This is a genomic window from Candidatus Zymogenaceae bacterium, assembly GCA_016931225.1.
In the GTDB taxonomy this organism is placed as follows: domain Bacteria; phylum Desulfobacterota; class Zymogenia; order Zymogenales; family Zymogenaceae; genus JAFGFE01.
The window spans coordinates 1-114,227 of record JAFGFE010000006.1 but is presented as its reverse complement, the minus strand read 5'-3'; the positions used below and the strand labels follow the sequence as shown (position 1 = coordinate 114,227).

Genomic DNA, 114,227 nt, shown 5'->3' with positions numbered 1-114,227 from the left:
TACCGCCTATCAGATAGCGGGGCCTGTCGAAAAGGAAGCCTATCAAAAACAGATGAAATTCCCACTTCGCAACGTACCCTTCATCTCGATCGAAGGTGGCGTAGTTGTCGCGGAAGATACCCGCATAGATGGGAAGGAACTGAAACCACAATCTGATTTTACGTTTTCTCATGCTTCGCCGCCTTGTTAGAAAACCATTCCTTTATATCTCTCCACCACCAAGAGATTTCGAGACACCACCAACGAATTTCGAACGGGATTGTATCCGTAAGAAAATGCTCTATTGCACCATAAGCAATACAGATCGATAGGACAATCACAAGAAGAGGAAATACTGTAAAAAGAATGAGGATATCAAGCAAGGTACGAAGAACAGGGCCGATGAATATGTTGAATATTAGAATCATTTTTTTCCTTTAACATCGTAATCATGGTGGGCCCACCAGGATTTGAACCCGGATAAAACCGGTTATGAGCCGGCCGCTTTGCCGTTAAGCTATGGGCCCGTGGACGGTTATTCCTTTCTCTGCTCGTCGTACACCCTCAGTCCTTCTTCCAGCAGGGCCTCGACGACCTCCGAGAACGACCACTTGGTTTTCTGGGAGATCGCGCCGATCCTGTCCTTGATTTCCCGGTTGACCTTCACCTGGCCGAGTGGGGTGATTTCCACCGTTTCCGGCTCTTCAAAGAGCCTCTTGATTCCGTGTTTTTCCATGGGATTTCTCCTTTTTGTTTCTGTGTTTCTTTTAAAGGTTCTATTTCTCAGACGTTCGGAGACATCAGCCTCCGGAGCCGCCCGCTCGCATCCGTGACATTCTTCCGGGTGCATCCGACTGTAATTGATACATCCCTGTCTGGTCATGCTTGTCTTGAATTTTTCGCAGTACACGTCAAGATTTTCTGCGCAGTATTCATCAATGTTCATAACCACCCCGCCGGATCCACCGGTTCGCCGTTGATCCGGACTTCATAATGCAAATGCGGGCCGGTGACGGTGCCCGTTGTGCCGATATCGCCTATCCAGTCGCCCCGCTTCACCACATCCCCCACCCGGACCGTGATCTCGGAAAGGTGGGCGTATCTCGTAACGAGGTGGGGGGAGTGTTCGATATCCACGGTTCGCCCGTACCCCCATTTCCACCCCGTGAACGTCACCGTCCCCCCGCCTGTGGCGCATACCGGGGCGCCATACGGGGCGCCGATATCAATCCCGTTGTGGTGTTTCCATGTGTGCCACACGGGATGATCTCGGTAGCCGAAGGGAGAGGTTATCCCCCCTTCGCACGGCCAGCCCATGGGGATGTTCGCCAAGTCATCCCGCTTGAGCATCTTCTGGGCCCCGTCGACGGCCCGGGACGCCCGATACATCAGCCGGGTGGCATCCAGGACGTCGGTCGGATCCCCACCGAAACAGAGGGCGGGGAGTAAAAGGATTATGATGATTGCTTTTCGCATTCCATTATCGCCCGTCCGATGATTTCAACTATTTTCATGTTTTAATTCCCGTCACAAAGGAGTGTAAAACTTGAAAAACCAAAAAAGCCATAGGAACCATCTTTTGTTAAATCTTTCTATGCCAAACAGGTAAAACTCTTTTGGATTCATATCAAAACCAAGAAACGAAAGATGGAAATTCCTATGCCACACCGAACCAGCGTACTCCCGCCATATGAACAACCAAAAAAAGACAAAAGATCCATATGAGAGTTTAAGGTTGATCTTTCTCATCAATCACTCCCCGTCACACTCAGGATGAGGACCACCACCAGGCATATAATGATTATCTTGAGGAGGGTGGCCGTCATGATTTGATTTTCAGTTCCCTCATAAGGTCTTTCACCATCCTGTGGTACTGCTCATATGGATCCTCGTGGATGCAGGTATGGCAATCCACGAAACCGCATATGAAGCACTTGAAACAGGGCTTTATCCGACGTCTGTAAAGGACCCGGAGCCGCCACCGGATCCGCGCACTGCGTGACATTTTTGCCTCTACCGTTGCCATACTTCTTCCTTTCTCTTTTTCCGTATTTCTCTCCGAAGATCACGCAGCTCCCACTTTATTTCCGGTGGGGGGGTGCCCTCCAGGGCGATCTTGATCAGGCGTTCGGCCTCGTCGTATTTTCCACAGTTCATCGCCATGGATGCGGCGCTCCGGTAGAGAACGGACCGGGTCGGCTCCATGTTATGATGATCTTTGACAAGATCGGCCGCCCGGGTTTCCCAGGGAAGGGCTTCCGCATATAATATTTTTGATTTTTCAACATCCCCCAATCCCTTCGCTATGTATGCCCTCCAGGCAATGCTCATCGCCGTTTCGTGGAAAAAGTTGAGGCTTGGAATTACTGCCTGATCTTCCTGGTTCATTGCTCATCCTCCACCTCCTCTATTTCCCCGTCCATGCCCTGTATCTGGGCTTCCAGGTCCTCAACATACTCCACCAGTTTTTCCAGCCTGTCGTTCATCACTTCCGCCTGGGCCTGGAGGATGGCGTTTTCCGCCTCCACTTCGCATGTGTGGGCAATGATACTATCGGTCCTGGTGAGTGCCAGATTATTGAGGCCCGGGCGGCCGTAGATCAGGGACAGGAAGATCACAAGGAACGTGATCCACATGCCGACGATGCGCGGCGTGAGGCGGTGGAAGGCGAAAACCTGGTTGTAATTCATCTGTGTGATCATCTCCCGGAGCTCGTTGTTCTGCTTTTCCGCACTCTCACAGGCGGTGCACCAGTCGTAACAGGCGCCGGCGGCCCGGCCCAGGACCTTCACGACGGCGGACCTGATCTCGTTGTCGGACGTGCCATACTTGATGCACCGATACAGGGTTGACCTGCTGATGCTTTTCCCGGCGGGCAGGTTGTCGTTTACCCTGTCCAACAGGATATCCATTGTGTCGTCCGATATGCTCAATGTCTCCATGATTCACCTTCGTAAAGCTTGGGACAATATATGTGTGAAGCCGCATAAGTGTAAGTAAATACTCACCTTTCGACTGTCCCAGGTGTGGGACGGTGTTTTTCGTTTCTCAGTCTTTCACTTTCTTTAATTACTTTTATTACAAGTTCCGCAGCATGTTTATTGCAAAGATCAATTTCGGGATCTATCAAATCTGTTAATCTGTTTACAGTAATAGAAATGCCAACTGACACCTTGAGATCATAACGATTACCGATTTTATAATTTGTCAAAGACCACTTGGCTTTATTGGGAAGGGGATCAACTGTGTAATCAATTTCCTTCCCGCACATATCGCAAAATCGTTTTTTCATCGAATCGCCTCCTCAATCCTCATTAACAATTCATCCATATCCGCCTCCATCTCCGCGATCTCCAGGCGGAGTTCGTCGACACCATCGAACAGGGTCTTGTCCTTGCAGATACGGTGATTCGCACAGAACAGGAGGGACAGGACGGCAATAAGTGCGAAGAGGGCATATTTACAGATGGGATCGCTCATGATTCATTTCCTATGTCCAAAGGAGCAAAAATCCGTTGATCTTTTTTCTATTGTTTTTGGATAAATACGACACTCCCCTATTTCCCTGTCCACATCTATGGCGTGCCACCAAAGACAGAGGCCACAAGGGGTGATCGTTTTTTGCGTTATATTTTTGAGATCATCCTCAATTGCAGTAGCCACCGGACAAAAAATTCTTCTTATTTTTTCCCTAATCGTCGTCATTGTTTGCCTCCTCTATCCATTCACCGCCGATGACAGTGTAGTTATAACCACGTTCTTTTTTTGATGTTTGCACTATTGCCGATTTATGTATTTTCCCTCCGAAAGTTGCATCGCCATGATTTTCAAGAATGCGCTCAAAAAGAACTTGCAATTCATCATGTTCGAGCCATTCCCCGCCCAAGACATAATATGCCGTATTCCACTTTTCAGTCGCATGTTTTTCTACGTCAAGTTTTGGGATTTCGACCTCCTCCGTTTCATAACCCTCCCATATGACTTCGTTCTCATATGTGACTGTCAGCTTATAAAATAGTCTTAATTTCACCCCTCACACCCCTTATCCGCGCTGGGTTTAATCGTCGTCATCGGTTACCTCCTCGAAAACAACCCGCACCCTTTCTCCGCAAACATCACATTTTGACCGGATTGCGTTGTGTCTTATAAAAGTACGAAATGATGTCCATTTCTGCCCGCAGGTTGGACAATTCCAGCAAATTTCATTCGCGTTGTATATCGGCTCCCCTTCCGGGACCGGTCCCTCCCACTCTCCGATTACTTCTTTCATCGCTCACACCTCCAAATTCTCTTTTAACACCGGCGATACCATCAGCACCACCACCGGCTCTTTTTTAAGTCTCTCCCGGGAATAGATGTCGATCAATTCATCTATAAAGTCAAACGTGGGGATCCCATAGCGGGCGTTCGCAAAACGGCCCCAGGCATCCAACTCCCGACAATCCATGACGCACCTACCGTATACATGGACCTCCAGACGGTCCTTCCCGCACATCAACATGACGTGTTCCCCGGGCTGGATATTCCGGAACATCGGGATCGCCATGCGGACTTCCGCGTTCTTCCGGCGGCTCTTGATGAGATCGAACCACCGTCTCTTGATGGTGATGTGTCTCATTCGTTTAAAAAGAAAAGATTATAGAAAACATCTTATAAAACGACCAGTAGCCAACAACCACAAGGGGCACAACGATAGCCCCGACTCCGCAAACCACTGCCCATTCTCTAAATGATTTTCTAAAATTTTCTTTAGATTGCAGAACATCTTTAAATTCCACTGTAATTTCCATAACGGTCCAAAGACAGAAAAAGGAAAGATACAAAAAACCGATTATTTTAAGCAAAAACATCACCTCTCCCTTTCCTTGATGTACCGATACAGGCCGTTGAGAAAGAGGAAATCCCAGTTAAAACCGGCCATGCCCTCGAAGTGGGACAGGCGAAACAACCAGCCCTCAAAAGAGCCGTCGTAGTTCGAGTAGCGAAAGAGATAAACGCCCCACATTTTTCTCCCATAGATGCAGAAACCACCGATATCAAAATCCATCACAATCTCCTTCCTCCCAGGTAATGAGTTTTTCACCCCTGCATATTACCGAAGATTCGTTTTTGAATACCTTGTCTATGACGTCGGTATCCTTCGAGAATAGATCGCACAAAACCCTGTGAGAGAGGAGAAGAGAGGGGAGGGCGGCAACGCCGCTCTGATGGAATTTGTTGAATGTAAAGATGGCGATATCAGTGACGAGAAGAACCTGCTCTATGATATGAGTTCCCGGGATTCGTGGAATAACATTTGACATCACGACCTCCTTTCCGGCCATTCTCGGATCAACTCATGGTATGGGGCGATACTATCCTTTGTGAATATGGAAATATCTCGCCATCGACACGCCCGGACCGCCGCCTCTATCCACCCCGGATCGGGGCGGTGCTGTTTTGCTTTCGGGCCGGTCATAGCGCCCATGATGAGCCAGTCGAATTTTGGGGTGTAGTCCCAATACCAGTCATAATCAAGGATCGGTTCCCAGGAGAGAAAAAACACGTTATAGGTCGCGGTTCTCGTGAGCGCCCCATAGTGATTACGAACGTACCCGGTCCAGTCATCCCCACTCGTTACCGTGGCCCCCAGCCAGCAGTTCGGGGGAAAGTCAAACTCGGCGTATCTGGCTGGGTTTTTAGTGAGGAAAATGAATGTGTGGCGGGAAGCTCCCCCGTTATGCCGCTTCTCGTTGAGCTTGCACACATCGATGACATCCTGAATCCATTTCGCGGGCACCCATTCACCGAACAGATCCCCCATTGACGATACGAATATTCGGGAGGGCTTTTTGACTTGAAGCGGTTCGTACAGCCTGTCCCGGCGAAATGTCGGCCTGAACGGATCGTCGGCCGGATACCCGCACCGCCCACGGAGACGGGTTTCGGCAAAACGACGGGCGTAGCAGTACGAACAGCCGTGGAAACAGCCGGTGACGGGATTCCAGGTAAATCCCTTCGTGCCGTCGGGGTTTTGGCACCATTCAATTTTCGTTCGGTTCATCTATTACCCCCGGAATTGTCGTGAGCGGTTTCAGATTCGGGTTCTCAAAACGACTGCGAATCATCCCTGAGTGATCAGAATAAATTGAATGATCACGGTGCCAGAACAATTCGTCAGGGGAAGATTTGCTTCCCTTTACAGCCCCCATGCACTTACCAACGATCCAGCCGACAATGAGACCAGTGATCAGTCCCATCAAAAATTCAAACATGAGTAGTTCCATGATTTTATCCTATGTTTCAGGCGGAGGCATGGGACACGGATTTGAACCGCGACCTCCCGATCCCGATGTAAGAGATCGGGCGTGCTGCCAGTTACACCACCCCATGTAATCCTCCCCCCAAACTTTATCCCTCGTCAAACAGCGTGCCGTCCTCCTGATCCTGCGGCGCTGACGTGGTGTCGACGACATCTCCCTGCGGGATTTCCCCCTGCGGAACACCCCCGGATACGATCACCCCGTCCTCGAATACGATGCCGACCTCCCCGGTTTCGTCCACCTTTTCCACCCATACCTGGTGACCGTGTTTCGTTGCCAGATCAAGAACCGCTTCCAGACTTTTGGAATCCAGAAACGACCCGTCGCGGATGATGACGATGGGAAGCGTCGAGTGAATCGCTATCGCTATGGCAGTCGATACGAGGATCTGTTCGGCGTCGGAGAGCCGGGAGAGAAGAATCCCGTTGTAGGTTACCTGTTCACCCTCGAGGGAAAGGCCGTCGATGGGGAGCTGCAATGACGACACCTTCTCTTTCAGGGCGTGGTCGATCTCGTCGATCTTCCGCGTGAGCTCATCGGCGTTTCGTTTCGCCTCGTTCAGCTCGGTTTCCGTCCGGTTCCATGTTTTGGCATTCTGGACCGCCGCGTTGATAACGGAGATCTGGGAAAGTTTTTCCTCCTCGGCCTGGATAACCACATATTCAACCCTGGCCGGGATTTCTGATTCAAGATTGTCTTTTTCGGTTTTCAGCTTTGCAGCCTCGGCCTCCAGGACGGCGATCTGTCGCTCGATCGTCTCGATCCTCGCCTTGCGGGCCTCAATCTCCTTTCTTCCGTTTTCAAATGCCCGTTGCTGTTCTTTCAGGCCGTTCACCTTCGCCGCCTGTGCCGCGGCGTCGATCTCTTCATCCGGGACGTCCCCCTGGGACCGGGTAAGCGTGCTCAGGACGTTTTCGAGACGCTTCGCCTCCCGATTGGCCTCGGTGCGATTGTCGTATACTTCCTTGCGCGCGGCCTTCCACTTTTCCAGGGAGACGCCGGCCAGCGTCAGCATGGTCTTGTATTGTTCTTCCTGGTCCATGCGGATGAACTTGGTCGGGTCGAATGAGATCTTTTTGAAGATTTCATTGAGAAACGTCTGGGGGCTGGATAAACTCGCTCCCTTCCTGCTGACCTTCAAGCGGTCGCCCTTTTCGGTCCACACCCTCGTGACGATATAGTCGCCCATGTCCACCCGGACCTCGGCCCGGGTTTCTCCATGCCTGATGATGTCCTCGTACTTTTTCCCGGTGAGGGCGGCCTCGAGGGCATCCAGCGCGGCGCTCTTTCCGGCGCCGTTTTCCCCGGTGAGGATCACCGCGTTTCCGTCCGGCCTGATGTGCACGACGCGGATGTTCTTGATGTTTTCCACGTACAGTCCGACTATCCAGAGTTTTTCTTCTTCCAATTTATTCCTCCCGTTTTTTGAGGGTATTGTAGATTTTGTCTACCAGGTTCTTTATTTCAGTCATGTTCCTCTTGTACGTCTTGAGGAGTTTTCCCTGAAAGTAAATGTGAAAAAGGGCGTAGAAAAGAACCAGAACGACATAGTTGAGTACCAACCATTGTAAATAAAACATTTATACCTCCTGTGCGGCACGCTTAATAGATTCTCCCCGAGGCTCAGTAAGCCACGGGGGGAAGCTACTGCTAATGTGGCCGCCATCTATACTTTCGAGAGTCCCTCATCGCCCTGTCAAAAGCCCCTTTTACTCTATCAATTTCCTGACAATCCTTTTCGAGATATCCATGTTCAACAAGGGAGTTGATAACGCTTTCGTATACGTCATTTGTTCTTTCAATGTGGGTTGCAAGTATTTTTGCGTATTCTGCCGCCACGGAGTGGTATTTCTGATTCAACGCCCACTTCAACGCCCGTTTTGTTTCTTCGTCCATGATTCCTTCTTCCAGGCTCCTTGGGGAAAGCTACTTGGCCGATATGACGGAGTTCAGAAGCTCGATGAGAAGTTCGGCGTCATCCATTTCGATCTCCGGCGCCATTATCATCCAGGATTCCTCTCTTCCCTCTTTGAGCAGTTCCATAAGATTGTCCCTCAAATCTCCCAGCCTCTCTTTTCTGGATCTTCCCACGGTGGGTTCTTGCATTTTTCTCTCCTTTTATTGGCTCCTCATAAGGCCCCGGCCACCACGCCGGGATACAAAGGGTGTTTCGTGTTATCTTCCCAAAGACCGACAGCCGACTATCTGACCATCAGAATTCCGAACAACACCCGCAGGAACAAGGAGGTCTTTTCGTTCCGGATACGCAGACTTTATCATCTGAGATACAATGTAATACGTTCCGGGAGAAAACTCCGGGAGACCAGAAACTTCTCCAAACTCGTTGATCGTGCATGGAATACCATCAATATCTCCCGCTGGATTCGAAAATACTTCCAATCTTGCCGCTCCTGCCGAGGCAAATTGACGAAGTTCCAGGCCGTCAGCATCGACGATGTGGATAGGGTGGGGTGTGAGGTTTATAATTTGTTCCCCCCGACTGTCCTTCATGCAGTGGGGGCATTGGATGTAATTCCCACCCTTCCGAGAACTATAGTAGTTAAACCCCCTCCCCTCCATCTTATAAGGATTTGTCTCGTCGTCTGGATGTATAAATTTCTCACCACAATGTTTGCAGGTAATCATTTCCATTTCTTCCTCCTTAATATTTACTTCCTTAAATGACACCAGGTCCGCCCTCCGTGAAGGGCGGGGGCTGGGGTCACTTCTCCTTTCTGATATTGAACCTTTCCATGTGCATCCGATCCTCCTCGTTCAGCGCCACGCCCCGTTTCATCTTCCAGGCCAGGCGCCACAGGGCCAGGTCGATTCCACGGATGAAGAAGAAGCCTGACTCAATGTACTCATCGGTCTTGACGCAGTAGGTGTTCTCCATCCGCTCGATGATCTCATCGGGGGACAGATTGGAAGGAAGAGAATATGATATCATGGATGGCTATACCTCTTACGTCAATATGGATACTGAACCCATTATGATACGCCTTCGTGCGTTTCGATCGTTATCTCTCCCAGGCGCTCATCAATGGCTGTTTTGATCATGGTGATAACTCGCTGGCGCTCGGCGATCAGGTCAAGTGCTTCGCATAGATTGACTGTTTTCTCCCTGCTTTTCATACTTTCTTTATAGCTGATAAAACCAAAATCTCTGACACATTCAAGCAGGTAGATTTCGTCCGGACCGAGAACGACATCATCATTCCGGGCTTCAACAGTCCTCCCGACCGAAAAACGAATGTGGCCATGTTTTGGTCCATAGCCGTAGTCACAGTCACATCGCTGGTCTCCAAAGCTGCTATAATTTTTGACGCCAAGATATCCCTGGAGAAAGGCACCTTGAGGATCCTGCTGTATGCAGGAGATAGCATCCTCGATCACCCCGTTTCTCTTCTCGGAATTGGGAATGCCTTCAACGAAAAGATTTCGCATCGCCTTTGCTATTCTTATTACATTGATTCTCGCTGCCATGAACTCCTCCTAAAACGGAATATCGTCATCATCCGGCGGTCCGGACGACTGCGGCGGTGTGTTGTACTGATCGTTGTACCCGCCTTCGGTTGTGGCCGGGCGGGGCGGGCGGTTTTGACTTTCTCCGCTGCCGCCGAGCATGACCATTTCCCGGGCGATGATCTCCGTGGTGTACCGCTTGTTGCCGTCCCGGTCGTCCCAGGAGCGGGTCTGGATGCGGCCCTCGATATAGACCTGCTTCCCCTTGGAGAGATATTCTCCGCAGATTTCGCCCAGCTTGGCCCAAGCGACGATACGGTGCCATTCCGTGCGCTCCTGTTTTTCGCCGGTGTTTCTGTCCGTCCACTTCTCGTTTGTGGCGATGTTGAACGTGGTGACGGCGGTGCCCTGGGCCGTATAACGCACCTCGGGGTCGGCTCCCAGGTTTCCCACCAGGATGGCCTTGTTTACTCCGCTCACGTCAGCACCTCCACGTCTGCGGTGAGGATCATATCCCCGGTGATGAGGATGGAATTGCCGGATCCGATCTTGTCATTCAGGGTATCCAGAGACGCCCGGATACGGGCCTCGTCCTCGTCGTTCATGAGGATGCCCATCTGCCGGTAGGTCTCCACGATCTCATCGGCCATGACGTCCCGCTTTTCGGGAGTTTCAATCGCCCCGGATACGGGGGACATCGGGTTACTGGATAATCGGTTCATTGCTTTCCTCCTTTTCCGTTTCGGTGTATGCCTTCAAAAGCGCCGGCAGAACGGTATCCTGGATGGCGATCAGCGAAGCCATATTCATCACGATGTCCTTTGCGCCGGGGATGTTGAGCGTTTTCGTCATTACAAGCAGTGTGGATGCGAACAACGCCATTCCTCCTTCCTTGTTCCGGGCCTCGTTGAACACCTGGGCGAGACCCTGGGAGAGACGATCCCTACTGCCGTGAAGAAGGGCGAAACCGGTGTCGCTGTCCTTCGGGTAGTACGCCAGAACGGCGTGCCCGTTGGTTTTATCCACCATGTCTCGGATTGCGGCGATCATGCCGCTAATGGTTTCCGGCGTTTCGTCGAAATGCTTGTTGATGACCTTCATAACCCTTTTCTTGTTCTTCTCTACTGTTTTTTCATCCATGGTCGTCCTCCTTTGTAAAGATATTTTTTATCTTGTTTTGTTCGTGCGTCTTTATTACAACCTCTTTGGAACTCAGTTTTTTCATCAATTCCAATGGCGACTTTTCATCATAATAGTATAGTAAAACAAGGAGACAAATGTCGTGAAGTTTGCGCTTGGTCTCCGGGTGTTCCACCAATTTCCGTATGATTCCATAGAATATGCCGAAATATTTTTCAGTGCTGAATGCCGCAGCCAATAGAGCACTTATGCTTTCAGCATCACCCTGTGTTGCGATCAACCCATCATTGCTATTGTTTGGAAAATATGAGCCGAACATGATACCGCCTTGATCTTCCACCAGGTAAGCAACGGCAACAAGCAGGGATTCGATGTTTTCGGGTGTGGGATCATAGCCCCCCCGGATACGGTCGACGATTTCCCGGTTTACCGGTTTTTCGTTTTCCTTTTCCATGAGATCACCTCACATGTGGAGATAGAATAACATCCCAGGTATAGATCACCGGGGGCGATTGGTTCCCGGATACGGGATCGAACCGGTCGCTTTCGTAGATGATATTCAGCATGTTGGTGCGCTTGTTGATGAACGCGCCGGTGCATTCCGCGTCCGGGGGGAGTTTTTTCGTCCGCATCAAATAGGTTTCCCCCGCGTTCAGATAGCGGTAGTAATCGGCGATCCGGATGGCGACGCACGCCTGGCGGGGGGTGTGGTGGGGTTGGTTAGTCATTGATCTCGAGTATCCTTTTGATTTCGGGTATCGTGGATTCACAAACCGTGGTTAGCCTGCAATGATATGAGTCGAACACATCCTCAATTTTTGGAATCGGTTCTCCCTCGGGTATTTCCGGGAATGATTCATGCTCAAATACAACCCTGAATAGCTCCGCCACGTCGTCGTACCACGCAAAGCGGACCTGGGGCAATCGCATTTCCGGTTCGATGCTCCCGACCGTGTGCACCAGGGTCGTTTCATTCCACACTGCAAAGCGGAACACGTGTGGAGAAAAAGAAACGATTACCGCGTGTCGCAGGGTTTTCAGTTCATCTCGTTTCAGAATGTTCATCATAATCTCCTTACGAGCAGCTGCATTTACCCATTCACCGCCTCCATCTGCCGCCAGGCGTCGCCTTCGGACGCACGGGCGTATTTCGCGGTGGTCTCCACCGACCGGTGCCGCATGAGATACTGCACGGTGTTGATAGGCACACCCCGATCCACCAGGCGCTTCGCAAAGAACCGGCGCAGGGAGTGGGGGGATATGTGATACTGGTTTCGGTTCTCGTCGTCATACACCACCCGCTGGACCCCGGCCCGGACCGCCGCGTGGTGGATGCCGTACCACGCCGTGCTGTACGTGAAGCGGAACAGGCGATCGCCCGGCTCCATGTGCCGGAGACGGCGCCGGAGCCATTCGACGTGCTGCGCGTTGAGGAGGGGAAGGTGGATCCGATTTCCACCTTTCCCCTCCACCAACAGGGCGGGGCGCAGCTTCCCGTTTTCCACCCGGTCGAGCAGCACATCCTCCCGGCGCGTGCCCAGGGCCTCGGATATCCGGAGGCCCGTGTGTTCCAGGTGAAAGAGAAGGGCGGCGATTCGAGGTCCGGCGGCGGCCCGGATACGGGCCACCTCCGCCTCGGTGGGGGGCAGGTATTCCCGTTCGGGAACCTTCGGTGTTCCAATCTCCGCTGTGGGGTCGTTCGGGATGGCGCCCCGTTCGTGCAGCCAGCGGTAAAAGTTTTTCACCGCGATCGTGTTGACCTTCCGCCACTTTCCCGTTCCCCCGATGGAGGACAGAAAGTCCTCGATCTGGGCGGTGGTGCGGCCGGTGACGGGACCCCAGGTGTTTTTATGCTCCTGGAGCCGCATCAGGATTTTGCCGTAGAGCCGCCACGTGCCGGGGCGCTTGCCCTGGTTTTTGAGGTGCGTGATAAATGCGGGGATCGGATTTTTCATGGGTTATTCCTCCTCGAAACTCCTGATTTGCACGGGGTCCAGATGGGGGTTGGAACATACACCCTCAGATTGTTCTATAACCGGCCGCCCCTTTTGTTCCGCCTCCATCTCATCGATGAGATGATTCAGGTGGAAGCGGGCCTTTTTCAGGTCCTCCAGGCCGTTCTTGTGGAGATACCGGGTGACGTACATGACGATCCGCCCCTCCCGGTATCCCATGTTTTGCGACGCGATGAAATCGATCGGCTCAATGCCGCCCTTCGTGTACCAGGAATCGTCGGTCTCTTTCGGGATGCTGCGGAACGTGGCCATCACGCGGCCTCCTCGAAAAACTCAACCGGCTTGTTGTGTTCGTCCATGACCAGGAAAAACCCGTCAGGGCACAGCTCGTCGAGCATGTTCCGGGCCATGAGTCCGGCCTGGGAGGGACTGGAAAAAAGATCGTCCTCAACCAGAATCGGCGCCATGCAATGCCGATTCACCTTCTTCATCAGAATGATCGTGTACTTCTTCCGTTTCATTTTCACCTCCATGAAATGCTTGAAAATTTTTTTCATCCATACCCCTCCTATTCATACAACACGCCAGCCGGTCGATACGAGCCTGGAGCCGTTCCAGGCTTATTTCACCCCGTGCATACCGCCAGTACTGCCGGCGCATTTTCGTTACATATTTATTCATACAAATATCCTAATAATATGTACGTAAACAGAGCACACGTCAACATGTATATGGAGAAAATTAAAATACCACTACATAGTATCGTATCACGTATCTCGTAAAATCCGCCATGTCACCCATAGAAAAATTTAACGACATCATATACTATTTACAAAACGATTGTCAATTAAATATTGCATACTTAACATGCTTTTATATAATAGTATCATATAATTCATATATAACTTTACTTAACATGGTATAATTATCATATGGCAATTTGCTGGTTTCTTCATCGTTTTTTTTACGCGCCCCTTCCAAAACCTTGGAAAAATACAGAGGCCCCGGATACGGGGGCCCGGACGCAAAGGGGGAACACGCCCGGACCCCCAGGGGGATAAATCAATGTAACCCCAGTTCTTCTTTGCGCGATTTCTGGCGTTCGATTTCCTTTTTAAAAACCCTGTACTGGATTTCGGAAAAAATGGCGGCAACAGCTTGTTCAACAGACGCAGACGTGTCATGTAGGATTGATTGATACAACACAACCAAATCATCAATCCATGATTTCTCGAATACCGGATCGTTGTTGATTTCATCGAGGTTTACGTGATCGCCGTCGGCCACGCCTTTGACGATGCGGGACGCACAAATCGCAACATGATAGGAGCGTGCGTCTGCAAGGTGTTTCTCGCACGATTCAAAACGATCGACGTTTTCCCATGCCCCTTTCCAGTCCCGCAGGGCATCGCCGGAAGGACGGGGGGAGGAATAGCGGGATATGAGATCGGTTAATTCCCTCATATACAATTTAAAATTTTTGTTTTGCGTGTTCAGAAGAAACTCATCCTGCCTTTTTTTCTCTCTCCCCGCCACCTCTATTTTGATTTTATCGTGGGCCTCTCTCTCCAATTGGATGTTGGGTAAGCATTGCAGCGTGTAACGCCTCACCTCTTCTTCCGTCGCATCGACCGGGACCGGCACGTTTAGACTGTCACACGCCGTGATTATGATCCCGACAAATTTCCCCGGCTGGTCCCCAGTTATTTCTTTGTGCCACGCACATGTGCAGTCTACGGGGGCGGCAAAAACATCCTTGACAAACTGGTCTGCAAAAATCTGCGCCCAGTCGCCGTCGCCTTTTTCCGCCTCCTTTTTCCACGCTTCCACTGTTTCATTCACGATACGATCAAAGTCTTGAAAATCCATTGTATGCTATCCCTCCTTGTAGTCCGTGATACCGCCGGATACCACGTAGCGCACGGCATCCGGCGGGGCCACGGCCCCGTCATTCGATCTCGGTGTATTTCACCACATACCATACCTTGCCCTCGTGGCCGCAGTCACGGCAGACATAGGCGTCATACCCTCTGTCAGCGAAATCAACCGTATCATGCACAGTGGTGTTCTGAGAGTTACAATTTTTGCAGGAAATCTTGACTTTATCCGTTCTTTCATCAGTCTCCGTTGTACTCTGGTTTTTGAGCGCGGAAATCAGCTCGTCAATCTGTGCCTCCGGCAAAGAGATAGAGCACCGGGCCACACCCCTGGTGTTCGTTGGCGAAAAGATAATCTCATCACCCAGACGATACACAGTAATGCCGACGCAGTGACCGTATCCGTTCCGGCCCAAATACCCGAAACGTGTTTTTTCTCAAAACCTGATATTGCCCATATCATCCTCCATTATTTCGGTTCGTAGTTATCGCAGTACCAGAAAAGGCGCTGAACCTGCCACTCACGTTCGCGTTTTTCTTTTTCTCTTAAAACCGCAGAGTCGTATGTGTGTGATTTTGCGCCGCTTATTGCATCGTAGCTAACGTGGGAAAAATAGTGAGCAGATCGAACCGTATCACGTTCTTCCGTTATGCAGCCGACAAAATAAACGGCCTTCCCGGCGTTATATATCAGCGATAAAAACGGCAGAGAGCTGTCCTTGATAAGATCATCGAGCGATTCGCCTACCGCTTCGACCGTTGCATGTGTAACCGTTCCGTTCCTCACGGACTCGAGAAGCCTTCGGGGGCGGTCGTCGTCTGGTCGGCATTCCTCGTAAACAGGGAGTGTCCGTTCCGCAAAATCTGCGGCTATGATCGGCACTACCTCGGGGTGATTGCAGACGTGCAGGGCGTACAGGGTGTAGAACCACCCCTTGAGCTTGAGTATTTTTCGCAGACGAATGTCTCTGCGCTTCGCAAAACACAGACGCCACAAGAGATCGTGGTGACAGCCAGCCTCCCGGTGTTTGCATAAATCTTGATACCTGACAGTTAGCATTTTTCCCTCCTAAATTTCAGAATCTTGATGGTCCCGGATACGGGCCTTTACCACTGGCCGTGATAGAACCAGCCGTTTTCGCCTTCCTCCAGGACATCCACGTTGATGTTTTCTGCGCCGCCCGCCAGCTCCTTGATTTTCTTTTCGGCCAGCTTGCCTGCTCGCGTTGATCCTTCGCCTCCACCTCCACGCCCCCGGCGCAGATGAACACCTCGAATCTGAATTTTGCCATGTCTACCCCCCTTAAAAGCATTGCAGGTTTTCGTAGTTTTCCTTTTCCGATTCAATGATACGGAATCGACCGGCGATGTTCTCCAGGGCGACGCGCAGCACCGTATTGAGTTTCGTATCACCGACGCCGCCGGATCGACACAGGCGCTCCATTTCCTTTTTGACTTCGGCAGTGAAGTCATACTCCATTTCGGAAACGCCCTGTAAAAGAAATTGAATATGATCCATGTCTACCCCCTTTATGATCGGTTAAAACAAATCATTCTGTTTTTCAAACAACGGCAAATCGCCCACGTCTCCCCCGTCCGGGGACGGGCGGGACGTCCGCCGCTTTTTGTCCTCAATGGCCACCCGGTCCCGGTATCGATCAAACGCATAGTCATATTCCACCGGCGTGTCATCCCCGGATACGGGAAACAGGCCCCGCTCCCCGGAGATCACCTTGCGGCAGTAATCGCACATATTCCGGTGATTCTTCGGCCGGGCCTTGACCGGGGGGAGGGGGACGCCGCACGCAGCGCACCGGTTGGAGCGTGTGGGCGTGGCGTCCTGGGCCTCTAACCTATATTGTGTCATGTTTTCAGTTTTTTCCGCCATGATGACCGCCTTTTTTGGGGAAATTACAAGGTCCCGGATACGGGGGGGTATTCCCACCGCATCCCAGGGAATCCCACCGATTCCCAGGTATTCCCGGATTACGCCACAGCCGCCCGCATCCGAACACGTCCCCGGACGTGCGTGGTCAACTCCGGATCGGTAAACCACTTCTCCCAGCGGGCCAGCTCCGCTTTCAGCCCGTCCACCAGTTTCAGGATGCCGCCGGGATCCCGCACGTCCACCCCCAGCTTTCGGGCGGTGTCCGGGCGTTTCGCGGCGGATCGCACCGCCGTGATCTTGTCGTTTATCTCCGCCCTGATACGGCGGACCTCCCGGCCCATGTGCTCCGCGTCCACCAGGGCGGCGTCGTCGAACCCGAAAAGATTATCCTGCACCGGCGCCCGGTCCACAATCCGCAGCGCCTCGATGAACGCGCGGATTTCCTCCGGTTTTGACCGGGGATTATCCAGGGCGAATTTCACGCCGGCCACCTGGTACGTATCATCACCAGGCGCCCCGTCCGCGATCGCGTGCGCCTGGTCCGGCGTGATCCGCTTTGCCCTGAAATGGGAATAGGTGTTGTCGGTACTGGACTTTCCGATAGTATAGCCTTTTGACTTAATGCCCCGGTGACTTACGGTCTCATCCGAATATGACTTATCCATCCTGAAAAATTCTGCGTGATCGTACACGGTGCCCTTGTTGTCCTTGATATTTGTTTCCGCCGCGATGCGCCGGGCGTCGGATACGGTGTATCCCTCGATCTCCCGGATAAGGTGAGACGCCATAACGTCCACCCCCAGGGCGCGGGCATAGGCCAGGCGGTGGTGACCGTTCGCCACGAAAAGCCGCCCGGTCCGGTCCTCATAGACCAGGATCACCCCGGCGGCCCACACGTCCCACACGCCGGACAAGGGGCGCTGCACGCCGTCGGCGTCCACATCCAGCTTGAATTGGAATTTCTCCGGGATCGCCTCGATCTCCGATACCGGGACCTGGTACACGCGATCGTCTATCACGCGATGGACCTGATCGGCGGCCCAGGTGCCGCACGTGTCGCATACGCCGGCGGCGTCTATCTTTTTTCCGCATATGTCACACTGATACGTCATGTTTCCTCCCGGTTTTTGGGAAATTCTGTCGCCCCGGATACGGGAATTTTTGGGAAAATTTGCCGTCCCGGATACGGCCCGAATACGGGGAAATCTTGCAGAAATTCAGAGGCCCCGGATACGGGGGGAATATGGCCCCCGGCCCCAGGTCCCCCCGGATCATCCCCCCGGCGCCCAGCTCCCCGGCGCCCCCGGTCCCCGGTGTTTTTGGGGGACGGGGGGGCGACGTCCGACACCGTGCCGGCGCCGCTCCCCCTGGGGGATATTTCACGGTGCGGGCGGGGAGTGATCCCCGCCCCGGCGATTATCATTTCTCCGGGAGTGATACGCCGATTATCTCCCCCCGGTCATCCTGGGAAAACATCAGGTATTGCGTGGCGTTTCCGTTCCCGGCGCCGCCCAGGGCGCCGTCAATTATATGCTCTGCGTGTAATGCGGCCTGGTACACGTTTTCAAACGTCCGCCGCTCGGATCGCACAATATCGCATGATCTCCCGCGCATTGAACGCCTAAACCACACAATGATGATCTCCATGTTTCCCCCTATAAAGATGATTGTGCCGCCGCTTTTTCGGCTCATTCTCCCTTTAATGCGACGACGTGAGCCCGGCCCGGTGATCCGGGCCACAAGGGATACTTACGTGCTGAATTGATCAATCATGCGCCGTATCGGGACCAGGATATTTTTATGATAATATTCGCCGTTCATGGTCCGGCCTACTATTGAATCGCCGAAAATAGTTAAAACATAATGACCCCAATTTTGATTTCTCTTTACGTCCGCATCCAGGCGATGCGGGACCTTGTGCTTTTTCATAAATTCCTTGATCCGTTTCATGTTTTCCCTGGTCATGGTGAAAGTGTATTTACTTCTCAAAAAATCCATATCTCCCCCTTGTATTGTGTGTGAATCTTCCAGGGGACGCCGTACCATGCGCCCCCTGGGGGACCCGCACGCCCCCCCCCGGTTGAAATTACAAAAATTCTTTTATCTTTTCTTCCACGTATCCGGCGCTATACCGGCCATTGTTGTTAAGGTGCCGCTGCCAGGCCCCGACAGACGGCGCCCAGCGCCAGCCGCTCCGCTTTAATATCGCCCTGATCTCCGGTGTCGGTTTATCGTCGAAAAAGAATTGAATCCGGTTCATGTCGGCGTTTTCTACTATGCGATATCCGGCGCCCTCGATATCCGGCGCCGCTGCGGTCCGGTTTTCCAGCTCCTCGATCCGCTCCCTGATCCGGCGGATATTCGCGCCGTTGTTTGTGAGCTCATAACCGGGAAACGGTCGGTTAATGAATCCCCGCGCCAGGCTTTCTCTGGTTCGCTCCAGGTCCGCCATATCAACGCCCAGGGCGTCCGCGATCGCGCGCCATGCGTCCGTATTGTCCGCCGCCGGCGATCCCGCTTTTTTCCAGGCCGCGTTGACCTGTTTCATGAAACGCTGCTTTTCCTCCAGGGCGTCCAACTGGTCCCGGAGTTTTTCCACCGCGTCCGGATCATCGGAGCTGATCCCGCCCAGGCCCACCGCGTCCGCCTTGCGCCGGTAATGGTCCGCTTTTTCTTTTGCGTCTATCGCTTTTCTTGTCAAATTGTCCATGCGCTCCAGGTCCCGCCGGTGCCGTTTTTCGGAATGGTGACCGATTAAAATAGGTTGACCAGGCGGGATAAACCGGGCGATATCGTCCGTTCGTTTCCAGTAGTTTTCCTTTTCCTGGTCCGCTTTGTCCGCCCGGTCAAGGTATCGCTCCCGCCGGGCGTCCTGTTTTTCCTCGTACCAATTACCCATAAAACCCCCTTGTATTGTGGTGTATGAATCTCCCAGGACCGGCCCCGGTCCGGTCGATCCTGGGGGCGCCATACACGCCCCCCCGGTGATCACTTCTGATAGACGTTCACGCCGATCATCACGCCGTCACGGCCTGGGACCTTTTCGTTGCCCTCCGTTGTGGCAATGATCTGAGTTTTCCCGGACCGGGACGGCCCGTAGTTTTTCGACAAGTCAATGGTGATCGTCAAGGTGTTTCCATCGGTTTTCATGTCGACGTTTTTCATGTCTCCCCCTTTATTTGGTGTTTAGAGTTTTCGCATATTCAAGAGCACGCCGGGCGGTGAATTCATCCGGTATGCGTTCCCATATTGAAAAGGGCGGTTCATCGGGAAGCGGATCACGTAATGACGCCCTTTTGGGAAAAGACGGATCAACGGCAATTACCGCTTGCCAAAATGTGGTGTGACCATCACCGCCGATAATGATGCCGCTGACGTCATCCCATGTCGCCTCATCCGGATTTTTAAAAAAGGAATCAAGCCGCCCTTTAATGTCGTCTCCAATAGGGCCAAACATATTGCAACACCCGGCATATTTTTTATTATTGGTTTTTTTCATATCTCCCCCTTGTGTGAATCCCGCGAAAAACTCCCCAGGTCCGGGAGCGTTTCGCGGGCGCCACACCGGGCGCCCCTGGGGATCATGTCCCCGTCCAATATTCCCGTTCCGCCAGGATCACCGCCCGCCAGTCAATCCGGGCGAAAAATTCGGCGCTGATCATCTGTGTGAGTAATTCCAAGTTTTCGTATAGCTCCAGGCCGTCCCGGCATTGCTCCATCAGGCCGATGATCCATTTAATGATGTTCTTTGTTTCCTTGTTTAGCTTTTCCCGTTTCTTTTTTCCCATGACTACACCCCCGCCGTGATGATGGTGCCGGTTTCATGACAAAGCTGATCAACGCCCATGCGGGCCGTCGTGCGCGCAATGAGCGCGTCGATCTCCGCCCTCATGGATTCGATCCGGGAGCGGATCATCCCCGGCGTCATGGTCTCTTTTCTGTTTCTCATGGTATGGTATCCCCCTTATTGTGTGTGGTGAACGATTCCCCCAGGACACGCCCGCCGGTGCATCCTGGGGGGACCGCTCCCCCCTGGTGGAATTTACGCCGCCGCCCGGATCGTCTCGATCTCCGCTATTACGTCATTGACCAGGCCGGCGACAATCACAACGGTCATCAAGAGCGTTGCGCGTTCACTGAAAAACCATTCCCGCTCCAGCGTCCCGGCGTAATAGTCTTTGACCGCCAGGATCAGGACCGCCGCGAAAATTCGCGCAGCCGTCATAAATTCCCGTGTTTCTTGTCGTGTCATCACATCCCCCCGTTTACAGTGTTGACGCTGTGATCTCTTCCACATCAACCCGCGTCAATCCCAAGCTTTTGTTTTTTGCATCACACGTTTCTTGTGCCGTTTTCCAGGTTTTACCCCAGTACCAGGGTGACGCCCCGACACCTTGACCCACGAGCGGGCGGTGTCCTTTTTCACCCTCGAAAAGAATGGACGGAACAAAACCGTTGTCATCCCGTTGATGCTCAAAAACTCGATAACAAAAACGCCCCATCTTATCCCCCTTTTGTGTGTGAGTAAGTCCCGGCGGAATCGTCCTGGTAGATGATCCCGCCGGGGATCACTCCCCGGTTTTTTTAATTGTCCATCCCCAACGGCGGGCCGCCCCATTCGGCGCCTACCTCGGTAATCTCCCCAGATGGGCGCTCCGCCAGCAGCTCACAGAATTGGTCCGGCGTTGCAATTTCGAGAACCCCGGCCCAATAGGCCGCCGCGATCCGCGCGTCTCTTTTTTCCGCGTCTGTTCCCCTGCTCAATTCCTCAATAATTTTTTCTCTGTCAATCATTTCATCCCCCGTTTTTGTTTTGTATGAATCCCCCAGGGCCGACCGTCTCCGGTCGATCCTGGGGGCGCCACACGGCGCCCGGTGTTTTATGCGACGTCGAGAATGTCAAAATCAGTTTCCGCATCTCCGGCGATCTCCATGATCATTTTCACGAGCGCCGCATTGTCGACACGGTAACGCCTGATCGCTCCCCGCCGCGTGATCTCTACCAGGTAACTCATTACATCCCCCTTTGTGTTATGTGTTCTATGTCTTACTACGTGTACATTATAGCACAAAAAAAGAGTTGTAAAATACACTAATAATTACAACATGTTAGGCGTAGTATAAGGTGTTTTATGTGTACATTGTAATCATCCATTATGTTAATAATATCAATATGTTATAAAGCACGATGCGACAAATGGTCATGCTGTATATTCTGTCAAGAAAAAAATGAAAAAAAAGATTAAAATTAGATTAAAATTAGATTAAAAAATCATAGTGTGCAAAATACACCTTGACATATTATGTGTACTATTTTAAAAATGAATTATGGATTAAGGGAGATAAAAAAGAATGGTAAAAGGCAACACTGAAAAAGAACAATTAACAGATACAATCACGGTTCGATTTACACGGGAAGAAAAAGCCCGTATTTCAGAAATGGCCGACAACACGTATCGGGATAATTCAAAAGTTATTCGCATGATGGTACATGATTATCTGTCCCGCCTGGATCGAGGAGAAGTAGAGTTCAGATAGATTGACCGGGGACCGGGGAGACAATGACCGGGCGTGTTGTTGTTTCCAAAAGATTGGAAAACGTAAACGGGATGGTACACAATGAAAACAGAAAACATAAAAAAGGAAAAACCGTATTATTGCCCTGGTAATCATCACGCCGCTTATCATCGCGTGTATCATCGGTATTATCACGCGGGCGAAAAACACGGAAACAGCGCCCTTGTCTGATGCGGACGTTTCCCGGATCATCACCGCAGCTTTTAACGTGATCGAGTATTATGATCATCACGACATTGAAAAATCAGATAATGAAATGATCCAGGACGTGCAATTACATTTACACGCCGCCGGTTATGATTACTCAAAAGATCAAATTAGATCAGTTATTACAAGCATGGTGAATATGTTTTATTGACCGCGCGGATCGTACGCCGGGGGAGCTGAAAACCACCAGGGGCGAAACACCGCCCAGGGCCGGCGCGTCACGCCCCAGGGGGAGCGGGAGACAAAACACCGGGAGCGGGAAAAAAGAGAAACGCCGGGACCAGGGGAGCGAAACGGCCAGGAGGGAGAGAATAAAAAAACGTCCGGGGATATTCCAAAAGACTGGAAACGGCGATAAATGAAAAAAAGTGTTAGCTTGCCCTGTACGGTTAAAAAGAAAACACCATCAACCTGGATATCCTCATGTCCCGCCCTGGATGTATTCGCCCAGGGAGAGACGGAAGAAAAAGCAAAAGAGAATCTACAAGAGACAATCGCGTTGTTTTTTGTTTCGTGTCATGAGCGGGGAACATTACCGGACGTGCTCCGGGAGTGCGGGATTGATCCCCAGGTAGAGAATGTATACATGGAGTGGGGAGAGTGAATCACGGGCGCGGGATCATGCACCGGGAAAAAGACACCAGGCCAAAAAAATGGAAACGCCCCCAGGAGAAAAACAAAACACCGGGGAGAGCGCATCCCTGGAAACACTACACCACCAATGATTTACTTAACTAATATATGATTAGCTAATATCATATTAGTTAGGGAAATTGAGAAATTGACAAATGTGTCAACAATTCAAAATATGCCTGAACGCTCAAGCATAAAACTGCATTTTAAAGATTTAATAAAAATCTTAAAAGGTAACTATATGATGTCTTTTTCTGCTAATAGTAGTAGTAAAAAAGGACAACATTACACGGGCGCGGGATCATTCCAAAAGATTGGAAACTGAGAGAGAGAGAACAGAACACGCCCCCAGGGGGAGCGATAAACCGGGAGAGAGAGACACGCCGCGATCATTCCAGGAAAACGGAAACGGGGAGAAACGATAAACCGGGGAGTTGCACCAGGGGGAGAGATTGACCAGGGGCGGACGATACACGAAACGCACCAGGGCGAGGGAAGACACGGGACCGGGGAAGAGTGAACACGCCCAGAGGGAGAGACACACAAGGGGACAGGGAGAGAGTGAACCAGGAGAGAGAGAACACCGGGAAGAAAAAAAAGATATTCCAAAAGTTTGGAAACAACGGCGGATATATCCCAGGGCATGATATAATCAGAACATAAGACACGCCACACAAAACACCAGGACGTCACCAGCAGAAAAACACCAGGGGGACGCGATCACCACGGCCCAGGTAATCCGGGACCGGGGGAGCTGGTACAATGACCAGGGGACATAAAAGCAATTATTATAAATGATATCATTAAATGAAAACCACACAGACACGCAAAGCACACAACAACATCATCCCGCGCGCGGGGATACGAAAAGATACCATATGGTAGGATGTTACAAAATTGTAACATTTTGTTTCTTGGGCAACGGCTCAGGGCATCACGAGTTTTGCCCTCATGGCACGCCGATCCGGAGATTAAAAACAAAGTGTGGTTTGTTTCTATGATTTCAGATAGATATCACATTAATAGTAATCATTATCATCGAATCGATCGGGTGATTTAGCCAGGAAAACGGCTTAACCCCCAGGGCCTTACCGACCCCTTATCTCACATGGGACAATTTTTTCAAATCACGCTGCAAGTATGTAAAAAGACGCATGGGTGTATGAAATTTTTTCAAAAATTTGAGAAAACATGAAAGGAGGGGATATAAAATGATTGATATGGACGCAAAAAAATGGGAAAAAAACCAAAAGAATCTTCCACTTTCATCATTCAATTGGGCCTATGTGACGATCGAAGAGAAGGTGGCAATGTTTGCTGGTCCGGTTTTTATTAAATGGAAAGACATGGATATTTTTGAAATCACAGACGGTATGGGTGACAAATTTGAATTTGATCGAAGAATTATAGATGGTCTTTATTTTGAGGTATAATGACGAAATACGAATCAAAGGCTATTGACCATGCCCCGAATCAAAACACTGAAAGATAAGCACGGCAACACCGTTTATGAGGTTGATTACCGTGTGATGGTAGATGGCGTGAGCATGGGGTCGAAGAAGAGATTGCATGGTGTAACGATCCATGAGGCACGACATTTCATGAACACGAGGGTGAATGAGATCTATGCGGGGAAGTATGTTAAGAAAAAGAAGAAGTACAGAATATCAAAGTTGATTCATGAGTATTTGAATTACTCGAAAGAGAATAAAGCCCAAAACACCTACAAGCAGGACGATCTTGTACTCAACCGTTTTCTTGAGTATGTCGGTGATTTAGACATGGAAAATCTGAGCGGTTTTATGCTCGAAAAATATAAACATGAGCGTTTGAAAAAAAACAAAAAGAGTTCGGCAAATATTGATATCATAAAAATCAAGGCTTTTACGTCCTGGTGTGAGAAGGTCGGGTATATTGAGACAAATCCATTTAAGCACGTTCGTTATTTCAAGGAGGATCGGCCTCCGGTACGAGTTCTTTCAGCCGGAGAAAAAGTAATGCTGCTTGAAAATGCCAATCCCAGGACACGTCTGTTTATCGAGTTGGCATTGAACACGGGTATGAGGCACGGTGAGATATTGAATCTGAGGTGGGACGATATAGATTTCAAGAACGGCTCTTTATTTGTACGCACGAGCAAAACCGGTGATTCTCGTACTATCCCTATAAACAGTCATCTGCTTCAAGTTTTATTAGAAGCCGAGAAAGATCAGAAATGTGACTGGATAATATCGCACAATGGGAATAAGATGGCAACAATGAAAAAGGGTTTCGCCGCGACTGTTCATCGTGCCGGGATTCCTTATGCCAGGGTACATGATCTCAGGCATACTTTTATAACCGACATGCAGCAAGCAAAAGTAGATATACGGACTATAATGGAATTCTCCGGTCATAAAACCTTTGAAATGTTCAAGAGATATTCCCACCCTCAGCCGGATCATATGAAAGAGGCGATAGAGAGTTTGGTAGATACCAGAGATCAAAAAAATTTTGGAAGAATTTTGGAAACATTGAGAATTGACAAAAAGGTGGGAGAAGATAAATAGCCGATATTATTGCATATTGCTATAAATTTCATTGTGGGGAGAACATTAGTCAAATAAAAGGATATCGACGCATTACGTTCTTTAAAAGAACGCTTTTTTACATCAATCGGGTCCGAATGACGCATCGGCGATTTCGATGAGTGACAAATCTTCGGTCTTTATGGCCCGGGCGATGGCGTCCGCCTGTGGGAGTATGTTGTTGATGAAGTAGGTGGCCGAGGCGATTTTCCCTGCGTAGAACGCGGCATCGGGCGTATCGTTGAGAAACCGCGCCCAGTTGACCCAGTCGTCCGGCGTAACATTCTTTTCACGGGAGAGGGAATCGAGCCTTTCCTGTGCGATAGCAGCCTGCCAGACCAGCATCCAGGCGGATATGATTGTCGCCGTCATGCTCAAAAAGGGCGACGCGTTGCTGATCGGTACCAGGAATTTTCCCTCCTTGCTGCACCGGGCGAAGAACTCTGCCATCTCCTCAAGGGTATTCACCGCCGACTGTGCCTCTTTGATGAGAGGTGTCACACCATTTGTCGATTCCTTATCGGTGTTCAGGGTCTTTCGCATGTGCTCCATGAGACCAGCGAAGTGCGCCCCCTGTTTCTGGCCCAATTTTCTTCCCACAAGATCCAACGCCTGGATGCCGTTCGTTCCCTCGAAGATCGCCGCAATCTTCACGTCACGCAGGATCTGCTCCACCGGGTATTCTTTGATGTAGCCGTATCCACCGTGCACCATGATGGCCTGGTCCGCCACCGAGAAACCGATGTCCGATCCATACGACTTGACGATGGGTGTGAGCAGTTCAAAAAGGCCGTGCCATTTTTCCTGCTCGTCAATATCCCGTGTTGTTTTGACTTTGTCCTCACACCAGGCGGCAAAATAGATCATCGCCCTGAGTGCCTCGGTATGGGACTTCATCCAGAGAAGCATCCTGCGGACGTCCGGGTGGTTGATGATCGGCACCCGGGGCGCCTCGGGATTCCTGAAGTTGGCAAGGTCCGTGCCCTGGATACGTTCCCGGGAGTACTTGAGGGCGAGCATGTACGATCGCGATGCGGCCGAAAGACCCTTGAGGCCGACGCCGATCCTGGCCTCGTTCATCAGGACGAACATGTTCCTCATACCCCGGTTTTCCTCTCCCAGAAGCTCTGCGTAACAGGCGCCGTTGTCGCCGAAGTTCATCAGGCACGTCGCCGAGCCCTTAAATCCCATCTTCTTCTCAATGCCTCCGATGGTATAATCGTTTCGGCGTCCCAGTGTGCCGTCGTTGTTGACCAGGTACTTGGGAACCAGGAACAGGGAGACGCCGCGGGTTCCCGCTGGGGCCCCCTCGATACGGGCCAGCACCATGTGGACGATGTTCTCGGTGAGGTCTTGATCGCCGCCGGTGATGAATATCTTGGTGCCGGTGATGGTGTATGGGCCGTCAGATTCTTTTTTGGCGGTGGTGGTCAGCGCCCCAACGTCCGACCCGGCCCCAGGCTCGGTCAGCACCATGGTGCCGCCCCAGGCGCCGGCGAACATCTTCTCCATGTACACGCGCTTCTGCTGCTCGGTGCCGAATTCCTGAATCAGGTGTGCCGCTCCCTCGGCAAGACCGGGATAGGCGCATAACGCCGCGTTACAGTTCAAAAATTCCCGGGATGCGACTTCCAGAAGATACGGCAGGCCCTGCCCCCCAACAGAGGGTTCACGGCTCATCGAAATCCAACCGCCCTCGCGATATCGCTCGTATGCGGGGTGAAACGACTTCGGTACCAGGACATCACCGTCCTCGAGGCGGCACCCCTCATCCTCCCCGTCCTTGATAGTCGGCTCAATCACCTCAACGGCGTATCGCTCCGCCTCCTTCAAGACCATGTCGAATATTTCTCTGGTATGCTCCTCAAAGGGTTCGGTTCCGCACAGTTCGTCCAGCCCCAACTGTTCATACAGCACGAACTGCTGGTCCCGAGGGTCTACTAGATAGTTCTTCATACCTTTCTCCTTTCGGCAATGGACATATGACTCATGGTTCGCTCAGAACGACATCCAAAAAAATCGTCAGTACGGGCTACTTAAAGAAGAATTGATAATCCTGATAACACCGTCCGTTGGTGTGCATTATGCATGTGGTCACCTTCGGCTCAACGGTGTATTTGATTCCCAATCCTTCGAACCATCCCTCGATTCGCTGAAAGATGCCGCATTTGTATTGATCGATGACACCGATATTCTTGATGCCCTGATAGGCAAAGCACCTGTTCTGTTTCCATTCACCGTGGAGCCGATTATGCTCCGGAAAAGAGTACTCCAGTTCCATGAACTCCCCCAGAATCGTCTCGAAGGCTCGGGGAAAAAAGTCGGCAAACTCTTCGAAGGTTTCGATGGATGACACACCATATAATTTTTTCAACCGTTTTATCTCGATGACCGACATCGATCTGACCGCCTGCCGGTTGATCTTGTTCGTGGTCTCGATGCCGATTTCATTCATCGAGTGGAAGAACCACATGGCGTCATGGGTCATCCAGTTTTTGATGATGAGTTCCTTTACGGCGGATGTTTCGGGACGATTCATGTCTCACTCCTATGTATGCTCTTACTTTTTTATGCGATCGATGACTTTGATTTCCAGGACGATTCTCCCCCATCCGCCGCACTTGACGCCCACATCAAGGCAGCCGAGACGATTGAAGCGGATGTCATTGGGATCGACGCCGGCATAGATCAGTTCATTTACGGTAAAGATCAACGGCGACATGGCATTGAGGGCGTGGACGCAAATGCGCTTCGGACTGAGTTTTGTCAGGAGGTTTCCCACCCCGTCGAAATAGAACGTCTCGCCGACCCTGTGGCGGCTGTTGCAGCCGTGGGAGTCGACAACCGTGCAGGTGATGGTTTTGTTCATAAGATCGGGCGCCTTCACCATCACGTCGGTGTTTCGAGGAAGATCTTTAAACATCTTCATCTGCTCGTCGGTGTAGCCCAGATGTTCCTGGAGCATGTCCCACATTTCTGCTGTGATTTTCATTCGATTTCTCCCTTCTCATGGGTTACGTATCATATGTATGTAAGGCGACTTTTCCGTCTCCGACCGGATACGGTCACGACGGAAAAGCCCGTTCGTTGTTGTGAAGAAGTTCCATAAATCCCTCCAGCCTGATGCCGGTTTGTTCGGGCGCATATTTCCTGGGATCACCGATGTCGACATCCAGCATGAGGAAGGGACGTCCTTGATCGACCACGGCGTCCCTGATGATGCCGTATGCACCGCTGGAGTGGCGACATCCCGGAGTGGCGAACAATACGGCCCCGTCGATGGAAAAATCTTCGAAGAGGCCCGAAAGCCCCGAGAGCCTGTGTTCCGTCGGCCCCTGGAAGGGATCCTGGAGGCATTTCAGCGCCAGGGATTCAAACGGATTCCTCTCGTCCAGTTCGTCCCAGAAGACGTTCAGGGTTTCAAAATGAACGACGGCGGTTTCATATCGGGCGAAGGTATCGAAGATATTCGTCTGATAGGTGGGAACCCAGGCGAACCAATAGAGCCTTCTACTTTCCGGTCGAAGCGTTCCTGATTCGATCCGCTCCCCAAGCGCATCGGCGAAGGCTTCGTGAATGGTTTTTTGGGTCTTCGTTCCGGCAAACATCCGGGAAAATATTGAATATTGCATCAACTGAATGCCGCCCCAGGGGGCGGGACGGTGTTTCAGGCACTCCAGCATCCTCAGATGCGCCGTTCGAGCCTGATTTGATATACGAAGCGCCTCCCTGAGCCTGTCGATATCAAAGGCCTGTCCCGAAACCACGGAGATCTTTTCCGCAGCCTCCCTGAGCTGGGTCGCCACATACCGAATCGATTCGACGGACATATCCTGGGGGATGGATACCAGGTAGGGCTCCGCATTCATAGATCTGCTCAGGACCTCGTTGACTTTCCACTTGCCGTTACAGAATGACGACGTGGTCAGAAACAGTTTGGATTCCGGGTAGAGGCTCATATCATGGGCGCCCATGCTCGCCCGATGAAATGAGCAGATGTCTGTATCGTATCCCAGGTCGTCGGCACGCACCAGCAGGGGCTCGGCAAGCTCCGTTGATGCGAGCATGGAAGCGGCCAGCTCGAAATCAAAATGGGCGACATCAAAGGCGGCCAGGATTTCCATCGGAAATGTGTAATAAGTGGTGAATACTGTCGGCATATCCTTCTCGAAGGCTCGAAGCATCGTCTCCGCCCACTGGGAAAACCAAAAGAATCGGGGACTCCACCGTTTTTCCAGCGCCGCACGAGACCGTTTTTTCATCTCGGAAAGCATGGTTTTAAGCATAGCGGTGCACCTTTCGATTCTCTATTGTCTCAAGGAACGCCTCGATACGGGTTTTGACCTGTCCAAGAGCATTCCATTCACCGTCGTGCCGAAGCAAAAGAACCGGCACATCCCGTCCCTTGAGGCTGCCGATGGTAGAGGGTGCGTCGTAGAGAAAATGGTCGCAATGCATGACACTGCTGTAGATCACGCCGTCGGCCCGTGCTTCTTCGGCCAGGGATGCGATGTCGACTATCCGCTGGTCCAAAAGCCCCCCCATGCGGGGACAGGGAGAACGGGTGAGGTATCGCCGGGCGAGGGCGGTATAGGGGGAATCGGTGTCGGTTGAGACGGGAAGATCGAAGCAACGCTCGCCGAAACAATGATCCAGAGACACCACGACGGCGCCGGAATTTTCAATAATTCGGACAAGATCCGGTGTGGTCAGGATGTTTCCATAAATCATGATCCGAGAAGCCGGCCGGGAGGCCATCGACCGTTTTCGCCCGCTGATGTGTGCAAGGAAACGATGCAGTGAGGGGAGGAAGTCGTCGATGTCCGATGTGATCGCCTCCTTTGAAAACTGGAAAACCTCGGAGCCCGAGACGATGGGAGTCGCCGTTCTGAGCTGCATGAAAAGCTCCTGCATGTCGAGGCGGACGCTGTTGTGCCTGCCGATCGACCGCCACAGGGCGTCGTCGTCCGCCGGTCTCCCCTGAAAAGTCGATGCCAGTTTATCGGCGAATTGGCGGAGTCGCACTGCAAACAGATCGACGGATTCGGGATCCGTCTTGTGCGGCACATCCAGAAAAAGGAGGGGCAGGTCCGGACGATAGACACGGATGACGTCGGCCAGGCGTCGCATCCCGTCGCAGGAGTTGGTCAGGATTACTCCAACCGGCATGTCTGCGATATCGGACATGACGGCGGCGCAGAGCTTTCTCACGTAAGGACAGAGGAGAGAATGGATATACTGATCGGCGTTTTGCGGCTCGCCTTCGGGCAAAAGCCAGACCGGAGTGAGACCGCAGGCGGTCACGATTTCAACGGGAACGTATGAACACGCATACAGAACGTTTTTCATATATCCTCCGATGACTGTATGTGGAATATAATCTGTATGATTCGCCGTGTTTGAGAAGCGATACCGATACATGCCGAAGAGAAATTCTCGGTCTAACGATGATACGCATACAGAACATACAGCGTGCAGTATAAAAAATTGACAGGGTGACGATTTATTTAAATAGATGATACAGTATATACTATGCTGAACATTGTTCACTATACACAACACATGATTATATGTCAAGAAAATATTTCACTCGGCCGCCTGAAAAGTGAACGCATTACCGCTTGTGTGTTTTCGAGGATGAAATGTTTTGACATTTACCTGATAATGGTGTAGAGGTAATCATGGTCGGGATATTCCGGTGTATGTCGGGAATATCCCGTGTATTTTATGACGTGGGGATCATGAGACCGATACAATGAACCTCTCCATCTTCATTGCTCTCTTCATTACCGTGACGCTCTGGGCGTCGGCGTTCGTCGGCATCAAGGCGGCGCTGGTTGACTATTCCCCGGTGCACCTGGCGGTGTTTCGCTATCTGGTTGCCTCGATCGTTCTCGTGCCGGTGGCCGTGTTTCGGAAGATCCGGATACCCACCCTCTCCGAGTTACCCCGCTTTCTGCTCATCGGCGTTTCGGGCATTAGTATATATAATATCTTGCTCAACATCGGCGAGAAAACAACCACCGCGGCGTCTGCGTGCTTCATCATCAACACCGCCGTCGTGATTACCGCGGTCATATCGGTGCTGTTTCTCAAAGAAAAGGTGCGCGGTGTGGGATGGCTGGGGATGCTGGTAAGCCTTGCGGGAGTGGGGGTTATCGCCTTCGGAGAGGGCGAGGGGGGGGTAAGCGCCGATGTGGGGAGCCTCTTTGTCTTTATCGCGGCGATTTGCACGAGCATCTACTTCGTGGTTCAAAAACCGCTGCTGGTGACGTACTCGAGCCTCGAGGTCGTGACGTACGCCATCTGGTTCGGCACACTTTTTATGCTCCCCGGACTGATCGGCATCGGGGAGGAAGTGGCGGGGGCGTCGCTGTTTTCTACCCTGGCCGTCGTCTATCTGGGTGTGTTCCCGGCGGTGGTGGCGTACGTGGCGTGGTCGTTCGTGCTCTCCCGGATGCCTGCGTCCCGGGCGGCGACGTTCCTCTACGTCGTGCCGGTGTTGAGCATAGTGCTCGGATTCCTGGTGATCCATGAAATGCCCACCGTCGTCTCCCTCGTCGGGGGAGGCGTCGTCCTGTTCGGCGTGTTTGTGGTGAATCGATTCGGGTAGGGCGGGGAGTGGCGTTGTCTCCCGTATTCAGTCACACAGAACGAAAGCGGGGAGTATCGGCGTTGGTGCGGGATGAACGGTGAATACGTCCTTGCTTTCGGGATCGATTGAGGCGCGCTCGGTGCGATTGACCCTGTGGAGTTGATCGGAATCCGGTGATTGTCGCCGGCGTGTCAGATCGTGATTTCGTTTCTCTTCAGATAGTCATCGATCTCGATGATCTTCCCTGTGGCCGCAGATTCCTCGGCCGCGGCCCCCACGACGATGGACCAGAAACCCTCAAGGGCGGTGGGGGTGTTTGTGGTCTTCCCCTCGATGTTGTCGATGAAATAGACATGTTCGTAATAAGTGGCGCCGTTATGGCCCCCCTCCTCGATGTAGCCGGGATAGAGGGGAGTGGTGATCCGGGATGGCTTCAGCTCGCCCCGAAGTATCTCCAGGTACGTCTTGGGACGCTCCGCCGGGATGAAGGTATCGTGTTCAAAGGCCTTGAGGCGTCCCTCGTCTCCGCAGATGACGATCTCTTCGTAGAACATCGGGGAGAACATACACAGGTTGAAGCTCGCCCGAACATTATTCTCATACACCACCGTCACCAGGGCGTTGTCGATGATGTCCGATCGTTGGGTTCCGCGGGTGAAGTCGATAAAATTGACCGCTTGAGAGCCGGTGGCGAAGACACTCTTCGGCTTCGACTGGGCGAAGAGGTTGAGCAGATCGAAGTAATGGCAACATTTTTCAACCAGGGTGCCGCCGGAGTATCGTGAAAACTTGTTCCATTGGTCGACCTTGTCGAGAAACGGGACCCGGTGCTCCATGATGGTTATCATCTTGATATCTCCCACGGCCTTTCTCTCTAAAGCCTCGTGGATGGACTCCACGTATATCGCCTTGTAGCGATACTGCAGGCCGAGCTGGAAGACCGCCGGATGGTTTTGCGCTATGTTCAGTATTTCGTGGGCGTCTCGGACGGTCGTCGCCATCGGTTTTTCCAGAAGGATGTGCTTTCCCGATTTCGCCGCAACCCGAACGATGTCGATATGGCTGTAATTCGGGGTGCAGATGATCAATCCATCGACATCGGGATCGTTACAGGCCGCCTCAAGGGAGTCATACACCACAAGCTCTTTACCGGGACAGAGGGCGCCGAAGGCCAGCTTCGTCTTTTCGATGCTCAGGGGACTCGTGTCGTACACGCCGTGGACGGTGCCCCGTCCCTCGAAGATGGTCATGCGCAGGTGCTCCTGACCCATGATGCCGCAGCCGATGATATTGAACGAATAGGTCGGTTCATCCAGGGCGAAGAGATACTTGTCTTCGGGGGGTACATAATCGAACAACGGATTGCGTGCCCAGAAATTGCTCTTAAACTCCTTGCCTCGTTTTGTCATTGCATCGCTCCACGAGAGGATTGTGAAAATGTCATGTACCGTGCATCAAATTGTATCATCAAAAGAAAGGGTGTGACAAGACAATTATTTCGATAACGATTAAATTCGGACGACATACGCCGGCTTCCGGAGCGATCGACACCCGGTTGCGGAAAAACGACACAGTGCGTACACGGGATAAGGTAGAGACCCGAGCGGACATCCGTAATCACGTGGTGCGGAGAATCCCTGATCCATCAGGGATGTATGGATATGGCGCCTCCCTGTGTCGATGGAGATTTTTGGAAATCAAAATGTGAATATGCTCTCAGGTCGTGGAGCAGGTGACCGGGACGGGTAGCGCAAGCCTCTCTTTTCAAAAAAACGTTATTTTTTTATGGTCAGCGACTGTATCAGGTAGGGGAACGTCGAATGGATTTCATATTTACCCGCGGGCAGGAGGGCCGCCAGGCGGGCAAGTTCCGCACGGCTGTACGGAGCGATGGGGGAATCGGGATTCGCCCTTCGTCCGTGAACCGGAGAGAACAGCGCCGTCCGACGCAAATCGCCGATAAAGAGGATCCCGCCGGGATTGAGTGAGCCGATCAGGTTTTCCATGATTTTTGTCGGTTCCTCCCAGTGATGCAGTGAATAGACCGAACAGATGAAGTCGAAGGGACCGAGATAGGTGATGACCTCGGAATCGGCGGCGTCACAGATGAGATACTCGATTCGTTTTGAAAGGCCTGTCTCCTCGATCATGTGTATCGCCCGCTCGGCCATGTTCTTTGAGATGTCGATGGCGGTAATCCGGGCGTCCGGGAATCTTTTTGCGAAGAGACGAGTGAAAAGCCCGGTCCCGGCCCCCACTTCAAGGCACGTCCCCTGTGGGTTGAGGGAGGTGATTCGCCTCAGGAAGGGGGCGTACATGATCCGGGAGATACCGCGATGGCGCATATCATACGTGTGGGCCTGATCCGGGATGGACATCGTGACATGTTCCGCACTGTGTGTGTACTTCATTGTGATACGTCCCTCGCGACCACCGGCCCGCCTTTTGGCGGGCCGGATTGTAAGGGGTGGTTATTTATCATCGTCGGTGGGAGGAGTTTTCTCCTCATACTGCTTCATGTATTCATCGAATGCGGTTTTGCCCACATCCTTCCAGAATTTTTTGTAATACCACCAGCGATGAGAACGCCTGTCCATATGGCCCCAAATATCGCCGCCGTTGACGTCCGGGTCGTGGGGACGGGGCGGTATGGGAGGCCACGGGGACCGGTGTTTTGATTTGGGGTGGAATCCAGGCAGGATCCCGCCGAAGAGGATCCGAGCCAGGATCACCAGACCGAAGGCCTGCCAGTAGCCGATGGCGGCTATGCCGAAAAGTTCCGGCAGCAGCCAATTCCACAACCACATGACCACCAGGCCGAACAACAGCGCAAATCCGACGACCGCCAGCATGCCGAAAAAGACATGGGCGCCTTTGTGTGCGATTCGGCAGCGCTTCGAGCGGGAAGGTTTTGGTGATGTGTCAGTATGTGATGTCATTTTTTATTCCTTTCTCTCTGGTGTCGGTGAAAGATCGCTGAGCGCCTCTCTGATTTTAACGATGCCCCGGGATTTTCGCGCCAAGAGCGTGCCGATCGGAATGTCCCACTCCTCAGACAGCTCCTGGAAGCTTTTACCGATGAATTCCGTTTCGATGATCACCGCCTGTTGATCCTCGCTGAGATCGTCAATGGCCTCAGTGATACGGCGTCTGATCTCGGAGCGATGAGTTTCGTCGTAGGCGTTATATCGATTGTCCGCCAGTATGTCTTCCAGCGCCGGGGCTCGATCATCAGTGTTGTTCCCATGCAGGGATACCGTTGGTTTTCTGGCGCGCAGGGCATCGATCACCCTGTTTCTGACGGCTCGATACACATATGCCGAGATGTTCTCTATCGCCTCCAGTTCATCGGAACGGCTGAAGATACCGAGCATCACGTCCTGGACGATGTCCTCGCTGTCCCGGTCCGCATCTTCACCAAACAGCCGCCTGACGTATCCAACAAGGCGGTTTTTTTCTGTTTCAAAGAACCCGGCGATATTCATGTTTTGTGTATCGGTACTCATGTTTCTTAAGACGACAGTGTTGTCCGTTTATTGCAATCATAGAAGAAATGTCTTTCGGGTGCAATATGGAATGATGTTTCGCAGTTTATATCGTCCGGATGCCCGATTGACGAAGTATATTGGCGGTCGGGGCATGGAGATATACAGATACGTTCATGATAATTCTTGACCGTTCGGGACCTGTGTCGTATAGTATATCAACATACACATATTTTTTAATGGATTTATTTTGGAGTTTTGTATGCCATTGAGAAGAATAAAAGGCCTCACCATAATGGCCTGTCTCGTATTTGTCCTCTCCGGGTGTAGCGTCCTCGGCACAAACTTCCTCGTCTACACTCAGGATGTGCCGCAACTGGCGAACTATAGATTGCTCGAAGATGGAGACTATTTTCTGGCTGTGGCGGTTTCCGGAGGGGGGAGCCGATCGGCGGTGTGGAGCGCTGCGGTGTTTCGCGAGTTGTTCGAGCAGGTCAAGCTGCCGGACGGCCGGAGCATACTCGATGAGATCGACTACATATCGTGCGTGTCCGGAGGTAGCGTCTCGTCGGCGTATTACTGTCTCAACAAGCCTGATGTGGATACCACGCACGAGGAGGAGTACAAACTTTTTTTCGAACAATACCTGAAGGATATGCGAAGCAACATCGAGGCGGCGGTCTTTTATCGCCCCCCCAACTGGTACCGCGTCTTCCTGGAGCCGGAGGAAAAGGCGTATTTTCTCAAGTGGCATTTTGAGAAGAAATTCTACGGGACCGCAACCTTCGACGATCTCTACAAACGACAGGTCCAAGGTCTGTGTCCCACGCTCATTATCAACACCACCCATATGGACAGCGGTGCGAAGTTTCTCTTCAGCACCATTCCGCCGAAAGAGTTCGAAATGACGCAAGAGGATCAGGAAGAACTCTTTGGACATTTTTTGGAATCCGGAATCCTGAGCAGCAATATCCTCTTCGAAGAGGGCATACTGAACACAATGTTTTGCAGGGATATCGGGGTGAATATCGGAGAGATCGAGGTGTCCAGGGCGGTCGTGGCGTCCTCGGCCGTCCCGCTCGTGTTCGGACCGCTCCTCATCGAGGATAAGACCCGGTCGACTCCCGAGGAACCCGTGTACGTGCACCTCAACGACGGCGGCATCGGCGATACCCTGGGACTCGAGTCGATCATGCAGCTTGCCATGAAACGATTCTGCCAGAAGGACTGTCCCTACAAAAAGGGGATGGTCATTATCATCGACGCCAATCAGCGCATCGATCCGACTGATACGGAGGAGGTCATTCGAGCCTTCGGTCTGGAGGGGATGGTCGAGCGAACCAGGGTGGTGTATGCGTATCGGGGCAAGACACTGGCGTATTACGCCATCATGTTCATCCAGAGCAATCCCCGGTTCAACGATATCTCCTTTGTCTATATTTCCCCCTACCTGGTTGAAGATCCGGAGCTCATCGAGCGTGTCGATGAGAGCCCCTACCCGAAAAGCTTCATGCCGCCGGAGCTGGGGGACATCGTTAATAACTTCAAGGCCACGCCCACCCGTTTCAAGATCGATCCCGCACTGGCCGACAGCATCGAATTTGCCGCAGAGATAGTGGTGGGAGGGGTCAGATCGATGATACTCGACAACTACCTTGAGGGATGCGGGATAAGTAATGACACACCCTGAAGCCGTTGTGCCGAAGGATTCGTGTACACCCTGCACACGCTCTCATATATGAGCGTCGTCGACCTATCGGAATGATGCGCCCGTTCTTGTGGTGTGTCCCAACGGCGTATCACCATCATGCTCTCTGATACAGTGCGTGTTGATTTTGTCTTGTCTGTTACCGTTCTCCGCCGAACACTCATGCTCTTATCCGCGACGGATGTTGGTGGTGCCCGGCGGCCCGAGGTGTCCGAGGGCCCGACGGATCTCATGTAGTGCGAAGTGACTATGGCTTGAGTACTATAAAAAGGAGATGTCGTATGCTGTCACAGATACCGATTGATTTAGGCAAGGTAAAAAAGGAGAATATCGACAGGGAAATTCTGCGCGCGGCATTGATCGCAGAGCTTGACGCCATCAATCTCTACGAGGAGATGGCGTCCCTGGCGACGGATAAACACATCAAGGAGATTTTGCTGGACGTCGCCAGGGAGGAAAAGACCCACGTCGGAGAGTTCCAGGCCCTGCTGCTCCGGTTCGATACGGAACAGGAGGAGGAGCTGGCCGCGGGACGGGAGGAAGTCGAGGAACTGATCGGCTCATAGCGTCAATATATATTTTGTCAAGGAGCGATATAATGAGTCTGGGAGAAAAAATCCAGGAAGCGGATTGGAAAAAGGAGAAGCACGTCCCGGTCATTGAGTGCCCCGATGCCGTTGAGAAAGATACATGGACGAAGGTCACCATCGGCCTGGGAAAGGCCGTGGATCATCCGAACACCACGGAGCACCATATCCGATGGGTCGCGGCGTTTTTCTGTCCCGACGGTGACAAGTTCACCTACGAGATCGGCCGGTTCGAATTCAACGCCCACGGCGAATCCACCGAGGGGCCGAATACCGGACCGGTCCATACCCATCACGAGGTGACCTTTTCATTCAAGGCCGCAAAGCCGGGGAGCATTATCGCCCTGGCCCTGTGTAATATACACGGCCTGTGGGAGTCCGAAAAGCGAATCGAGCTGAAATAGCGGGTTCGACGGATAGAAGCGTCAACATGACGGGATATCTCCAAAAGGAAGATATCCCGTTTTTCATGAGCGATAGGGAGGGCCCGACGCGATATGTTATGAGAAACAGTTATCTCACGTTTCGAAGCAGCATATCCGGAACCCTCTCGGTCTTCCGCGGTTTTCCTCCCTTGAATATCCGCGGGAAGTCTGGTATTATCGTGCCGATATTCGGTGGATTCAAAAACGGAAACAATACGTGGAATATAAAAAGGTCACCTGGGAGGGGTATGAGGATTGTTACCGGTGCGTCGTCGGTGACGCCGAGCTGATCATTACGACCGGCTTCGGGCCGCGAATCCTATCGCTTTCGACCAAAGGAACAGAAAACATCCTGTTTGTCGATACGGGAAAAACCCTGGGCCGCGGAGATTGGCGACTTTACGGCGGACATCGGCTCTGGATCGCCCCAGAGACGGAAACCACCTACGCTCCGGATAATGACGGGTGTCTCGTTGAAACGGGAGACGACTTCCTGTCGGTCTTGTCCCGGGATGAGTGTACGGGCATCAAGAAGACGATAACAATCGTCGATGAGAACGGTCTCATCCGCGTCGACCACACGATCACAAATGAAGGAGACACCCTGATACCCGGCGCCGTATGGGCGCTGACGTGCGTGAACAACGTCGGCACGGCCTTCTTCCCGTGGGGAACGGGAGGATCATGGGATCTGAAGAAGGTCGTGTATTGGCACCGATGGATGGATCACGCATCGGAAATCAACGACACACAATTTACGCCGACCGACGACCTCTTTCTCGTAACGCCCGCCGGCCGGGAGGGAAAGGTCGGTTCCGCCTGCCGGGAGGGTTTTATCGGGGTGAGTGCCCGTGACTTCACCTTTGTCAAGACCTTTGAGCGTATGCCCGTCGATTCCTACCCGGACGATAACTGCGCCGCCGAATGCTACACCGGGCCTTATTTCACCGAGCTGGAAACACTGAGTCCGCTGGTGACGTTCTCTCCCGGCGAGCCGCTGACTCATTCCGAACACTGGCTTGTCGCACCGCACTGCGTCGATCCCGCCGACGGCGCCGAAGTGAGGGAGTTCATTGCGCGTCTGAGGGGCTGATGCGGCCGAAAGCATGTCAAGATCGGACAATGAAGACAATATGTAATGAGATAGTATATTTAAATATTATGTGAAACGTTTTGCAGAGGTGGCAGTATGAAACTGATTACATGGTTTTTTCGCATTGTGGCCGCACTATTTCTCTTTCCCGTACTGTTGATCTCATGTCTCCTCATATACTGGAATGTGCGCACGCCGCCGTCGTTTGAGACCGATGCGATATTGAACGTGGAGACCTGGTCGGTGACGCCCAATTTGGATGATGTGAGAACCCAGCATAACTCCAACACGGACCTGATTTTTTTCGACGGGTATTTCTATCTCATTCACGCCCAGACGAAATGGCACCTGGAGGATGTCAATGGGGCGCTTCTTGTGAAGCGATCCCGAGACGCCCGGGAGTGGGAGGAGGTCGCCCGCATTACCGTTCCCGAAACGGACGTTCGGGATCCGAAATTCGCCGTCATCAACGGCAGGCTCTTTCTCTACTTTCTTCCGAACGAATACTTTGACCCCATGCCGCAAACCACCTACTGGACGGTCAGCGATGACGGGATTACCTGGGAGACTCCCCGGGAGATGGATACCATGACGGTCATCTATCGGTATAATGACGGTACCGAGCGATACGTCACCGGGGGAGGGTGGAACATGTGGCGTCCGAAGACGATGGACGGGGAGACCTGGTATGTCGTCGCCAGCGGGAAAAAACCGGTCATAGGGCCCCAGATGGAAGTGACGGGACTCATCGAGGGTGACTCCGTCAAGGAGGAGGGGATGATGCCGCTGTCGGTACTCTTCTCATCCACCGACGGCATTCATTGGGAGGAGGTGTCGGAGGTGTACTCGGTGTTCGAATCCTTTGAGGCGACGCTCGAGTTCCTGCCGGACGAAACCGCGGTCTCCACCCTGAGGATCAGCAGCATGGGTACCGCCGGTTACGCATTCGGAAATCCCACCTCCTCTACCCTCATCGCCACCGCCCTGCCGCCCTATGAGGAATGGTCGTACGCCCCGAGTTTCATCACCCGGCTCGACGGCGCCACGCTCTTTACCGTCGGCGACCGCATGTTCGCGGCCGGAAGAAATCATCTGGGACCCCGGTTCGATATGGGAAACCATATGGCGACGAAACGTACGGCGCTCTTCGAGGTCAAAGAGGATCGGCTGGTGCACCTGTTTGACCTCCCCAGCAACGGCGACACCGCCTATACCGGCGTGGTCATACGGGGAGACGACATATTCATCAGCTACTACACCTGTCCCGTCGACAAGGATTATCCCTGGGTCGTCGGGGTTTGTTTTTTGCCCAAGACCGAGGTGCGCATGGCGCGTATCAGCGCATCGGGACTGGTGACGTATGCGGACCGGATCGCCGCAGGGAATCGGTGATACGCGGCGGTTGGTCCGAGACATATTCATTCAGGCACGAAAAGCAAGGGATTCTCTCATGACAACAAAAAGTACGATGGGCGTTTTGATTCGCATTGTTCTCTCGCTGGTGATCGGCCTTCTGGTCGTCTATCCGTTGTTCCTGTACGGAAGATATTTCTTGATCCATTGACCGGGCCGATCTTTTGGACGAAAGGAGTCGAATCATGGCGTTTTACGATACAAAACTATGGAGCGTTGTAACCTGGATATTCTGGCTGGCGGTGCTCGGTGCGGCGGGATTGTTTTACTGGCTCATCTTCACCACGCTGTTGTAGAAACATCACACACACAGGGTACGGACATGTGTCACCGCAAAGCAATATGCGGGTGTATATTCAGATTAGTTTCCATGTCTCAAGGAGCATGCCGTTATGTCCCAGGGGAAATCAGCCGGGAGGGATACGATCGAGATAGATCTCCCGCCGGTCGGGGTGAAGTTTCTGTGTGACTCCGCTTCAGGGTATGAAGACATCACCCGGTTTAAAGGCATTTCATACTGCCAGGCGGTGTTCGGCGCCACCTTCGGGATGGAACTCTTGGTCGTCCCGGAATCGATACAGGTCTGTCAGTGGGTGCCCATCGTCATGGGGTTCAAGGAGGCCGAAAACGAGTTTGAGCGGTCCATCACCGGTCACCTGCCGTTCCCGACTGAGGGGATTTATATAGCGCCGCTGTTTCTGTTCAGGAAAGATGTCACCCCCGATGTGGTGCTGATTCGCACCGATCCCGATAGTTATCGGGTGATCATCGATTTTCTGGGCTGGGACGGTTTCATCGAACTTGATGGGAAGGGGCTGGATATGACCGGCCTTGCGACGTTTCAGAAGAGTCCCCCCTCCGGATTTTCGAAATGGGCCGTGAAGAACATCAACAGAATACTGGATGTTCTCAATCGATTCAGCCTGTGGCAGATAATCACGACCACTCTCTTTAGGAGCACCTTCATCACCAGGATTTTCGACAGGTTCATTACCAGGTACATGGCCAACATGTCCATGTGTCGAAACAGCACCGTCATCCCCTTTCAGACACACAGGGCGAACATCAGCTATTTTTGTACCGGCGGCGTGGCATGGGGCAAAAACAACCCGCGTCACATGACCTCGGGATTCCCGTACGATACGTTTCTCCGTCTGGATGAAATCCTCGATTACCCGGGAAAGGGGGAGAATGACCCCCGCCTCGATCGACTGGAGAAGAAAAAGAGTCTGCTCCTGGAACGGGCGAAACGGACGCCGGGCTGCACCTTCGGATAGAATACGAGAGGCGATCGAGGTATCATGTTTCTTCACACCGTGATCGTGGGGGAGGAGAGCCCCTTCAGGAAATTGCTGCTCTTTATTTTCGCACGCTTCATCGAGGTGCCGCTTCTCAAGATCTGCTACCGGTTTCTCCGGGGGGATTTGAAGCACATCGGTGATAAATCCCTGTTTCGAAAGCTCGCGAAATTTTTCCTTGCCCGTCCCTTTGGCTACCTGGGTGATACCGGAAAGCCGGTGCCCTATGCAGAGGTGCTGGAATATATCGACACCCTGGACGGCCCCATCGCCGTCGGCCCGTGCCGCTGTCGCATCGGTCATAGGGCCTGTGACCATCCTATTGAGACGGACATCGTTATGCGGACAGGCTACGACGCATGGACCAGGGCGTTTCCGAAGGAATACCGCACCATTACAAAACAAGAGGCAAAGGACATCGTCACTCGCTGTCATGAATTACGGATGATGCACATGGTCTTCATCCACTGTCCGGTGAATCTGTACAACGAATATGTCATTTGCAACTGCTGCACCTGCGGGTGCGTCCCGTATATCATCAACAGGGAGCTGGGGCAGCTCAACTATCCCCTCATCGATGGTTTTTTTCTCGCGATGACCGATCGAGCCCGATGCACAGGGTGCGGTGAGTGCATCGCCGTGTGCCCCTTCGACGCCAGGATCATTGAAGACAAAAAAAGCAGAACGGCGCATAACTGCTACGGGTGCGGCCTGTGCGTCTCGGTGTGTCCCGAGTCGGCCGTCACCATGAAACAGATCGCGGAGTTGCCCCATCGTGATACGGAAGGGCATGGGCCGCAAGGGGTTCATCCAAGACTCTACCGTCAGCATCCCCCCATCACCGAGGATCGGTAACCCACAGCATATCGACTGACAAAATACGGGGGTGTGAACCTCCATGCTTCACAGATGTAATTAATTTCACACCCACTTTCGCTTATCGTCTTCCCAAACCGACCGCAGTGTAGTATAATATCCTATTTCACTTCCACCGGCTGGAACAAAAGATACATGAAAATACTGCCTCTTCCCGAGATACATATCGGTACGGAATCTCTGGATATGCTCATACCCTCACTTAAGGGAATGTCCGCTGAAAAGGTGCTGGTGGTCACCGACCCGGGCATCGTGGATGCGGGCATCTACGGCCAGGTCAGGGAAATCCTCGATGCGGCCGATCGGCGCATTGTCCTCTTTGACCGGGTGGAGCCGGATCCGAGTATCGATGTTGTGGAAGAGGTGGTGGCGCTTGCCCGGTCGGAGAGGGTGGATGCGGTGATCGCCCTGGGCGGCGGCAGTTCGATTGATGCGGCGAAGGTATCCGCCGCGCTGGTCGAAAACGACGGATCGGTGCGTGACTACATCGGCATCGAACTCTTGAAGAAGCCGAGCCTCCCGACGATCGTCCTCCCCACCACCGCCGGCACCGGTAGCGAGGTGACCCCGGTGGCCGTCCTCACCGACGAAGAGGCGCGGATGAAAAAGGGGGTCGCCTCCCGGATGCTCATCCCCCGCGTTGCACTGTTGAATCCGGAATTTACCGTCAAGATGCCGCCGTCGGTGACCGCGTATACCGGCATGGACGCCATGATCCACGCCCTTGAGGCCTTCACCTCGGTGAACGCCACCGATTTCTCAGACGCCGTCGCCCTCCGTGCGGTGCGGCTGATATCGAAACATCTGAGAGATGCCTTCGCGGACGGATAGAACCGAGAAGCGAGGGAGGCCGTGATGCTGGGAAGTCTGCTGGCGGGCATCGCCTTCGGGAACGCCGGAGTGACGGCGGTGCACGCCTTTGCATATCCGCTGGGGGGGATTTTTCACATTCCCCACGGTCTCGCCAACAGCGTCATGCTTCCGGTAATCATGAAATATAATATGGCGGGAAGTGAGAAGAAGTATATCGAGCTGGCCCGGGCCATGAACAATGAATATATAGACGACATCGGTCCTGAGACGGCCGTGACGTGTATCAACGCCCTTTCGGACGATCTTGACATTCCCAGGAATCTCAAGGCCCTTGATATCCCCGAATCCGCCATCGAGGAGATGGCGAACGGCGCCATACAGGTAACACGGCTTCTGTCCAACAATCCGCGAAAGATCGATCTGGACGACGCGAGGACCATCTATACCGACGCCTACCACCGGTAGGCAAACATTTCTCTCAGGAGTTGAATGTCATGTTGGAATTAACAGTAAGCGATTGGAAGGAGCACTACGAGAAGAGGCGGACGACGCCCCGGGAGGCGGTCGGGGTTGTAAAATCGGGAGATCGGGTGGTGACCGGCCATGCCTGTGGGGAGCCGCGGCTGTTCATCGATGCCCTGATTGATCGAGCGGACGAGCTTCGGGACGTAGAGATCGTCCACGTGTTCACCGTAGGGGAGGCCCGCTACTGCCTGCCGGAATACAAAGATTCGTTTCGATTCAACGGCATGTTCGCCAACACCGCCACCAGAAAGGCAGTGTGGGAGGGAACGGCGGATTATACCCCCTGCTATTTTCATCAGGTTCCCCGGCTCTTTCAGGACGGGGCGCTGCCCGTGAATGTGGCGATGATCGTGGTTTCTCCACCGGATAATGATGGTTTCGTGAGTCTGGGTATCAGCGTTGACTACGCCATCCAGGCCGTCCGAGCCGCGGAAATTACCATAGCAGAGGTCAATCCGAATATGCCCCGAACCGGTCCCTGCTCACGAATCCCGGTGACCGATATCGATTACTTCGTAGAGAGCGAACTTCCGCTCTACACCATCACCCCACCGGGCATCAACGAGGTGGCGGAGAAAACCGGAAGACACGTTGCGGAACTCATCCGGGATGGGGACTGCCTGCAGTTGGGCGTCGGGGCGATACCGGAAGCGGTCCTCGAATTCCTGGGAGGAAAGAGGGATCTGGGAATCCACACGGAGATGATATCCGACGGCGTGATGACCCTGGCGGAGAAGGGGGTGATCACGGGGGCCAGGAAGACGCTTCATCCGGGAAAGATTGTCCTCACATTCGTCATGGGAACCGAGAGGCTCTACCGATGGCTCGATGACAATCCGATGATCGACGCCCATCCGGTGGACTACACGAACGATCCGTGCGTCATCGCCCAGAACGATAATATGGTCGCCATCAACTCAAGCATCTCCGTCGATCTTCTGGGACAGGCCTCGTCGGAGTCCATCGGCCCCCGGCAGTACTCCGGCGTTGGGGGACAGGTCGATTTCATACGCGGGGCCGCGGCGTCGAAGGGGGGAAGAAGCATTATCGCCCTTCCGGCCACCGCGAAAGGAGGGGAGGTATCCCGCATCGTGGCTACACTTTTGCCTGGGCAGGCTGTAACCCCGTCGCGAAACGACGTGGACTACGTGGTGACCGAGTACGGTGTCGCACACCTGTGGGGAAAGACAATGAGGGAGCGGGCCCGGGCACTCATCAATATCGCCGCTCCGAAATTTCGAGATTCCCTTGAGCGGGAGTGCCGAAGCCTTTACGGATGGCTCTAATTTCCGCGACCGGTGCCGGATGAGGAGAGCGGTGTGTTATTGGCCGAATGCTCAGAGAGCGGATCGAAGCGGGCATGAAACGACGCTTGGACCCGAGTCGATAATTACCGGAATATAGGAGATGTGATATGACCCTCATGGACGGAAAGGCGTACGAGGAATCATTGAGAAGGCTCAATCTCGTCGTCTATATGTTCGGCGAGCGGATCCATAACGTGGTGGACGACCCCATCATCCGCCCGTCGATGAAGGCGGTGGCGGCCACGTACGATCTGCTGCACAGGCCGGAGCACGAGGATCTGATGTCGGCGGTCTCCCACCTGACCGGGAATAGAATCAATCGATTCTGTCATATTCATCAATCCACCGAGGACCTGGTCAAAAAGAGTAAGATGGGACGCCTCCTGGGTGCGCATACCGCCTGCTGTTTTCAGCGGTGTGTGGGAATGGACGCCCTCAACGCCCTCTCCATCGTCACCTACGACATCGATCAGAAGCATGCCACGAACTACCACCGGCGCTTCCTCGACTACCTCGCCTTTGTGCAGGAAAACGACCTGATGTGCGACGGCGCCATGACCGACCCGAAGGGAGATCGGGGACTCCCCCCCCACAAGCAGCCGGACCCGGACGCCTTTTTGCGTGTGGTTGAGCGGCGGACCGACGGGATCGTGGTCAGGGGGGCGAAGGCCCACCAAACCGGGGCCGTCAATTCCCACGAGATCATCGTCATGCCCACCATCGCGCTCAGAGAGGAGGACACCGACTACGCCGTGTCGTTCGCCCTCCCCAGCGATACGGACGGTATCGTCTACATCATGGGCAGGCAATCCTGCGACACCCGAAAGCTCGAAGCGGGAATGATGGATCGGGGGAATCAGTTCTTCGGTGGGCACGAGGCGCTGGTCGTCTTCGACGACGTCTTCGTCCCGAACGAGCGCATCTTCATGCTGGGGGAGTATGAATTCGCCGGCGATCTGGTGGAACGGTTCGCGTCCTATCACCGCCAGAGCTACGCCTGCAAGGTGGGGGTGGGTGACGTCCTCATCGGCGCCGCGGCCGCCGCGGCCGAGTACAACGGGGTGGCCCGGGCCTCGCACATCAAGGACAAGCTCATCGAGATGAACCACCTCAACGAGACCCTTTTTTGCGGGTGCATCGCCTGCGCGTCGGAGGGGAGCAGAGAGCCCTCGGGAACCTACTGCGTCAACACACTCCTTGCCAACGTACACAAGCAGAACGTCACCCGGTTTCCCTACGAGATCGCCCGGCTGGCCCAGGATATCGCCGGAGGGCTGATGGTAACGCTCCCATCCGAGGCGGACCTGCGGTCGGAGGCGGTCGGGAAGTGGATGGAGAAATACTTCAGAGGGATTGCTGGTGCGCCCACGGAACACCGGCTTCGGATCCTGCGCCTTATCGAGAACCTGACGCTGGGCACGGCGGCCGTGGGGTATCTGACCGAATCGATGCACGGCGCCGGTTCGCCCCAAGCCCAGCGCATCATGATCTCCCGCTCCGTCAACATGAGTGAAAAGATGAAGCGGGCCAGGAAGCTTGCCGGCATCGATGAGTGACGAACCCGTAACAATTGTGGTGAAATACTGCGGGGGGTGCAATCCCCTGTATGACCGGGTCGCCTTGGTGCGGCGGCTGGAGGAGCGTCTTTTCGGTACGGCACGCTTTGTACCCGCGGGCGGAAGAGAATGCAAAGGAGATCTGCTGCTGGTCGTCTGCGGCTGTCACGTGCGGTGCGCGGGGACACACGAATTTTCAGATCTCCCGACCGTCTTCATCGACCGTCCGGAAGGCGTCACCGATCTTGTGAAGCGCATTCGGGCGATGCCGGATGATGCCGAATCAAAAGAATTATCGGAAGAGCGAGGTAAAATATATGGACGCCATTGAAGCCATCATGACCAGACGGAGTATCAGAAAATATACCGATACACCGATTACAGACGACCAGGTGAAGCAGATACTCTCCGCCGCCATGGCCGCCCCCACCGCCGGGAATCAGCAGGCGTGGGAGTTCGTCGTCATCACCGACCGAAAGGTACTGAACGCCCTCCCGGATGTGCATCCCTATTCACGAATGCTTCTGAAAGCGCCGGCGGCCGTCCTGGTGTGCGGCAACCTCGAGACGGAGACGAAAGAGGGATACTTCCCTCAGGACTGCGCCGCGGCCACGCAGAATATCCTTCTGGCCGCCAACGCCCTGGGGCTGGGGGCCGTCTGGCTGGGGGTACATCCCAGGGAGGAGCGGGTGACCGGGATCAGGAAGCTTCTGAGAATCCCCGATCACGTGGTGCCGGTTTCCCTGGTGGCGCTCGGCCATCCGGCGGAGTCCCACCCGCGGGTCGATCGGTACGACGAGAAGAAGGTGCACAAGGACACCTGGTAGTGCCGGGAGCCAAGACGTAAGGCATGCGATCCTCTCACAACGGCTCAATCGCCGTCCACGGTGAAGGAATCGATGACACTCCCGTCGAGGGCGACCGCCTCTACAACAAGCCCGTCGTCTTTATGGAATATTCTCACGTAGTGGTGCTTCATCTCGTAGACCGCGCTGCAGTTGCTTCGCTCGACCTGTCTGTAGAGTCCCGCTCCGCCACCGCCGGAAATCACGTATATCACGCCGCTCTTCTCAAGCCGCTCGTAGGCATGGACATGACCGGAGAAGACAAGGTCGACGCCCGAGTCGATCAATATGCCTTCGATGGAGGGGATCAATTTCTTCTCATCCTCGACGTGCCCCCCGGCGGTGCTGTTGTAGATCGGGTGGTGAAGCACAACACAGAGATACCGCGCATCCGCTGAGGAGAGCTCGTCGGTGAGCCAGCGGTATTGCGGTGATGTAGGGGAGAGGGACGCATTGCTGTCGAGCACGAGAAAGCGCATGTCCGAAACATCCGCCGCGTACCACGTGACCCCTCCGGGGAGAGAAAATCGGGAGGCGAAGGATGTTCCGCCTCCGTCGTGGTTCCCTCTTGCGGGATAGAATGATGTCGTGTTGTTGAGGGGGGCGATGATCTCGAAAAAGGTGTTCCACTGGTCTTCCCGGCCGGGGTCGGTCACGTAATCGCCGGTGTGAAAGACAGCTGAGGGATTTTCCGCCGTGATCGCCGACACGATGGTACGATGGACGTCGTGACTGTGTCGACTGTCTCCGTAGACGATTACCGGGGCCTCCTGGCTGTGTGCCGCAGGCGGAGACAAAAGAAATAAAATGACGGGCAAAAGAGACACCAAGAGGCGAAAACAGAGACCGGACATCTTCATGGGAGTGCTCCTGAAAAAACTCTGTGGGCCGATTATATAATTCTCGATTCGTCGATCGATAGAGATATTTATTTTATGTTTGGATATAGTATACTCTTTCACCGGGACGGTTGACAACCGATATGCGAACTTTCTGATAAGAAGCGATCGAAGAGAGACAGAGGGCGCACTGCACGCCTTTCTCATGCGTACGCGCCGTGAAGAAACAACCGGACCGTGAGCGTGTTGCGCCGGAGAGTGTTTTTTAATCGATTCCCGGGTATACTGAGAGTGAGAATGCGGGGAAAAGTACATGAGCGAAGAACCTCGGGGCATTAAAGCAGATCGAAAACGGGGGGGCCGACGCTTCTGGGTCGGCGTTCTGACGCTTTCCGTCGGGGTGGTCGTGCTGATCGCGGCGGGATTTTTCGTCTCCACGACGTTTATCTTCCGATCGGATCAGGAGAAGTCCGCCCAGGACGAAGCGACGGAGATTCTTGTGGGGATATACGACGCGGAGGCGGCCTACTTCACGGAGCATGGATGCTTCGATGCGGACCCGAAGCGTATCGGCTTTTCTCCCAAGCATCGGCCGCGATACTATTCGTGGGCGATCGTCCACGCCGGGTGCGGGGGATACATCGCCCGGGCGTGGGGAAACCTGGACGACGATGACGCCCTCGATATCTGGGAGATCACCGATTACGACAGACAAAAGCCCATGCACGTCTTCTCGGACGAATTCGACCAAGGATATACCATCGACCCAGAGTCCTCGGAGAACTGGCGGCCGACCGACGGCGGCTTCCTTTTCCCGGCGGGTCGACGGGATTGATGGCGGGGATGCATCATCTGTCGCGATGGATTCTTACGAGACGGTTCTCATTCGCGAGCGATAGAGGAAGATGACGACGATCACGGCGATGGTGCCGATGAGCTGATAGGTTGTTATCGTATCCCACAGCCAGAGGCGGCCGGGGTCGGCCCGGAACACGTCGATGACGCTCCTCTGGATGGTATAGAATAATACATAGGCCAGTGTCAGCTCCCCGGGAAAAGCCGACCGTTTTTTCCGAATCGTCAGGAAGAGATAAATCAGGAGGTTCGCCGCCAGGTGATACGCCTGGGTGGGGTGTAGGGGCACGCCCAGCGGGGCCACGGTGGACTTCGTGAACGTAATCGCCCAGGGGAGGTGTGTGGGCTTCCCGTAACAGCATCCCGTCATCAGACATCCGACCCGCATGATGGTCTGGGCCAGGGGGACGGACGGGATGAGGGTGTCCATCCAATACCAGCCGTCAAGGCCCTTCTTCCGAAAATAGATGACCAGGGCGAGGAGCGACCCCAACAGCCCCCCGGCCGCCGACCACCCGGAGAAGATGAGGGAGAGAATCGTGTGGGGTCCCTCCTGGTAGTCCGAGAGAGAGAACAAGACGTGGAATAACTTCGCGCCGAGAAGCCCGGCAGAAATCATCAATAGGAGGATGTCGACGCCGATCCAAAACGAGTCGTCCCTCCGTTTCAGCTCCCACAGAAACGAGACCACGGCCGCAAGCAGTCCGAGGGTGACGAAGACGCCGTAGGAGTGAACGACAACTTCCCCGATAGTGAATAATTCCGGATGCATGGACGGGCTGTTATCCTCGCAGGTCCGATATGCAAAATAAATTGGTCATCGTGCCGGCCGGGAGCCGGACGGGTCAGCCTGACGGCGGGCGTCTTTTGTGCCTTCAAGTAGTTCAATGAGTGAGCGGAATACGTCGTCGATATCGTGACGGTGCATACAGTGATCCATCCCCAGGGGGCAGGGGGAGCCGTATCCCGGGCCGCGGCCGCTTCTGATGCAGGGGACATTCTGATCAGTCGGGCAATGTGCCTGGAGGTGTGCCTGACCGCTGTATCCATACTGCCGGTGATCGGTGGGGCCCCACAGGACGACGGCCGCGGTGTCGCACAGGTGGGCCGCGTGCATAAAGAAGGAGGCCGACGTGACGACCGCGTCGACGTATCCGGGAAGCATCGCCGCTTCGGGTATCGTCAGGATACCCCGAAGGCTGTAGGCGCCCCTGATTTGGCGGGAGGTTGAGGTGCCCGCCTGAATGACACCGAATCCCTCATCGATCATTCGGCCTACCAGCTCTTCCCACATCTCTATGGGCATTTCCTTTCTGGGCGTTCCCGCCGACGGTGCGACGAGAATGTTTGTCTCCTTAAGCGGTATTCGGGCCAACAGGTCCGGGTCAGGGCCGTGATCGTCCGCGAGGTATAGTGTTTCCTCTATGGGTGTCGGCAGGTTGAAGAGCCGGGCGAGCACCTGGTAGGCACGCATGCGTCCCTCTCTGAAATCGGGATCGTCCCAGTATGCCGTGGCGATGATGGGAGAATTCGGTTTCGGATGCCCGATCTCGGAAATCGCCGGGTGCCCGGAAAAGATCGGGACGAAGGGCGACCGGGCGATCAATTTAAAGCTCCTCGTCGGGTCCCGGTCGACGGCGGCCTTGAGTACGCCGGAGAGCATCAGCGCGTCTCCGAGGCCCCCGATGGGATTGATCCAGATGTTCCCTGTAGCGGGACGATCCGCAGGCCGAATCCGCCCCGGGGGAGGCGGCGGCATATGAGGCCTCATTGGTCGATATTCGGGGTGAGGCGCGGCGGTTATCTCCCGCTTTTCTTCCGGAGTATACCGAACGCCGGTAATCGGCTCGAAGTATTCCTCGATGAATCGGCGTTTGACGACGCACAGCGGGGACCTGTTCATGAACGAGCCGGTATCCACCATCGCGTCCAGCGGGCACCCGCCGTGGCAGATATCCCAGAACCGGCACGACGCACAATCGCCCTGACGGACGATTGCCTGCCTCTCCCTCAGTGTCTCCTTCCCCTCGGCGGCGAACGCCTCGTCGAGGGTGATGTCATCCAGGGAGCCGAGTCGGATAAGGTTCCAATCCGAAGATCTCCCGCACTGGGAGAGGGTCCCCGACGGTCCAAGGCTGATGTGGGAATCGGCGCAGGCTCCGGATTCGCCGCAGATAAGCGAGGGCTGTCCGTCCACGATCGTCTTGGTCAAAGAATAGAAGGGCTGTATCGTGGGGTAGCGATCCCTGTGGGGCCACCAGACCGTAAAGATTTTTCCCAGGAAGTCGACGAACTCGTCGGGGGTGATGGCGAGGTCCATCGGCTGGCGCTCGAAGAAATAGACCGGGTTGAACATCACCGATCCGTCCGGCGTGAAGTTTGTCAGGAAGTAAAACAGGTCGAGGGGTCTTTCCAGGGAGAACCTGGTCACCACGTAGATCATCGCCCAATCGAGCCCCGCCTCCTCCAGGGCACGGACGCCCTTCAGAAAACTCCTGTTGTAGGCGTCTGAGTCTATGGTTTTTCCCAGGCCCCGGATGTTCGGTATTGGATCGTAGCTGGTGCTCACCTTGGTGATGCCGAGTTTTTTGAATATCTCGACGAACTTCGAAGAGAACAGGGTCATGTTGGACTGGATTTCATGGGTGAGGCGTCCCTTCGTCTCCGCGCAGTGGGTTTGTTGGAAACGATAGGCCTGCTCGAAGTAATCGGGACCGAGAATGAGCGGCTCCCCTCCGTGCCAGATCAGTTGAAACCGCTCCCGGGGATGATTCTCAAGGTACTCGTTGATGCGCACGAACAACAGCTCCAGGCGCTCAACAGACAATGTGTTGTCCCCGGCCGCGTCCTTTCTGACCACGTCGCAGTAGATACAGTTGCCGTTGCAGGCCTCGGTGGGCTTGAAAATCATGGTCGTCATGATCGCTTCTCCCTGGGTGTGCCTTTACTCGCCCGATATTGCTCCACTACCTCCAGCATTTCCGTCGCAAATTCGCTGCAGCCCGTGGGCACGGAGCCGTTTTGCACAAACGCCCCCATACAGACCCGCCATCCTGGGCAGCGGGAACAGGGATGATCGGTGAGGAAAAATCGCTCTCTCGGGCTGGTCCGAAGCGCGTACTCGGGATTATCCTCACGGGAGTCGATGCCGGAGGGGTCGTCGAAGATGAAATCGCCCGCCGTCAGCTCCTGGTGGGATAGGGCGACCCGTCCCCGATCGTCCAGGTGGAAGAACTCGTTCGGGTCTTCGAAGTATATCCCCCGCCAATCCACCGAGCCGCCGGTTTCGAAGTTGTCTGCAACGAAAACGAAGGGATCGATGGGCGAGTGGGGAGCGGGTCCCAGTACGGCGAAGGTCATCAGATCCAGCAATGGTTCCCAATGATGCGGACCCGGGATAATCCCGGAGGCGACGGACACGCCCACCGATGAGAGTATCTGAAGGGATGTGATATTCTCAGGATCACTGCAGGGGAGGTATACCCGCACCTTCATCCGCCGCATCCGTTCGAGCTTATTCTTCACATTCCGAAAACGCCCCATTCGGGCGAGGAAGAGGGCGACGGAAATCCCTCCCCAGTTCTCCGGGATATCGATATCCTCAAATGAATTGCCGGTATCGACGATGACCGAAAAGAGTCGATTCCCGGACTCCCAAACGTCCCGAGCGGCGAAAAAGACCTGTTCCGGATCGTTCACCCGAACGGTGATCAATTGCCTCCCCAGGCGGTCGAACAGTTTACGGTTGTGAGGACAAACGAGATTTGGCGAGCTCACTTTCTATCTCCATCAGGCGAACCGGCGCCTCATTCATGAAGCTGTTCATGAGGTGACAGACACCCCCACCACTGCAGCGCCCTTCCTCCCGATGTCGACAGCCGTCGCACTCATCGAAGATACCGGCCAGCTCGGTCCTGATTTTTCGGTTGAGGTCCATATAGAAATCCGCCGCTTCCTGCAGTGAGTTGAATTCCAAGAGCGATCGCTTGTGCAGCGTCGAAAGGGGAAAACATGCGTACACAGACAGGTCCGGCATAATATCCACGGCCGGTCCGCACCCGAACCGTACGGGCCCGGATACGCGGAATATCCACCCGAGCTGCTCGTCGGTAAAGGCGCACATCGGGAAGCCGCAATCCAGGCCGGGGCTCACACGGAACCGGTCGAACTGGGGACGATAGGAATAGAGGCGGGCGACGACGTCTTTCATATCATCGGGGGAAATAGAAAGATTATCGACACCCGGGATGGGTGAGGCCATTCCGAACCGAACATGCCGCTTCAGTCCGAATCGACCGATGAGGTCGAAGATGAAATCGATCTCGAAATCCGTGCGGTAGATGTTGAAGCCGACGGCGCTCCAGGGTCCCATGATAGAGAGAAATCTATGAAGCTGCTTTGTTTCATTTTCAGCCGCCGGTGTTTGCTCCGGGTTGTTGATATTCACCACGAAGTTGAGATGCTCGATCGGAATGGAGGTAAGGTGCTCCGAAAGTTCCCCCAGTTTATTTTCGGACATGATGCCGCTGGTAAAGACGGTCACGTGAAAGCGGCGTTCCATGAGATAGAGAACGATATCGACAAAATCGGGGTGGAGCGTCGGTTCACCGCCGAGAAGTGAAATGTGGCGTGCCGAGGAAGCCTCGAGGAAATCCACCACATACAAGAAGTTTTCCCAGGAGAGCGTGTGGCCGTCCGGCGAATTTTCCATCTCTTTTCTGGCGAAACAGTAGGGGCAGGATCGTACGCACCGGGTTGTCAGCAGGAGATTTGCCACTCATATACTCCGATAACGGGAAGCGAGGATAAAAAACGCCGATATCCGTCAGTGCCCTTCCCGGAAACGACAACAGATGCGTATTATCGAGTGACGGGGGGCCACGTCGGCGTATCGGCGCGTTCGGAGACCTTATCCGGTCTGTTACCACCAATTTACGTAATAATCACCGTAGTTGTAGTAATAGTCTCCGTAGTTGTAGTAGTAATCTCCGTAATTATAATAGTAATCACTGTAATTATAATAGTAATCGCTGTAATTATAATAGTAATCGCTGTAATTGTAATAGTAATCGCTGTAATTGTAGTAGTAGTCGCCGTAGTTGTAGTAGTAGTCGCCGTAGTTGTAGTAATAGTCGCCGTAGTTGTAGTAATAGTCGCCGTAGTTGTAGTACATATTGACGTAGCCGCATTCACCCTGGCCCTGCGTAACTATGGCAGTCACCCCGAGCGATCCGGCCAGGGCCAATCCTTTGGCCATACGTTTCATAGCCTCACGCCTGGAGACCTTTTCTTCCAAGATGGGCGGCATATTTATCTTGTTCTTCTTATCGTCCATGGGCGTTCCTCACTTCAAAGACGAAATCAAAAACTTGTTTGTGTTACCAATATTTATAATACTACAAACCTGACGGGCTTACCGGAGAAATGACGACAGAGAATCGTCAGCCAAACGCTCTTATCGTTCCAGGTAAAGATATTATACGGCACCGATGAGACACAGTCAATACTTTTTATGGAAAAAACACCTTTTATCTGAAGCAAAAACATTACTGTTTTAGTTTGGGATATCTTATGTTCTCACAGACAGGAACATATATGAACCACCGATGATGAACAGGATATTGGCCGTCCATGCCGCGAGGATGGGGGGGAGGGTGCCCGCATTCCCCAGGGAGACGCAGATGCTGTAGGTCACCCAGTACAGAAACGCGATTGCAAAGGCCACAACCACACTTGCTGAGATGCCGCCCCTCCGACCGATGATGATGGCGAAGGGAACCGAGATTAGCACCATAATGAAGTTCGCAAATGGATATGCGAGTTTCGACATCAGATCCACCTGGTACTTGGTGGTTTCGTAGCCGTCGGCGTTGAGTTTGGCGATATACTGTTTCAATTCCCGATAGGACATCTGATCGGTGTTTTCTGCGAAGACGATCATGAAATCGTCCGGGGTCTCGGAAAGTGAAACCAGCTTGACATCGTATTTACTTGTTTCAAACCTGCCCTGCTGATCATAGGTGTTTTCGATCATGTTGTAGCATCGCCAGAGGGTGCCGTTCCACTTTGCCCGCTCCGCCATGATGCGCCGTTTCAGTTGAAAGGAGTCGTCGAATTCGAGAATGACGAAATCGACGATCACCGATTTTTCCGGGATAAAATGTCCGACATAGTATATGGTGTTCCCCCGACGTATCCAGATTTTATACTCCTGGTACTCGGATTTATAACTGAGCTCGTTTTGCTTGATCTTCACGGTGTTGATGTATTCATTAATGCGGTTCGATTCGGGAACGATGTATTCGTCTCCGAAGAATGCGAGGACGCTGATGAGGAGCGAACAGGCGATGATGGGGGTGATGATGCTTATATATCCGACGCCGCTGGCTCTCATGGCGATCAGTTCCAGGTTTTTCGACATGAGACCCAGGGATATGAGGGTTGCGAGCATCACCGCCAGTGGCAGGGAGACGAACAGCATGTACGGAATTTTCGTGGCGAAGTACCAGATCGCCGTAGCCAAGGGCACCTGATATTCGATGATCTTGTTCATGTCCTCGAAGATATCGACTATCAGAAACAGCACGACGAACGACGCAACGGTCAATAGAAAGATATAGAGGAATTGCCCCGTAATGTAACGTGTCAGGATACTCATCGACTCACCCTTGCCCACATCTTGCGTATGAACTCCATGAGATCATTATACAGAACAATAATGTAAACCGGCGATTCACGGCCGGTTTTCACCAGCATGTACACCCCGGCAATACCCAGGACGATATTTCCGATCCACATGGAATAGAGCGGTTGAACGATTCCGTTTTTCCCGAGGAATTCCCCGATTGCCATGAAAATGTAATAGATAAGGAGAACGATCAATCCCAGGATGAGACTGCCCGATTTTCCTCGGGGATTTGTCTGAATACCCAGGGGGATACCCATCAGCATGAAAACGATGCACGCGAAGGGTAAGGCGAACCGCTCGGATATATCGGTGTAGCGACGGTTTATCTGTGAATTGAAATCATTGACGATCCACTCTTTTTCGGCATACGGATTATCATTGTCGGGCGGCGTTTCGTATTCGTTTTCGTAGTAGTCAAGCTGTTTTTCAATAGAGGCCACGGTTTCGAACATCTCGTTTATGGTTCGTTCCCTGTCCTTCTTTTTGATGTTGCCCTCTTCGTCGGTGTCTCCGAAAATGTCGATATTCAAGTCATAACTGCTTACGGCCAGGTACTTATCCGAGTCGCTGAACTTGTCGTCAAGGAGCACGTTCGCGTCCAGCATCCTGATGATGACGTTGGACTCATCATCATTATTGATGATGTAGCCCTCCCGGGCGATGATGGTCAGCTCCACTTCGAGATTCGCATCGTCATGGATCATGATGCCGTAGAAATGATCCGAACCGACCGGGATCCGATCGATGTAGATAATCATCCCGTTGATGTTATTGAAGACCTTTTCGTCGAGGGCGATATTGATCTGAGCGGAGACGACACTGACCAGGAAATTCTTGAAATTGTAGTTGTTCCGGGGAGCGACGTACATAATCATGTATGACGTGACGAAGTACATGAGTATGCTGAAGAGTAAAATGGGACGGATGAGCTGGTAGATGCTCACCCCCGAGGTCTTCAGGGCGACGACCTCGTAATCTCTGGATGCCCGTCCCAGTGTCAGGATGATTGCCAGAGCCAGGGACATCGGAATGGAAAAAACCAGGAGATACGGAAGCATCATCCAGAGCATGTTCAGTATTTGCAGCAATCCCAGACCCTTGTTGACGATCAGGTCCATGAGTTGGAATATCCTGCCCATGAGGATGACAAATGTGAGGATGGAGAGCCCCAAAAGGAAATTGCCCAACACCTCCCAGATGATATGTTTTGGTATAATGGTTTGCATAATCTATGTATTGTAGACTATCGCCCATGGCTTGTAAATAGAAATCGAGCACGGCGAAAACGATGAATCACGCTGATTTTGTTTTTTAGGCAATGGCGATGAGTGCTTTGAGCGGGTGGGCGTGGCCTCTGGCCCGTTTCTTCTCTGGCGGTATGTCACCGGCGAAAACAATCATTCTGTGCACGAACAAGGGATGGCGGTCCGGAGCGGCTCGGTTCACATATCCCTATTTATCCTCTTCCTTCTCGTAGACGGCGATGGGTACATCACCGATGGGGTAGGGATCGATATATTCGAATGTCTCCTGGTCGATCAGGTAGAATTCTATCTCTATCTTTATGACGCTCCGGCAGGTATCGCACAGCTTGCCCCGGTTGATCTGTTCACCCTTTCGAGCGCCGAAGAGATACGTCCGCCCCGCTTCCAGGGGAAAGACGAGCTCCCCGGTCTCATCTGTGTGGTAACTGCCGTCATTATAGAGGGGTACGATGTAACACAAGCCCGGAGGCACTTCCAGGATCATCGACCTGATACCGATGCCCAGCTTGGTGTCGTTGATGGAGGTGATATATGAGTCCGATGCGCTGTCCACCAGGATGGTGGCGTGTTCTCCCGGCTCGACCGGAGGCGTTGTGTAGAGGGTGTGGGTGACCGGGCCGAAGCCGACCCATATCACCGAAGCCAGGAGGATCGTAAAAAACCTGATGAAGCGAAATGGATGCATCGTGTACCCTTGGCGACGGAGAAAAGAGATCGATGGTATGTCGATGTCAGATGGTAGTAGATGGAGAATCATCTGTCAACCCAAAAAAATCCATGTGAATTGTTTTGAATATGCCGTTCCAATATCTGATGCGTTTGATAGTATGATATGAAGACACGGACGCCGTAAGTACCGCAGATAATCCCTTGAGGATTATGTAAAAATGTATTATGCTTAAAAAAAGTATTATTTACCGGAGTCTCCCATGAAGATTACTCGAAGCGTCACTTGGATACTGTTGGGCGTTACATTGTGTGCCGCTTTCTTGGTCGGCATTGTCTTCGCCCAGAACGGTGATGCGTCCACGGCGTCGGTGGTGTATATCGACGGGTTTGTCGATGTGCGCTACGCCGGGACGGAGGAGTGGGTGTCTCTTCCGGAGAGTGCTGTATTATCCGTGGGCGACGAGATCGAGACGGATACGGAGAGCGAGGTGATCCTTGCACTTCCCGACGGGAGCAAGGTGAAGATCGGTTCCTCCAGTCGGGTGCTCATCAAGGAGCTGGGATTGTTGGAGATCACCAATGTCTCCAAGACGACGCTCGAGGTGGTTTCCGGCAAGATACGGGCGGCGGTGACGCCCTTTGTAAGCAAGGAGTCCTCGTTCACGGTGGAGACGGAGAACGTGTCCATCGGCGTACGGGGCACGGACTTCGGCGTGATTTTTGATCCCGACACGTTTGTCACGACCATTATCAGTATTCAGGACTGTGTTGAGGTGGTGTCGACCAATTATCCCATGCTGGACGCGGTGATGGTGTGCACCAGCGAGGAGCTGTTGGTGTCGGCGGACGGGATGCCGGGTGAGGTGCTGGGCGTGGACGCCGAGAAGCTGCTTGAGTTTCTTGAGGAGATGCGGTTTCAGGGCGAGGGCGCCGGCGGCGAGGGCGCCGGGTTTCCTCCCGAGGTCGTTCGGGCGATATTGAACGGGACCATCAACCTGGAGGACGTGGAGGAGGGGATACTGCTGCTTCGGGACAGCCTGACGCCGAGGGGCACCGTAGAGATTGTTGGTGACGCGGAGGACGACGAATACGATATCGTGAAGGTGGAGTACAGCCTTGACGCGGGGTTCACCTGGCATGAGGCGGAAGGGACGACCCACTGGTCGTTCGAGTATGTGCCGGATCACTTGATGGTGTACGAGGTGATGGTTCGGGCGACGAACGATGCGGGTTTGGTGTCCGATCCGATGGATTTCGGTCCATGGATGATCACGTACTGGGATCTGACATACGAGCAGGTTGGCTGGGAGTATGTGGAGGCGTTTTTCGAGGTGTTAGAGACCGGAGACCTCAGTGCGCTGGAGGATTTGATATCGGACGATTACCTGGGCTCTGCGGGGGGATATTTCTCCAAGGAGGAGCTGATATCGGCGATAGAGGAGTTTCTCGCCAGCAATCCCGGAGCGGTGTTCAGCTACACGATCGATCGGGTATATAAGGGGAGCGTGATCATCACGGTGACGTGGCAGTTGAGCCTGCACGGCCGTACCTGGGACGGCGTGGTGACCTTCTGGCTGTCCGAGGAGGATGGGTTTGCGCTGGTGAAGACCGAGGGGGACCTGGAATTTCCGACATACGTACCCAGCGGTTTGCCCGCGGGTCTTACGGTCCAGGAAATTTTTTGGCCGGAGCCCTATCCGTGCAACCGGGGAATGGCGGTGCTTCTGATTGCACCGAATATACCGTCTGATGTAATGGAAGTGACGATTATTGCGGCGGATTCAACCTGTGGAACATTCTACTATCTCACCCTTACGCGGGACTACTATCTCGCCGAAACCGGTTATCTGGACGGCTTCGGAGGCGTTTTCGCCCTGTATGATGATTTCAACTGCGGAAACCCGGTATCCTGTTTTGCACCGTTCGCATCATACAACGGATTGTTTGAACCGGCGGAAGTGATCGTGACATTTAACGGATACGGTTACAATTTCGTACAAATCCTCGAGTTGTTTTAATGAAAGGTTGTCGTGGAACGAAGACAAATGTGGGCTGAATCCTTTCTGATGGAACAATGTGATCGGATAATCTGATAATACCCGGACAGGTCACAGGGATCGTTCGATAATCGGCCTGATACCTTGTACTATCGGTGATTGTTCCACGTGTATTTCTCTTAAATATAAAATGATCATATATAAATTGGATAAAAGATAAGGAGGAATCCATGAAGAGTATATCTGTTCGGTACAGGGCCGTGATAGCTTTTATGGTGATTTTCCTTATATCGATGACAGCGGGGGCATTCTGCGGTGATTCGGTACTTCTGGTTACCGCAGAGGAGGCGGCACAGCCGTCCATCCGGGCGGCGGGTGAAGAGAAAAATGACGGTCCCGTGATATCCATACACAGCCCGGAAAACGACGCCACTCTCTCCGGTACCTTTCGGCTCTATATAGAGGTGGAAAAAAAGGAGGATGGGGCCGATGTCCTCATGGATTCACTGAAGGTGCGATACCTCAAGGTGGTCCCCATCGATATCACCGATCGGGTAAGGGACTACATAAGCGGCACAAGTCTGGATGTGCCCAATGCCGAATTTCCGGCGGGGAATCATCGGACGGAGATATACATCGAAGACGCAGAAGGGTACGCATCGAGCAAGGTCTTTCATGTGGAGGTCGTCGAGGCCGAATGAGAAATGAGGGCCTGATCATTCACGCCACAGAAAACGTGGACGTGTTATATCAGTATATTGATAGAGGATGAGGAAAAGGCCGGCGATGTGAGAGGCCTCCCGGCAGAAACAAACCCGCATTGATTGTCTCAATCGATGCGGGTCTGATTTTTATCGCTGTGTTTGAGGAATTTCCTAAGACGTCGCCGTCTTTTCCCTTTTATCCAGCTCGGCCCGAAGCTTGTTGTGTTCCTCCCGGGTAATGGGATAGAAAAAGGAGACGACGATGGAAAGGATCAGCATTATCGCCGTTACCGGGCCGATGAGAAACTTGATGGCGAAAATCGCCCTATCGGTCTGTATCATGTTGGCCACATATCCCGACCACTGCAGGAAGATGCCGACGAGGAAGAGGGAGAGGGAGGATGCGAGCTTCTGGAGAAAAAGCGTAAATCCGGTGTACATCCCCTCCCGCCGGGCGCCGGTTTTCAGCTCGTCGTAATCGATGCAATCGATGATCATCGCCCAGGGGATCAGGTGTGCGGTTGAAATGCCGATGCCCGCGAGGAAACAGAGCGCCACGAGAACCGACAGGGGAATCCCGGGCTTCATAAAGAAGAGGAGGCTCATCACCAGCGCCCAGAAGGCCATGCCGAATATATAGGCGGGTTTTTTGCCCAGCTTGTTGGAAATGAACACCCAGAAGGGAAGAAACAGCGTGGCTGTGACGAAGAGGGTCCCCATCAGGATCGGGACATCGTCAACGGTTAGACCAAGCACATATGTGATGTAATAGAGGAACGTGGCGGAAAGAACATCCACACACGCCCAGCTCAACAGAAAGATGATCATTGCGAAGACGAAGGGGCGGTTCTTCACGGTCTCCTTGAGTGACTTCCACAACGACAGGGACGCCATCTCCTGAAACTCCGGCCGTTCCTTTGTTCCGAAAAAGCATATCACCAGCGGGATGATCGCGAAAAGGCCGATGGAGATTCCCATCATGGAATACCCCTTCGAGAGGCTCGGGTAGGCGCCCACGATGATCATGGGTACCACCGCCGCCACCAGGCCGAAGATGATCGAAAAAAACATGCGGGCGCTCACGAGCGTCGTGCGATCGTCGTAGTCCAGGGTTAATTCCGGCATCAGGGCGGCGTAGGGGATGCCGGTTACGGTGAAGCATGTCCAGAACAGCAGCGACAGGATCGTATAGGTGGCAAAAAGGAGCCCCTGGTTCCCGGCGGCAAACGGGTACGTCTGCCATATCAGGAGGTATGTCACGGCCAGGGGAATGGCGCCAAACAGGATGTAAGGTCGCCGCCTTCCCCAGCGGGTTTTCGTGCGATCACTCAAAAAACCGACCGTCGGATCGGTGATCGCATCCCAGGCCTTGCCAGCAAGGAGTATGGTGCCGGCGAGGACCGGCTTGAGACCCGCTACATCGGTAAGAAAATAGAGATAAAAAAGCATCGTAACCGTAAACAGGAGGGAAAAAGACGAATCTCCCACACCGAACAGGACCTTGCGGTAAAACGGAAGCTTTTCGGTGGATAACGATTGATTGGTTTCCATACTTTCCTCGCCGTAAACGGATCGTATTTCATGGTATAGTACTGGAATGAACCCGTGATGTAAAGGTTTAACTTTTTTTGGACATTTCTTTTTGATATAATCTCCTCCATGACTAAGGAATACACCATAGAAACCGGCGACGCCGCGAAACGACGTTTTCTGGACCGGATCAACCAGGGCGGCCGAATCGACGAGAAAGAGCTGTCCCTGCTCTCGTTCGAGGAGCGCCTGTGGATCATCCAACGCACACCGGTTCGGGGCAAGGCCCGCGTCATCATCGCGTCACCGGATTCCATACAGCTGCTCAAGAAGCTCTCGCCCCAGGAATTATACCTGACCATCAAGGAGTCATGGAGCGACGACGCGGCGCTTTTGATGGAGATGATCTCTCCGGATAAGCTGACGTACCTTCTGGACATGGATATCTGGAAGCGTGATCGCATCGATCTCGATCGGTTCCTCGAGTGGCTCCAGCTCATTTCCGAGGGGGGAGAGCGCCCGTTAATTCGCCAGCTCTTTTCCCTCGATCCGCCCCTGTTGGTGTTGTTTTTCAAGGGGGTCATCGAGGTGACCTCGCGCAATCTCGACCAGGACCCCCTGGAGATGTCCGATGGGGGGTGGACTAGTTTCGATGATTCATATTATTTCAAGCCGAGGAGCGATGAGATAGACCTCGATATGATCGTCACCGTTCTTACCCGGTTCTTCGAGCTGGAGCCGTCCTATTACCACGTCATCATGGAGGGCGTCAAGGGGGAGTTTCCCTCACCCCTGGAGGAGGAGGCTTATGACTACCGCTCCGCCCGCATGACGATGATCGGATTCCCCGAGTTCTACGAGGCGAGGGAGATATTGCTCTATGAAGATCCGGAGAAGATATCCCGGGAGATGAAGAACGGGATCGAGAAGATCATCTACCTGAATGAAAACCAGGAGGACGAGCTTCCCCCCCACTACTGGCTGATACCGAGAAGCGGCGAGGGCATCCTGGAAGACCTTCTGGTTGAGGCCGACGGTTTGGAGGGCGATCGACCGATACTCTGGGAGCTCTCCTATCTCATCCACAAGCTCGTGGCGGCCGGGGGGGTGGATCTCTCCGACACGGACGAGATCATGTCGTCGGCCCGGATGGCCCGGGACTACATCAACATCGGCCTGGAATATGCCGACTGTACGGCGATGGACGAGGGGAGGCGGCTTCTCCGGGAGGTATATCTACAACAGTTGTTTCGACTCGGATACTGCGTCACGCTGGACGTGGTGCGACGGATGTCGTCCCTGGTCAAAAGGCTCGGTCAGCGGATCGATCCGAGCCTGTGGGGGGGCACGGCCCGGGCGGTCATAGACGGACTCACGGGCGTTCGGCCCTATTATTACGTGGGGTTGACGGAAAGTGGTGAGGATTTCAGAAATTTCAGCACCATGGCGGATATCCGGACGACCATGGATTTTCTCGACACATTGTCCAATGTCGTTCTATTTGTCTCGGAGTTGGTGGACATCCCGGTGGAGATCGAATCGTACCTGAAGCGAAACGCCCCCATCCAGGAATGGGGCCTTGACCACCTCTTTGCCACGGCACTGGTTCGGAGAATTCTGATGGGTGACTGGGAGGTGATCCCGGTCACGAGTGAGGAATTAAGAAGGGTTACAAAAGCCCTCGATGAGGGGGGTGCTGTCCCTGGGACTGTTCGAGATGAGCTGGAAGAGCTGATCGATCGTATGGCCGGGGTTGCGGGCGTCGGGTTCGGCGATACCGCCCGGGAGCTTGTTCAGAGGGCCGCAGACGGTCTGTTTCCGGAGCTGTGCGGCATGGAGCCCGAGCACATCGACGCCCGTTTCATCAGCGGGGTCATTACCCAGGTCAGCCAGACGCCGGAACCGATAGACGACTGACACTCAATCCGATCGACGCAGACCCGCCTCCACCCGGTCCGGACGGCGGCGTGGGGGGTGACATCGCGGTGTTTGCATATCCCGCCCGCGAGGAAAATCCTCCCCCGTACGGACATTCCCGCCGCCCCTTACCGGGAGGACGGTTCGCTCTGAATTCTCAGCACGTTGTCCCAGGGAACCTCCACGAGGCCGTATTCCTCGGTGAGGAACATCACCGTCCCGGTGGCGGTTTCCATCGGCCCGATTCCCTCCGTCCTGCTCTTGTACCATTTCACGTTGTAGAATGTGGTGCCGTCTTCCAGGTACACGGTAAACGAGCCGTGTCTGACTAATCCGTATCCGCTGCAGCCGAAAAGCCCCAGCAGCAGGCAGAAGATCACGCTTAATGCCATCAGGCGTTTCATGGTCATCTCCTATTCAGATACACTCTTACTATTCTACAAGAGGGGAAAACAGCTGTCAACGGGGAAAAAAGCGACGGTCGCGCCGAATTGTCCTGTATAATAAAATATATACGATATCGTGTGCGCCCATCCGCAACAAGGGCACGGAGAGACACCGAAGAGGACGGTCTGCAAATCTCGTGATACGTCACGTCCGTGAACCGGCGCTGGGGCGGAGGTGCGAAATCGACTATGGCCGATCCGAAATACTACGGGTATGATCGAAACATCGCCGTCGGCGCCGCCGGGCGCAGGCTGTGTACGGCGATCGTGACGCTGGCGGCGACTGCCTTCGTCATCGTGTCGATATTCATCCTGAGGTTCGGGTCGAAGCTGCCGATATACATCGCCGAGGAGGCGCTCCTCTCGCTCTTCGGCGTGGAGGTGAATGTCGAGTCCGTCCGTCCCGCAGGGATCTTGTCCCTCGCGATGGAGGATCTCTCCATCAAGGAGAGCGCCTTCGATCTATCCGCCCATACCGCCGTGCTGACCATCAGGCCGTCGGCGCGGGGTGTCACTCTCACCCGGTTCGTCCTGGTCGATCCTGAGATCAACATCCGAGTGAAGAACGACGCCGCCGGGAGACGGGAACTCCAGGCGTTTATGGATCGCCTGGCGCATGTACGCGTGGAGGTCACAAACGCCAGGGTCACCGTCGAGGGGGTGAATCGATCGATGACGTTCATCGGGCTCACCGCCGTGCATCGGCGGTTTTTCGACGTCGGGTTCATCACGGCCGACGGCATTGTGACGACATCGGGCGACGAGCGGGGCCTCATCCTCTCGGGAACGATCACGGCCCGGCTCTGGATGCGGGGCATGGGGGAAAGGCGCATCATAACGGGAGACGTGGCGGGGGAGGGCATCGGGTACGGGGTCGGCGACTATCTCTTTTTGGGGGACGGCTTTTCGGCCCCCCTGGTGCTGGAGGATGACGAGCTTTCCATCACCGGGTTCGGTATCTCCGGCTTCGGCGTTCAGAACGACGCTCGGCATCTGTCGTATTCCGGCATGAACGCCCGGGGCGATCTTCTGCTCTTTCCCCTTCCCGAGCATCCTGCCCGGCGGGGAGTCGTCTTTTCGGATGTCACAGTATTTGTTCCGAACACTGGAGAGATATCCCTTGAACTCCTCGACGTCCGGGCGGGCGATTGGGAGGTGATCGCACGTACCGAGAACGCGCATATCACCCCCGGCCTGATGCGGGGCCTGGGGGATGTCCTGCCGGGGAATACCGAAACATGGGAGTGGAATGGTGTGCTGACCGGTGAGGTCCAAACCGGGCATAGCCGGGACGACGTGGGGGTGGCGGGAAGGGTGGATGTTTCGTATGGAGATCTCTCGTTCTCGTCTCCGGAATGGACCTACGTGGCGGACGGCATCGACGGCACGCTGGAGGTCGCCTGGCGGTCGAATGTTCCGGGAGAGATGGAATCGGAGATGCTTCTTTCCGCCGGGGGGTTCCAGGCGCTGATAGGAGACGTATACGTGGACTTCACGGACCTATGGGTGAAGACGTCGTTTTCGGGGACGCTGACGGAGGATTCCGCCGTTGAGGGGATGGAGTGGACGGTGTCCGTCCCCGGTGTTGTGCGGGGGGAGGCGGCGGGGGATCTCTCCCTCGAAAGGCGTCCGGTCTCGGGAGACCTGGACGTGCGCGTCAATGTGATGGACCCGGGGGCGCTCTTCGACCTGGCGGTCAGGGACACGGTGGCAAGCCGCGTCCCGATGTTGGCAGACGGCTTCGTCGAGGGGAGCATCGATGTGCGGGCGCATGTTTCAGGGAAACTCTCCGCCCCCCGGATTGCCGGGGACGCGGCGGCGGACGTCGCCCGCGCCGGGTTCGGGTCGGATACGGTGGAGGTGATGGGCCTTTCGGTGGACATGCCCGTTCGCCTCGATCTCTCCGGGGGTGCGCCGCACGATGGTGTGCCGGATATCTCTCCGAGGGAATACGGTACGGTGAGTCTCAAAGGCGCGCACCTCTTCGGCGTGGAGGTGGGCGAGGCGGCAGTCGATGCGGCCCTTATTGACAATGTCTTTACCATACACACTCCGCTGATCGTACCCGTCTCCGGCGGCGAGCTTGTTGTGGATGAACTCACGGTGATCGATCCCCTCTCCCCCGGGCGGGAGATTACGGCGGAATTCGAAGTGATGGAGTTCGACTTGGCGCCGCTATTCGAAACCGTCTGGGATGTGAAGATGACGGGGATGCTCTCGGGCGGATATGATGATGCCGAGGTGCGGGAGGGGAGGCTCGAAACGACAGGCGAGATGGTCGCGGATATCGCCGAAGGCGAGGTTTCGGTCACGAACCTCTGGGGGGCGGACGTCTTCAGCCCAAGGCGGCGCATCGGGATGGACGTTTCATTTGACGAGATATCCCTGGAAAAGGTCACCGAGTCCATGGACGTGGGGAAGGTCAGCGGCGTGGTGTCCGGCTCACTCGACGATCTTATCATCGCCTACAATGAACCCCAGCGCTTCGTCTTCGACGTCCGCACCGTGGAAAAACCGGGCGTGCCGAAACGGGTGAGCGTGGATTTCGTAGACAACATCTCCATCCTCGGCTCCGGAACAGACATCTTCACCGAAACCCTGAACAGGGGCGTCAACCGCTTCGTGGGGGAATATCGATACAGCGAGATGGGGATTCACCTGGAGCTTGAGGGGGCGTATTTCACCGTCAGCGGCACGGTGCATGACGGCGATACGGAATATTTCATCAAGCGCTCCGGCCCCTTCGGCATCAACGTGGTCAACCGGAACCCGCACAACAGCATCCGATTCCGTGACATGATGTCCCGCCTCAAGCGCATCAGGGTGGAGTCGACGGAGGATATTGTGATCGAGAAGTGAGGGCGTGGAAATGCTGAAAATTGGTAAATCAATTTTCCCAGATAAGACAATTTTTTTACATTTCCATTTCGATCTTTAAAGATGGAGAATTATAAACTGGAAAATTTCCTATCAATTCTCCTCAAGTTTTTCGAGAGCTTGTGTTATGGCCTTCATGATTTCCAGGTCTGTCATGTACTCAAATTGTGTTCGAACTTCCTTTAAAGGTTCGATTGCCCGGGGGTCGCCGATATTTCCCAATGAAATGATAGCGTTCTCTCGAAGATATTCATCATTCAGCGCCTCTATAAGCGGTTCCACGGCCCGTGGATCGCGAAATCTTCCCAAGGCTAAGGCAGCAAGTCTGCGAACCCAAATATTTTCATCCTTTAACGCCTTGATGAGCGGCTCCACAGCCCGAGGATCGTTGAATTCAATCAAAGCCTCAATCGCATGTTTTCGAAGTTCAGGATCTTTATTATTTAGAGTCTCAATCAATGGCTCTATAGCTGGCTCGCCGATCATAATTAAGGAGTCTTTTGTTAGTTCATGAAGCCATATATCATCATCTTTGAACATCATAATGAGCGGCTCAATAGCCCGGGGATCACCAATATCACCAAGTGCCACAACAGCGTTTTCTCGAACTTTATAATCCTTATCCTTTAACGCTTCGATAAGTGGATCGACTGCCCGATCATAACCAATTCTCTCCAGGGTTTCGGATGCAATTCTTCGTACTTCTCTTGATTCATCATTCAGCGCCTCAATGAATGGTTCAACTATTCGAGGATCTCCGATCCATTCAAGGGCATCAGCGGCAGATATTCTTACTTCTTCGCTTTCATCATTCAACGCTATAATGAGCGGTTCTACTGCTCGGATGTCTCCGACAATTTTCAGAGCTTCCGCCGCGTGTTTTCTCAACTCTGCATTTTCATTTTTTAATGCTTCAATGAGCATATCAACAACCTGGGGATCATCCGTATAATACGGCGAAAAGGCTGTGTATCCCATCGCTATAGCTGCATATAACCGAACATCAACAGTTTCATCATTAAAAGCATCAGCAAGAAGTTCAGCAACAAGGGGATCATTCATTTTTCCCAAAGTGAGTGCTGCAGACAGTCGAACCTTTTCGTTCTCATCATATAATACCTCGATGAGCGGTTTTGCAGCATCGGAACCTAATTCAGCCAGAACAGACGCTGCAACTTTTCGGGCATCATCGTTATCGCTTTTCAATATCTCGATGAGTGGCTCTATCGACTGCGGGTTTTTTCTCCATCGTAACGCCTTACCGGCGGCTTCACGTACATCAGAATTTTCATCATATATTGCTTTGATAAGTGGGTCAATCACACGAGGATCATCAAATCCTGCCAGGGCTTTAGCTGCGGCCTCACGAACAGAATAATTATCATCCGCCAGAGCTGTGATAAGCGTTTCGATAGTCCGGGGATCATTAAACTCATCTAGGGCTTCGACCGTGGCCTCACGGACAATGTAGTCTTCATCATTCAACGACCCGAGAAGCGGATCAATAGCCCGTGGATCTCCTATTTCTTCTAATGCTCTCACTACAGCTCTTCGAACTACCTCGTTTTCATCTTCTAATAACTGAATGAGCGGTTCCACGGCCCGGGGATCACGATAATATCCCAGCATATGAGCCGCCTTCTCTCTTGTGTACGCATTTTTACTGTGGAGCATTATAATTTCTTTTCTGAATTCTATTTCTTCAGTACAAGAAGTCAGAATTAAAACCATACAGATGAGTATTAGCGCAATGTGAAAGGGGTGTTTTCTTCTCATAATGTATTCCTGTCTTGAAATCACATATTCATATATTAATCAAAAACAATAGAAATTGTTCTTGCGACCTCCGAATAGCTTTTTTATTATGTAATCTTGTTAACCGATGCTGTTTGATCAGTATTGGAAGTGAAATATATATCCTAATTGAAACTAAAATTCAACATAATACAAACATCAAAATAAATGTTTATAGAATATTCTATAAAATAGGTCGGTATCCGACGGCTTATCTTATTGCTGTTTATAACTATTTGACGCTACGGCTGGTTTGTGCTAATGGTTAAACAAATATGATAACAGGAATCATGGAGAGATAGCATGAAGCGTCATGGTAAATACTTATATCTTGTCCTTTTTCTCGTAGTCTGTTTTGCAGCAACGGCCCCCGCCCAGACCGCCGAGGAGTGGAGCGACCTCGGGTTTGACTGCATGGATGTAGGTGACTACGAGGGGGCGGTGGAGAGCTACACGAAGGCCATCGAGGCGGACCCGTCGTACGTCTTCTCCTACGACGACCGGGGCCGCGCCTACGCCCTCCTGGGACAATACGATTCGGCCATCAGTGATTTCAAGAAGGCCATCGAGATCGACCCGGACTATTCCTCCCCCCGCAACAGCCTGGCCATGACCTACTACCGGATGGGCGACTATGAGAACGCCCTGGAGAGCTTCGACGCCGCACTGGAAATCGACCCGACCGGCACATTATACAACGTCCGGGCGGACGTCTACCGGCAGTTGGGGCGCTACGACGAGGCGCTGGCGGATATCGAGAGCGCCCTGTGGCTCCACGGCGGAGACGACCCGCGGTGGATATACACCCGGGGACTGATCTACCGGGACATGGGGGAGATGGACAAGGCGCGGGCCGACCTGGAATATGCCTGTGAAGGGGGCGTGTCCGAGGCGTGCGCCGCCCTGGAGGAATTGAACTGACGGGACTACCTGTCAGGGAATGATCGAAAAGACCGGCCGCGCGCCGGTCTTTTTTTGTCGTTGAAACTACGCCGCCGACGGTGGTACAATAGAGACCGTATATCCCCCGATAAACTGGATAGAAACGGGGATCATTTCAACCGATTGCAGATGGAGTATGCGCCATGTATAAAAAAATCGCACTGGTCTTCACCGTCTGTTTCATGCTCGTCACGGCCTGCGTGACGGTGAATATCTACTTCCCCGCCGAGGCCGTCCGCCGGGCGGCGGACGAGATCGTCGACGACGTCTATGAGTCCGACGACGCTGTGTCGCTTCCCGTTCTCCTCAAGACGGCGTGGGCGGAGCTTCGCACCGGGGCGATGCTCACGGGCCTTTTCGTGGAGACGGCGTTCGCCCAGGATGTGGATATCGACATCAACACACCGGCCATCAGCGCCATCCGCTCATCCTTGGAGGGCCGCTCGCCGCTGCTTCGGCCCTACTACACAGGCGGCAACATCGGTATCACCAACCGGGGGTATCTGGAAATCAGGTCCATGACCGGGCTCGACGTCAAGTCCCAGGCGGACCTGAAGGGGCTGGTGAACGCGGACAATAACGACCGGAAGAACCTCTACTACGAAATCGCAGTGGCCAACAGCTTCGGGTCAGAGGCAGTCCCCCAGATCGAGACGCTCTTTGCCGACAGCTGGCGGACGAAGGCCTCCCCCGGCTGGGTGATCCAGAACGACGACGGAAGCTGGACGACGAAATAGATCGATACACGAAACACACGCGAGACACGACAATGCCCATATACGAATACGCCTGCGACGAGTGCGGATGTGAGTTTGAAACGCTGGTGATGTCTTCCACCGAAGAGGTGACGTGCAGCGCCTGCGGCTCAATCAAGCTGACGAAAAAGATGTCCGGATTTGCGGCACGGACGAAGGGGAGCGACGGCGCCGTCGCCTCCACGACGTCGGGCTGCGCCAGCTGCGCGTCCAAGAACTGCTCCTCCTGTGGTTAGGGGGGGTCAGCACATACCCAAATAAGAGGTGCGCCATGAAGCGGCTCATCGATCGACCGGCGAGATACGGACGTATCATGCTCCTTGTGATAACGGCGATCGCCTTCGGCTGTTCCGCCTGCGGGGCGGAGGTGCGCGAGGCCGCCGTCGCCGGGATGTTCTACCCGGCGGACCCCGACGAGCTGGCGGATCTCATAGACGGCTACCTCGCGGACGCCCCGGACGTTGCCGTTTCGGGGCCGGTGGCGGCGGTCATCGCCCCCCACGCCGGATACATCTACTCGGGGGCCATCGCGGCGGCGGCATATCGGTATATCGATACGACCGGGTATGACACCGTCATCGTCATCGCCCCGAGCCATCATCTCTCCTTCGACGGCGTGTCCGTAAACGATACGGGTTCCTACGAGACCCCCCTGGGACGGATACCCCTGGATATGGAGCTGATCGAGGCGATACGAAACAACGGGGCGAGGATAGACTACGCCGCCGGGGCCCACGTGAAGGAGCACGCCGTGGAGGTGCAGCTCCCGTTTCTCCAGAGGGTCCTGGGCGATTTTGAGCTGGTGCCGATGGTGATGGGCAGCCAGGACTACGACCTGTGCGTGGAGACGGCCCGGGCTATCGCCGATGCGGTGGAAGAGTCCGGCAAACGGGTGCTGCTGGTGGCCAGCACTGATCTCTCCCACTATCACAGCCACGACGAGGCAATGATACTGGACGGGGTTTTCAGGGATATGGTGATCGCAAACAACCCGGCGGGCCTCTATGACGCGCTGCTCCGGGGATCATGCGAGGCGTGCGGCGCCGGGCCCGTCATCAGTGTGATGTTGGCTGCGAATCGTTTGGGCGCCTGCGACGTGATCGAAACGGACTCGGGAGACAGCGCGAAAGCATCCGGCGATTACAGCCGGGTGGTGGGGTACTTCTCCGCCGTAATCGCAGAGACAGACGGTGACTGCCCCGACCCGATCGGGAATCAGGACATACCGCTTACCGATGACGACAAGAAGATGCTTCTCACCATTGCCCGCACCGCAATCGAGTGCGGCCTCACCGGCGACCCGATACCCGAGTTCGATGTCTCCTCCCCGGCCCTCACCCAGCTTCTGGGGGCGTTCGTGACCCTCAAGAACGACAATGACCTCCGAGGCTGTATCGGCTATACCGGCCAGGATATGCCGCTCTATCTTGTGGTCATGAAGATGGCGCCGGCGGCGGCGTTTCACGACCCGAGGTTCTTCCCGGTGACCGAAAAGGAGCTCAAGGACATCACCATAGAGATCTCCGTCCTCTCAAGCCTCTCGCCGATTTCCTCGACGGACGATATCGAGATCGGCGTTCACGGCCTGGTCATCGAGAAGGGCTACGCGATGGGGCTGTTGCTCCCCCAGGTGCCGGTGGAACAGGGCTGGGACCGGGACGAGTACCTCAAGGGGCTCTGCCGCAAGGCCGGCCTATCGTCGGACGCCTGGATGGACGACGACGTGAAGCTCTCCTGGTTCACGGCGAATGTCTTTTCCGATGAGGACTTTTAAGGACACCCGACATGCCGGATCGCACCCGGAATCCAATCGAAGCGCAAAAGATCGACCCCGCCGTTTGTCTGACCCGTCGGTGCTTTCTCCGGGGCGTGTCGGTGTCGGCCCTGTGTCTCGCATCGCTGGGCCTCCCGGTATGCACCCGGGCCCAGGGCGATAGACCCGGCGGCGCCGATGAGGTGGAAGATGTCACCGGGCCAACCCGGGGCTACATCGAAGCGGTGGAGTCTCCCTATTACATGCCGCTCTCCGACGATCGGGTGATGTGTCTCCTCTGTCCCCGGGGGTGCACGGTGGAGGAGGGGGGGCGGGGATACTGCGAGGTCAGGGAGAACCGTGGTGGCGCGTACTATTCCTTGGTGTACGCCAATCCCTGTACTTATCATGTGGACCCCATCGAGAAAAAGCCGCTCTTTCACGTGCTTCCCGGCACTGGGTCCTTTTCCATCGCCACCGCGGGATGCAACCTGACCTGCAAGTTCTGCCAGAACTTCGATATTTCCCAGGCCCTGCCGGAAGACACATTGAATTATCACATGCCCCCCCGGACCCTCGCGAAGATGGCGGGGGACTACCTCTGTAAATCCGTAGCATATACCTACGTGGAGCCGACGATCTTCTTTGAATACATGATCGACTGCGCCCGGGAGGTGAAATCGGCGGGCCTGATAAACGTCATGCACTCGAACGGCTACATCAACCCCACGCCCAGAAGCGAACTGGCCGAATACCTGACCGCCGCCAATATCGACCTGAAGGGATTTTCCGATTCCTTCTACGCCGAGATGAGCGAGGGGACCCTTGCGCCGGTGCTCGATTCCATCGCCGGATACAAGAAGGAGGGCGTGCATGTGGAGATCACGAACCTCGTCATCCCCACCAAAAACGACGACATGGCGATGATCCGGGAGATGGCCCAATGGATACGAGACGATGTGGGGAGTGACACGCCGCTTCACTTCTCCCGGTTTCATCCCGAGTATCAGCTCATGAACATCCCCAACACGCCTGTGGAAACCCTGGCGGAGGCCCACGCCGTGGCGAAGGAGGAGGGGCTGGAGTATGTCTATATCGGCAATGTTCCCGGCAACAAGTATGAGTCCACCTACTGTCCCAAGTGCGGGGAGAACATACTCTTTCGGGCGGGGTACTTCGTGGGCGAGGTGAAGATAGACGACGGAAAATGCCGCTTCTGCGGCTATCCGATCCATGGTGTGTGGGAGATGCCGAAGTCATAGCGCCCGTAATCCCATTTTTTAAAAAATCTATTATAAGAGCATAGCCATGAAAAGAGCACTCATATTGGTGGGCGTCGCCGCCGTTTTGTTTTTCGGTTTCGCGTGCAGCGACGGGTCGGTTCCGGAGGTGTCGGACATCCGGGGCGCCGGGGCGACCTTCCCCTATCCACTCTACGCCAAGATGTTCGACGAGTACAACAGCATCTTCGGCGTCAGGGTTAATTATCAGGGTATCGGCTCCAGCGGTGGCATCAAGGAGCTTCTCAATAAAACCGTGGACTTCGGCGGCACCGACGCCTTCATGACCGATGCCATGCTGGAGGAGACCGGGGGAGAGATCGTACACGTCCCCACCTGCCTGGGCGCGGTGGCGGTCACATACAACCTCCCGAACGGGACGCCGATTCTGCTCTCCCAGGATGTGCTCGCAGACATCTTCCTGGGAAAGATCGAGAGATGGAACGACGAGCGCATCGCCTCTGTGAATGAGGGAGTCGAGCTTCCCGACCTCCTCGTCATTGTGGTGCACCGGTCCGACGGCAGCGGCACGACGAACATCTTCACCGATTTTTTAACCAGCGTCAGTCCCGAATGGGCGGATACGGTGGGTGTGGGGAAATCGGTTGAATGGCCCGCGGGGATCGGCGCCGCCAAGAACAGCGGCGTCGCCGGCATGATTAAGGAGACCCCCGGCGCCGTCGGCTACGTAGAGCTGGCCTACGCCGTCGAGAACGATATGGCGGTGGCCCTGATCGAGAACAGAAGCGGGAACTTTCCGGACCCGACACGGCTCGACACCGTCCGGACAGCGGCGGGTGATATCCCCGACGACACCCGGATATCCTTGGTGAATACAACGGCGGTTGACGGCTACCCGATTGCGGGATTCACCTGGATCATCCTCTTTCGGGAGCTAAATTACGACGGCAGAACCAGGGAAGACGCGAGGGCCCTGGTTGATCTCCTGTGGTGGATGATCCATGACGGACAGATATACTGCGAATCGCTCTTGTACGCACCCCTTTCAGACGACGCCGTCGAAAAGGCCGAGGGTATCATCAAAAGCATTACATACGACGGAGAGCCGCTTCTCCAATAGGCCTTACCGTAAATATCGAAGAAAACCCGGGAGCCCTCGTTATCGGCCACCGGGTTTTTTATAGCGGTCGAATGCGGTCTATAATCCTTCCGGTATCCACCAGCCCCAAGAACTCATCGCCCAGTCGCCTGCACTCGGAGACGACGCGTCGCCAATAGGCGATTCGATCGGCATCGTGTTCGATGAACCTCTTGAAATCCTTTCGATCCGGTATCTTCCCATAGGGAAGCCGGGAGACGAATTCCGGTGAGGGGCAGAGCATCAGGAGCCGATCGACGTGACTCCGGGGAGGGGTGCGCCGGGGGTGGAACTTGTCGAACCAGCCGGGGATAATGCGGTTCGTGTAGTGGGGAAAGATGACGACGCCGCCGTCTTTCTCGGGTATCGTGACGTGATAGTCGATAAGCCCCCCGTCCCGGTAGGTTCCCTCCGGTGCGTCGGGGATGTCCGTGACACCCTCCATCACCACCGGGATGGAGCCCGACGCCAGCACCGCCGGGCGGAGGTTTTTTTTCGTGAGCGCGATCACCACCGACCGTATGGCGTCGGGACGGCCGTCGCATCCCGGGAAGGGAGGTGTGCAGCGCCGATCGTGAAACACCGCCCGGTGGAAGAAACACCCCAGGAGATTTCGGGATATCATGCTCGAAGCACCCGCGAGGAGCATTGCCGGGCCCAGAATGCGGCCGTTGTCGGATTTCACAGGCCCCAGGGAGATGACCGCCAGCACCGAGAGCCGAAAGACCGGGTGGGTGAGGATGTGCTCGGCAGAGTTTTCCCGGAAGAAGGCGTCGAGGATTTTCACGCCCTCACCGGTCACATCCCGGGCGGTGGGGCCGTCGGGATAGGCGGTATAGTCCTGTGTGATATACGCCTCTTCGAATCTGTCGTATGCAAAAAGGGGATCCGCGTGTGTTCCTTGGGCAAGGGAGGCGAAGCGCCACGCCCCCGCCGACGCCCCCACCAGGTCTATGGGGTGTTCGGCCGTTTTCAAGAATGATCCGAAGAGGGCCCGGTCCAGGCCGCTGACGGCAAGCCATTTCGGGCCGCCTGCGGCGCCCGTGACGGCGGTAACATCTCCGTGTGTAAGCCCCCGCTCGAGGATTACGGCCCGCGCCGAAGGTCCGGCGAAAATGTTCAGGGCATGGGGCATGTCGATCTCCTGTTGCTATCATTCACCCTGTGCCGCTTTGTCCCACCGATGATGTGCCCGGTGCGTCATCGACGGGAATGGGATTGTGATCCATCCCGCACAGGGAGTCGGTGCGACACACTTCCACAGAGAATCAGGAGGGCCGCGAAGAGGTTGATCGCCCCCACCGCGGCGGCGGTTTGGGGGAGTCCCAGTATCGGGATGAAAAAGGCGGTGGCCAAAAGCGCCCCTAACGAAGACCCCAACAGATCCGTGCCGTACACCCACCCTCCGGAGAAGCCGGGGGACGCGCCGTTGCGGGAGACGAGCCGTGATGCGAAGACAAAATGAACACCCCCCAGCACACCGCCGATGAAGTTGAGGGTGATGAAACAGATGCTCAACGCCCCCCAGGGAAGAGTTTGAGGATTCATCGTCGACGCCGCGTATATCACCAGGATGATCAATAGACCATACACGGCATAGCATATCTGGACGATGAGGAGACGTCTCCACCCCCCCGGTCCTTCCTTCCCGCTCATTTTCCCCGTAATGATGCTTCCTGTGGCAAGGCCCGCCATAAACGCCGTGACGATCAGGCCCACCTGGTAGTAGACGTAGCCGTATATCGTCTGAAAGGCGACGATGATGATCACCTCGAGGGCGATCTCGGTGAAGCCGGCCGTCAGCACGGACGGACCCAGGGAGAGGTACACCACCGCCCGCCTCGATCTCAGGCGTCCGCCGATCATGATCGCACAGAGCCACAGGAACGTGGCGATTCCCAGTGCTGCAAGTACCCGGCTCACGGTAACCGACGACAGCTCCAGTATGGCGAGCTTCGTCCGGGGGGTGAATGAGAGACTCCACAGGATCATGTCGTACAGGAAGGCGATGGGCTCGGTGTCGGTGTTGGACCGGGTGTGGGGGGCGGTGTCAATAACAGAATTGATATATGCAATCCGCTCAACACTGAGGGCGTAGGGGAGGTAGTACTCCGTCACGAATAGATTCTCGATCCCCCGCTCATGCATACGGTCGGTGAGGACATCGGGATCGACGGTGAGGGAGGCTTCATCACCTCCCATGATGAAAAAGACCCGCTCCCCCGGAATGACGATTCTCTTCGGGTACACCCGATCGACGGTTTTCGCCATGCATCCCAAAAAAGACGCGCACGTGGGGCTGATGATCTCCTCCGACCCGCTTACGGAGAGCGACACAATACCATTGGGGGCCAGGATGCGGGACGTCTCCCGGAGAAACTCCTCGGTGTAGTAGCGGTTGATGCGGGCGTTGATGGGGTCCGCGACATTGATGATGATCACATCGTAGGCCGAATCGATCGTCTTGATGAACCGCCGGCCGTCGGTGTGGAGGACCCGAACCCTCGGATCTTTCAGGCTCTCTGTCGTACCCGGCGGCAGGTGGGTGACGGCAAGATCGATCAACAGCGGGTCCAGCTCCACGTAGTCCACCTCCAAAACAGTCGGGTACTCGAGTATCTCGGAGAGCGACGAGGCCACCCCGCCGCCCACCAGCAGCACCCGGGCGGGATCGGGGTGGATGAGCATGGGGTAGGTGACCGACAGCTCCGAGGCGATGACGTCTGGGTGGCTGAACGAGAGGACGCCGTTGTCGTAGAGGGTCGTCTGTGTGCCCGCCCGGGTCACGGTGAGGTTGCCGTAGATGGAGTCTTCCGACGCCGCAACGTCGAACCCCCGCCACTGGAACGTGCGGGTGATGCGGTCGATATCCGGCACGGGACTGACGATCTGGATGGCGAAAAAGAGAAAGAAAAGCCCCGTGACGAAGCAGAGGCAGGTCCTTTTTTTCAGAAAAAGAATGGTCACCGCCGCAGCGAGGGAGACGGCCCCCAGGATGAAGGCGACGGCGAGGGCGTCGAAGAAGCGTACGAGGATGAGGCTTGTCGCGGCGCCGCCGATCACCGAACCCATGGATTCATACAGATACGCGATCCTCGGCGCATCCCCCCGATCGGTCTCGGAAACCAGGGCGTCGACAATGTGGGGGAATAAAAGACCGCCAGTGAAACAGAACGGGAAGAGTGAAACCAGGGTGATCAGCGCCGTTGCGCCGATGCCGATGATTTCCCCCTGGGAGATGCCGAGGAGTGTTTTTGATATCCGAACCAGGATGATCGTGAGGGGGGCCAGCACCCCGAGAGTTGCAAGCAGTCCCGGGAAGAGGGCGCGGCGGTGCGTCGAACGGGCCGATTGTCGGGGTCGTCCGGAGAGGAGTGTTCCCGCATAGCTCCCCAGGGCCGTCCACAAAAGCCAGATCATCAAGACGATGCCGGTGGAGAGTTCGTTCCCGTAGAAAAAGACCATCATCTCCCTGAGGAGTATGATCTGGGCGGACGCCGCCAGAAATCCAAGGCAGGAGACGATCAGGCGGATGTCTTTTTTCGATGCAGTATGGTGGGAGGACATGTCACTGATTATCCGTTCGGCCACAATACAAGTCAAGGGAAAAGGAGCGGTGGTATCAGACCAGGCGGGTCATCTGTTGCTCTCTCATATATTATTGTCTTGCCAATGAAGTTGAAATGTGGTAATAAAAAAAGCCGGCAGTGCCGGCTGTCATTATTGTGGTGGAGTGAATCTACCGGGGCGGTATGTATGACCTCGGTGGACCGACATTTCAGTCTACCGCTCTCAAGGGGGCCGATCCTATCGGCCAGGCAGCTATACCGGAACAACAGGATAACGACACCGAGAAATTGAGCAAAAAAATGGAGCCTACGAAAAAATATGACCCGGCCCAGGTGGAATCCCGCTGGCAGCGGTACTGGGATGAACACAAGATATTCAATGTGACGCGGGACGACAATCGGGAGAAATATTACATACTGGAGATGTTTCCATACCCATCCGGAAAAATCCACATGGGTCACGTGCGTAATTATTCCATCACCGACGTCGTCGCCCGGAACAAGATGATGCGGGGATACAACGTGATGCATCCGATGGGGTGGGACGCCTTCGGCATGCCCGCGGAGAACGCCGCCATCCAAAGCGGCGTGCATCCTGCGAAATTCACCTACGAAAATATCGAATACATGAAGCGCCAGCTGATGGCCATGGGATTTTCCTATGACTGGGATCGGGAGCTGGCAACCTGCGACCCGGAGTATTACCGGTGGGAGCAGTGGCTCTTCATCAAGATGCTCAAGGAGGGGCTGGCATACCAGAAGAAATCCCCCGTCAATTGGTGCGAGACCTGCCAAACGGTGCTGGCGAATGAGCAGGTGATTTCGGGACGATGCTGGCGATGCGACGGTGAGGTCATCACCAGGGAGATCAACGGCTGGTTTTTCAAGATCACCGAATTCGCAGACGAACTGTTGGAAGAGCTGGACCGGATGCCCGGCTGGCCCGAGCGGGTGCTGACCATGCAGCACAACTGGATCGGAAAGAGCTTCGGCGCAGAGATCCGCTTTCCCCTGGAGAAAGGGGACGGGTACATCCCGGTGTTCACCACCCGGCAGGACACAATCTTCGGCGCCACGTTCATGGTCCTCGCCCCGGAACATCCCCTCACACGGGAGCTTTCCCGGGGGACGGAGCAGGAGGGCGAGGTGGACGCGTTCGTCGAGCGGATGCTGGCGACGGACAAAATCAAGCGTTCTTCGGAGGACTACGAGAAGGAGGGTGTCTTCGTCGGCGCCTACTGTATGAATCCCTTCACATCGGCCCGGATGCCCATCTTCGCCGCAAACTTCGCCCTGATGGAATACGGCACCGGCGCGGTCATGGCGGTGCCCTCCCACGACCAGCGGGACTTCGAGTTCGCGAAGAAGTACGATCTCCCGATCATCGTGGTCATCACACCATCGGACAAAACGCTCAGCGCGGATGAGCTCGACGAGGCGTACGTGGAAGACGGGGTGCTGGTCAACTCCGGTCGATTCGACGGCATGGAAAACCGGGCCGCCATGGACGCCATCATCGAAGACCTCAAGAAAAAAGGGTTGGGGGATAAGACCGTCAACTACAGGCTCAGGGATTGGGGGATCTCCCGGCAGCGATACTGGGGTGCGCCCATCCCGGTGATATACTGCGACAACTGCGGCGTGGTGCCGGTGCCGGAGGAGGAACTGCCGGTCATCCTTCCCACCGATGTATCGTTTCGGGTGGAGGGTGGATCGCCCCTGCAAGACCTGGATTCCTTCGTCAATGTGATATGTCCCTCCTGCGGAAATGATGCCCGGCGGGAGACCGATACCATGGACACCTTCGTGGAGTCGTCGTGGTACTATATCAGATATGCCTGTCCAGATTACGATAAGGGGATGGTGGATCCCGAGCGTGTCGATTACTGGCTGCCGGTGGATCAGTACATCGGCGGCATCGAGCACGCGATCCTGCATCTCCTCTACTCCCGATTCTATACCCGGGTGATGAAGCGTTTCGGGATGGTCAAGTTCACGGAACCCTTCACCAATCTCCTGACACAGGGAATGGTCATCAAGGACGGGGCGAAGATGAGCAAATCCAAGGGGAACGTGGTGGACCCCGAGGAGATGATTAAAAAGTACGGCGCCGATACCACCCGGCTCTTTATGCTGTTCGCGTCTCCCCCGGAGAGGGAACTGGAGTGGAACGACCAGGCGGTGGAGGGGGCGTTTCGCTTCCTGGGTCGCTTGTGGCGGGCGGTGTACGAGAACCTCGACCTGATTGAAAAGAAAGACGCATCCCAAAAGCCCGAGGCGGTCGACCCGGCCGACCTTTCGGAGGGGGCGGTCGCCCTTCGTCGGAAGACCCACCAGACCATCAGGAAGGTCACTGAGGATATCGAGGAACGCTTCCATTTCAACACCGCCGTCGCCGCGGTCATGGAGCTGGTAAACGAGGTGTATGGTTTCATCGCTGGCATTGAAAACCGGGACGCCGTATCCGATAAGGACGCCCTGGTGCTGGCCGACGCTCTGGAGAAATCGGTCGTGCTTCTCTCTCCCGCGGTGCCCCATATCACAGAGGAGCTGTGGGAGGCCCTGGGAAATGAGCCGAGCGTCGTTCAGGTTCCTTGGCCGGAGTTCGATGCGGATCTCGCCAAGGAGGATGAGATTACCATCGTCGTCCAGGTCAACGGGAAGGTCAGGAGCAGGCTGGTTGTGGGCGCGGATGCCGCAGACGATCGGATTCGGGAGCTTGCCCTCGCCGATGAAAAGACGAAAAAATATATCGACGGCATGAACGTCAAGAAGGTTGTCGTCGTCCCGAAAAAACTGGTGAACGTGGTGGTGGCGAAGTAGCCACATAGGGAACATATGGCCGACAATGCACCCAGACTCTTCGGCTCGCTGCTGGAGCTGGAAAAGGAGCTCACAGGCGGGATACTTCATCCCGTCTATTTTTTTTACGGTGACAACGAGTATCAGATAGAGGCGGCCGAACGGGAGACGGCGGAACGGGTTGTGCCGGGGGGTGTGAAGGGGGATGACTTCTCGTGCAGCGTCTTCTGGGCGGGGGACGATCAGACAGACGAGGTCCTCGGCGCCGCCATGACCCCGTCCATGCTGGGGGGCAAAAGGCTCGTGCTTCTTAGGCATGCGGAGAGGCTGACAGAGAAGGACGCACAGCGCCTGGCGGCGTACGCCGAAAACCCGCCGGGGGCGGCGGTCCTGATCGTCACCGCCAGGGGGGTCGGCAGCGGCACCCTCAGGCCGAAAACGCCCGCACCGCCGGGACGTCTTAAGGGCCTCGCACTGGCGGCGGCGACACTGCCGTGCTCCACCCCCCGGGAGGGTGAGATCAAAAACCTGATCAGAAAACGACTCTCGGCGGACGGAAAGGAGATCGACCCGGAGGCGCTCGCAGTGATGGTCGATTTTATCGGCCAGGATATGACGGCCGTGATGAAGGAGATAGAAAAGCTCTTGTTGTTTCTGGGGGATCGCAGACGCATAGAGACGTCTGACGTGGAGGAGATGATCCCCCATCTGAAGGCGCATTCCATTTTTGAGCTGACGGACGCCCTGAGCGGCGGCGATGCGGGAGGCGCCGTTTCCATCATACGTGACATGATGGTTTCGGGCGCCCAGCCGGTTCAGATGCTCCCGATGATCAGGTGGCATTTCATGCGTCTGTGGCGGATGAAGTCGTTGCTGGAACAGGGGAGGTCAGTTTCGGAAGCGGCACAGGCCGCAAAGATCGTCGGGTTTCGGGCGAAAGAATACGCCGCACAGGTGAAGAGAATTCCCCATGCGGCGTTTCATAACGTGTTTCGAGAGCTCTACCGGACGGACGTGCAATTGAAATCCCGCTCCGGGAAGGGCGGGGTGGTGCTTGACCGGATGGTCCTCTCGATTACTACGAACCGGCGGTGAGGGTGTTGTATTTACGTGTCAGGCGGGATATTTTCCGGGAGGCGTTTTTCTTGTGGATGACCCCCTTGGTGGCCGCCTTGTCGATATAACTGATGGTATCTCTGAGACGCTCTTTCGCGGTGTTGCCGTCTCCGCTCTCAATCGATTCCAAAAAGGACTTGATGTGAGACTTCATGGTGCTTTTGACGTGTCGGTTTCTCAGCCGACGCTGCTCGTTCTGCCGCATGCGTTTCAAAGCGGATTTATGGTTTGCCAACGCGCACTCCTTAAAACAAGTTAGATGTTTAAAAGCATGATTAAATGTGTAATTTTATATAATTGATACCGGACTGTCAAGAAAAAATTGGAACACTCAGAACACTCAGACAATTCACGCATAATCAGGGCGGCCGGCGTGGTGAGCGGGGCCACATTCGGAAGTCGTGTGATGGGCTATATCCGGGATATGGTCACGGCCTTCTTCTTCGGAACCGGCAACGCAGCCGATGCGTTTTTTCTCGCCTTTACGATTCCAAACCTGCTTCGCCGCCTCTTTGCAGAGGGAACACTGACCGTCTCATTTGTGCCGGTATTTACCGAGTATTATGAATTCCATGGACGGGATGAAGCCCGGGTCGTGGCCTCAGTCACCATGACGGCCCTGTCGATCGTGCTTCTCGGTGTGGTGCTGGCCGGAATCTACTTTTCCCCCCAGATCATCGCCGTCATGGCGCCCGGATTTCTGGAGGATCCGGAAAAGTACCGGCTGACCGTCCATCTTACCCGAATCATGTTCCCGTATATCTTTTTTATATCGCTGTCTGCCCTTTCCATGGGGATTCTCAACAGCCTGGGACATTTTCTCGCGCCGGCTTCGGCGCCCATATTTCTCAACATCGCCATGATCGGGGCGATGTTCTTTCTCTGTCCCGCCTTTCAAACGCCCATCAACGGACTTGCCGTCGGCGTTATCGTCGGCGGGATACTGCAGCTTGTTATCCAGCTACCCGCCCTCGCACAACGGGGGATGATACCCCGGATACGGTTTCAATTCTCCCACCCGGCGGTCAGATCGATCCTCCGGCTCGTCCTCCCGGCGGTATTCGGCGCGTCCATCTATCAGATCAACGTGGTCGTCATCAGGCTGTTGGCGTCGCTCCTCCCGGCGGGGAGTATATCATATCTCTACTATGCGGATCGTCTGACCCAGTTTCCCCTGGGCATTTTCGCCGTGGCCCTGGGAACGGCGGTGCTGCCCAGCATGTCGAAAATGGCGGCGAAGGGGGATATGGACCGCCTGAAGACGACATTCACCGACTCCCTTGCCCTGACGCTCTATATCACCGTGCCGGCGACGGTGGGGCTGATCGTCCTCAGGGAGCCGATCATGAGCCTCCTCTTTTTCCGGGGGGAGTTCGATTATGTGTCCGTCATCAAGAGCGCCGACGCCCTCCTTTTCTTCTCTCTGGGACTTCCGGCGGTAAGCGCGGTCAGGGTGATGTCCAACGCATTTTACGCCCGGCAGGATACGAAGACGCCGGTGAAGGTGGGCGCCCTTGCCATGATCATCAATATCCTCCTGTCCCTGTGGCTGATGACGATCCTTGAACATTCCGGGCTTGCTCTGGCGGTGTCACTGGCGTCGGTGGTCAATGGGACGCTCCTCCTTGTGATCTTCAGGCGCATCATGGGACGCCTGGGACTCAAACGGGTGCTTGTGTCGTTGGTGAAGACGGCGGTTGCGTGCTCACTCATGGGCGTTGCCGTTCACTGCCTCTCGGGGTTTGTATTGTGGAATGAGACCGGGCATACTATAATAAAGACCGTGGTACTGACCGGAGCGATTTTGGCGGGCGGGGTCATCTTCGCACTGACGACCCGTGCCCTCGGGTCCAATGAGTTTTCCATGCTCATGGAGCCGCTCAGAAATCGTCTCGGCGGGAAAAAATAGACTGACGAGGTGGCGTGATGACATACAGTATCTTCGAGGCGGGATCGGGATGGGTGGGTCTCGTGGCGACCGATTCGGGCGTGTTTTGCTCCGTCCTCCCGCGCTCGGACAGAAACAGGGTGGTGGAAGAGCTGGAAGAGGCGCTCTGTGAATGTCCGGACCCGGTGATTCCGGATTCATATATAGAAGAGCTGCTGGTGGCGTTCTTTGCGGGCAGCGGCGTCGACCTGAACGGGGTGGCACTGAACATGGAGAGGATACCCCCGTTTCATCGCCGAGTCTATGAGGCGGCGAGAACCATTCCCCGGGGGGCGGTGATGAGCTACGGGGAGGTGGCCCGGCTGGCGGGCAATCCCCGGGCCGCCCGGGCGGTGGGCGCCGCAATGGCGAAAAATCCCTTTGCGCCCTTCGTTCCCTGTCACCGGGTGGTGGGGTCGGACGGCGCTCTTGTGGGATTCGGCGGTCGGGGCGGCCTCGATTTCAAACGATCGCTCCTGAACGCCGAGGGCGTGAAGTGCCGGAATAACCGGGTGGTTCGATAGATATCGATATCACACATGAATGAAAAGGAGACCTCGATGGAAGAGAGAGGGGTTTCGGGAAGATCGATCTTCTACTTTGCGGTGACGCTGCTGTCGCCCCTGTTTCCGGTCTGTGTGGTGATCGTATTTCCCCACATCGCTCAGGCGATGGCGGTGTCTTTCGTCTCGCTGATATTCTTCCTTCTCACCCTGTGGGCGTGGGCGGGGCTCTGGCGGTCGGCGCACTCCCGGGCGATGAAGGTCATCGGGACGGTGACGGGGGGTGTCGGGGCGGTGTTGGGCCTCGTGCTGACGGTGTGTGCCTGGGTGATTTTTTGTGCCATGTCCTGACGGCCGAAGCCGCTGGGGGAGAACCATGAAACGAAAATGTACTGTAATGCTGTGGCTCTGTGTGATCGTAATGTTGTGGGGGTCCACGGCGAGCGCCCTCGACACGGAACGGGTGCCCGATACGGACACCATCATGGGATGGGTCGACGACCTGTGCGTGAACGATAACCGCAGGGTGGGGGAATTGGGGGGATTTGCGGGCGAGGACTATTTCTTCGAGAGGCTTACGGATCTCGGCCTGACCGACGTCAGGAAGGAACCGATCTACATGGACGTATGGCGGGCCGATGACTGGTCGCTGACCGTCGATGACGGGGGGGAATCGGTGGAGATACCCGCGTCGTTCTGCGTCTATACCGGTTTCACGCCCGCCGAGGGGGTGAGCGGGGAACTGGTGTATGTGGGAAGGGGGTCGAGGGCGGATTTCAGGGGCCGTGACGTCACAGGAAAAATCGTCGTGGCGGATATGGATTTCGGATCGATGCCGTATTTCCCGGTGATTTTATTGAAGGGACACTTTTTCTACGACCCGGATCGAACTCTCAGGTGGTGGGACAGCCAGGTGGTTCCCTGGTCGCGGAAAAACTGGCGCACCAATTACCTCGAAGAGGATGAGACCGATGACGTCTACAGCCGGGCGCTCAACCTGGGTGCCGCGGGCCTGATATGGATCCTGGCGGATCAGCCCACCAACAACAATACCAACTACGCCCTCCACGACGGCGTCATGAAAGACCTTCCCGCCCTGTATGTAGGGAAGCGAGACGGCGCGCTGCTCAGAGAGCGTGCGGATAAGGATCACGTCACCGCAACACTGACACAGACAGGGAGCATCGAAAAGGGGATCATGCACGAGGTATATGGGACGCTCCCCGGCATATCCGACGAGGCCATCCTGATCACCTGCCATCACGACGCGCCCTATAAGGGTTACATCCAGGACGCCACCGGCATGGCTGCGGTCCTTGCTATCGCCGAGTATTTTTCGGGGCTTCCCCGGGAGGATCGGCCGAGGACATTGATCTTCCTCGCAAACGCCGGTCATTTTTACGGGGACCGGGGCATCGAGGTTTTGGTGGAGCGGCATCGGAACGATTTCTTTTCCGACGTGGTGCTGACGATCAACCTGGAACAGGTGGCCGCCGGGGAGTTCGTGGAGAGGCCTGATGGCGAATACGAGCCGACGGGTCTCCCCCAGCCCAGGGTGGTCATGGTGCCCAAGAGCGACGTGATCGTCGATTCGATTTCCGACGCGATACGATCCTGGAACCTGACCCGTTCCATCGTCGTCCCGCTGACCGCGTTCAGCGACCGCCCGCCGGGAGCGGTTCGCCCGATTTTCGATGAGGGGATTCCTGTCATCCAGTACATCAGCGGTCCTGTATATCTCCTCAGCGACGCGGACACCCGGGAAAAGATCGACCAGGATGAGCTGGTGCCTACGGTGTCGGCCTTTATTGAGATAATCGAGTTTTTATCCGTGGCGCCGAAGGAATCCCTGGGCGGGTCACGGGAGTAGAAATACAAAAGGGCATGGGGGGACGGGCAATATCGCCTCGTTGTTGTTGAATGTGCTGAATAACGAGATCGACGGCTCGAAGCGGCTTCGATTGAAAAAGAAGGCGGTCAGTTTGGTCATCAGAGGGCGTCATTGAAAAACGAGATGATCGTATCGACATAGCGCCGCCTGTCCGCAAAGTACGCCCCGCAGTGGTCGGCCTCGTCGTGCTCCCACACCCGGGCGTACACCGGCGCCGCCCGGGCCACCCGTCTCTGATGTTCCGGCGGTATCACGCTGTCCCTCCTGCTGATGACAAACAGCAGCTTTGTGGTATCAAGGCGCCCCGCAGCAGCCACCACGTCCAATCCTCGGGAGTCATATCCGTAGAGAATCCGTGTCCACCAGCGGGTCCAGAGTCTGACCAGTGTCAGCGGCAGTGGGATGCCGCGTTTTAATCGGTTCAGCACGATACTCTCTGATGACACGAAAGGGGAGTCGGCAACAACGGCCCGCACCCGATCATCCGACGCCGCCGTCACCAGTCCCAGGGACGCCCCCAAAGAAAAACCGATGATCCCGATCTGCGCACCGGGGATGCGTGACAGGGCGTACTCAACGGCCGCAGCCGCGTCGACCCGCTCAAGCTGCCCCATGCTCATGGTCGCCCGCATGCTCTCGCCGCATCCCCGGTAGTCGAACAAAAGCACGGAAAATCCGGTCTTATTCAAATAAGTCCCCACTCCCAGGAGGTCGGATTTCGTCCCCATGCGCCCGTTCAGTCCGATCACCGCCCGGGAGCCGGTTCCGGGAAGCCACCACCCCCGAAGCTCCACACCGTCTTCGGTAACAAAGGAGATTTTCTCGAAGGGGACGCCGGTCTCAAAGGGGGTGAAGACATACTGATCCTGATAGGTCTGGTTTTTTGGCCTGGAAAGATAGATGGAAAGGAGCGCCCCCGATGCCATCGGCACAAGCACAAAGAGAAACAGACATAACACAATCGTCAGCGTAATGAGTCCCATGTTTCCTTTCGTCCGGTCATGGTGGTGATGGTCATTGATTCACCGTCGGTCTTCAGGATCACCGCGCCGTCGAGATCGGTGCGAAACACCGATGCCCCGGCCTCAACAAGCCGCTCCAGTACGTCGTGTGCGGGCATGGAAAACCGATTTTCATACCCGCAGCTGATGACCGCCGCCCGGGGATGAACGACAGAAATGAGACTCCGGGAGCATGCGTCCCCCGCGCCGTGGTGGGGGACCTTCAGTACGTCTGCCTCCAGGGATATCGGGGATTCGAGTATTGTCACCTCGCCCCCGGCCTCGATGTCGCCGGTCATCAGAAGTTCAAAATCTCCGTATGATATCCGAAGCACAAGAGACGTGTTGTTATCCGTCGTGTCGGCGGCGACATCGGGAGGCGGGGCTATCGTTTCTATGATCACGTCATTGATGGAAACGGTCGGCGATTCGGCGGAAAGCGCCACCACGGGAATATTCCTTTTTGCCGCAAGGTCCATCAGAGGCGCCGTCGTCTCGTTTATCATTACCCGATCCGTGGTCACAAGACACTTCACCCGAAAATGGGAGAGGATGTATTCGGCCCCCCCGACGTGATCGATCTCCGGGTGGGTCAGCATCAGGTAATCGACCGTTCGCACCCGGCGATGGAGCAGGTACGGCCCGACCACGTATTCCCCCACGTCGAAGGTTCCACCGGAAAAGCCGCCGGCGTCGATGAGCATGGTCACCCCATCCGGCAACTCCAAAAGCGTCGCCTCTCCCTGGCCCACGCTGATGAACGTCGCGGTGAGCGTGGACGGGTGAAATCGTTCATGGGCGCGGTATCCAAGGTCCCCGGCCAACAGCATCAGGAGCACCGCGCCGAGCACCAGGGCGGTTCGGCGTGTCTCTCTGCGGCCGGCCCACCATATCACACAGATGATAATTCCGTATATCAGTACAAGCTCAAGGAGTGTGGGTGGGGGTATCAGAGGAATATCCGGAACTCTCTCTATCGCGGCACGAACCACGGCGTCGGCACGGTTCACCAGCCACGCGGCGATCTGGAGCACAAATCCTGCGGATGCGGGATGGACGAATACCAGGACCGTCGACAGCAGAAGGAGGGGCACCGCACCGAAGCCGAGGAGCGGCACGACGATGAAATTGAGGGGGATAGAGAGAACCGTAGCGCGAAAGAAGTAGAACGCGGAAAGGGGAATGACACCGATGAGGGCGGCGATTGATACCGACGCGAACTCATACCCCCGATACAAGAGCCTGTGCCACAGCGGGGGCGACACCCCCTTTCGCTCGAAGATGCGACGGCGCACAGGATCCGTCAGCAGCGGGAATATCAGGATAATGGCGAGCACGGCGACAAATGAGAACTGGAAGGACGCATCGAACAGTGAGACCGGAAAAACGACCAGTATCGCCGTCGCCGCAAGCCCCAGGGTGTTCAGGGTGTCCCGCTCCCTCCCTGTGGCGATGGAGAGGACGAGCGCCGTCACCATCACAGACGCCCTCACGGCGGTGAGACGGGGGCCGGAGATAACGGTGTAGAAGATCACGGGGACCAGGGCGAGTGCTGCGGCCCAGACGTGTGCCGACCGGGCGAGGGCGAATCCGGGAATCCTGACAAGAATGAAGAATGCCAGGGTGAAGAACACGACGAAGACGATGCCGACGTGCAGGCCCGAGATGGCCAGAATGTGTCCCATGCCTGTCTTGTAGTAGGCGTCGAGCAGGTCCGGGGGGATCGAGCCCCGCTCTCCCAAGGAAAGCGCCCGGAGCACTCCCGCCTCTTCACCGGGCACCGCACAAGAGATGGCCGTGCGGATGCCGGAGCGGATGTTTTCAACGGCGGCGGCGGGGCCAAAGGCCCCGCCCGGTATGACGAGGAGGGGATCGTCCGGGCCCACGAAGGAGGTGACGTATATGCCCTGTTTTATCAGGTATCTCTCGTAGTCGAATCCTCTCTCATTGTTGAAGTTCCGGGGGTGCCTGATGCGTTCGTGATAGAAGACGGTGTCTCCCGCCGATAATTCCGCGTGATCTCCGAGGATGGTGAGCCGCAGCCTTCCCTCATAGGGCGTCCAGGTTTCGTCCTCCCGTATGGAGACGTCGGATAGAACGACCCTGATGAGACCGTCGGTGACGTCCGGAGGTTCGGCCACCCGGCCGCAAACGGGCAGAGATTCGGAGGATGAAAACGCCGCGAGGCACCCCGCGCCTCTTTCGGGATGTATATGCGGCGTGATAAGGAGCATGCCGATGATGAAAAAGGCGAGAGACGAGGCGATGAAAAAGAGACGGGGCGCCCTGACAACTACAATCATCACCAGGAGCGCCCCTGAAAGTAAGAGCAGTATGGTAATCGGCACCTCGATCCGGTATCCCGCGAGAATTCCGCCGATAAGCCCCACGGTGAGGATCGGTAGCGGGTATCGGACCTGTATGCCTTTCATTTATGGATTGACGGAAACGATCTCGTTCACCGCGAAGCGCTTGATCTTTCTGGTGGAGGTTTTCGGGAATTCTTCCTCCCTGATCATGAATTCCTTGACCCGCTTGTAATCCGCAAGATTGGCGCAGTTGGCCCGTATCTCGGACCGGATGAGCTGCTGGACGTCCTTTTTCGTCAACTCCTTGATGTCCTTTTCCTTTGCGTACTCGTCCAGCGCCTCCTGGTTGGTGTATACCACCGCCCGAACCTCTTCGTCTGTGGTGCCCGGCTTATGGGCGTAGACCATCGCTTCCTCGATGTAAGGACTCTTGAGCAGTTCCGCCTCCACCTCTTCCGGATAGATGTTTTTTCCCTTTCCGGTGACGATCAAGTTTTTGGCGCGGCCCATGACGAAGAGAAAATTGTCGCTGTCGACGTATCCCAGATCACCGCTGTGATACCACCCGTCGGTGAGAACCTCCGCTGTGGCTTCGGGATTGTTGTAGTAGCCGACCATGACGTTCGGGCCCTTGATCCATATCTCACCGATGCCGTCCTCGTTCGGATTGTGGATCTTGATTTCCACGCCGGGCATGACCTTGCCCACCGAACCCAGGCGGTCGCCCCCCACCACGCTGTTGACCGCCACCAAGGGCGCGGTTTCGGTGATGCCGTAGCCGTTGTAGATCAATAGTCCCAGGTCCCGTAGGCCCTTCTGGAGGTCCGGGTCGAAGGACGCCCCGCCGCTGATAAAGGAGATATCGCCGCCCAGCTCCTGCTTGATCTTCTTTTGGATGATTTTTCTCGTGATCCGGTTGGAGTTCATGATGCGGCCGGCGGCTGAGGCGTTCACCTTCTGGCTCATGCGGGTATACAGCGCCTGATAGAGGGCCGGGACACCAAGAAAGAAGTTCGGTTTGATCTCGTTCAGGTTCTGTGCGACCTTCAGGAGCGATTCGGCGAAGGCAACCGTGCCTCCGAAATAGAGGGGGGCCAGCACCCCGCAGGACGATTCGTACACATGGTTGATGGGGAGAACCGAGAGGACTCGAATGCTATCGTCCACCTTCATGAGCGTTTGTACACCGCTGAAGTTGGTGAAGAGGTTCTCATTGGTGAGCATCACCCCCTTGGATTTACCGGTGGTGCCGGAGGTATAGAGGATAGCCACGATATCCCTGAAGCCCATCTCCCGCTCGATGAATGTTTCGTTGCCGAACAGCTCGTCGTAATACACCAGGTCCGGAATCCCTTCCCGGGTTTCGTTGATGCCGTGGGCGAAGTTGAAGAACAGGTCCTGCTTTGAGATGACGAGGTTGTTCTTCTTAACCTTGAGGTTGGAGAGCTTTTCATCGAACGAAAGCCACAGCTTTTCGATGTTCTCGATATCGGCGGCGTAATCACTCTTTATTTTTTTCACCAGAGAGAGCCACGCCTTTTCAATGTTGTGCATCTCCTTTCTCAACTCGGTGGGCATGTCCACCTCGGCCGGTTTATCCGGAATTGCAATGACTTTTTCGAGATTTTCAAGTGAAGCGTAGACCTCTTCGATCTTCGGCAGAAATTCCCGGCTGGTGATAACGAACTTCGCCCCGCTGTCCTCAAGGACATGGCGGATTTCCTGGGCCTTCAGCTCCTTGTCTATGGGTACAACGATGCCGTTATTTGTTGCTATAGCGAAATATGAAACAGCCCATTCGGGGCAGTTATGTGTCAGGAGTGCGACCTTGTCGTCCTTTTCCATACCCATATTAATCAGGCTCGTCCCCAGATCCTTGACCTGGTGCTCGAGTTGGCTATAGGTAGTGGGGACCCATTCTTTGCCCACTTTTTTCAACAACGCAGGCTTATCGGGAAATCTGCTGGCGCTCTGTGCCAGAATTTCCTTCAAAGTCATTTCTTTCATAGAAAGACTCCTGTATATAATTAATGACGATTCTAAAAAATATATCCCAAAACCGCGTCAAAATCAACAGATAAAATGGGCGTGATGCATGGAATGCCCGCCGTTCCCTCGATGGTGTGTCCAAAAAAAACGCATCACGAATGGATATGTGTGCCGGAATATCTCACAGATGCGGTTGCTGTGTGTTTTATGTCGATCATCTTTAAAGGTGTGTTCGACGGGAAACGACGGGACGGGGTGAAGCGAACACAGGAGCGGTCCGGCTTTCACAAAACCGCATCTTCCATGCTGAAATGGGCCATAATGGCGGCGGCCACGGCAGGTGAAATCCCCGGCACCTTCATCAGCTCCTCCAGTGACGCCTCCTGGATGTCGCCCAGGCGCTTGAAGTGATTGATGAGGGCCTTTTTCCTCTTCTCACCGATGCCGGGGATGTCGTCCAGGGAGGATTTGATCCCCCGTTTTTTTCTGAGCTTTCGGTGATAGGTGACGGCGAATCGGTGGGCCTCGTCCCTCAGCGCCAGGGCCGGAAACAGCGCCGACGCGCTTCCCCGAACGAGAATCGGATTCTTTCGCTCGGGGAGAAACACCTTGTCGGGGGTTCGATCGCCCCGTTTGAGATCACGCTCCTTGGCCACGGCCGCCAGCGGGATGTCACCAAAGCCCAGCTCCTCCATCACGGACCCGGCGATGTTCAGGTGCCCCCTGCCGCCGTCGATGAAGATGATATCCGGGCGGGTGTCGGCGGTAAGGTGTTTCATCCTGCGGGACAACACCTCCTTCATCATCGCATAGTCGTCCGCACCGTCCATACCCTTGATGCGGAAGTGACGATACTCGGAGGTGTCCGCCTCCCCATCGATGAACACGGCCATGGAGCCGACCGCCAGGGTTCCACCGACATTTGAAATATCGAAGCACTCCATCCTCCCGGGGGGCCCGGGAAGGCCCAGGCGCTGGGCCAGCGCCGAGAGCGCCACCTCCTTGCTTTCTCTGCTTCTTTTCCACTCGGAGAAGTTGCTCTCGGCGTTCTTGTCGGCCATGACCACAAGCTCCCTCAGCACTCCCCGCTTGGGTGTTTTGACCGTCGTCGGGTTGTGCTCGGAAAGCCACTGCTGGATCATGTCGTGATCCGGGATCTCCACAGGCAGGAGGATTTCTTCCGGTATGTAGCGGTCTCCGCGATAGAATTGCTCCACAAAGCTCTGAACCGCAAGGTCGTTTTCGTCCAGGATGTTTTTGAAGAGGGTATAGCGGCTCCCCATCAGCCGACCGCCGCGAATGAACAGGATGGAGAGGCCGAGGCTCAGGCCCTCCCGATAGACGCCGATGACGTCACGATCGACGAAGTCCAACGCCACGACCTTCTGGGTTTCAACCATCTTCCTGACGGCACTGATGCGGTCCCGGACCACCGCCGCCTCCTCGTACCGCATCGATTCAGAGAGCCGCTCCATCTCACCAGTCAGATCCCGGATGAGCGTGTCGTTCTTTCCCTCGAGGAAGAGGACGGACTGCTCCACCTGGAGGCGGTACGACTCCTCGTCGATGAGGCCACAGCAGGGGGCGCTGCACAGATGGATTTCATGGTAGAGACAGGGGCGACTGCGGTTTTTGAACTTGTGATCGCTGCACTGCCTGAGGAGGAAGGTGGCCGACAGCCACTTCAGGCTGTCCCGAACCGGCTTGGCGGCGGAGAAGGGGCCGAAGTACCGGGCGCCGTCCCGCTTCATGGAGCGGACGAAGGTGTATTTCGGGAACGGTTCGGCGGGATCGATTCGAAGGCAGAGGTAGTTCTTGTCGTCCTTCAAATCGACGTTGTATCGGGGACGGTATTCCTTGATGAGCGTCCCCTCGGTCAGGAGCGCCTCGTTTTCGGTATCGGTGAGGATGTAGTCGAAATCGGCTATATGGGATACGAGGATCTTCGTCTTGGGATCCTTCTTGTCGACGTTGGCGAAGTAGGAAACGACCCGCTTCTTCAATTCCCTGGCCTTCCCCACATAGATGATTTTCCCGGAGGCGTTTTTCATCATATACACCCCCGGACTGTTGGGAAGGGAGCCGATTTTTTCAGCCAACGCCTCTTGTATGGTTTCTTCCTGTTTCATCGACACACAACTGATCCTCTCAATAGGTTACACCTCGTTTCACCTCTCTGGTGATATCGGATTACGATGAAAACAGACACGATGCTTTCAACCGTTTTTCGTTTTGGCTATCACTCGAATTTCAATCAATGCGCCCTGTACGGCAAGCTCGGTTACTCCAACGGCGGTCCAGGCGGGATACGGCTCTCCAATAAATTCGTCTTTGACTTTCATGAATGCGTCAAGGCGGCTTCTCAACTCGACATGATATGTTGTCATGTCAATAATGTCCGAAAACGAAAGGCCCGCCGCATCGAGAGATTTTTCGATGGTCCTGAATGCCTGACGGACCTGTTCCTCGATATCGTCGGAAATAGAACCATCCAACCTCATACCGGTACATCCGGAAATGAATAGAAAACCTCCACATTCCATTGCGGGGGAGAAATGCCAGCGATCGTAATATATTCGCAATTCGGTGGGAATAATCGATTTCTTCTCCAAGGTCCTCCCCTTTTTTAGCGTGTATACGGGGAAAATCTGCGGACAAAGCGCCGCAGTCGATTTTCATTATACATGTAGTCCCATCAGGAATGCATGTTCTATTATAATCCCGCAGCCTTCGTTTCGCAACAGACACGGATCGTTCGAAGAGGTGCGGCGGCGGTTTTTTCTTGACAGCAAAGACCTCACGGTGCCACACTGCGGCAATGAAAAGACCGCCGATCACCATCCCGATTCTGCTCATCGGATTGATATCCGTATCGTTCGCAGCCATTTTTATCAAGTTGATCGGATCGTCGGGACCCGTACACCCGATTGTCATCGCCGCCTGGCGTCTTATCATGACTGCTGTGGTCATCATTCCGCTCGGGACGGTGGTGCTTCGCGGACGGCTGTGGACGGTCATGAAGAAACACGGCCTGATCCTGGGAATCGGCGGCATTTTGCTCGGACTTCATTTCATCTTGTGGATCGCCTCCCTCAACCTCACGTCGGTTGCAAGCTCCGTGGTGATCGTCTGCATGAACCCGATATGGGTGGGGCTTGCGTCTCACTTTGTGCTCAAGGAGCGCCCCGGAAGACATGAGGTGATCGGTATTGTTCTGGCGGTGGCGGGGGCGGTGATTATCGGGTGGGGGGATTTTTCGGTGTCGCACCGGGCGTTGCTCGGAGATCTCTTGGCCCTGGGCGGGTCGTTTCTCATGAGCGGGTACATGCTCTTGGGACGCCGGGTGCGGGTGGATGTGAGCCTGCTTGAGTACATCACGCCTATCTATACCGTAGCGGCCCTGGCGGTGGCACCCTTTGCGCTGGTCATGGACCTCCCCCTGGGGGGATATTCGGGAAAGGTATATCTCCTCCTTGCCGCCCTTGCGATCATCCCGCAGCTCATCGGCCATACCTCGTTCAACTGGGCCCTCAGGTACGTGACGGCCACGATCGTGGCGGTGACAATACTGGGAGAACCGGTGATCGCAACGGTCCTCGCGTATTTCATTCTCCATGAATCCGTCACCGCAGTGGTTGTCGCGGGCGGGATCATCACGCTCATCGGCATCGGGGTGGTCCTGGCGAAATCGGGGAATGCACACGACGAATGATCTTCCCGCGTCGAAGGTGCCGTGTTAACAAATGTGCTTTTTTCTTCATATTTAAATTTCATGAGAGCCCTGATTGTGGTAGAATAATTTGTTTTTTGTTCAAACGGAAAAGCAGAGATACATGGAAACACTTTATACTATGAGACATCCATTACAGCGCTCACTGATTATGATCGTTCGAGTTGTTGTTCTCATTGGGATCATCGCCGTTGCCACGACCGACTGCTCTTTGAGCGGGTCCGATCCCTCGGCCTCCGTGCTGTATCAGGATGGGATCGTTGAGATACTCCCCGCAGGCTCCGATACCTGGACGCCCTTTGTTGCGGGCACTCCCGTAAGCGAGGGCGACGAGCTTCGGACGTACGCCGAAGGTTCGGTGGAGCTTGAGCTTCCCGACGGGAGCGTGCTCCTGATCGGCCCCAACAGCCACGTGGTGATTCGTGAAATGGGGATGGTGGAGATGACCAGGAAGGACACCACCCGATTGGAGCTGGTGTTCGGTAGGGTGCGGGCGCTGGTGGTGTCCCGTCCGGAAGAGGCGGGTCTTTTCGAGGTGGAGACGGAAAACGTCACGATCGGCGTCCGGGGGACCGACTTCGGTGTGGTGCATGACAAAGAGGCCCAGCGAACCGATTTGATATGCCTCGACGGCACGGTGGCGGTGGAATCCAAAGAGAAAGGGGCGAAGGGGATGGAGCCCATTCTGGTCGCCGCGAACGAGGGATTATCCGCCATCACGGGCGTGCTCCCAGGATCACCTCAGAAGCTGACAAAGGATGTGATCGACCGCTTCCAGCGGGAGATGACCCTGAACAGCGAGCGGGCGAAGGAGCTGTTGAAAAAGGGAGGGAGATACCTGGAGGACAGCGGGGAGAAGGTGGTCGACGGAGTCGAGGGAGGGGTGGAGAAAATCGGGGATGGTGCGTCCGACGGGGCCGATGTCCTGAAATCCGGTGGTGAAAAGGCGATAAAGGGCGTAAAGAAAATATTCAAATAGTCCACGGATAATAAGACGTCACGGCTCCGTTCACCCATAGTGAATCGGGTCGTAATAATCGATTTTCCGACTCTCGCATAAAAGCCGGCGTATTGTGCCGGCTCTTTCTTTTATAAACAAACGGCGGCGGCATCGATCCCAATGGAGGTAAGCCGTCCCGGTCGTTTTTTTAAAAGGCCCACGTCACGAACGGCGTGCGTGTTGGAATCATTGGGTCCCGGTTTTCGTGACGGTAATGTACATTACTGTCGATACACTCCAAGTTCCCGGCGTTCGATTTCCAGGACCTTGTCCCTGAGTATCGCCGCAGTTTCGAAATCGAGGTCGCGGGCGGCCTGTCGCATCCTGGTCTTGAGCTTTTGGATATACCGCTTGACCTCCGCAGGGGATTTGAAAAGGATCTCCTCTCCCTCCTTGCCTTCGGCGATTTGGGCTGGGACGGTCACGTAATCTCTTTCATATATGGAGTGAAGGACGTTGCTGATACCCTTCTGAATCGATTCCGGGGTAATGTGGTGTTCTGTGTTGTATGCCTCCTGGATGGATCGGCGACGGGTCGTCTCGTCGATGGCCGCCTGCATGGAGTCGGTGATCTTGTCGGCGAAGAGGATGACCGTGCCGTTGACGTTTCGGGCCGTGCGACCGCTGGTTTGGATCAACGACCGGGTGGAGCGCAGGAAGCCCTCCTTGTCCGCATCAAGGATCGCCACCAGTGATACTTCCGGTATGTCCAGACCCTCCCGCAAAAGGTTGATGCCTACCAGAACGTCAAAGCTTCCCAGGCGTAAATCCCTGATGATTTCCATTCTTTCTAAAGTCTCCACCTCCGAGTGGAGATACCTCGTCTTGATTCCCAGCTCTTGGTAATAGGTCGTCAACTCCTCGGCCATGCGCTTGGTCAGGGTGGTCACAAGCACCCGTTCCCCGCGATCCACACGCTCCCGGATCAGGTCGTGCAGGGTGTCCACCTGGTGCATCGCCGGTCTGATGTCGATAACCGGATCCTTCAGTCCCGTGGGTCGAATGATCTGCTCCACGACCACGCCGCCGGTCTTTTCCATCTCAAAGTCCGCGGGCGTCGCCGAGACGTAGACGACCTGGTTGGTCATCCCCTCAAATTCCTCGAAGCTGAGTGGGCGGTTGTCCAGGGCGGAGGGAAGGCGAAATCCGTATTCGACCAGCGTAGTCTTGCGGGAGCGATCCCCCCGATACATGCCGCCTATCTGCGGCACGGTGATGTGAGATTCGTCGATGATGAGGAGCCAGTCGTCGGGAAAATAATCCAAGAGGACCGGCGGGGGGTCCCCCGGATTTCTGCCGGTGAGAAGTCTCGAGTAGTTCTCGATGCCCTGGCAGTATCCCATTTCCCGGAGCATCTCGAGGTCGAACCCGGTTCGCTCTTCAATCCGCTGGGCCTCCACCAGCTTGTTGGAGTCGCGAAAGAATTGAATGCGATCCACAAGCTCGGTCTTGATGTTTTCTATGGCGACCAAAAGCCGCTCTCGGGGCGTTACGTAGTGACTGCCCGGATAGAGATACACTTCACCAAGCTCCTCCAGAACCGTCCCCCTGAGCGGATCGATATACTTGATCGTCTCCACCACATCCCCCCAGTATTCCACGCGAATCGCCCGGTCGTCCTCGTAGGTGGGGAATATCTCCACCGTATCCCCCCGGACGCGAAACGTTCCCCGGGAGAAATCGATGTCGTTTCGATCGTATTGGCTCTCCACCAGCCGGAGCAGCAGGTCGTCCCGGAAGAGCACCTCGCCCGCGATGATCGGAATGACCATGCCGGCGTATGTATCGGGAGATCCCAGGCCGTAGATGCACGATACCGATGCCACGATGATGACATCGTCCCGGGCCAAGAGCGAGTGGGTGGCGGAGTGACGAAGCTTGTCGATCTCCTCGTTGATGGAAGTGTCTTTTTCGATGAACGTGTCGGTACGGGGGATGTACGCTTCGGGCTGGTAGTAGTCGTAATAGCTGACAAAATACTCCACGGCGTTGTGGGGAAAGAGTTCCTTGAATTCGGCGTAGAGCTGGGCCGCCAGGGTCTTATTTGGGGCGATGATCAGTGAGGGACGGCCGACGTTTTTAATGACGTTGGCTATGGAAAAGGTTTTTCCCGAGCCGGTCACGCCCAGCAGTACCTGGTGCTTGTCTCCCCTGATGAGTCCGTTGGTCAGTTCGTCGATGGCCCTGGGCTGGTCCCCCTTGGGCATGAATTCCGTGACCATGTCAAAAACATGGTCGCCCCGATTTCGTCTGTTTCGTGTGGCGCCGGTGGACATGAATCCCCTACGTAATTTATGGAAGGCAAATTAACATTATACCAGATTGATACGGGTTGGCAAGACATCGATGAATCACAATATGGGAAACGAAAAACAAACGGCGATACCGGAGAGATATCGCCGTTTGAGAGAAATCGGCCAATCGAAAGCCGGATAAAAAAAGAGCTTTCCGATGATGCTATGTGGTTTTCGCCTGGAATGACGACAGAAGGTGTGAGAGCATTTCCATGAATTCCGGCCGGGAGGCGGCTTCCGCCAAGTGGGCGTGTTCGGTGGCCAGGTGAACGAGGAGATCCGTTCCGAATGAGCCGTACATCATCCGCTTGATCGCGCCCGAGACCGACACCGGAATCCTCGCCACCTGTTCGGCCGCCTTCTGGGTCTCCTCGCGAAACGTCTCCTCGGGAAAGAACCGGGTCACCAGTCCCGCCCGAACAAGATCGTCTTCCGTCAGATCATCGGCCAGCAGCGCCGCCTCCAGCGCACGGGAAAGGCCGACCATCCTCGGCAGGCTGAAGTTTATCCCGCCGTCGCCGGTCAGGCCGATGCTGGAATATGCGTATCTGAGCTTTACCCGTTGTGTGGCAACGCGAATGTCGCACGCCAAGGCAAGGGCCGCGCCGTATCCGGCGGCCTGGCGGTTGACGGCCGCGATGACCGGTTTGGGAGATTGTCTAATCTCTGCGATGGCCCGGTGGGCGATGGTGGCGAGGATTTCGATGCGCTTTCTCGGGTTTGGGTCACCCGAGACCTCCAATACATCGGCACCGGCGGTGAAGGCCTTCCCCTCGCCGGTAATGACGATCACCTTGACCGTGTCGTCCTCGAGATGTGAGGTCAACACGCTGATGGCCTCTTCGGCCATTTTCGTGCACAGGGCGTTGAGAAGTTCGGGGCGATTGAAGATGAGCCAGCCGACCGGCCCCCGGGTTTCGCTGATCACATATCGATAGTTCATCTGTGTGCCTTTCTTCGGTGCGGTATGAAGTGATTACACGGTTATCCTTTTTTGTTCAATCCTGAAACACGCCGTGCGAGCCTCTTGCGGCGGACGCTCAATGCGTACCGAATGCGACCGAGACAGCCGGTCAGCTCAATCAGAAACAAGAGGAGGTACGGACGGAAAATCCAGATACGTCCCGTCTTCGGCGGCGTTTTCGACTTCAGGCTCGGGTCCAGGATCACCTCGCCGATGATGATCCCCTCGCCGTCGGCCATCTGTTCAATAACGACGCCATCGGAATCGGCGATGGCGGAAAGGCCCGGAAAGCGCGACGTCTCCCGCATGCCGAAGGTCCAGGGAAGCCGGGAGGAAAAGATTCCCCGCTTGTTGCAGTAAACCACCGGGACTCCCAGAGCCCGGGCGTAATGGGCGGGCAGACGCTTCATATCATCGATGCTCCGATTCACCGTTCCATGAGGCGTGAAAAGCCCCACGGAGCTGATCGGCGCTGAGTGGGGCATGAGGACGATATCCGCCTTCTGTGAAAAGAGGTCCTTTAGTGTGAATGAGCGTTGATTCTCATAGCAGATTCCCACACCAACGATTCCCAGGTCCGTCTCGATCACGTGATCATTACGCACACCCCGGAAGAAGTGGTTTTCGAAAGACGCGGGCGTTTGTTTTCTGACCGTGCCCGCCACGTTCCCGTCGGGGTCGGTCAGAACGAATGTGTTGTAGAAGTGGCGGCCGTCCGCCTCCAGGAAACAGCCGCCGATCCACACCGACAAATCACTCGATCGTTGCTTAAGCCATCTGACGGTGGGGCCGTCGATGGTCTCGGCGGAGTACCAGATGTCCGGGGTGTACGAGTATCCGGTGGAGAAAAACTCCGGCAGGAGGATGAGCCGTGCACCCAGGCTGGCGGCGTCCTCCACGAAATGGGCGGCACGGGAGAGGTTTGTGTGAATCGAGTCGTTCACGGACTCCATCTGCACCGCCGCCACGAGCAGCTTTTTCCCGCGAGTTGACGTTGCAGTGCCGATGTCTTTTTTCTTCTCGGGCATGTCGCGCCGCCTCTATTGGTTCCTCATTTCGCCTTCCAGGTCGTCCCGTCGGGGCCGTCTTCCAGGATGATGCCACGCTCGGTAAGCTCATCCCTGATCCGGTCCGCCGTGGCGAAGTCCTTTTGGAACCTCGCATCGGCCCTCTGCTGGATGAGCTTTTCTATTTCGCCGGCATCGATATCCATGTCCGAAAGCTTCCGGCCTTTCACCTCATCGAAGTATTGGGCCGGGGCTCTATCGAGGATTCCGAAGACGTCGAGGGCCGGTTGTATGAGCTCCCAGGCGTTTTTCAGGGCCTCCTTTGCCTCCGCCCCCGGGTTCGGCAGTTCGTCAAGCAGACGATTGAGGATATGGACGAGATCGAAAAGCCTACCCAGTGACCGTGCGGTGTTGAAGTCGTCGTCCATCGATTCGGTGAACTCCTCGATGAACTGCGCAGGCGCTTGGGTCAACTCCTCAGGGATGCCGTCGCCGCCGTTCGTGTCGCCTTCGAAGATCGATAGTATCCGCTCCTTCATGGCGTACAGACGATCCAGGGCCTCCTGGGCGTCGTGAAGGTTCTTGTCGGAGAAGTCGATGGGGCTTCGGTAGTGGCTTGATATCAGGAAAAAACGAAGCACTTCCGGGTGATAACGCTCAAGGATATCCCGAATCGTCTTGAAATTGCCCAGGGATTTGCTCATTTTTTCCTGGTCTATGTTCACAAAGCCGTTGTGCATCCAGTAGCGGACGAAGGGTTTTCCGCTGGCGGCCTCGGACTGGGCGATCTCGTTTTCATGGTGAGGGAATACCAGGTCCTTTCCACCGCCGTGGATATCGATCGTCTCGCCCAGGATGCCGCTGCTCATGGCGGAGCATTCGATGTGCCAGCCCGGCCTTCCCGCACCCCAGGGGCTGTCCCACGACGGCTCGCCCGGTTTGACCCCTTTCCAGAGCACGAAATCAAGCGGGTTTTCCTTTTTCTCGTCCACGTCGATTCGCGCGCCGGCAATCATGTCGTCCAGGTTTCTCCCGGAGAGCTTCCCGTATTCCGTGAATTTTTTTACCGAATACATCACGTCGTTTCCCGCCTGATAGGCATATCCCTTCTCCATAAGCTTCGTGATGAGATCGATCATCCAGTGAATGGACTCGGTGGCTTTCGGCTCGTGGTCGGGTCTGAGAAGCCCCAGGGCGTCCATATCCCGATGGTATTCTTCGATGAATCGCTCGGACAATTCTTTAGTGGATATTCCCGATTCGCTTGCCCGATTGATGATTTTATCATCTATGTCGGTGAAATTGCGCACGTAGGTGACGTCGAACTGTTTATACTTCAGATAGCGGTACACCACGTCGAACACCACTTCCGATCGGGCATGGCCGATGTGTGAGAAGTCGTAGGCGGTGATCCCGCATTTGTACATCCTGATCCTCTTCGGCTCAAGCGGTTCGAATGATTCTTTCTTCCCGGTCAGGGTATTGTAGATGGTGAGTGTCATGGTCTTTTCCGTACATGGATGGAATTGTGAGCATTCATAACACAATTCAGGAACGCGGTCAAGATATTGTCCTCCGTGTATGACGAACGGCCGCATCTATTTTCCGGTATGCGCGTCGCCTGTACTTTCTTCACTCTTATATATGTCTTGGGGGGGGTATGTTTGTTTACTCATCCGGTGTGCGGAAGAATTGGCCTTGACAACGGCGAGGGTTTGGTTTACCTTCTTATGATGCTATGATAATTGAGAGATCCGGTCGGAGCGGTTCGGCGCCGAACCGGCGGGAAAGTTGAATCAATAGACGGGGAGCGGGGAAGCGCTATGAATAATCGGCCGGAGACATTTCCACTGAAGGGTCAACTGCTCTATGCCAGCGGCAATTTGGGTTGGACCATGGTTGATCGAATTTGGATTACCTTCATGCTCTATTTCTATCTCCCCCCGGCGGAGTCCGGAATGACGGAGCTGATATCCAACCGGACATTCCTGGGATTTCTCACGGTGATCGGACTCGCGACGATTCTCGCCCGAGTGGTGGATGCGGCGGCGAATCCCCTCGTGGCTTCATGGAGCGACGGAAACGAATCCCCCCTGGGCAGGCGGAAAATGTTTTTGCTCTACGGAGGCCTCCCCCTGGTCGTGTTGTTGGTGATGCTGTTTTTTCCACCGTCGCCCGAGGCGGGAACGCTGAACGCCGTCTGGATGATCGTTATCCTGAGTCTGCTCCTATTTTTCCTCACCATCTACGTGGTGCCGTGGTGTGCGTTGCTGCCGGAGCTGTCTCACACAAAAAACGAGCGGATCAACATCGCATCCATGCAGGCGGGATTTAGAATGATCGCCCTGGTGATTGTGATGATCGGCGGATTCGCCCTGTGGGACCTGTTTGAGGGATGGGGCATGGATAAGGGCCGAGCACTCCAGGTGACGATCCTCGTCTTTGGATTGATCGCTTTGGTTGCGTTATACCTTCCCCTCATCACTCTCGATGAGGAGCGATACACAATCTCCACTCCATCAAAAATAGGGCTCATCGAATCCCTCAAGCTGACTTTTGCCAACAAGCCCTTTATGCCGTACTTGTTCGGGACGATTTGCCTCTGGTTTGCGTTCAATATCGTTTTCCAGTCGACGATCTACTATGTGACCGTGCTTCTGGGAAAACCCGAATCCTTTACGAGCGCGGCGTACGGAATGGTTATGGGGGTTGCATTCGTCTTTTTCCCGATTCTCAACCTCCTCTCACGGAAGATGCTCAAAAAACATATCATGATCACGGGCCTGATACTTTTTCTCATATGCGGATTTACGCTCTACTTTCTGGGATCGGACGCCATCCCGGTGCCGAAGACCACTCAAGCACTGGTTTTATTTGGTTTGTTCGGCATCCCTGTGGCCGCCCTGTTGCTGCTCCCGAACGCCATACTCGCGGATATCGCCGAATATGACTCGATTAAAACCGGCACAAACAGGGAGGCGATGTATTTCGGCGCCCAGGGATTGCTCCACAAGGTGAATCTCGGACTTTCCACCCTGGTCCTCGGTTTTTTGTTGACCGAGTTCGGCAAGGACGCGGCGCAATCCATGGGTATTCAGCTGACCGGCCCGGTGGTGGGTATCGTGTGCATTTTCGGGATTATCCTGTTCTCCATATATCCCGAACAGGAGGTGCTGGGGGTATTGGAGGAGAACCGACGGGCGGGTGGGATCGTATTTTGAGCAGAGTGAGCCTATTGTTTTCTCATGGTGAGTGTGAAAGCGGCTGTGAAATGACTAACTGCTGATACGCTTTTTCAAAAAGGAGCGGAACATGGCGACACGAGTTGAGAAATTCCCACTGTGGGGTAAGTTGCTCTATGCCAGCGGTAATATCGGCTTCACCATCGCGGATCGCATCTGGGTGGTGTTCATGCTCTATTTTTTCCTTCCCCCGGCGGAGTCCGGGATGCCCGAGCTGATATCCAACAAGACCTTTTTCGGCGTGCTGACCGTCGTCGGGGTGATGACGCTTTTTGGGCGTATTGTGGATTCAATCGCCGATCCGATTATCTCAAACTGGAGCGACCGGAGTAAATCCCCCCTGGGCCGTCGGCGGTTTTTCCTAATTTTCGGGGGACTCCCCCTGATGGCCTCATCGGTTATTCTCTTTTTGCCGCCCGTCCCCTATGCCAGCGTCGCCAACGCTGTCTGGATGGGATTCTGGCTCGGCGTGCTGTTGTTTTTCTTCACATTTTACGTGGGTCCGTGGCTTGCGCTGATTCCGGAACTGACCCATAACGATACGGAGCGGGTCAACCTGACCCTTCTGCAGGCGGCCTTCGCCCTGGTCGGCGTAATTATCGTGATGATCGGGGGGTATGCTCTATGGGGATTTTTAGAGAAAACCACCGGCATGGACAAGAGCACGGCGCTCCAGGTGACGATCGGCATCCTCGCCGTCATCGGACTTGTTTTTTGTTACATCGCGGTCATCCCCATCAACGAGAAGCGATACTGTGACTCCGCGCCGTCGGAAATCGGCCTGATCGACTCACTGAAGCTCACGTTGAAAAACAAGCCGTTTTTGATCTACCTTTTCGCCACAATCTGCCTCTGGTTCGCCCTCAACATTATATCTCAGGCCGCAACCTACTACGTGACGGTGCTTTTAAAAAAGCCGGAATCCTTCGCCACGGTGGTGTTCGGGGCCGTTTTCGGAACGGCGCTGATATTCTTCCCGATTCTGAGCTTTTTGAACCGATTCATCTCAAAAAAAACCATTATGGTGGTATCCACCCTGATTTTCGCCGTTTTCGCCCCGTTGACCTACTACCTGGGAACCGACGTGCTCATCCTGGACCCGATGGTACAGGCGTATATCATTTTTGCCTTTGTCGGCATTCCGGTGTCGGCGCTTCTTGCGATACCCAACGCCATGATTTCCGACCTGGCCGAGTATGACGCCATTACCACCGGAAGCAAGCGGGAGGGTATGTATTTCGGCGCTCAGGGACTGTTCCAGAAGATAAACCTCGGCATCTCCACGCTCATCCTCGGCTATCTCTTTGCCACCTTCGGCAAGGATATCGCGAATCCCCTCGGCGTCAAGCTGTCCGGTTTGGTTGTGGGTGTTGTGTGCCTCATCGGTGCCATCCTCTATATTCTCTATCCCGAAAAGGACGTGCTGGCGGTTGTGGAAAAACACCGGGCCGAGGTGATAGTGGAGAAATAGTGTTCGGGGCAAGAGGAAATACGTACATGATGCGACTGTTTATCGCCGGTGTGATCGCATGCGCCGTTCTGCTTGGGGGGATGTCCGCCCGGGGATTCGAGACGGAATATGCCGTGATTATCGGTGAAGAGGTGCGCGTATTCTCCAGGCCAACGATGCACGCCGGGACCGTCGTCACCATCGACGGCAACGGTGAGATGAAGGAGGCGGTGTGCATCCTCAATCGCCTGGAGGAACCGGAGACGATCGACGGGGTAACCGATCACTGGTATTTCATCAGGTATCGGGGCGTCGAGGGATGGATATTCGGTACGTATCTCCTCCTTGACGATAAGGAGGCGAGGAAGTCGCTGGTGGAAGTTCCGTCGTACTTCGATCGGATAAACAGTGTATACGAAGATATCGAGGAGGAATCGTTCAAAAACGCCGCCCGAACGGCCGAAGGGATCGTTTCCGACATCGAGGCGAATTTCTCCCGCCAGCAGATCGAGAACAGCCCTCTGCTTTTGGAGTTGATCCTGACCGCACTGGTTACCCGGGGAGAGGCCCTGGTATACCTGGGTAAGTATGATGACGCACACGATGTGTTCGACTATCTCACGAAGGCATATCCGGACGCCCGTATGGAGCTTGAGGCGGTTACCGTCGACGAATTGGTCGTTCCGTATCTGTCATATATTGCATGTGAAAAGGATATCAAGCTTTTTGAAAACCCGGGGGAGTGCCGGGATGTGGTCATTGCCGCTCTTGAGGGGAGGGACCTCCAGACGCTTTCCGACATGGCGATACCGGGGATTTTTGAAATCTGGATGGCGTACACCGACTGGGTGGTGAAACTGGGGGACGAATCACTGACAGGCCAAACCTGGCTGACCGATTCGTTTGACGACGCCTGGCAGATCATCGAAGTGGATACCCTGACCGATCGCACGGACGATGTCTCGGGGTATTGCGTGGTAACCGGACCCTGGAAGATCGACTATTTCGGGCGGCAGGTGAATCGGGCCGACTTCTGCATAGATCGGGTGCCGGGTACCGGGAAATACGCCTTCACGTATCTGATCCTCTACTCACCGCCGGATGAGGGGGCCACCCCGGGTCGGTGATCGGATACACCTACTACCATCACGTATGTAAAACAAGGAGCATGGTTGTATGAAACGATGTGAAATTTTATTGATTGGTATGGGAGCCCTGATGATACTGGCGTGCACCGTGATCGGCTGCAAGTCCACGCCGAAACCGGCATACGTAGCACCGCCCGTGAATATTGCCACCTACAAGTCGGTATATCTCGAGGTGGCGTATGACCCCGTCTTATTGGTGACGGTGGAAGACAAAAAACGTCTGATCGCCAATTTTTCCGAGTACCTCACTCAGGCCGGATTTCTGGTTACGATGAAGCCCGAGCGGGCGGATATGATCATGAAGGTTTCCATCGACGAACTGATACTCTCCGACCGCAACGAGCGGCTCGCAAAACGCATCACATTCGGTCTGAAAAAGGGGGAATCGCTCATCGTCTATTCGGCGCTCTTCACGGACGCCCGAACATTTCAGGAAATTACGAAAACCGAGGGGAGCGCAAAGGCCAAAGGTTATTTCCCGTCCGAGCAGGATATCAAGGACAAATTTCTCACCATTATGGAACAGGACATCATGGAGTTCATGTCGTCGTCATCGATGTTCTAAAAAATCCCGGTGAGTTAAAATGGAATCGGCGACGCCCGGCGGTGTGTCGTTGTTTCCGGGATACATCGGCATATTCCGTGTATCGGGAGGAGAAACGGGACACATAATGATAGCCCTTTTTTTGTAACGGCCGGATCGGCTGAGAGACGGGGATGCACGGCGCGCGTTTTCCATTCGTGAGCTGTTGCTCGGCGGGATCAAATCACGAACGAGTTTCAGCGAGTTATCTGAGAGGAGGGGCGGCCTTTCTCATCGACAATTCGATGTGAGAGAGTCGACGGCGGACACCAGAGAGGAAACAATATATGAAAAACATGACGGAGCCTCAGAAGAAGGGGGCGCATCTGGCCCTGATCGATAAAGACATGCCGGATGAAATAGAGGTCGACGGAGCGCTCTGGAAGAAGACCAGGGAATACAAGCATGATTTCTTCGCCGTCACCGGTTCCTACGAATCTTCCGAAGGGCAAAAAGCCATGTTGAAGATATATCGTCCCAACTGGTGGTACGGTATGCCGGTGTTTCTTCTGTCATACTTTTGGGTGCGGCACGAAAAGAAGGTGTACGACAAGATGGCGGACACGGGTTTTACGCCCCGATTTATCGGGCGATACGAAAAGACCGGCATGCTGATCGAGTTCATCGAAAGCGTAAACCTCCTGGATAAGCCGGACCTGGATTCCACCTTCTTCGACACCCTTGAGGAAATCATCGGGACAATGCATGAGAGGGGCATCGCCTATGTCGACGCCGACAAGCCAGACAACTTCCTGGCGTCGATCGACGGTCGTCCATACGTGATCGACTTTCAGCTCACCTGGGTTCAACCCTTCTTCCCCTTGCGTCTTCTGACCTGGCCGATTTTTTATATCCTGGCGGACGCCGATATATACCATGTCAGAAAGCATCGGCGCAGGTTCCTGCGGCATGAAAATCTCCCTAAATACATGCCCTGGTACATCAGGATTCACCGATACTTTTCGGTGCGGGTCAGAAGGTTTCGTCATCGATTCATGCCGAATTACCATTAATAACAACGCATGGAACACAGACACAGCTTCCAATGAGGGCGGGTGTGTGTCTGTGAGTATCCTCTGACGTTCATCGGTCGATATCCGGGCGGGTAGTGGTGGGGCGACGTTTGAAAGATACCGGATAGCGATTTCCTGTAGTTGTGTATGCATCACATCATTGTTCTCATTAAGCTTATATCGATCTACCTTGCCGTGGGCGCCGTTGTGGGGGCCAATGCGGGATTTATCGGCGGAGGCGGCGGCTCCATTACCGTGCCGGTTCTTATCTACACGTTCACTCTGCTCGGATATCCGCTGAACGCGTCCGTCCATACCGCCGTGGGGACGTCTCTGTTTCTTATCTTCGTCTCGGGGCTTTCGGGATCCCTGGTACACATAGCCAAAAAATCAATCCATTTCAAAATATTCGCTGCCCTTGCGTCGGCGGGCGTCGTGGGCGCGTGGGTGGGGGGAGCCCTCTCCATCCACATTAACGGAGACGTCTTCAAAAAGCTCCTGGCGGTAATGCTCTTATTACTGGTGTATCGCATTCATCGCGATGAGAAGGAAAACGACCCGGACGGCATCGACGCAGGCGCCGGAGGCTTCGACGTGGAGGCGGACCAGCCGGTGAGTATCTACGTGCTGTCCATCATCACGGGTTTCCTGTCCGGTTTTTTATCCGGTTTTTTCGGCATCGGCGGCGCCATCGTCATGCTTCCGGCCTCCATGTACCTGTTGAAATTCTCCCCCCTGGAGGCCGTGGCGCATTCCACCTGTCTCATGATGGTGACGGCCTTCATCGGATTTCTCACACAGGTCTATTACGGCCTGGAGGCGGAGTCACTGCTCCCGGGCTCCATCGGCTATTTCAACTACACGGCGGGTATTCCGATGGCGATCTCTGGGATCGTCGTGACCCGGTGGGCCGCCGCCCGGGTGCACATGATCGATCATGATAAAATGCGAAACGTCCTGCTGGTCGTGCTGGTGATCGTCGCTTTTGTGATGGTGGTGAAATAGCGCAGGATAACCGCATCGCACCGGGGGTTTCCCTTGATTTCCCGGGTCGATTGGAGTATATAAACAAACACGGATTGTTGGAACAATGGAGGATTCATGAGTCCGGGAAGACGACCGACATTGGTTATCATGGCGGCCGGTATGGGATCGCGATACGGGGGGCTGAAACAGCTCGATCCCGTGGGACCGTCGGGAGAGCTTTTGATTCACTATTCACTCTACGATGCTCATCTTGCCGGATTCGACCGTGTGGTGTTTGTCATTCGGCAGGATTTCGAAGAGGAATTCAAAGAGCGTATCACGCCGTTCAGCCCGAAGGGCGTTGATCTCGTGTATGTTTACCAGGACGTATCCGATCTCCCCAAGGGACGGACAAAACCCTGGGGGACCGGGCACGCGGTGCTGGTGTGCGATTCCGCGATAGACGGCCCCTTCGGCGTGATCAATGCCGATGACTATTACGGACGAAGCGCCTTTCAGACGCTGTATGATTTCCTGAAGAGCGATCGGTGCACCGAGCGGACCTACTGCATGGTCGGATATCTACTGAGGAACACCGTCAGTCCCCACGGGGCGGTCACCCGGGGGGTCTGTCGGGTCGCAGACGGCGCATTGACGGGAATTAATGAGACCGGCGGCATTGAGCTGAGGGGCGGAGAGATCGGTGTTGAGGAAAACGGAATCTGGAAGGTCTTCGATCCTTCGTCGCCGGTTTCGATGAATATCTGGGGATTCGACTCGAACCTGTTTCTGTATCTCAAGGATCGCTTTGCATCCTTCGTAACATCCGCCGAGGGGAATCCGAAGGAGGAATTTCTCATACCCGAGGTCATCGGCGACCTGGTCAGGGAGGGGGCGCTCCGGGTGGATGTGCTTGAAACGGATGAGGTCTGGTTCGGCATGACACACCCGGAAGACCGCCGTATCGTCACCGAAAAAATCGCACAGATGGTCAAGGACGGGATCTACCCTCAGTCGCTGGGATGAAAGAGATCGAAGACAGAGAGCACCTGGTGAAGGTGGCCCGGCGTTTTGACGTCGGCGGGGATGTCTCGTCGATCGTCCGCCATGCCACGGGCCACATCAACCATACCTATATCGTCACAGCCGGCGTCGGCCGTGATGCGGAACGCTGTATCCTTCAGCGGATCAATACCGACGTGTTTACCGATCCGGCGGCGTTGATGGACAATATCCTCCAGGTGACCGGGGCGGTATCCCGGCGGGTCGAGGACAGGGGAGGGGACCCGAGACGGGAGTCATTGACCCTGGTCATGACGACCGACGATGATCACTCCCATGTATGCGATCGGGGCGGTTTCTGGCGGTGCTACCGCTTAGTGGAGGGGAAAACCCACAACGCCGTCCCCACAGGTCCTTCGGGGATCGACCTGGCCCGGAGCGCAGCCTGTGCGTTCAGACGATTCCAGCGGGATATCGCATCTCTCGATACGACCGGCTTCCATGAGCCGATTCGCGATTTTCACAACACACCGGCTCGATATCGGGCCTTTGAAGAGGCGCTGCATGGTGATGTATGCAAGAGGGCCGGTGAGGTGATTGCTGAGATCGATTTCTGCCGTGAGCGCCGTGACCTGTGCGATGCAATCACACGCCCCCTCGAGTTGGGGGAGATACCCCAAAGGCTCGTACACAACGACACGAAGATAAACAACATCATCTTTCAAAACGGCGCGTCTCACTCGTCGAGGAAAACATGCGTCATTGACCTGGATACCGTCATGCCCGGGTCGGTCCTGTTTGATTTCGGGGACCAGGTTCGCACAACGGTCTCACACGCGGAGGAGGATGAGCGGGATCTCGAAAAGGTACGCTTGGAGCAGCCGCTGTTCGAGGCGCTGGTCGCGGGATATCTTTCGGAGGCGGAGGACTTTCTGACTGATCGGGAAAAGGGGCTTTTAGTGACGGCGGGCCTCGTTATCACCTTCGAAACCGGGCTTCGGTTCCTGACCGATTACCTCATGGGCGATTGTTATTTCCACATCATTCGACCGGGACACAACCTGGATCGCGCCCGCACGCAGTTTTGCATGGTGGAGCTGATGGAAAAGAGCAAGGATGGCCTTGAGAGTATCGTTCATCGATACACATGATGGGTCCAGCAAGAAAACGATATTGAACGAAGAGTGATACTGTTTTTTTATATGAGGATGACATGAAATATGCCGGGCGTGCTCTGTTCATCACGATATGCTGCATGGTGCTTGTAACTGCGGCGGTGTCCGCACCCGCCGGGGAGGAGCGATGGATAGAGGTGGAGGGTGTCGAAAACGTGCGGGACATCGGCGGGTATCCGGCGGGAGACGATACCCTGGCATGGGGGAGGATCTATCGGTCGGCCGACATCACCGGCATAACGGACACGGGGATCGCCGTCCTCGAAGGACTCGGTGTGGTGACGGTGGTGGACCTTCGCCCCCATCCGGATGCAGAGGCGCTTACAGGTCGCCTCGAGGCGTCGGGCATACGTTTGGTCTCCCTCCCCATGGAGAAGGATGAACTCAGTGACAAGGCCGAGTTCTATCGGAGGATTATCGTGCTGGGGAGGGACAGCCTTGCGGAACTGTTGTTCCTGGCGGCGGATGAACGTGCGCTCCCGATGCTGCTCTTTGACGGGGAGGGGACGGACGAGGTGGAGGTGGCGGCGATGCTCCTGATGGGGGCGGCGGGGGTCTCCGGCGACGACCTGGTTCGTGATTATCTCCTCTCCAACCAGGCAGGCGCCGACGTGCGGGAGGAGTGGGGTCGCCATATCGTGGACTACTTCGACGAATACGGCGGTATCCGATACTACACGCAATCGATTCTCAATGTACCGACGACGACAATTGATCTCATACACAACAATCTTATCCGATAAGGAGGAAACATGGGGGGACCGCTGGAAGGAATACGCATTGTCGATTTTACGCGTCTTTATCCCGGACCGTTTGGAACGCAGATGCTGGGGGACATGGGAGCGGAGGTCATCAAGGTGGAGGACAAGAACTCACCTGACTATATCCGCTTTTTCCCGCCCAAGATCAAGGACGAGGGGGCGGGATACCTCGCCGTCAATCGAAACAAGAAGAGTTTCGTCATTGATATCAGATCGGACGAGGGGAAGGAGCTGTTTCTGAAGCTGATGGAGAAGTCGGACGTGGTGGTGGAACAGTTCAGACCCGGCGTGATGGACACAATGGGCCTGGGGTACGAGACCGCGAGGAAGAGAAACGAGAGGATCATATACGCCTCCATCACCGGATTCGGACAGACGGGACCCTACTCCCAGATACCGGGGCACGACATGAACTATATGGGCCTTGCGGGCATCAGCGATGTCATCGGTCCCAAGGACGGCCCCCCGGTGATTCCGGGCATCCAGGTAGCGGATGTCGCCGGCGGCGGCCTTATGTCCGTCATCGGCATACTCGCCGCCCTCGCGGCCAGGGAGCGTACCGGCAAGGGCCAGCATGTGGACATATCCATGTTTGACGGCGTCCTCCCGTTTATCGGGATGATTTACGCAAATTACCTTGCCGGCGGCGGCCTCCCGGAGCGGGGAAACACCTTCCTCTCGGGAGCGTTGGTGTGTTACAATATCTATCAGACCAAGGACGACAAGTACATCACCCTGGCGGCGTTGGAATATAAATTCTGGAAGCGGGTGTGCGAGCTGATCGATAGAACGGAATATACCGACAAGCAGTACGCCGAGGGTGAGGAGCGAGACAGGATCCATAAGGATCTGACTGATCTGTTTTTGACGAAGACGAGGGACGAGTGGCTCGAGATATTCCGGGGTGAAGAGTCCATGACAGACGGAGTCTTTTCGATCGATGAGGTCGAAAACGACCCCCACGCCAAGGCGCGGAACATGATTATAGAAATGGATCATCCCACCGCGGGGAAGGTCAAGGGCATCGGGCTCCCTTTAAAATTTTCGGGAACCCCCGCAACGGATATTGTGCCACCGCCGGCGCTGGGGCAGCACAATACGGAGATACTGACCCTTATCGGGATTGACGAAAAAAAGAGAGAGGAGTTACAAAAGAAGGGAGTGGTGTTGTAATGTGACAAGATTAACTTGACTTGACAGTTGAAAAGAAAGGTGGTCAGATACCTCCTGGCAAACAACTCAAAAAGTTGAAGGAGGAT

121 protein-coding genes, 2 tRNA genes and 1 pseudogene are annotated in these 114,227 nt (G+C 54.9%); 45 read left to right on the top strand and 79 right to left on the bottom strand.

From position 1 onward, the window contains the following. Window positions 1-431 precede the first annotated feature (431 nt). From JW885_02710 to JW885_02485, 46 genes are all read right to left on the bottom strand, one after another. Window positions 432-506 (bottom strand) — tRNA-Ile (locus JW885_02710). Between the two features lie 8 nt (window positions 507-514). Then, window positions 515-715, bottom strand: a complete 201-nt coding sequence (locus tag JW885_02705; protein ID MBN1881060.1) for a hypothetical protein — start codon at window positions 713-715, stop codon at window positions 515-517. Window positions 716-921: 206 nt separating this feature from the next. Beyond that, the gene (locus JW885_02700; GenBank protein ID MBN1881059.1) at window positions 922-1,455 is read right to left on the bottom strand and encodes a M23 family metallopeptidase; all 534 of its coding nucleotides are present in this window, start codon (window positions 1,453-1,455) and stop codon (window positions 922-924) included. 537 nt (window positions 1,456-1,992) lie between these two features. Continuing rightward, a complete protein-coding gene (locus JW885_02695) occupies window positions 1,993-2,367 on the bottom strand; it encodes a hypothetical protein (protein ID MBN1881058.1) in 375 nt (124 codons plus the stop codon). Beyond that, complete coding sequence (locus JW885_02690; protein ID MBN1881057.1) at window positions 2,364-2,921, bottom strand: hypothetical protein; 558 nt, start codon at window positions 2,919-2,921, stop codon at window positions 2,364-2,366. Before JW885_02690 ends, JW885_02695 begins: the two co-directional genes overlap by 4 nt. A gap of 62 nt (window positions 2,922-2,983) precedes the next feature. Then, entirely contained in the window at window positions 2,984-3,271 is a 288-nt protein-coding gene (locus JW885_02685; protein ID MBN1881056.1) for a hypothetical protein, read from the bottom strand. Next, window positions 3,268-3,459: a hypothetical protein gene (locus JW885_02680; protein ID MBN1881055.1), complete on the bottom strand. Its 192-nt coding sequence runs from the start codon at window positions 3,457-3,459 to the stop codon at window positions 3,268-3,270. Before JW885_02680 ends, JW885_02685 begins: the two co-directional genes overlap by 4 nt. Window positions 3,460-3,462: 3 nt before the next feature. Then, window positions 3,463-3,684 (bottom strand): hypothetical protein, encoded by a 222-nt coding sequence (locus tag JW885_02675; GenBank protein ID MBN1881054.1) that lies wholly within the window; start codon window positions 3,682-3,684, stop codon window positions 3,463-3,465. Next, complete coding sequence (locus JW885_02670) at window positions 3,671-4,009, bottom strand: hypothetical protein (GenBank protein ID MBN1881053.1); 339 nt, start codon at window positions 4,007-4,009, stop codon at window positions 3,671-3,673. The genes JW885_02675 and JW885_02670 overlap by 14 nt, the downstream gene beginning before the upstream one ends. A gap of 243 nt (window positions 4,010-4,252) precedes the next feature. Next, window positions 4,253-4,525, bottom strand: coding sequence for a hypothetical protein (locus JW885_02665; GenBank protein MBN1881052.1), 273 nt, complete (start codon window positions 4,523-4,525; stop codon window positions 4,253-4,255). 303 nt (window positions 4,526-4,828) lie between these two features. Then, window positions 4,829-5,026 carry a hypothetical protein gene (locus JW885_02660; GenBank protein ID MBN1881051.1) on the bottom strand — a complete coding sequence of 66 codons (198 nt, stop codon included), beginning with the start codon at window positions 5,024-5,026 and terminating at the stop codon, window positions 4,829-4,831. Beyond that, entirely contained in the window at window positions 5,016-5,282 is a 267-nt protein-coding gene (locus tag JW885_02655) for a hypothetical protein (GenBank protein ID MBN1881050.1), read from the bottom strand. Before JW885_02655 ends, JW885_02660 begins: the two co-directional genes overlap by 11 nt. Beyond that, entirely contained in the window at window positions 5,282-6,022 is a 741-nt protein-coding gene (locus tag JW885_02650; GenBank protein MBN1881049.1) for a DUF5131 family protein, read from the bottom strand. Before JW885_02650 ends, JW885_02655 begins: the two co-directional genes overlap by 1 nt. After that, on the bottom strand, window positions 6,003-6,245 hold the full coding sequence (locus tag JW885_02645; GenBank protein ID MBN1881048.1) for a hypothetical protein: 243 nt from the start codon (window positions 6,243-6,245) through the stop codon (window positions 6,003-6,005). The genes JW885_02650 and JW885_02645 overlap by 20 nt, the downstream gene beginning before the upstream one ends. 26 nt (window positions 6,246-6,271) lie before the next feature. Further along, a tRNA-OTHER gene (locus JW885_02640) sits at window positions 6,272-6,351 on the bottom strand. A gap of 18 nt (window positions 6,352-6,369) precedes the next feature. Further along, a complete protein-coding gene (locus JW885_02635; protein MBN1881047.1) occupies window positions 6,370-7,689 on the bottom strand; it encodes an AAA family ATPase in 1,320 nt (439 codons plus the stop codon). 1 nt (window position 7,690) lies between these two features. Then, window positions 7,691-7,861 (bottom strand): hypothetical protein, encoded by a 171-nt coding sequence (locus JW885_02630; protein ID MBN1881046.1) that lies wholly within the window; start codon window positions 7,859-7,861, stop codon window positions 7,691-7,693. 70 nt (window positions 7,862-7,931) lie between these two features. After that, on the bottom strand, window positions 7,932-8,177 hold the full coding sequence (locus tag JW885_02625; protein ID MBN1881045.1) for a hypothetical protein: 246 nt from the start codon (window positions 8,175-8,177) through the stop codon (window positions 7,932-7,934). Between the two features lie 30 nt (window positions 8,178-8,207). After that, window positions 8,208-8,387, bottom strand: coding sequence for a hypothetical protein (locus JW885_02620; GenBank protein ID MBN1881044.1), 180 nt, complete (start codon window positions 8,385-8,387; stop codon window positions 8,208-8,210). A gap of 69 nt (window positions 8,388-8,456) precedes the next feature. Further along, window positions 8,457-8,969 carry a hypothetical protein gene (locus tag JW885_02615; protein ID MBN1881043.1) on the bottom strand — a complete coding sequence of 171 codons (513 nt, stop codon included), beginning with the start codon at window positions 8,967-8,969 and terminating at the stop codon, window positions 8,457-8,459. 34 nt (window positions 8,970-9,003) lie between these two features. Then, window positions 9,004-9,231, bottom strand: coding sequence for a hypothetical protein (locus tag JW885_02610; protein ID MBN1881042.1), 228 nt, complete (start codon window positions 9,229-9,231; stop codon window positions 9,004-9,006). A gap of 41 nt (window positions 9,232-9,272) precedes the next feature. Continuing rightward, window positions 9,273-9,767: a hypothetical protein gene (locus tag JW885_02605; GenBank protein MBN1881041.1), complete on the bottom strand. Its 495-nt coding sequence runs from the start codon at window positions 9,765-9,767 to the stop codon at window positions 9,273-9,275. Between the two features lie 9 nt (window positions 9,768-9,776). Next, window positions 9,777-10,226 carry a single-stranded DNA-binding protein gene (locus tag JW885_02600; GenBank protein ID MBN1881040.1) on the bottom strand — a complete coding sequence of 150 codons (450 nt, stop codon included), beginning with the start codon at window positions 10,224-10,226 and terminating at the stop codon, window positions 9,777-9,779. Beyond that, window positions 10,223-10,468, bottom strand: a complete 246-nt coding sequence (locus tag JW885_02595) for a hypothetical protein (GenBank protein ID MBN1881039.1) — start codon at window positions 10,466-10,468, stop codon at window positions 10,223-10,225. Before JW885_02595 ends, JW885_02600 begins: the two co-directional genes overlap by 4 nt. Further along, window positions 10,449-10,886 carry a hypothetical protein gene (locus tag JW885_02590; GenBank protein MBN1881038.1) on the bottom strand — a complete coding sequence of 146 codons (438 nt, stop codon included), beginning with the start codon at window positions 10,884-10,886 and terminating at the stop codon, window positions 10,449-10,451. Before JW885_02590 ends, JW885_02595 begins: the two co-directional genes overlap by 20 nt. Then, complete coding sequence (locus JW885_02585) at window positions 10,879-11,340, bottom strand: hypothetical protein (protein MBN1881037.1); 462 nt, start codon at window positions 11,338-11,340, stop codon at window positions 10,879-10,881. Before JW885_02585 ends, JW885_02590 begins: the two co-directional genes overlap by 8 nt. Window positions 11,341-11,344: 4 nt before the next feature. After that, window positions 11,345-11,614 carry a hypothetical protein gene (locus JW885_02580; protein ID MBN1881036.1) on the bottom strand — a complete coding sequence of 90 codons (270 nt, stop codon included), beginning with the start codon at window positions 11,612-11,614 and terminating at the stop codon, window positions 11,345-11,347. Then, on the bottom strand, window positions 11,607-11,951 hold the full coding sequence (locus tag JW885_02575) for a hypothetical protein (GenBank protein ID MBN1881035.1): 345 nt from the start codon (window positions 11,949-11,951) through the stop codon (window positions 11,607-11,609). Before JW885_02575 ends, JW885_02580 begins: the two co-directional genes overlap by 8 nt. 26 nt (window positions 11,952-11,977) lie before the next feature. Continuing rightward, window positions 11,978-12,841 carry a tyrosine-type recombinase/integrase gene (locus tag JW885_02570; protein ID MBN1881034.1) on the bottom strand — a complete coding sequence of 288 codons (864 nt, stop codon included), beginning with the start codon at window positions 12,839-12,841 and terminating at the stop codon, window positions 11,978-11,980. A gap of 3 nt (window positions 12,842-12,844) precedes the next feature. Further along, on the bottom strand, window positions 12,845-13,153 hold the full coding sequence (locus tag JW885_02565; protein ID MBN1881033.1) for a DUF3310 domain-containing protein: 309 nt from the start codon (window positions 13,151-13,153) through the stop codon (window positions 12,845-12,847). Further along, on the bottom strand, window positions 13,153-13,398 hold the full coding sequence (locus tag JW885_02560; GenBank protein MBN1881032.1) for a hypothetical protein: 246 nt from the start codon (window positions 13,396-13,398) through the stop codon (window positions 13,153-13,155). The genes JW885_02565 and JW885_02560 overlap by 1 nt, the downstream gene beginning before the upstream one ends. A 505-nt stretch (window positions 13,399-13,903) precedes the next feature. Beyond that, window positions 13,904-14,710 (bottom strand): hypothetical protein, encoded by an 807-nt coding sequence (locus tag JW885_02555; GenBank protein MBN1881031.1) that lies wholly within the window; start codon window positions 14,708-14,710, stop codon window positions 13,904-13,906. Window positions 14,711-15,187: 477 nt separating this feature from the next. Next, window positions 15,188-15,778 carry a hypothetical protein gene (locus JW885_02550; protein MBN1881030.1) on the bottom strand — a complete coding sequence of 197 codons (591 nt, stop codon included), beginning with the start codon at window positions 15,776-15,778 and terminating at the stop codon, window positions 15,188-15,190. Window positions 15,779-15,794: 16 nt separating this feature from the next. Next, window positions 15,795-16,010, bottom strand: coding sequence for a hypothetical protein (locus JW885_02545; GenBank protein ID MBN1881029.1), 216 nt, complete (start codon window positions 16,008-16,010; stop codon window positions 15,795-15,797). Between the two features lie 11 nt (window positions 16,011-16,021). Then, the gene (locus JW885_02540) at window positions 16,022-16,237 is read right to left on the bottom strand and encodes a hypothetical protein (protein MBN1881028.1); all 216 of its coding nucleotides are present in this window, start codon (window positions 16,235-16,237) and stop codon (window positions 16,022-16,024) included. Between the two features lie 21 nt (window positions 16,238-16,258). Then, the gene (locus tag JW885_02535; GenBank protein ID MBN1881027.1) at window positions 16,259-16,606 is read right to left on the bottom strand and encodes a hypothetical protein; all 348 of its coding nucleotides are present in this window, start codon (window positions 16,604-16,606) and stop codon (window positions 16,259-16,261) included. A gap of 98 nt (window positions 16,607-16,704) precedes the next feature. Next, a complete protein-coding gene (locus tag JW885_02530; protein ID MBN1881026.1) occupies window positions 16,705-17,718 on the bottom strand; it encodes a hypothetical protein in 1,014 nt (337 codons plus the stop codon). 307 nt (window positions 17,719-18,025) lie between these two features. Next, complete coding sequence (locus JW885_02525; GenBank protein MBN1881025.1) at window positions 18,026-18,253, bottom strand: hypothetical protein; 228 nt, start codon at window positions 18,251-18,253, stop codon at window positions 18,026-18,028. A gap of 102 nt (window positions 18,254-18,355) precedes the next feature. Beyond that, entirely contained in the window at window positions 18,356-18,604 is a 249-nt protein-coding gene (locus JW885_02520; protein ID MBN1881024.1) for a hypothetical protein, read from the bottom strand. Window positions 18,605-18,692: 88 nt separating this feature from the next. Beyond that, the gene (locus JW885_02515) at window positions 18,693-19,505 is read right to left on the bottom strand and encodes a DUF3560 domain-containing protein (GenBank protein MBN1881023.1); all 813 of its coding nucleotides are present in this window, start codon (window positions 19,503-19,505) and stop codon (window positions 18,693-18,695) included. An 89-nt stretch (window positions 19,506-19,594) separates the two neighbouring features. Beyond that, the gene (locus JW885_02510) at window positions 19,595-19,771 is read right to left on the bottom strand and encodes a hypothetical protein (protein ID MBN1881022.1); all 177 of its coding nucleotides are present in this window, start codon (window positions 19,769-19,771) and stop codon (window positions 19,595-19,597) included. A 10-nt stretch (window positions 19,772-19,781) separates the two neighbouring features. After that, a complete protein-coding gene (locus JW885_02505) occupies window positions 19,782-20,105 on the bottom strand; it encodes a hypothetical protein (protein ID MBN1881021.1) in 324 nt (107 codons plus the stop codon). Window positions 20,106-20,187: 82 nt separating this feature from the next. Further along, complete coding sequence (locus JW885_02500) at window positions 20,188-20,394, bottom strand: hypothetical protein (GenBank protein ID MBN1881020.1); 207 nt, start codon at window positions 20,392-20,394, stop codon at window positions 20,188-20,190. A gap of 2 nt (window positions 20,395-20,396) precedes the next feature. Beyond that, a complete protein-coding gene (locus tag JW885_02495) occupies window positions 20,397-20,555 on the bottom strand; it encodes a hypothetical protein (protein ID MBN1881019.1) in 159 nt (52 codons plus the stop codon). A 93-nt stretch (window positions 20,556-20,648) separates the two neighbouring features. Continuing rightward, the gene (locus tag JW885_02490; GenBank protein ID MBN1881018.1) at window positions 20,649-20,858 is read right to left on the bottom strand and encodes a hypothetical protein; all 210 of its coding nucleotides are present in this window, start codon (window positions 20,856-20,858) and stop codon (window positions 20,649-20,651) included. Window positions 20,859-21,190: 332 nt separating this feature from the next. Next, window positions 21,191-21,400: a hypothetical protein gene (locus JW885_02485; protein MBN1881017.1), complete on the bottom strand. Its 210-nt coding sequence runs from the start codon at window positions 21,398-21,400 to the stop codon at window positions 21,191-21,193. Window positions 21,401-21,958: 558 nt separating this feature from the next. Between JW885_02485 and JW885_02480 the strand changes: the two genes are divergently transcribed. The 3 genes from JW885_02480 to JW885_02470 all read left to right on the top strand — a co-directional run bounded on the left by JW885_02480 (window position 21,959) and on the right by JW885_02470 (window position 25,572). Continuing rightward, entirely contained in the window at window positions 21,959-22,144 is a 186-nt protein-coding gene (locus JW885_02480) for a hypothetical protein (protein ID MBN1881016.1), read from the top strand. 2,090 nt (window positions 22,145-24,234) lie between these two features. Then, window positions 24,235-24,456, top strand: coding sequence for a hypothetical protein (locus tag JW885_02475; GenBank protein ID MBN1881015.1), 222 nt, complete (start codon window positions 24,235-24,237; stop codon window positions 24,454-24,456). Between the two features lie 30 nt (window positions 24,457-24,486). Beyond that, window positions 24,487-25,572 carry a site-specific integrase gene (locus JW885_02470; protein MBN1881014.1) on the top strand — a complete coding sequence of 362 codons (1,086 nt, stop codon included), beginning with the start codon at window positions 24,487-24,489 and terminating at the stop codon, window positions 25,570-25,572. A 102-nt stretch (window positions 25,573-25,674) separates the two neighbouring features. Here JW885_02470 and JW885_02465 read toward each other — a convergent pair whose 3' ends face one another. From JW885_02465 to JW885_02445, 5 genes are all read right to left on the bottom strand, one after another. Then, the gene (locus JW885_02465; protein ID MBN1881013.1) at window positions 25,675-27,546 is read right to left on the bottom strand and encodes an acyl-CoA dehydrogenase; all 1,872 of its coding nucleotides are present in this window, start codon (window positions 27,544-27,546) and stop codon (window positions 25,675-25,677) included. A 76-nt stretch (window positions 27,547-27,622) separates the two neighbouring features. After that, a complete protein-coding gene (locus JW885_02460; protein MBN1881012.1) occupies window positions 27,623-28,129 on the bottom strand; it encodes a hypothetical protein in 507 nt (168 codons plus the stop codon). 21 nt (window positions 28,130-28,150) lie between these two features. Next, window positions 28,151-28,582 (bottom strand): TIGR04076 family protein, encoded by a 432-nt coding sequence (locus tag JW885_02455; GenBank protein ID MBN1881011.1) that lies wholly within the window; start codon window positions 28,580-28,582, stop codon window positions 28,151-28,153. A 73-nt stretch (window positions 28,583-28,655) separates the two neighbouring features. Next, on the bottom strand, window positions 28,656-29,876 hold the full coding sequence (locus JW885_02450) for a 2-hydroxyacyl-CoA dehydratase (GenBank protein ID MBN1881010.1): 1,221 nt from the start codon (window positions 29,874-29,876) through the stop codon (window positions 28,656-28,658). Continuing rightward, a complete protein-coding gene (locus JW885_02445) occupies window positions 29,869-30,939 on the bottom strand; it encodes a 2-hydroxyacyl-CoA dehydratase (GenBank protein ID MBN1881009.1) in 1,071 nt (356 codons plus the stop codon). The genes JW885_02450 and JW885_02445 overlap by 8 nt, the downstream gene beginning before the upstream one ends. 406 nt (window positions 30,940-31,345) lie before the next feature. Between JW885_02445 and JW885_02440 the strand changes: the two genes are divergently transcribed. Continuing rightward, window positions 31,346-32,203, top strand: coding sequence for a DMT family transporter (locus tag JW885_02440; GenBank protein MBN1881008.1), 858 nt, complete (start codon window positions 31,346-31,348; stop codon window positions 32,201-32,203). 173 nt (window positions 32,204-32,376) lie between these two features. On the opposite strand, the gene JW885_02435 is transcribed toward JW885_02440, so the two are convergent. From JW885_02435 to JW885_02420, 4 genes are all read right to left on the bottom strand, one after another. Beyond that, window positions 32,377-33,594, bottom strand: a complete 1,218-nt coding sequence (locus JW885_02435) for a Gfo/Idh/MocA family oxidoreductase (protein ID MBN1881007.1) — start codon at window positions 33,592-33,594, stop codon at window positions 32,377-32,379. 366 nt (window positions 33,595-33,960) lie between these two features. Then, window positions 33,961-34,596 carry a class I SAM-dependent methyltransferase gene (locus tag JW885_02430; protein ID MBN1881006.1) on the bottom strand — a complete coding sequence of 212 codons (636 nt, stop codon included), beginning with the start codon at window positions 34,594-34,596 and terminating at the stop codon, window positions 33,961-33,963. Window positions 34,597-34,656: 60 nt separating this feature from the next. After that, the gene (locus JW885_02425) at window positions 34,657-35,124 is read right to left on the bottom strand and encodes a hypothetical protein (GenBank protein ID MBN1881005.1); all 468 of its coding nucleotides are present in this window, start codon (window positions 35,122-35,124) and stop codon (window positions 34,657-34,659) included. Window positions 35,125-35,127: 3 nt separating this feature from the next. Further along, on the bottom strand, window positions 35,128-35,691 hold the full coding sequence (locus tag JW885_02420) for a sigma-70 family RNA polymerase sigma factor (GenBank protein MBN1881004.1): 564 nt from the start codon (window positions 35,689-35,691) through the stop codon (window positions 35,128-35,130). Between the two features lie 241 nt (window positions 35,692-35,932). Between JW885_02420 and JW885_02415 the strand changes: the two genes are divergently transcribed. The 12 genes and pseudogenes from JW885_02415 (at window position 35,933) to JW885_02360 (ending at window position 48,098) form a co-directional block, all read left to right on the top strand. Further along, complete coding sequence (locus tag JW885_02415; protein ID MBN1881003.1) at window positions 35,933-37,360, top strand: patatin-like phospholipase family protein; 1,428 nt, start codon at window positions 35,933-35,935, stop codon at window positions 37,358-37,360. Between the two features lie 299 nt (window positions 37,361-37,659). Beyond that, window positions 37,660-37,944 (top strand): rubrerythrin, encoded by a 285-nt coding sequence (locus tag JW885_02410; GenBank protein ID MBN1881002.1) that lies wholly within the window; start codon window positions 37,660-37,662, stop codon window positions 37,942-37,944. A 32-nt stretch (window positions 37,945-37,976) separates the two neighbouring features. Next, a complete protein-coding gene (locus tag JW885_02405) occupies window positions 37,977-38,369 on the top strand; it encodes a class II SORL domain-containing protein (GenBank protein MBN1881001.1) in 393 nt (130 codons plus the stop codon). 238 nt (window positions 38,370-38,607) lie between these two features. After that, a complete protein-coding gene (locus JW885_02400) occupies window positions 38,608-39,483 on the top strand; it encodes a hypothetical protein (protein MBN1881000.1) in 876 nt (291 codons plus the stop codon). Between the two features lie 96 nt (window positions 39,484-39,579). Next, window positions 39,580-40,875, top strand: coding sequence for an exo-alpha-sialidase (locus tag JW885_02395; protein ID MBN1880999.1), 1,296 nt, complete (start codon window positions 39,580-39,582; stop codon window positions 40,873-40,875). Window positions 40,876-41,288: 413 nt separating this feature from the next. Then, window positions 41,289-42,173, top strand: a complete 885-nt coding sequence (locus JW885_02390; protein ID MBN1880998.1) for a DUF169 domain-containing protein — start codon at window positions 41,289-41,291, stop codon at window positions 42,171-42,173. 24 nt (window positions 42,174-42,197) lie between these two features. Next, window positions 42,198-43,049, top strand: coding sequence for a 4Fe-4S dicluster domain-containing protein (locus tag JW885_02385; GenBank protein ID MBN1880997.1), 852 nt, complete (start codon window positions 42,198-42,200; stop codon window positions 43,047-43,049). Window positions 43,050-43,205: 156 nt separating this feature from the next. Continuing rightward, a pseudogene (locus JW885_02380) lies at window positions 43,206-44,348 on the top strand (iron-containing alcohol dehydrogenase). 29 nt (window positions 44,349-44,377) lie between these two features. After that, window positions 44,378-45,694, top strand: coding sequence for an acetyl-CoA hydrolase/transferase family protein (locus tag JW885_02375; GenBank protein ID MBN1880996.1), 1,317 nt, complete (start codon window positions 44,378-44,380; stop codon window positions 45,692-45,694). 128 nt (window positions 45,695-45,822) lie between these two features. Next, a complete protein-coding gene (locus JW885_02370) occupies window positions 45,823-47,271 on the top strand; it encodes a 4-hydroxyphenylacetate 3-hydroxylase family protein (GenBank protein ID MBN1880995.1) in 1,449 nt (482 codons plus the stop codon). Next, window positions 47,264-47,602 carry a hypothetical protein gene (locus JW885_02365; protein ID MBN1880994.1) on the top strand — a complete coding sequence of 113 codons (339 nt, stop codon included), beginning with the start codon at window positions 47,264-47,266 and terminating at the stop codon, window positions 47,600-47,602. The genes JW885_02370 and JW885_02365 overlap by 8 nt, the downstream gene beginning before the upstream one ends. Further along, the gene (locus tag JW885_02360; GenBank protein ID MBN1880993.1) at window positions 47,589-48,098 is read left to right on the top strand and encodes a nitroreductase family protein; all 510 of its coding nucleotides are present in this window, start codon (window positions 47,589-47,591) and stop codon (window positions 48,096-48,098) included. Before JW885_02365 ends, JW885_02360 begins: the two co-directional genes overlap by 14 nt. 44 nt (window positions 48,099-48,142) lie before the next feature. Here the strand turns inward: JW885_02360 and JW885_02355 are convergent, their stop codons facing one another. After that, window positions 48,143-48,976, bottom strand: coding sequence for a metallophosphoesterase (locus tag JW885_02355; GenBank protein ID MBN1880992.1), 834 nt, complete (start codon window positions 48,974-48,976; stop codon window positions 48,143-48,145). Between the two features lie 292 nt (window positions 48,977-49,268). Between JW885_02355 and JW885_02350 the strand changes: the two genes are divergently transcribed. Next, window positions 49,269-49,790, top strand: a complete 522-nt coding sequence (locus JW885_02350) for a hypothetical protein (GenBank protein ID MBN1880991.1) — start codon at window positions 49,269-49,271, stop codon at window positions 49,788-49,790. Window positions 49,791-49,823: 33 nt separating this feature from the next. Here JW885_02350 and JW885_02345 read toward each other — a convergent pair whose 3' ends face one another. The 8 genes from JW885_02345 to JW885_02310 all read right to left on the bottom strand — a co-directional run bounded on the left by JW885_02345 (window position 49,824) and on the right by JW885_02310 (window position 58,448). Then, window positions 49,824-50,582 carry a prolipoprotein diacylglyceryl transferase gene (locus JW885_02345; protein ID MBN1880990.1) on the bottom strand — a complete coding sequence of 253 codons (759 nt, stop codon included), beginning with the start codon at window positions 50,580-50,582 and terminating at the stop codon, window positions 49,824-49,826. A 45-nt stretch (window positions 50,583-50,627) separates the two neighbouring features. After that, window positions 50,628-52,730: an SPASM domain-containing protein gene (locus tag JW885_02340; protein ID MBN1880989.1), complete on the bottom strand. Its 2,103-nt coding sequence runs from the start codon at window positions 52,728-52,730 to the stop codon at window positions 50,628-50,630. Next, on the bottom strand, window positions 52,727-53,587 hold the full coding sequence (locus JW885_02335; protein MBN1880988.1) for a hypothetical protein: 861 nt from the start codon (window positions 53,585-53,587) through the stop codon (window positions 52,727-52,729). Before JW885_02335 ends, JW885_02340 begins: the two co-directional genes overlap by 4 nt. Further along, window positions 53,550-54,587 (bottom strand): radical SAM protein, encoded by a 1,038-nt coding sequence (locus JW885_02330; GenBank protein MBN1880987.1) that lies wholly within the window; start codon window positions 54,585-54,587, stop codon window positions 53,550-53,552. The genes JW885_02335 and JW885_02330 overlap by 38 nt, the downstream gene beginning before the upstream one ends. 144 nt (window positions 54,588-54,731) lie before the next feature. Beyond that, a complete protein-coding gene (locus JW885_02325) occupies window positions 54,732-55,145 on the bottom strand; it encodes a hypothetical protein (protein ID MBN1880986.1) in 414 nt (137 codons plus the stop codon). A 234-nt stretch (window positions 55,146-55,379) separates the two neighbouring features. Beyond that, complete coding sequence (gene lptG, locus JW885_02320; protein ID MBN1880985.1) at window positions 55,380-56,468, bottom strand: LPS export ABC transporter permease LptG; 1,089 nt, start codon at window positions 56,466-56,468, stop codon at window positions 55,380-55,382. After that, on the bottom strand, window positions 56,465-57,724 hold the full coding sequence (locus JW885_02315) for an LptF/LptG family permease (protein ID MBN1880984.1): 1,260 nt from the start codon (window positions 57,722-57,724) through the stop codon (window positions 56,465-56,467). The genes lptG and JW885_02315 overlap by 4 nt, the downstream gene beginning before the upstream one ends. A gap of 226 nt (window positions 57,725-57,950) precedes the next feature. Continuing rightward, window positions 57,951-58,448: a hypothetical protein gene (locus JW885_02310; GenBank protein ID MBN1880983.1), complete on the bottom strand. Its 498-nt coding sequence runs from the start codon at window positions 58,446-58,448 to the stop codon at window positions 57,951-57,953. A gap of 244 nt (window positions 58,449-58,692) precedes the next feature. On the opposite strand from JW885_02310, the gene JW885_02305 reads away from it, so the two are divergent. Next, window positions 58,693-60,450 (top strand): FecR domain-containing protein, encoded by a 1,758-nt coding sequence (locus tag JW885_02305; GenBank protein ID MBN1880982.1) that lies wholly within the window; start codon window positions 58,693-58,695, stop codon window positions 60,448-60,450. Window positions 60,451-60,659: 209 nt separating this feature from the next. Beyond that, window positions 60,660-61,130 carry a hypothetical protein gene (locus JW885_02300; protein ID MBN1880981.1) on the top strand — a complete coding sequence of 157 codons (471 nt, stop codon included), beginning with the start codon at window positions 60,660-60,662 and terminating at the stop codon, window positions 61,128-61,130. A 174-nt stretch (window positions 61,131-61,304) separates the two neighbouring features. Here JW885_02300 and JW885_02295 read toward each other — a convergent pair whose 3' ends face one another. Then, window positions 61,305-62,684: an MFS transporter gene (locus tag JW885_02295; protein MBN1880980.1), complete on the bottom strand. Its 1,380-nt coding sequence runs from the start codon at window positions 62,682-62,684 to the stop codon at window positions 61,305-61,307. 108 nt (window positions 62,685-62,792) lie between these two features. Here JW885_02295 and JW885_02290 point away from each other — a divergent pair, with 108 nt between their 5' ends. Continuing rightward, the gene (locus tag JW885_02290; protein MBN1880979.1) at window positions 62,793-64,580 is read left to right on the top strand and encodes a hypothetical protein; all 1,788 of its coding nucleotides are present in this window, start codon (window positions 62,793-62,795) and stop codon (window positions 64,578-64,580) included. A 128-nt stretch (window positions 64,581-64,708) separates the two neighbouring features. Here the strand turns inward: JW885_02290 and JW885_02285 are convergent, their stop codons facing one another. Next, window positions 64,709-64,984, bottom strand: coding sequence for a hypothetical protein (locus JW885_02285; GenBank protein MBN1880978.1), 276 nt, complete (start codon window positions 64,982-64,984; stop codon window positions 64,709-64,711). 231 nt (window positions 64,985-65,215) lie between these two features. Between JW885_02285 and JW885_02280 the strand changes: the two genes are divergently transcribed. After that, window positions 65,216-67,885: a hypothetical protein gene (locus JW885_02280; protein MBN1880977.1), complete on the top strand. Its 2,670-nt coding sequence runs from the start codon at window positions 65,216-65,218 to the stop codon at window positions 67,883-67,885. A gap of 111 nt (window positions 67,886-67,996) precedes the next feature. On the opposite strand, the gene JW885_02275 is transcribed toward JW885_02280, so the two are convergent. Continuing rightward, the gene (locus JW885_02275; protein MBN1880976.1) at window positions 67,997-69,679 is read right to left on the bottom strand and encodes a HEAT repeat domain-containing protein; all 1,683 of its coding nucleotides are present in this window, start codon (window positions 69,677-69,679) and stop codon (window positions 67,997-67,999) included. Window positions 69,680-70,000: 321 nt separating this feature from the next. Here JW885_02275 and JW885_02270 point away from each other — a divergent pair, with 321 nt between their 5' ends. The 6 genes from JW885_02270 (at window position 70,001) to pstS (ending at window position 75,508) form a co-directional block, all read left to right on the top strand. Further along, entirely contained in the window at window positions 70,001-70,618 is a 618-nt protein-coding gene (locus JW885_02270; protein MBN1880975.1) for a tetratricopeptide repeat protein, read from the top strand. A gap of 164 nt (window positions 70,619-70,782) precedes the next feature. Continuing rightward, complete coding sequence (locus JW885_02265) at window positions 70,783-71,376, top strand: DUF1318 domain-containing protein (GenBank protein ID MBN1880974.1); 594 nt, start codon at window positions 70,783-70,785, stop codon at window positions 71,374-71,376. Between the two features lie 32 nt (window positions 71,377-71,408). Next, the gene (locus JW885_02260; GenBank protein MBN1880973.1) at window positions 71,409-71,630 is read left to right on the top strand and encodes a zinc ribbon domain-containing protein; all 222 of its coding nucleotides are present in this window, start codon (window positions 71,409-71,411) and stop codon (window positions 71,628-71,630) included. A 35-nt stretch (window positions 71,631-71,665) separates the two neighbouring features. Then, on the top strand, window positions 71,666-73,168 hold the full coding sequence (gene amrB / locus JW885_02255) for an AmmeMemoRadiSam system protein B (protein MBN1880972.1): 1,503 nt from the start codon (window positions 71,666-71,668) through the stop codon (window positions 73,166-73,168). Between the two features lie 11 nt (window positions 73,169-73,179). Then, window positions 73,180-74,409, top strand: coding sequence for an AmmeMemoRadiSam system radical SAM enzyme (amrS, locus tag JW885_02250; protein ID MBN1880971.1), 1,230 nt, complete (start codon window positions 73,180-73,182; stop codon window positions 74,407-74,409). A gap of 46 nt (window positions 74,410-74,455) precedes the next feature. Continuing rightward, window positions 74,456-75,508 (top strand): phosphate ABC transporter substrate-binding protein PstS, encoded by a 1,053-nt coding sequence (gene pstS, locus JW885_02245; GenBank protein MBN1880970.1) that lies wholly within the window; start codon window positions 74,456-74,458, stop codon window positions 75,506-75,508. Between the two features lie 58 nt (window positions 75,509-75,566). Here pstS and JW885_02240 read toward each other — a convergent pair whose 3' ends face one another. Together JW885_02240 and JW885_02235 are read right to left on the bottom strand one after the other, a co-directional pair. Beyond that, window positions 75,567-76,661 carry a patatin-like phospholipase family protein gene (locus JW885_02240; GenBank protein MBN1880969.1) on the bottom strand — a complete coding sequence of 365 codons (1,095 nt, stop codon included), beginning with the start codon at window positions 76,659-76,661 and terminating at the stop codon, window positions 75,567-75,569. Window positions 76,662-76,726: 65 nt separating this feature from the next. Further along, window positions 76,727-79,093, bottom strand: coding sequence for a fused MFS/spermidine synthase (locus tag JW885_02235; GenBank protein MBN1880968.1), 2,367 nt, complete (start codon window positions 79,091-79,093; stop codon window positions 76,727-76,729). A gap of 302 nt (window positions 79,094-79,395) precedes the next feature. On the opposite strand from JW885_02235, the gene JW885_02230 reads away from it, so the two are divergent. Next, on the top strand, window positions 79,396-81,918 hold the full coding sequence (locus JW885_02230) for a leucine--tRNA ligase (protein MBN1880967.1): 2,523 nt from the start codon (window positions 79,396-79,398) through the stop codon (window positions 81,916-81,918). Window positions 81,919-81,933: 15 nt separating this feature from the next. After that, window positions 81,934-82,992, top strand: coding sequence for a DNA polymerase III subunit delta (holA, locus tag JW885_02225; GenBank protein MBN1880966.1), 1,059 nt, complete (start codon window positions 81,934-81,936; stop codon window positions 82,990-82,992). Here the strand turns inward: holA and JW885_02220 are convergent. Further along, window positions 82,976-83,248, bottom strand: coding sequence for a 30S ribosomal protein S20 (locus JW885_02220; GenBank protein ID MBN1880965.1), 273 nt, complete (start codon window positions 83,246-83,248; stop codon window positions 82,976-82,978). The two genes, holA and JW885_02220, sit on opposite strands and share 17 nt — an antisense overlap. A gap of 87 nt (window positions 83,249-83,335) precedes the next feature. Here JW885_02220 and murJ point away from each other — a divergent pair, with 87 nt between their 5' ends. The 4 genes from murJ to JW885_02200 are packed head-to-tail and all read left to right on the top strand — an operon-like array spanning window position 83,336 to window position 87,313. After that, the gene (gene murJ / locus JW885_02215) at window positions 83,336-84,922 is read left to right on the top strand and encodes a murein biosynthesis integral membrane protein MurJ (GenBank protein ID MBN1880964.1); all 1,587 of its coding nucleotides are present in this window, start codon (window positions 83,336-83,338) and stop codon (window positions 84,920-84,922) included. A gap of 17 nt (window positions 84,923-84,939) precedes the next feature. Then, window positions 84,940-85,464, top strand: a complete 525-nt coding sequence (locus tag JW885_02210) for an MGMT family protein (protein ID MBN1880963.1) — start codon at window positions 84,940-84,942, stop codon at window positions 85,462-85,464. A 36-nt stretch (window positions 85,465-85,500) separates the two neighbouring features. Beyond that, a complete protein-coding gene (locus JW885_02205) occupies window positions 85,501-85,794 on the top strand; it encodes a hypothetical protein (GenBank protein ID MBN1880962.1) in 294 nt (97 codons plus the stop codon). Between the two features lie 25 nt (window positions 85,795-85,819). After that, complete coding sequence (locus JW885_02200) at window positions 85,820-87,313, top strand: M28 family peptidase (protein MBN1880961.1); 1,494 nt, start codon at window positions 85,820-85,822, stop codon at window positions 87,311-87,313. A gap of 119 nt (window positions 87,314-87,432) precedes the next feature. Here JW885_02200 and JW885_02195 read toward each other — a convergent pair whose 3' ends face one another. The 5 genes from JW885_02195 to JW885_02175 all read right to left on the bottom strand — a co-directional run bounded on the left by JW885_02195 (window position 87,433) and on the right by JW885_02175 (window position 95,245). Next, window positions 87,433-88,317 carry an alpha/beta fold hydrolase gene (locus JW885_02195; GenBank protein ID MBN1880960.1) on the bottom strand — a complete coding sequence of 295 codons (885 nt, stop codon included), beginning with the start codon at window positions 88,315-88,317 and terminating at the stop codon, window positions 87,433-87,435. Continuing rightward, entirely contained in the window at window positions 88,299-90,767 is a 2,469-nt protein-coding gene (locus tag JW885_02190) for a DNA internalization-related competence protein ComEC/Rec2 (GenBank protein ID MBN1880959.1), read from the bottom strand. The genes JW885_02195 and JW885_02190 overlap by 19 nt, the downstream gene beginning before the upstream one ends. Further along, complete coding sequence (locus JW885_02185; GenBank protein ID MBN1880958.1) at window positions 90,768-92,651, bottom strand: AMP-binding protein; 1,884 nt, start codon at window positions 92,649-92,651, stop codon at window positions 90,768-90,770. Window positions 92,652-92,917: 266 nt separating this feature from the next. Then, window positions 92,918-94,762: an excinuclease ABC subunit UvrC gene (gene uvrC, locus JW885_02180; protein MBN1880957.1), complete on the bottom strand. Its 1,845-nt coding sequence runs from the start codon at window positions 94,760-94,762 to the stop codon at window positions 92,918-92,920. Window positions 94,763-94,849: 87 nt separating this feature from the next. Continuing rightward, window positions 94,850-95,245, bottom strand: a complete 396-nt coding sequence (locus JW885_02175; protein ID MBN1880956.1) for a RidA family protein — start codon at window positions 95,243-95,245, stop codon at window positions 94,850-94,852. 206 nt (window positions 95,246-95,451) lie between these two features. Here JW885_02175 and JW885_02170 point away from each other — a divergent pair, with 206 nt between their 5' ends. Together JW885_02170 and JW885_02165 are read left to right on the top strand one after the other, a co-directional pair. Then, window positions 95,452-96,345, top strand: coding sequence for a DMT family transporter (locus tag JW885_02170; GenBank protein MBN1880955.1), 894 nt, complete (start codon window positions 95,452-95,454; stop codon window positions 96,343-96,345). 139 nt (window positions 96,346-96,484) lie between these two features. Next, window positions 96,485-97,342 carry a FecR domain-containing protein gene (locus JW885_02165; protein ID MBN1880954.1) on the top strand — a complete coding sequence of 286 codons (858 nt, stop codon included), beginning with the start codon at window positions 96,485-96,487 and terminating at the stop codon, window positions 97,340-97,342. Window positions 97,343-97,584: 242 nt separating this feature from the next. Here the strand turns inward: JW885_02165 and uvrB are convergent, their stop codons facing one another. The 4 genes from uvrB to JW885_02145 form a co-directional block, all read right to left on the bottom strand. Then, window positions 97,585-99,639 (bottom strand): excinuclease ABC subunit UvrB, encoded by a 2,055-nt coding sequence (gene uvrB / locus JW885_02160; protein ID MBN1880953.1) that lies wholly within the window; start codon window positions 99,637-99,639, stop codon window positions 97,585-97,587. Window positions 99,640-99,820: 181 nt separating this feature from the next. Beyond that, the gene (locus JW885_02155) at window positions 99,821-100,600 is read right to left on the bottom strand and encodes an enoyl-CoA hydratase/isomerase family protein (GenBank protein ID MBN1880952.1); all 780 of its coding nucleotides are present in this window, start codon (window positions 100,598-100,600) and stop codon (window positions 99,821-99,823) included. A 41-nt stretch (window positions 100,601-100,641) separates the two neighbouring features. Then, window positions 100,642-101,649: a carbon-nitrogen hydrolase family protein gene (locus JW885_02150; protein ID MBN1880951.1), complete on the bottom strand. Its 1,008-nt coding sequence runs from the start codon at window positions 101,647-101,649 to the stop codon at window positions 100,642-100,644. A 23-nt stretch (window positions 101,650-101,672) separates the two neighbouring features. Beyond that, window positions 101,673-103,130: a cysteine--tRNA ligase gene (locus JW885_02145; GenBank protein MBN1880950.1), complete on the bottom strand. Its 1,458-nt coding sequence runs from the start codon at window positions 103,128-103,130 to the stop codon at window positions 101,673-101,675. A 321-nt stretch (window positions 103,131-103,451) separates the two neighbouring features. Between JW885_02145 and JW885_02140 the strand changes: the two genes are divergently transcribed. The 10 genes from JW885_02140 (at window position 103,452) to JW885_02095 (ending at window position 114,141) form a co-directional block, all read left to right on the top strand. After that, window positions 103,452-104,849: an MFS transporter gene (locus JW885_02140; protein MBN1880949.1), complete on the top strand. Its 1,398-nt coding sequence runs from the start codon at window positions 103,452-103,454 to the stop codon at window positions 104,847-104,849. A gap of 91 nt (window positions 104,850-104,940) precedes the next feature. Further along, window positions 104,941-106,341 carry an MFS transporter gene (locus JW885_02135; GenBank protein MBN1880948.1) on the top strand — a complete coding sequence of 467 codons (1,401 nt, stop codon included), beginning with the start codon at window positions 104,941-104,943 and terminating at the stop codon, window positions 106,339-106,341. Between the two features lie 26 nt (window positions 106,342-106,367). Further along, window positions 106,368-107,447 (top strand): hypothetical protein, encoded by a 1,080-nt coding sequence (locus JW885_02130; GenBank protein MBN1880947.1) that lies wholly within the window; start codon window positions 106,368-106,370, stop codon window positions 107,445-107,447. Window positions 107,448-107,496: 49 nt separating this feature from the next. Continuing rightward, window positions 107,497-108,033, top strand: a complete 537-nt coding sequence (locus tag JW885_02125) for a hypothetical protein (protein MBN1880946.1) — start codon at window positions 107,497-107,499, stop codon at window positions 108,031-108,033. 305 nt (window positions 108,034-108,338) lie between these two features. Further along, on the top strand, window positions 108,339-109,064 hold the full coding sequence (locus tag JW885_02120) for a hypothetical protein (GenBank protein MBN1880945.1): 726 nt from the start codon (window positions 108,339-108,341) through the stop codon (window positions 109,062-109,064). Window positions 109,065-109,211: 147 nt separating this feature from the next. Continuing rightward, a complete protein-coding gene (locus JW885_02115; GenBank protein MBN1880944.1) occupies window positions 109,212-110,069 on the top strand; it encodes a sulfite exporter TauE/SafE family protein in 858 nt (285 codons plus the stop codon). A 96-nt stretch (window positions 110,070-110,165) separates the two neighbouring features. Further along, window positions 110,166-111,056: a nucleotidyltransferase gene (locus tag JW885_02110; GenBank protein ID MBN1880943.1), complete on the top strand. Its 891-nt coding sequence runs from the start codon at window positions 110,166-110,168 to the stop codon at window positions 111,054-111,056. Further along, complete coding sequence (locus tag JW885_02105; protein ID MBN1880942.1) at window positions 111,053-112,183, top strand: phosphotransferase; 1,131 nt, start codon at window positions 111,053-111,055, stop codon at window positions 112,181-112,183. The genes JW885_02110 and JW885_02105 overlap by 4 nt, the downstream gene beginning before the upstream one ends. Window positions 112,184-112,245: 62 nt before the next feature. After that, a complete protein-coding gene (locus tag JW885_02100) occupies window positions 112,246-112,950 on the top strand; it encodes a tyrosine-protein phosphatase (protein MBN1880941.1) in 705 nt (234 codons plus the stop codon). A 9-nt stretch (window positions 112,951-112,959) separates the two neighbouring features. Continuing rightward, the gene (locus tag JW885_02095) at window positions 112,960-114,141 is read left to right on the top strand and encodes a CoA transferase (GenBank protein ID MBN1880940.1); all 1,182 of its coding nucleotides are present in this window, start codon (window positions 112,960-112,962) and stop codon (window positions 114,139-114,141) included. The last annotated feature ends 86 nt before the right edge of the window (window positions 114,142-114,227 follow it).

Excerpts from the sequence above, each read along its gene's own strand:
- JW885_02165 (MBN1880954.1), top strand. The coding sequence starts at position 96,485 with ATGAGACATCCATTACAGCGCTCACTGATTATGATCGTTCGAGTTGTT.
- JW885_02350 (MBN1880991.1), top strand. The coding sequence starts at position 49,269 with ATGAGCGAAGAACCTCGGGGCATTAAAGCAGATCGAAAACGGGGGGGC.
- JW885_02305 (MBN1880982.1), top strand. The coding sequence starts at position 58,693 with ATGAAGATTACTCGAAGCGTCACTTGGATACTGTTGGGCGTTACATTG.
- JW885_02280 (MBN1880977.1), top strand. The coding sequence starts at position 65,216 with ATGGCCGATCCGAAATACTACGGGTATGATCGAAACATCGCCGTCGGC.
- JW885_02685 (MBN1881056.1), bottom strand. The coding sequence starts at position 3,271 with ATGAAAAAACGATTTTGCGATATGTGCGGGAAGGAAATTGATTACACA.
- JW885_02310 (MBN1880983.1), bottom strand. The coding sequence starts at position 58,448 with ATGCATCCATTTCGCTTCATCAGGTTTTTTACGATCCTCCTGGCTTCG.
- JW885_02475 (MBN1881015.1), top strand. The coding sequence starts at position 24,235 with ATGATTGATATGGACGCAAAAAAATGGGAAAAAAACCAAAAGAATCTT.
- JW885_02195 (MBN1880960.1), bottom strand. The coding sequence starts at position 88,317 with ATGGGACTCATTACGCTGACGATTGTGTTATGTCTGTTTCTCTTTGTG.
- JW885_02265 (MBN1880974.1), top strand. The coding sequence starts at position 70,783 with ATGTATAAAAAAATCGCACTGGTCTTCACCGTCTGTTTCATGCTCGTC.
- JW885_02665 (MBN1881052.1), bottom strand. The coding sequence starts at position 4,525 with ATGGCGATCCCGATGTTCCGGAATATCCAGCCCGGGGAACACGTCATG.
- JW885_02230 (MBN1880967.1), top strand. The coding sequence starts at position 79,396 with ATGGAGCCTACGAAAAAATATGACCCGGCCCAGGTGGAATCCCGCTGG.
- JW885_02590 (MBN1881038.1), bottom strand. The coding sequence starts at position 10,886 with ATGGATGAAAAAACAGTAGAGAAGAACAAGAAAAGGGTTATGAAGGTC.
- JW885_02445 (MBN1881009.1), bottom strand. The coding sequence starts at position 30,939 with ATGAAAAACGTTCTGTATGCGTGTTCATACGTTCCCGTTGAAATCGTG.
- JW885_02370 (MBN1880995.1), top strand. The coding sequence starts at position 45,823 with ATGACCCTCATGGACGGAAAGGCGTACGAGGAATCATTGAGAAGGCTC.
- JW885_02430 (MBN1881006.1), bottom strand. The coding sequence starts at position 34,596 with ATGAAGTACACACACAGTGCGGAACATGTCACGATGTCCATCCCGGAT.
- JW885_02100 (MBN1880941.1), top strand. The coding sequence starts at position 112,246 with ATGAAATATGCCGGGCGTGCTCTGTTCATCACGATATGCTGCATGGTG.
- uvrC (MBN1880957.1), bottom strand. The coding sequence starts at position 94,762 with ATGAAACAGGAAGAAACCATACAAGAGGCGTTGGCTGAAAAAATCGGC.
- JW885_02260 (MBN1880973.1), top strand. The coding sequence starts at position 71,409 with ATGCCCATATACGAATACGCCTGCGACGAGTGCGGATGTGAGTTTGAA.
- lptG (MBN1880985.1), bottom strand. The coding sequence starts at position 56,468 with ATGAGTATCCTGACACGTTACATTACGGGGCAATTCCTCTATATCTTT.
- JW885_02550 (MBN1881030.1), bottom strand. The coding sequence starts at position 15,778 with ATGCTAACTGTCAGGTATCAAGATTTATGCAAACACCGGGAGGCTGGC.
- JW885_02375 (MBN1880996.1), top strand. The coding sequence starts at position 44,378 with ATGTTGGAATTAACAGTAAGCGATTGGAAGGAGCACTACGAGAAGAGG.
- JW885_02515 (MBN1881023.1), bottom strand. The coding sequence starts at position 19,505 with ATGGGTAATTGGTACGAGGAAAAACAGGACGCCCGGCGGGAGCGATAC.
- holA (MBN1880966.1), top strand. The coding sequence starts at position 81,934 with ATGGCCGACAATGCACCCAGACTCTTCGGCTCGCTGCTGGAGCTGGAA.
- JW885_02300 (MBN1880981.1), top strand. The coding sequence starts at position 60,660 with ATGAAGAGTATATCTGTTCGGTACAGGGCCGTGATAGCTTTTATGGTG.
- JW885_02200 (MBN1880961.1), top strand. The coding sequence starts at position 85,820 with ATGAAACGAAAATGTACTGTAATGCTGTGGCTCTGTGTGATCGTAATG.
- JW885_02210 (MBN1880963.1), top strand. The coding sequence starts at position 84,940 with ATGACATACAGTATCTTCGAGGCGGGATCGGGATGGGTGGGTCTCGTG.
- JW885_02120 (MBN1880945.1), top strand. The coding sequence starts at position 108,339 with ATGAAAAACATGACGGAGCCTCAGAAGAAGGGGGCGCATCTGGCCCTG.
- JW885_02570 (MBN1881034.1), bottom strand. The coding sequence starts at position 12,841 with ATGAAAAATCCGATCCCCGCATTTATCACGCACCTCAAAAACCAGGGC.
- JW885_02155 (MBN1880952.1), bottom strand. The coding sequence starts at position 100,600 with ATGAACTATCGATATGTGATCAGCGAAACCCGGGGGCCGGTCGGCTGG.
- JW885_02610 (MBN1881042.1), bottom strand. The coding sequence starts at position 9,231 with ATGATATCATATTCTCTTCCTTCCAATCTGTCCCCCGATGAGATCATC.
- JW885_02625 (MBN1881045.1), bottom strand. The coding sequence starts at position 8,177 with ATGGACGAAGAAACAAAACGGGCGTTGAAGTGGGCGTTGAATCAGAAA.
- JW885_02645 (MBN1881048.1), bottom strand. The coding sequence starts at position 6,245 with ATGGAACTACTCATGTTTGAATTTTTGATGGGACTGATCACTGGTCTC.
- JW885_02170 (MBN1880955.1), top strand. The coding sequence starts at position 95,452 with ATGAAAAGACCGCCGATCACCATCCCGATTCTGCTCATCGGATTGATA.
- JW885_02410 (MBN1881002.1), top strand. The coding sequence starts at position 37,660 with ATGCTGTCACAGATACCGATTGATTTAGGCAAGGTAAAAAAGGAGAAT.
- JW885_02235 (MBN1880968.1), bottom strand. The coding sequence starts at position 79,093 with ATGTCCTCCCACCATACTGCATCGAAAAAAGACATCCGCCTGATCGTC.
- JW885_02505 (MBN1881021.1), bottom strand. The coding sequence starts at position 20,105 with ATGAAAAAAACCAATAATAAAAAATATGCCGGGTGTTGCAATATGTTT.
- JW885_02355 (MBN1880992.1), bottom strand. The coding sequence starts at position 48,976 with ATGAAGATGTCCGGTCTCTGTTTTCGCCTCTTGGTGTCTCTTTTGCCC.
- JW885_02540 (MBN1881028.1), bottom strand. The coding sequence starts at position 16,237 with ATGGATCATATTCAATTTCTTTTACAGGGCGTTTCCGAAATGGAGTAT.
- JW885_02695 (MBN1881058.1), bottom strand. The coding sequence starts at position 2,367 with ATGAACCAGGAAGATCAGGCAGTAATTCCAAGCCTCAACTTTTTCCAC.
- JW885_02285 (MBN1880978.1), bottom strand. The coding sequence starts at position 64,984 with ATGAAACGCCTGATGGCATTAAGCGTGATCTTCTGCCTGCTGCTGGGG.
- JW885_02095 (MBN1880940.1), top strand. The coding sequence starts at position 112,960 with ATGGGGGGACCGCTGGAAGGAATACGCATTGTCGATTTTACGCGTCTT.
- JW885_02520 (MBN1881024.1), bottom strand. The coding sequence starts at position 18,604 with ATGGATTTTTTGAGAAGTAAATACACTTTCACCATGACCAGGGAAAAC.
- JW885_02270 (MBN1880975.1), top strand. The coding sequence starts at position 70,001 with ATGAAGCGTCATGGTAAATACTTATATCTTGTCCTTTTTCTCGTAGTC.
- JW885_02630 (MBN1881046.1), bottom strand. The coding sequence starts at position 7,861 with ATGTTTTATTTACAATGGTTGGTACTCAACTATGTCGTTCTGGTTCTT.
- pstS (MBN1880970.1), top strand. The coding sequence starts at position 74,456 with ATGAAAAGAGCACTCATATTGGTGGGCGTCGCCGCCGTTTTGTTTTTC.
- JW885_02560 (MBN1881032.1), bottom strand. The coding sequence starts at position 13,398 with ATGAAAAAAATTTTCAAGCATTTCATGGAGGTGAAAATGAAACGGAAG.
- JW885_02440 (MBN1881008.1), top strand. The coding sequence starts at position 31,346 with ATGAACCTCTCCATCTTCATTGCTCTCTTCATTACCGTGACGCTCTGG.
- JW885_02115 (MBN1880944.1), top strand. The coding sequence starts at position 109,212 with ATGCATCACATCATTGTTCTCATTAAGCTTATATCGATCTACCTTGCC.
- JW885_02535 (MBN1881027.1), bottom strand. The coding sequence starts at position 16,606 with ATGGCGGAAAAAACTGAAAACATGACACAATATAGGTTAGAGGCCCAG.
- JW885_02470 (MBN1881014.1), top strand. The coding sequence starts at position 24,487 with ATGCCCCGAATCAAAACACTGAAAGATAAGCACGGCAACACCGTTTAT.
- JW885_02325 (MBN1880986.1), bottom strand. The coding sequence starts at position 55,145 with ATGGACGATAAGAAGAACAAGATAAATATGCCGCCCATCTTGGAAGAA.
- JW885_02190 (MBN1880959.1), bottom strand. The coding sequence starts at position 90,767 with ATGAAAGGCATACAGGTCCGATACCCGCTACCGATCCTCACCGTGGGG.
- JW885_02555 (MBN1881031.1), bottom strand. The coding sequence starts at position 14,710 with ATGGATTTTCAAGACTTTGATCGTATCGTGAATGAAACAGTGGAAGCG.
- JW885_02460 (MBN1881012.1), bottom strand. The coding sequence starts at position 28,129 with ATGAATCGTCCCGAAACATCCGCCGTAAAGGAACTCATCATCAAAAAC.
- JW885_02450 (MBN1881010.1), bottom strand. The coding sequence starts at position 29,876 with ATGCTTAAAACCATGCTTTCCGAGATGAAAAAACGGTCTCGTGCGGCG.
- JW885_02455 (MBN1881011.1), bottom strand. The coding sequence starts at position 28,582 with ATGAAAATCACAGCAGAAATGTGGGACATGCTCCAGGAACATCTGGGC.
- JW885_02420 (MBN1881004.1), bottom strand. The coding sequence starts at position 35,691 with ATGAGTACCGATACACAAAACATGAATATCGCCGGGTTCTTTGAAACA.
- JW885_02435 (MBN1881007.1), bottom strand. The coding sequence starts at position 33,594 with ATGACAAAACGAGGCAAGGAGTTTAAGAGCAATTTCTGGGCACGCAAT.
- JW885_02405 (MBN1881001.1), top strand. The coding sequence starts at position 37,977 with ATGAGTCTGGGAGAAAAAATCCAGGAAGCGGATTGGAAAAAGGAGAAG.
- JW885_02275 (MBN1880976.1), bottom strand. The coding sequence starts at position 69,679 with ATGAGAAGAAAACACCCCTTTCACATTGCGCTAATACTCATCTGTATG.
- JW885_02385 (MBN1880997.1), top strand. The coding sequence starts at position 42,198 with ATGTTTCTTCACACCGTGATCGTGGGGGAGGAGAGCCCCTTCAGGAAA.
- JW885_02110 (MBN1880943.1), top strand. The coding sequence starts at position 110,166 with ATGAGTCCGGGAAGACGACCGACATTGGTTATCATGGCGGCCGGTATG.
- JW885_02480 (MBN1881016.1), top strand. The coding sequence starts at position 21,959 with ATGGTAAAAGGCAACACTGAAAAAGAACAATTAACAGATACAATCACG.
- JW885_02490 (MBN1881018.1), bottom strand. The coding sequence starts at position 20,858 with ATGACACGACAAGAAACACGGGAATTTATGACGGCTGCGCGAATTTTC.
- JW885_02130 (MBN1880947.1), top strand. The coding sequence starts at position 106,368 with ATGATGCGACTGTTTATCGCCGGTGTGATCGCATGCGCCGTTCTGCTT.
- JW885_02660 (MBN1881051.1), bottom strand. The coding sequence starts at position 5,026 with ATGGATTTTGATATCGGTGGTTTCTGCATCTATGGGAGAAAAATGTGG.
- amrS (MBN1880971.1), top strand. The coding sequence starts at position 73,180 with ATGCCGGATCGCACCCGGAATCCAATCGAAGCGCAAAAGATCGACCCC.
- JW885_02525 (MBN1881025.1), bottom strand. The coding sequence starts at position 18,253 with ATGGAGATCATCATTGTGTGGTTTAGGCGTTCAATGCGCGGGAGATCA.
- JW885_02135 (MBN1880948.1), top strand. The coding sequence starts at position 104,941 with ATGGCGACACGAGTTGAGAAATTCCCACTGTGGGGTAAGTTGCTCTAT.
- JW885_02465 (MBN1881013.1), bottom strand. The coding sequence starts at position 27,546 with ATGAAGAACTATCTAGTAGACCCTCGGGACCAGCAGTTCGTGCTGTAT.
- amrB (MBN1880972.1), top strand. The coding sequence starts at position 71,666 with ATGAAGCGGCTCATCGATCGACCGGCGAGATACGGACGTATCATGCTC.
- JW885_02690 (MBN1881057.1), bottom strand. The coding sequence starts at position 2,921 with ATGGAGACATTGAGCATATCGGACGACACAATGGATATCCTGTTGGAC.
- JW885_02565 (MBN1881033.1), bottom strand. The coding sequence starts at position 13,153 with ATGGCCACGTTCCGCAGCATCCCGAAAGAGACCGACGATTCCTGGTAC.
- JW885_02705 (MBN1881060.1), bottom strand. The coding sequence starts at position 715 with ATGGAAAAACACGGAATCAAGAGGCTCTTTGAAGAGCCGGAAACGGTG.
- JW885_02510 (MBN1881022.1), bottom strand. The coding sequence starts at position 19,771 with ATGAAAAACGTCGACATGAAAACCGATGGAAACACCTTGACGATCACC.
- JW885_02675 (MBN1881054.1), bottom strand. The coding sequence starts at position 3,684 with ATGACGACGATTAGGGAAAAAATAAGAAGAATTTTTTGTCCGGTGGCT.
- JW885_02185 (MBN1880958.1), bottom strand. The coding sequence starts at position 92,651 with ATGAAAGAAATGACTTTGAAGGAAATTCTGGCACAGAGCGCCAGCAGA.
- JW885_02125 (MBN1880946.1), top strand. The coding sequence starts at position 107,497 with ATGAAACGATGTGAAATTTTATTGATTGGTATGGGAGCCCTGATGATA.
- uvrB (MBN1880953.1), bottom strand. The coding sequence starts at position 99,639 with ATGTCCACCGGCGCCACACGAAACAGACGAAATCGGGGCGACCATGTT.
- JW885_02680 (MBN1881055.1), bottom strand. The coding sequence starts at position 3,459 with ATGAGCGATCCCATCTGTAAATATGCCCTCTTCGCACTTATTGCCGTC.
- JW885_02140 (MBN1880949.1), top strand. The coding sequence starts at position 103,452 with ATGAATAATCGGCCGGAGACATTTCCACTGAAGGGTCAACTGCTCTAT.
- JW885_02290 (MBN1880979.1), top strand. The coding sequence starts at position 62,793 with ATGACTAAGGAATACACCATAGAAACCGGCGACGCCGCGAAACGACGT.
- JW885_02655 (MBN1881050.1), bottom strand. The coding sequence starts at position 5,282 with ATGTCAAATGTTATTCCACGAATCCCGGGAACTCATATCATAGAGCAG.
- JW885_02415 (MBN1881003.1), top strand. The coding sequence starts at position 35,933 with ATGCCATTGAGAAGAATAAAAGGCCTCACCATAATGGCCTGTCTCGTA.
- JW885_02580 (MBN1881036.1), bottom strand. The coding sequence starts at position 11,614 with ATGACTAACCAACCCCACCACACCCCCCGCCAGGCGTGCGTCGCCATC.
- JW885_02150 (MBN1880951.1), bottom strand. The coding sequence starts at position 101,649 with ATGCCCGAGAAGAAAAAAGACATCGGCACTGCAACGTCAACTCGCGGG.
- JW885_02390 (MBN1880998.1), top strand. The coding sequence starts at position 41,289 with ATGTCCCAGGGGAAATCAGCCGGGAGGGATACGATCGAGATAGATCTC.
- JW885_02485 (MBN1881017.1), bottom strand. The coding sequence starts at position 21,400 with ATGATTGACAGAGAAAAAATTATTGAGGAATTGAGCAGGGGAACAGAC.
- JW885_02240 (MBN1880969.1), bottom strand. The coding sequence starts at position 76,661 with ATGCCCCATGCCCTGAACATTTTCGCCGGACCTTCGGCGCGGGCCGTA.
- JW885_02700 (MBN1881059.1), bottom strand. The coding sequence starts at position 1,455 with ATGCGAAAAGCAATCATCATAATCCTTTTACTCCCCGCCCTCTGTTTC.
- JW885_02500 (MBN1881020.1), bottom strand. The coding sequence starts at position 20,394 with ATGGGAAAAAAGAAACGGGAAAAGCTAAACAAGGAAACAAAGAACATC.
- JW885_02205 (MBN1880962.1), top strand. The coding sequence starts at position 85,501 with ATGGAAGAGAGAGGGGTTTCGGGAAGATCGATCTTCTACTTTGCGGTG.
- JW885_02395 (MBN1880999.1), top strand. The coding sequence starts at position 39,580 with ATGAAACTGATTACATGGTTTTTTCGCATTGTGGCCGCACTATTTCTC.
- JW885_02145 (MBN1880950.1), bottom strand. The coding sequence starts at position 103,130 with ATGACACTCACCATCTACAATACCCTGACCGGGAAGAAAGAATCATTC.
- JW885_02620 (MBN1881044.1), bottom strand. The coding sequence starts at position 8,387 with ATGCAAGAACCCACCGTGGGAAGATCCAGAAAAGAGAGGCTGGGAGAT.
- JW885_02585 (MBN1881037.1), bottom strand. The coding sequence starts at position 11,340 with ATGGAAAAGGAAAACGAAAAACCGGTAAACCGGGAAATCGTCGACCGT.
- JW885_02340 (MBN1880989.1), bottom strand. The coding sequence starts at position 52,730 with ATGACGACCATGATTTTCAAGCCCACCGAGGCCTGCAACGGCAACTGT.
- JW885_02545 (MBN1881029.1), bottom strand. The coding sequence starts at position 16,010 with ATGGCAAAATTCAGATTCGAGGTGTTCATCTGCGCCGGGGGCGTGGAG.
- JW885_02425 (MBN1881005.1), bottom strand. The coding sequence starts at position 35,124 with ATGACATCACATACTGACACATCACCAAAACCTTCCCGCTCGAAGCGC.
- JW885_02360 (MBN1880993.1), top strand. The coding sequence starts at position 47,589 with ATGGACGCCATTGAAGCCATCATGACCAGACGGAGTATCAGAAAATAT.
- JW885_02650 (MBN1881049.1), bottom strand. The coding sequence starts at position 6,022 with ATGAACCGAACGAAAATTGAATGGTGCCAAAACCCCGACGGCACGAAG.
- JW885_02295 (MBN1880980.1), bottom strand. The coding sequence starts at position 62,684 with ATGGAAACCAATCAATCGTTATCCACCGAAAAGCTTCCGTTTTACCGC.
- JW885_02595 (MBN1881039.1), bottom strand. The coding sequence starts at position 10,468 with ATGAACCGATTATCCAGTAACCCGATGTCCCCCGTATCCGGGGCGATT.
- JW885_02575 (MBN1881035.1), bottom strand. The coding sequence starts at position 11,951 with ATGAACATTCTGAAACGAGATGAACTGAAAACCCTGCGACACGCGGTA.
- JW885_02315 (MBN1880984.1), bottom strand. The coding sequence starts at position 57,724 with ATGCAAACCATTATACCAAAACATATCATCTGGGAGGTGTTGGGCAAT.
- JW885_02495 (MBN1881019.1), bottom strand. The coding sequence starts at position 20,555 with ATGAGAAACAGAAAAGAGACCATGACGCCGGGGATGATCCGCTCCCGG.
- JW885_02530 (MBN1881026.1), bottom strand. The coding sequence starts at position 17,718 with ATGACGTATCAGTGTGACATATGCGGAAAAAAGATAGACGCCGCCGGC.
- JW885_02345 (MBN1880990.1), bottom strand. The coding sequence starts at position 50,582 with ATGCATCCGGAATTATTCACTATCGGGGAAGTTGTCGTTCACTCCTAC.
- JW885_02365 (MBN1880994.1), top strand. The coding sequence starts at position 47,264 with ATGAGTGACGAACCCGTAACAATTGTGGTGAAATACTGCGGGGGGTGC.
- JW885_02105 (MBN1880942.1), top strand. The coding sequence starts at position 111,053 with ATGAAAGAGATCGAAGACAGAGAGCACCTGGTGAAGGTGGCCCGGCGT.
- JW885_02605 (MBN1881041.1), bottom strand. The coding sequence starts at position 9,767 with ATGGCAGCGAGAATCAATGTAATAAGAATAGCAAAGGCGATGCGAAAT.